The organism is Photobacterium damselae, assembly GCF_003026815.1.
GTDB classification, from domain to species: Bacteria; Pseudomonadota; Gammaproteobacteria; order Enterobacterales; family Vibrionaceae; genus Photobacterium; species Photobacterium damselae.
This window is the reverse complement of the sequence record NZ_PYOG01000018.1, coordinates 1-88,176: the sequence shown is the minus strand read 5'-3', so window position 1 is coordinate 88,176 and position 88,176 is coordinate 1. Positions and strand designations below refer to the sequence as shown.

Below are 88,176 nucleotides of genomic sequence, written 5' to 3'. Positions count from 1 at the left end.
AAATAGTGGTCGGTGAAGAGGGATTCGAACCCCCGACCCTCTGGTCCCAAACCAGATGCGCTACCAAACTGCGCTATTCACCGACTGTAAGCAACGGTAATAAATACCACTACTTAAAATAGTGGTCGGTGAAGAGGGATTCGAACCCCCGACCCTCTGGTCCCAAACCAGATGCGCTACCAAACTGCGCTATTCACCGACTGTAAGCAACGGCAATAAATACCACTACTTGAAATAGTGGTCGGTGAAGAGGCTATTGCTTTTAGATAGATCAGGAACTCCCGACCCTCTGGTCCGCTGTTTACCGAAGAGCAGAGATGCTCAACCAAACTGCGCTATTCACCGACTTTGTTTCGACTCTATCGTGTCGAGGTCGACTATAATACTCAGCATTTTTCGTAACGCAAGAGCTATACAGTATTTTCTGCGGTATTTTTTATGAAATTGAATCCATTGCTCGTCATTCGATCAACTCCTAGCAATTTTAATCAATCTCAGTAGCTCAATAGTAGCATTAGCAACAACTTAGATACATTTGTCACACATTACCCACTCTGATTGCGGTTGATTATTAATCATAAATCTGGCCTAAATAGTCAGTAGAATATTGGTAAAATGCATTTTCAGTATATTTCACATCTAATAAATAAGATTAAAAAGCAAATTGTGGTTATATATGCAGCAAAGTCTATTTGTTAAAAATGAAAAGATAGCCGCAAGCCAAGTTCAATTTTATAATTAACATATCGCTTGATGAACTCGTGAAGTGTTATGTCAGATAATAATGAATTGGATCTCTTTCGAGAGATGATGGCGGATGTCTCGCCAATAAAACAAGACACAGTAGAAGTCACTAATAAATTCAATGTAACTGATGCGCAATTAGCTCGACAGTTAGCAGCTCAAACTCTATCTGACAGTGATCCTGAATATCTTTCAATTGATTATGCCAAGATGGTTAAACCAGACGATATGTTAGAGTTTAAGAGAGATGGTGTGCAAGAAGGGGTCATTCGAAAGTTAAGACTTGGCAAATATGAAATTCAAGCTCGATTAGACCTTCACCGAAAGACATTGAAAGAAGCACGAGAAGAGGTATTAAAGTTCTTAAAGCAATGTCAGCGGCTTGATATCCGCAGTGTCTTAATTGTTCATGGCAAAGGTGAGAGATCTAATCCACCTGCATTAATGAAAAGCTACTTAGCAACATGGCTTGAGCAAATTAGTGATGTAATGGGATACCACTCGGCTCTTCGTCAACATGGTGGCTGTGGTGCTGTATATGTAATGTTAAAGAAAAGCCCAGAGAAAAAACTCGATAATCGAGAACGACATCTTGCTCGTCGTAGTTGATTGTAATCAAAAAGCTTCGTCAAATGATGAAGCTTTTTGATAACTAATATATTGCTTGTTTTTTATTTCGGAGAAAACTCGCTTACTCGCTTAACGATAAATCCTTCTTCCGCTAATAAAGCAGGAACTCCCTTGTCACCAAGCAGGTGAAATGCGCCGACTACCACCAAATAATTACCCGCAGGATACTGTTGTGGATCACTTAAAATATGGGCCCATTGCTTATTCCTGCCAAATATTAATTGTTCATCACTTTGATCATCAAACTGACTATTAGTAAAAAGCTGATTGAGCTTTGTTTGATCACCGGTTTGCCAAGCGGTAATTAAATCTGCCATATCCTGCTTTAGTTGTTCCCAATTAGTGACTGTTTCTTGCAACATAGGAGTCCCATGCTCAGGAAGGTTAGCGAGTAGGGCAAACTGTTGTTCGACACCTTCAAGCTCTTTTATCGGTAACTTATCGTGTTGAGCTTTTAATAGCAGTTGATAATCCACACCTTGTTGCGGATCTAAACCTAATTGATTTGTTAGTGCCATTTGTAAATTAATGGCAGATAACCAAGGTGGCATCGTCAATAGATGGGAATAGGGTAGCGAAAGGGTATCACTAATAACTTTTAACTGTTCTTGCTGCTTTGGCGTTAATTGCTGCTTGGTTGTTGGGCCTGATAAATCTGGTTTTACCTCAGTTGATGACAAGATATTTGCTTCAACAATCAGAGCATTAGCGCTAGACCAATGTTCCATAAACTCAGAAGGAAGAGGATAAAAGGTTTTCTTACCTGCATGAATGGAGCCTAAGAAGTAAAAATTCACATCCCCTTTTTGTGCTTGCCATACAAGGGGAGCACTTAATGCAGAAAAAGAGAGAAATGGTAATAACAGAGCATAAATATATTTTCGCATTAAGTTTTATCCTATGAAGGTTAGAAAATTACCATAGCGAACTTTTAGCTAAAGAAAAAGGTGCAGATATTTACTCTCTGCACCTTTGATATTAAATCAGATTATGACTCGCTGTAATTTTAGGTATGATTAATGCGCTTTAGGATGTAACCAAAACCACCACACAATCAAACCAATAGCGGCAACACCAAATAGAAAACACATATTATTAGTCCTTATGTTGAGGTTTGAACAGACGTAAGCGGTTTGCGTTGGTCACAACCGTAATTGACGATAACGCCATAGCTGCACCTGCAATCACAGGGCTAAGTAGTGTTCCTGTAATTGGATATAAAATACCAGCAGCAACTGGGATACCTAGGCTGTTATAGACAAAGGCACCAAACAAGTTTTCTTTCATGTTTTTAAGGGTTGCTTTTGATAGCTCTAACGCATCAGCTACAGCATGTAACGAATGACGCATTAAGGTAAATTGAGCACTTTCAATAGCGACATCACTACCACTACCCATTGCGATACCAACTTCTGCTCGAGCTAGAGCCGGAGCATCGTTAATGCCATCACCAACCATGGCGACTTTGTGGCCTTGTTGTTGCAATTTGGCCACTTGTTCCGCTTTTCCGTCTGGTAGAACCCCTGCAATTATGGTTTCAATCCCCACTTTTTTCGCAATAGCGTGAGCGGTAACTTCAGTATCACCCGTTAGCATCACCACATTCAGTCCCATTTTCTGCATGCGAGAAACTGCCGTAATGGAGTCTTCGCGAAGTGGGTCACTGATAGCGAGAATTCCGACTAATGTGTTATCAACTGCCACATAAATAGGGGTTGCACCTTGTGATGCAATCTCAGTTGTTTGCTCTTGATAATGAGTCACATCAATACTGTGCTCAGCCATTAAACGAGCATTACCTAAACTGATGTTTGTTTGATTTACATCCCCTGAAACACCAAAGCCTGGGCGAGCGGTAAAATTAATGGGTTTTGTTAATGTTAGCTGTTTCTCTTTTGCTGCATCTAAAATAGCAATCGCAAGAGGGTGTTCAGAACCTTGTTCTAAGCTTGCTGCTAGCTGGATAATTTGCTCATCGTTTAAGTTAGCTAAAGCTACGGTTTGAGTAAGAGCCGGTTTACCCTCGGTTAAGGTTCCTGTTTTATCTAATACAACAGTATCAACATCGGCTGCTAACTGCATTGCTTCTGCATCTCGGATCAAAATTCCCATTTCAGCAGCTCGGCCAACCCCAACGGTTACAGACATTGGCGTTGCTAATCCTAAAGCACAAGGACAAGCAATGATAAGAACGGTTGTCGCTGCTACTAACATATAAATAGATGAGGGAGCAGGGCCAAAATAGTACCAAACCATAGCGGTGACAATAGCAATGATCATGACAGAAGGTACAAAGATCGAAGAGATCTTATCGGCTAATCGAGCTAACGCTGGTTTACTGCTTTGAGCTTGACGAACTAATTGAATAATACGCGATAACATCGTATTAGCACCAATCTGCTCGGCTTTAAACAGTAGACTACCATGTTGGTTAATGGTACCTGCATGAACCTTTTCTCCTGCCGTTTTATTAGCTGGAATTGGTTCTCCTGTTAACATCGATTCATCAATATAACTTTGGCCGTCTAAAACAATGCCGTCAACAGGCACCTTAGCTCCTGGATGAAGGCGTAATGTCATGCCTTCTGTCACATCGCTTAATGGACGTTCAACTTCAACCCCATTTTCAACAATGATGGCGGTTTGAGGCTGCAAATCTATAAGACGCTCTAATGCTTTTGAAGTCTGGCTACGAGCACGAGACTCTAAAGCATGACCCAATGTAATTAAACCTAAGATCATCGCTGAGGCTTCAAAATAAACATGACGCGCCGTAGGTGGGAATACGTTAGGCATAATGACGATCAACATTGAGAAAATCCATGCAGCACCAGTACCAAGAGCAACTAAAGTATCCATAGTGGCACGATGGTGAAGAAACGCTTTCCATGCATTTATATAGAAGTGCTTACCAACAGTACAAAGTAACCATAATGTAATTAATCCAATGATACCCCAGCTAATTTGGCTGCTGGTTGAATTAATCATCATATTTCCACCAAAAACACCCCACGCCATAAGTGGAACACCAACAACCAGCGCTGTAATAGAGTTTTTAATGTGAGTTTTATAGGTTTGACTGTTCTGCTCTTGTTGGCGAGCACGACGCTCGTCTTCATTTTCACTTAGCTCTGCACCGTATCCCGCTTGTTCAACAGCATGGATGATAGCTTGAGTCTGACCATCGCCACTAACAAGTGCAGTTCTCTCCGCTAAATTAACGTTGACAGATTCTACCCCTGTAACACTAGCGATTGCTTTCTCTACTGAAGCTACACAACTGGCACACGTCATCCCAGATAACAGAAATTGCTGAGTTGTGGCAATACTCTGTTTATTCTCAGTAGGCTGTGATATGGCTTCAGGTATTACAATCCCTTCAGCTGGCTGAGTGTCTTGAGGCTCAGTTAAACTGGCTTGATAACCTGCATCGGTAACAATAGTAAGCAATTGCTCCGCATTGAGATTTGATGAAACAACGGCATGTTTTGTCTCTATTTCAAGAACAGAAACAGATTGAGCTTCAAAAGCGGCTTTGAGTTTTGCGACACATTTACCACAGGAAAGTCCTGATAAATATAACATTATTGTCGTTGGTTCGGATTCATCTAAAGCTTGATAACCGAGACTATCAATTAACTCGATAAGTGACTGCTTACTTATTGCCCCTGTAACATCAAGGTTTGTGGTGCTTACTTGATAACTTACAACATCATTTTGTGCTTTAAGTGCGGCTTCCACTTTAGCAACGCAATGACCACAAGAAAGACCTTGTAAGGTAAATTGATAATGATAACCCACGTTATAGCCCAACTCTTCGATGATAGAAAACAGACTAGAAAGTGGGGCATCACTGCTAACATCAATATGATCGGTATCGATATCATGAATGACGGTGTTAGGTAAGGTTTCAATAGCCGCACGGATCTTTTTAACGCACCCCATGCAGCGTACATTTTGCATTGGTAGATCAAATCTAGACATAGCATGACCTTAAATAAGATTATTCAACTGTATGTAGAATAAACCTTCCATCAAGGGGAAGGTCAAGATTTATTTTTAAGAGGTATATTTTATTGAGATGACTAGAGAAAGTCGAAGTTTGATACTAATCATAAAATGAATTATGGTTAAAAAAGATTCCAGATACAGAAAGGTTGCACTGTGAATATTAGTGATATCGCAAAAAAAACTGACTTAACAACAAAAACCATTCGCTTTTATGAAGATAAGGGTATTATTACTCCGCCTATGCGAGCTGATAATGGTTATCGCTATTATAATGATGGGCACTTAGCTGAACTATTATTGATAAAACGCTCTCGCTTAGTGGGATTTTCCTTAGAAGAGTGTCGAGAGCTATTAGCGCTGTCTCGCGATCCTAATCGACGTAGTGCGGATGTAAAACAAAAAGCTATCGCTAAATTGAAAGATATCGATCATAAGATCAGTGAGTTAATTCAAATGAAACATACCCTGGAAACTCTAACGAAGCAGTGCCCAGGGAATGAGCATTCATGTTGCCCTATTATTGAAGGGTTGAGTAATGAAAAGCTTTAATGTTCAGAATCACCAAGTGACAACTTGCCCTTATAAGGAATAATCAGCAGTTGGTTTTTAGGACGATTAGAGTAGAACATAACCTCATGATTACCAAAGTGAGAGATTTTAGCTTGGCGCCAAAACCGTCGATTGGCGTTGTTAACGCTATCAATAGATGCATTGGTTATCTCTTTTGTATGGTCTTCATGGCCGGTTATCAATAATCCTGCATTACCAAAGGCATAAAAATAGAGACCTTTTAAGACAATATAGCCATTCCCTTTCTCTGGATCTGGATAATCAATTAAGGTGTACTGGCCAAATTTACAACTGCCAAAACGCTCATGGCCTGGAATCTTATATTCTAGATTAAAATCACAACCCATACCGTTTATGACAGGGTAAAGAAAGAGTAAGCCAATAGCTATCAGTAAAATTTTAGTTTTGCGCATGAATCTTACCCATCATATCAATGTACAACGTTCCCTCTTTATCTTTTGGTAGTTGTTCTGGCTTTAATAGTTCAATGTTGCCACACACTTTTTGATTCTCAAAAGCAACACAAGGTGGTGTTTGCCAACTACTGAGCCAGAGCGACATCCATAGCACCGCGAGTAATACCAATACACCAGTACAAGCTCGTTGCCAGTTTACTCTTATACGCTGTATATAAACCCCGTTATGTGGCGGCTCTTGGCGATCATTTATCTCGGTATGAGTATCAGAGGTTGTGACTTGTGCTAAATCAATGGCCTCTGATTCTTCTTGTTGAAGCTCTTCTTCATTAATACTCTGCTGCTGTTTAACAAAAGTATTTTTTGCAACAGTAAAACCAGCACCTTTAATCGTAATGATGATTTCATTTTTTGTTTTAAATGCTTTACGAAGATTGGCAATGGCAACATTAAGAGAATTCGGTACGACAATTTTTTCGGGCCAGCCGATCTCTAATAATGTTTCTCTACTGACTATCTCACCGCTGTTGTCGATGAGGTATTGTAAAATCTTTGTTTCACTAGCACTTAATTTTGTGGTTATCTCATCGGCCGTATAAGCACTCTTTTGTGGTTCAAAAAAGTCATTGCCATGTTTATAGATGATCATATTTTGCTATCCGCATAGAGCTAATTGCATACATACATAATGCTGTGTATCAAATGAACATATTTATGATGGAAAAGTCATCACTGTGTTAAGAACAAACATTACACGATCTTGGTCACATTTTATGTCTTTATAAGTTCAATGCCTAGTCGCTAAAATAAAGTGATGTTTATTTTTATCATAAATCCTACCAAAAAAATTTATTTTGGGAAGTGATGTAAAAGTCTTATGAATCTTCTCTTATGTTAAATCTATAACGTGAAATTGACGTTGCAGAGCACTCAGAACTGTAGTTCTAAACTTAGTGGGAGAGATTTTTTATTTTGAAATAATCTGTGCAAGATTATGTTTTCATTTGTTTTTTATTTTTATTTATCTTTTCTTTATTATGTTTTTATAGTTTTCAGAAGATAAAATTATCTCATAAAATTGTCTTTAACGTTTATTGTGAAAAAGAGCATTTTTTCAGAAGTCATTTTTTTGGCGTCACTAAAAAAAACTCAATTAATTGTGAACATAGTTTTTTATTATTTGATTTAAGGTGATGTTAGTCACACAATGTATCTCGTTCCTGACATACACCGTTCTGCGATACACACAAAAAAAATAGTACGCATTATAAAGAACGGACAATTAGAAAAGTTCATAGCGATACGCATTGGAGTTAACAATGAAATTGAAATCTCTATCTCTATCTGTACTAGCTGCACTATCTCTAGGTGTTGCTACTTCTGCAATGGCAGCTGACGCAACTGCAACTGATGCAAACACTGTAGCAACTAAATCTGCTGCATCTGGTCACTGGTACTCAGGTGAAGGTCATGGCTGGTGGATCGGTGGTGCACTAGGTATGGGTTACGTTGGTAACAACGATGAAGGTGTATTTGGTGGTCAAACTAACGCTCCTAGCGTTAAACTAGACGCTGGTTACGACTTCAACCAATATGTTGGTGTTTACGGTAGCTACGACTTCATGTACGACCTAGGTAATGCTGATATGCATATCGGTACTCTAGGTATTAAAGGTAACCTACCTCTAACTCAGAAACTATCTGCGTTTGGTAAAGTTGGTGCTTCTTACATCTATGCTGATGGTCAGTCTTTCCATCATCAAGCAACACACCTACATTCAGACAGCTTCTCTGCAACTGCTGGTCTAGGTCTGTCTTACCAGATCACTAACGCACTATCTACTCAAGTGGGTGCAGATTACTACCAGAACCTTGATACTACAAATGGTCATGCAGACCTGACTCAAGCTTACTGGGGTATGACTTACAAGTTCGGTCAACCTGTAGCTCCTGCAGTTATCACTAACGAAGTGGAAGTAGTTAAAGAAGTAGCTGTTCAAACTGCAACTCGTTCTACTTACGTTCTACCATACCAAAATGGTCAAACTAAGCTAAACGACTACGGCCGTTACAACCTAAACGAAGTTGTTGCAACAATGAATGCTAACCCAGAAGTTACTGCACAAATCGTAGGTCGTACAGACGCTGTTGGTTCTAAAGCAATCAACGAGAAAGTATCTAATGCACGTGCTCAAGGTGTTGCTGAATACCTAGAAGCGAACGGTATCGACGCATCTCGTCTAACTGTTTCTTCTGTTGCTAACAACGATCCACTAGTTGCTGGTAACTCTAACGGCGCTAACCTAATCGAGCGTTCAGTTCAAATCATCCTTAAGTAATCATTTAAGGTTGTCTCTTTACTAATTAAGTTTAGTAAGTCTTAACAATGCCGGTGGCCACTAAAAACCACCGGCATTATTTTTGAAATTTTCTTCCTTAGTCTTTTTTTTAGCCATTTTTAATGATGGCGGGCTAAACTCGTTTGAATATTAAGCGATTAAGGAAGTCGATTTTGAGAGGGGAAGTAGCAATGAAATATATTAAAGTTCTTATTCTGGCCTTATTGAGTACCACTTTGGTAGGCTGTTTTTCAAATCAACAACTGAACGAATCAACCAAGTTCATTGGTGATTGGACATTAAAAGGCGGTGTTAACCTACCAGGTATAACAAAACGCCAGCCAAATATTGTTATTGAAAATGATATGACAGTCTCTGGTTTTACTGGCTGTAATACATTTAAAGGTAAGTTAAATTCTGTAAATGGCCAAAGCACGAATTTCACTTTACCTGCAGTAACTCGCAAGATGTGTTTACCTGAGCTGATTACACAAGAAAATAATATGCTTAATATTTTGCGCAGCGCAACTAGCATCGAATTGATTAATCATACGCTGGTTGTCGATTCAGGTGATAAGTTCTTAGTCTTTGAAAAAACAAACTAAAATAAAAAATAAAGCTCAACAAAAAAGCTTCCCATTGGAAGCTTTTTTATTATCTATTTAAAAGAGGTTAGTACAGTAAGGCGTAAAGTTGGCGACGATAACGAGATGCCAAAGTGTTGCCTTGTCCTAGCGCAGCAAGAAGATCAAGCATTGATTTTTTGGCTTGGCCATCGGCAAAATTCAGATCCTTTTTTAGGATTGATAGTAGGATCTCTAAAGCCTCTTCATTACGATTAGCCTGACTGTATTGGATCGCTAGTTCATAACCGACCTCAAAATTATTGGGTTCTAACTGCCATTTTTGTTCAAGCTCTCGAATTTCAGGTGAATCCGCTGCCTCTTTATGCAGTTCCAGTTTAGCTAGCAGCCCTTTGTACTTAGCATCCTGATCTTGCATTGGGATCTGATTTAATATTTCTTCGGCTGCATTAAATTGCGCGGTTTCAAGTAAGCATTCGGCAATAGCTAAATTAACAATATTGTCTTGAGGAAATTGTGGAGCAAGTTGACGTAAAGTTGGCAAAGCCTGCAGATAGTCTTTTTGATCGACTAATGATAAAGCGTGCTTTAATGCTAATTCTTCAGGACTTGGTAAGTATTTGCCTAACATTTCACGCAGACTTTGTTCTGTTTGAGGCCCCGCTGAACCATCAACAGGTTGACCATTCTTAAATACTGCTACAGTAGGAAGGCCTCGTACACCAAATTGACCTGCTACCATAGGCTGACGCTCACAATCTAGTGTCGCAAGTGTCATCAGTTGAGGATAATCTTGACTGATTTGTTCAAGAGTTCGATTAACTTCAATGGTTTCAGGCATAGAAGGAGCCCAAAAGCTTATCACAACCACAGAGCTCATGGATTGTTCGAGGACTTGCTGTAAGTTCTGTTCGGTAATTTCAATAACAGATGAGCTATTCATAGGTGTATTCCATTCTTAAGGTAGATACTTAATATATGGGGATCAAACCTAGCGAATCAAGTTGAATAGCTAAAACTGAGAAGCCCAAAGAGAGGATCTTTGGGCTTATAAATCAGTTAGTAAAAGTGAGCATAAGAGCTAATGTAACACAGACGCAAAGTAGATTAATTTGGCGCAATGTCATTTATACACCTAAAAAGTCATCGGAGATTATCTATTTACCTTATCTACTCTATAGCGGTTGTGTGACACAATTATGACGAGAATAGGGTATTAATGACTTTTACTCACTATTTTATCTAATAACCGATTTGGCAAAACACGGCGTAAAAAAGCAAAAATATAGGTTGGTTGGGTAACAAAATATCGCGCTTTAGGTTGCTTTGCTTCGATAATAGAAAGTAAGCGTTGATAAACAGCATCTGGCTGTAGTGTGAAGCGATTAGACGGAGAGGGGTTTCCTAATCGTTCCAGAGTTTGTTGATATGAGAGTTTATGGCGAGAATGCTCAATATTGATGTAGCGTTCAAAATAACGTTTTGCGGTCGCGCGAAATTGGCTTTCAATAGGTCCTGGCTCAATTAAGGATATGTGAATAGGAGTATCTGCCAACTCTAATCGTAAAGTATCGGTATAACCTTCAATGGCAAATTTGCTGGCGTTATAAGCTCCACGATATTTCATGGCTACTAAACCCAATACTGAGCTATTTTGCACAATCTTACCGCTTTTTTGTTTGAGCATTTGGCGAATGGTTAGGCGGGTTAAGGTGTGCCAACCGAAAAAGTTAGTGGCAAATTGTTCTTTTAGCGCTTCGGTTGGGAGATCTTCTAACGCACCGGGTTGGCCATAAGCGGCGTTATTAAAAAGAATATCTATTTTGCCATTAAGTAATGTTAATGCCTGAGCAAATCCTTTCTCGATTGATATATCATCACTCATTTCCATATTAACGGTCGATATACCAAGTTGTTGTAGCGTTTTATGATCGTGTTCGGTTCGGCAGGTCGCAACGACATGATGTCCCGCTTGGTGCAATTGTTTAGCGCAATAAAACCCAATTCCTGAGCTGCAGCCTGTGATTAATATTGAAAGCATCTGTGTTGACTCTATTTTAATGTTGTTGTGCCAAAGTGTGTTCTAAAGCTGGCTGCAATGTTGGATAAACAAAATGAAACCCTGCTTGAATCAGGTGTTCTGGATAAATATTTTGGCTATCAAGTAATAAGCTGGAAGACTGACCTAGAACCGTTTTTAGCAACCAAGCTGGTGTTGTCAGCAAATGTGGGCGTTTAACGACATGAGCTAAGGTTTTACTAAATTCTTGGTTGGTAACTGAGTTTGGGGCCGTAAAATTAAAGACCCCATTTAAATCTTGATGATTAAGCAGATATAAAATGCCTTTTACCATGTCATTAAGATGAATCCATGGAAAATATTGTTGTCCATTTCCCAGTTTTCCGCCTAATCCCAATTGATAAGCGGGAAGCATTTTGGCTAAAGCGCCGCCATGTTTGGCTAATACAATACCTGTTCTTAATAGACAAACTCGCGTCTGCTCAGATTGTGCTTGATGGGCTATTTTTTCCCAGCGCATACACACGTGTTGGGCAAAGTCATCTGGATGAGTCAAATATTCTGATTCTTCTGTGATTTTTTCAGGCCCCGTATTGCCATAAATTCCAACGGCTGAACCACTAATAAAGGTATGAGGTGGATTGCTTCCAGCTTTTATTTTATCGACTAAAGATTGTGTTAAAGCCCAACGACTACGACAAATAAGCTCTTTTTGGCTGGCTGTCCACCGCTTATTCATAATAGGTTCGCCTGCTAGATTAATAACAGCATCGAACTGATCTAAATTCTCATAACTCTCTAAGTTTTCAATTATCTTAATGTGGTGTCCCAGCGAGTCATAAGCTTTTAAAGGAGAGCGACTAAGGACAGTAATCTGATTATGAGATAAATGTCGCAGTAGGGCTTTCCCAATAAACCCCGTACCACCCGTGACTAATATGTTCATCATACTCTTCTCTCCCTAACATTTTGCTGAGTATAAAATTGTCTTGTTTATGAGTATGGCAAGGAATGGCAATTAATAATGCACTAGCGTAGACTTCCTTGGTGTTTTACTCAATCTATACAGTTTGTCATGAAATTATTTATTGCTTCAGATATTCATGGTTGCGCGGTAAGCACCCATAACATGCTACAACGTTTTGAACAAAGTGGTGCAGAGTATCTTATTTTACTGGGTGATATTCTTAATCACGGTCCTCGCAATGCCTTACCAAGTGGTTATGACCCAATTAAGGTTTCTGAGCTTCTTAACCCTTATGCTGATCGTATTATGGCAGTTCGCGGTAATTGTGATAGTGAAGTGGATCAGATGCTGCTCCAATTCCCTTTGATGAGTGATTTTAATTGGGTTTTATTGCCAACAGGGCAGCGACTATTTTTAACTCATGGTCATTTATACAATAAAGAGAAACATCCCAAATTGCGTGCAGGTGACGTGATTGTTTCAGGTCATACTCACATTCCAGTCGCTGAAATGATGGATGAGCTTTATCTTTTTAATCCGGGTTCGATAACGATTCCCCGCAATGGTTTACCTGCTAGCTATGGTTTATTAGAAGGTAACCAGCTTATCGTGAAAACTTTTGATGATGAAGTCCTACAACAAGTTTGTATTGCTTAGCTTTTAGGTAAAAAATAAATTTAGGCAAAAAATAAACAAAAAAATGCCCAGGCAAAAGCGCTGGGCATTGTTGTATTTCACTAGCTAAAAGATTAACTCTTATTAGTTAGTTTCAGCTTGTTTTGCCTGAATCGCAGTTAGCGCTACTGTGTATACGATATCGTCTACTAGAGCACCACGAGATAGGTCGTTTACAGGCTTGCGCATACCTTGCAGCATTGGACCGATAGATACTAGGTCTGCTGAACGCTGTACCGCTTTGTAAGTTGTGTTACCAGTGTTTAGGTCTGGGAATACAAATACAGTTGCTTTACCTGCTACTGGAGAGTTAGGCGCTTTAGATGCTGCCACGTTTTCCATGATCGCTGCGTCATACTGTAGAGGACCGTCGATAACAAGATCTGGACGTTTCTCTTGAGCGATGCGAGTTGCTTCACGTACTTTATCAACGTCTGCACCCTTACCAGAAGTACCAGTAGAGTAAGAGATCATTGCTACGCGAGGATCGATACCAAATGCTTTTGCAGAATCTGCAGATTGGATAGCGATTTCAGCAAGTTGCTCAGCTGTTGGATCTGGGTTGATCGCACAGTCACCGTAAACCAATACTTGGTCAGGTAGAAGCATGAAGAATACAGAAGATACGATAGAAGCATCTGGTGCAGTCTTGATGATCTGGAATGGAGGTACGATAGTGTTTGCTGTTGTGTGTACAGCACCAGATACTAGACCGTCAACTTCGTTGTTTTCTAGCATCATTGTACCTAGGAATACTGAATCTTGTAGTTTCTCACGAGCAACTACTTCAGTCATACCTTTCGCGCCACGAAGCTCAACTAGACGAGCAACGTAGTTTTCACGAACTTCATCAGAGTTGATGATAGTTACGCCAGCACCTAGAGTCACACCTTGCTGTTCTGCAACGCGCTTGATCTCTTCTGGGTTACCAAGAAGCACACATTCTGCAATGCCGCGCTCAGCACAGATAGCTGCTGCTTTAACTGTACGTGGCTCATCACCTTCAGGAAGAACGATACGCTTAGCTGCGCTACGAGCAAGTTCAGTTAACTGGTAACGGAATGCTGGTGGGCTTAGACGACGCTCGCGAGTTGAACCTTCAGTTAGAGATTCAATCCACTGACCATCGATGTGGCTAGCCATGTATTCGTTAACAAACTCAACACGCTCTTTATCATCTGCAGGAACTTCTAGGCTGAAGCTCTGTAGGTTTAGAGAAGTCTGCCAAGTGTTACCTTGTGCGCTAAGAACTGGAAGACCAGTTGCAAATGCACGCTCACATAGATCCATAACTGGTTTTGGTAGGTCGTAACCGCCAGTTAGAAGAAGTGCACCAATCTCAACGCCGTTCATTGCAGCAAGACATGCCGCTACGATTACGTCTGGACGATCCGCTGAAGTTACAAGTAGTGAACCTGGACGGAAGTGCTCAACCATATGAGGGATAGAACGTGCACAGAAAGTGATGCTCTTAATACGACGAGTCGCGATTTCACCTTCGTTTAGAACTTCAGCATTTAGGTGCTGAGCGATGTCTGTTGCACGAGTTGCAATTAGCTCTGGGCTCCAAGGTGCACAACCTAGTACACGGATTGGGCTAGAGTTAAATACTTGCATTACTTCAACGTTTGAAGATAGTGCTGCTTCTGCATCATCAAAGATTTCAGAAAGGTCAGGGCGTGTACGGCCTTCTGAATCAACAGGTGCGTTAAGCTTGTTAACGATAACACCAGAGATTTGCTTGTTTTTGATGCCACCGAAGTTAGAACATGCTACTTCGATGCGCTCTTTAAGCTGAGAAGCGTTATCAGTACCAGGTGATACAACAAATACGATTTCAGCATCAAGCGTTTTTGCGATTTCAAAGTTGATTTGGTTCGCAAATGGGTGCTTACGAGTTGGTACTAGACCTTCGATAAGAGCAACTTCAGAGTTTGCAGTTGCTGCTTTAAAACGAGCAACGATTTCTTCTAGTAGAACATCAGTTTGGTCGTTACGGATCAACTCTTCTGCGCTTGCCATTGATAATGGATCAGCGATTTGCATATCGCTGTTAGCACGGATGATTGTTGTAGTTAGGTCTGGCTGCTCGCCGCCTTGACGTGGCTGTGCGATAGGCTTAAAGAAAGAAACACGAACGCCTTTGCGTTCCATAGCGCGTAGCACACCAAGGCTAACGCTAGTTAAACCAACTCCAGCACCAACTGGAATAAGCATAATAGTACGAGACACTATAGATTCCTCAGAACTATTGGACATAAAGTGCTGTTCAATAACCCTTCTCTAAACATGAATTTCAGAAAAGATAGCCATAGAGCAGCACCACAAGTGCATCATGGAAATACCATGAAAAAACGGCCGGCATAGAGCCAGCCGTTTGAGATACTAATGAATTAGATGTTTGCTAGAAGAGCTGTGTCTTCAGCGATTACTAGTTCTTCGTTAGTAGAAACAACCATTGCAGGAATACGGCTGTTTGCAGAAGTGATTACGCCTTCGCCGCCGAAACGTGCTTTAAGGTTTGCTTCACCATCAACTTCGATACCGAAGATAGCTAGACGGTTAAGAACCATTTCACGGATAGGGCCAGAGTTTTCACCGATACCACCAGTGAATACGATAGCGTCTAGACGACCATCAAGAGTTGCAGTGTAGCCAGCAACGTACTTAGCTAGACGGTGACAGAACACGTCCATTGCACGTGTTGCTTCTTCTTTATCGCCGTAGTTGTCTTCAACGAAACGACAGTCAGAAGTCACACCAGTTAGACCTAGAAGGCCAGACTCTTTAGTGAACATAGTGTTGATTTGATCAACGCTCATGCCTAGCTTGTCGTGTAGGTGGAACATAACAGCAGGGTCTAGGTCACCACAACGAGTACCCATTACTAGACCTTCAAGAGGAGTTAGACCCATTGAAGTATCAACACATTGACCGTTCTTAATAGCACATACAGATGCGCCGTTACCTAGGTGACAGTTGATGATGTTTAGTTCTTCTTGTGGCTTACCTAGACGCTCTGCAGTTTCGCGAGCGATGAAGCGGTGAGAAGTACCGTGAGCGCCGTAACGACGGATACCGTGCTCTTTGTATAGGTTGTAAGGAATTGCGTATAGGAACGCTTCTTCAGGCATTGACTGGTGGAACGCAGTATCAAATACGGCTACGTTCTTAAGCTCAGGGAAGTTGTGCTTAGCAGCTTCAATACCGATGATGTGAGCTGGGTTGTGAAGCGGTGCGAAAGTTGCAGCGTCTTCGATACCTTTAAGTACAACATCGTCGATTAGAGCAGATGCTGTGAATTGCTCGCCACCGTGAACGATACGGTGACCGATAGCGCCTAGGTTATCTTTAAGCTCAGGCTTAGAAGCAAGGATAGTATCAACCATGAATGCTAGAGCTTCTTCGTGAGCAGCACCTTCACCTAGTTGTGCTTCGTGCTTGCCATCAAGTTTCCACTTGATACGAGCTTCTGGAAGACCTAGACATTCTGCTAGACCTGAAAGATGTTCTTCACCTGATACTGGATCGATGATTGCGAACTTTAGAGATGAACTACCGCAGTTTAGAACTAAAACCAGCTTAGACATGAGTGTGACTACCTATAATCTGTCTGAAAGTTGATATTCATTTGAATAAAAAGTACCCATAGAATAGACGATTTTTAACTATCGTACTAATCTGGGCTAAATTCTGAATCATTCCATTAATGGGAATTGAGTAACCAGCAATTCTGGGTCATCCTTGAAGCTGCCAAGTTGCCAATATCACAATATCGGGCAACAATTATAAAAGGCGTGCATAGGATAGCGATTGTTACGGAATATAACAAAAAGATTTTTGCAAAAAATTAATTTGAATCAAGTTTATTATCTAAATTTTTTAAGTTTTATACTTTTTTTTGAAAGTTGTTTATTTATTGGTGCATTATGACTCGACAATCATTTTGGCAACATTTTACAAACGGGCAGCAGTACATGGATATTTGGCCAATGCGCAAAGAATTGATGCCAATTTTTCCTGAGTATCGCTATATCAAAGCAACCAAATTCGCAATTCGAGTAATGCCCGCGGTTGCTGTTATCAGTATTTTAAGTCAGATGACGTTTGCTCATTACTCATCAATGCCACAAGCGATGGCCGTTGCACTGTTTGCTTTATCTATGCCATTGCAAGGTTTGTGGTGGTTAGGTAAACGTAGTCGTAAAGTTTTACCGGTTTCTCTAGCATCATGGTATCGCGAAATTCATGACAAGATCAGTGCCGAAGGCCATGCCTTACCACCAGTGAAAAAAACGCCAAGATATAAAGAGTTAGCAGAGGTGCTAAACCGAGCATTTAAGCAATTAGACAGTAGCGCACTAGAACGTTGGTTTTAGATTTTCAGTAGGATAGTTTGGTTTTTTGTTCATTTTGTTGTCATAAATAAACGATATAGTACGTAAAAAGCATACTGTTCAGGATAGAGAAAGGAAGCTTTGTTATATTGAACGGGCTACAAGAGATATTGGATGTCTCTCCCTCGAACCCCACAGCTTGGCCGCCGGTGGGGTTCTGCTTTTTTAGTGACTAGATAATAAAGCTAATTTAATCGTTAATAACATTTTAAGTTGCTGTTTCTTTGCTGGATCATTTTCATCGCAGCCATCATTTTATCTTTCTGCACATAGCTTTTGGGCAGACTCATCATTTCAACTCGATAATCAATAGAACCTGCTGTAACGTCGTCGTTTTTCGTCACGGGAGTCACTAGAGCTACCTGTAATTTAGGGTTACGCGCTTTGATCCTTGATGCAGTACCAAGCCCATCCATTACATGAAAACGTCCGGCAGTATGCATAATCTGATGGTCTGGGTGTTGAACTAAATAATTCACAATACTCTCAGCCATAGTATCGTCCCACGCGGTTTGCGCTGCAAATTGACGTTCTGTCTTTGCCTCATCACCATGATGCATCGATGCTTTAAATTTTTGTTTATAGGCATCGTTGGATAACGTGAGTTTTGATGCGACCCATTGTCGTTCATTTTTAGGCAGCTTATTTAGGTAATTGCCACCTTGTTGACCGATACATCGTACAATGGACTTTGGTGCATTAGCTGCGAGTACATCAAGTTGGTTTTGCTTGGCAAATTCAACTAAAGGGCGGTAATCACTGGTGTAATTAGGCCAGGCATTGGCTTCTTTTGTTAGCGTGCTTTCACCTATTTTGCCAGCAAGATAATCATTAAGTACCCCTTGTTTATCTCGGGTAAATTGCTCCATTGAAAGAGTTAGGTCAGCATTTTGTTGGTATAACGCTGCCAATAATTGAGCTTGGAGTAGATGAGCTGCCGGGTGTCCATGCCATTCACCGACTAAAACAACATCGGCATTTTCTAATTGCTTTGCTAACTGCTTGATGGTTATCGCAGTGAGGTTGGAATCTGTGATGCGATAATCGTAGAAAGTATTGAGCTTAGAGGATGGTTGTGGCGTTGTGGCACATCCCGTTAAGAGGGCGGCGATGGTAAGAGATAACCAAGCTTTCATAATGTATCCATTGCAAGAAATGAGATAGGGCGTTGCAACGGATAGTAGTAAAGATGAGAGTTATTATCAAATGATATTGATAGTGACTCTCATCTTTAATGGCGTACAAGCGTGTTACTTAAGCTTTATTGCTATGCTTTTTATAAACTCGAATCGCAAAATCCGCTTCACAACGGAAGTTCTGTGCTGCTTTTAATTGTTGCCAAACCGCTTCTGAGGTTTTCCAAGCAAAAGGCGTCATTTGCATAAGCGCACTCGCTTCTTCACCATTTAATGTCATATCGTAGTGCAAGTTATCATCAACAATCAGTTCAAAACCGTCAATGTCTTCTGGTGGCACATCATGTAGATGCACGTCCGAATAAATCAATTCTTTTAATTGGTAGAGATGGCGTGGCGCTGGAGTAACAGCGACTAAAATACCTTCGGCCTTTATGGTCCGATATAACTCTTCCCCTTTACATGGGGCATAGATACGAACAACACCATCAAGGAAATCATCCGCAAAAGGAAGACGATGGCTAGAAGCGACACAAAAATGACAGTTATGGTAGCGTTTAGCCGCATATTTTACCGCCACTTTTGATATATCAAGTCCATGAATCTGTAACTCAGGATATTGTGAATGCAGTTGTTCAAACTCACTGGTGTAATAACCCTCACCGCAGCCAATATCTAATAGTTGCTGAGCTTGTTCAGGTAAATGTTGCTGCAATTGGGCAATAACAGCATCACGCAAAGGTTGGTAGTGGTCGGTGTTTAAAAACAAGCGGCGAGCTTGCATCATTTCTTTGTTATCACCAGGATTTTTGGAGCTTTTATGGTGCGCAGGCATTAAATTTACGTAGCCTTCTTTTGCCACATCAAATTGATGATTATTTTGGCAGCGCCAATGATGATCAGTCAAAGAAAGAGAGTGGTGGCATAGGGGACATTGATAAGACATAAGTAAAACCTGCAAAAAGAGAATCGCGCTATTTTACCTAAATACGGTTGAGATACTAGATTTCAACACTATCCCATTCATTACACCTTCCTCGGTTTGATAGGTTCTCGTCTTAAAGTGAGACCTATTATTTTTTTAATGTGAAATATCCATCTTTGTCTATTATCCCTAAAAATTGTTAGCACTCTATACATTTTAGTACTAAAGGAGTGAAGGAGACGGATCACATATTTTGAAAGGCAAAAATAGATCTCAATCACAGCTAAAAACTATAGTGATTAAGCATTTTCTCATTCAGTATTTGTTCAGTTATTTTCGTTATTTTGACAATTAATTAAGTTATTGAATGTTTTTAAAGCATTTTGTTGCTTGGTTGTTTGTAGGATAGAAATAACTTCATATCCATTTTTTTCATGACAAAGAAAGCGATTAGGGGGATTTCTTTGTTCTGTTATGAAGGAAATGGTTCAAATAGGATTGAATACAATGAAAAAAACACTTTTAGCAGTAACGATTCCAGCGGTAATAATGGTATCAACCGTACAGGCAGCAACGATTTATCAAGCTGAAGATGGTTCTCATGTTGATGTGTATGGCCGTTTAGGGTTTAACATCACTGATCGTGATAACGATGGCGATAAATCTCATGTCGATGGCAATTTTGATGGTCGTATTGGTCTTGGTGGCTCACAAACTGTCAATGATAAGGTTTCTGTTATTGGTTGGGCAGAATACCAAGTCAATGCTGCTGAAGGTGCAAATGCAGGTAAAGGAAATGATAGCTTAAGTGCTCGTTATGTTTGGGCCGGTATTGATGCTTCTGAATACGGTAAAATTACCGGTGGTCGTGTAGCGTCTGGCTTGATTATGTTGACTGACATTGCTGATGTATTTGCAGCATCCGACGTAACCATTGGTCGTCAGGTGAGTGCGATTGATTCAACGGCAACTCAAGTATTTCGTCAAGATGGCACACTTCAATATCAAAACACTTTTGGTGCTCTAGACGTATCAGCGGCTTATATTTTAGGTAACAGCACTTCCGATCTAAAAACTGCTTACAATGGTGCGTTACGTTATACATTAGATCTAGGGAATGCAGGCAAGTTAGCGCCAGTGGTTGCTTATCAATATGATGAGACTGATAACAAAAATAACGATGCAAAAGATTATACATTCTGGGGTGTGGGTACTCGTTACTACATTGAGAAGTTAATGTTAGGCGCAATGTACTCTGAAGGCGAACTGGGTTTCTTCGATAGCCGTGAAAAGAGTAAAGATAAAGTTTATGAACTAACTGCAGTTTATGATTTAAATGACAGTTGGGCATTACGTGCTGGTTACCGCTCATTAGAAAACGAGGGTGGTGATGAAACTGAATACAAAGACACTACGCTAGAAGCACAATACAAGCTGACTGATCGCTCTTCTATCTTCACCAGTTATGTTTTCCGTGATGGTAAAAAAGGTAATGGCTCGATCCCATCCATTGATTGGAACGGTTGGAACAATCCAGAAGAAGACTATTTCCATGTGGGATTACGTTACGAGTTCTAATATTTAGCCTCGCATGATAAATAAGCCAGTGACGATATTTGTTGCTGGCTTTCCCTGTTTTTATAAGGTAATAAAAATGAAAAAAATGACACAGCTTGTTTATGCGACCTTATTTTTGAGCTCTTATGCGGTACAAGCCAATGTTAGCTTAGAAATGCCGGCCCATTTTTCTGTATTAGCGGCTCAGTCACAAGAGCTGAAAAAAGCCCAAAAGCAGATCAATTTAGCAGATGGTCAACAGCGAGTCTTAATCCGTTTTGAGAGTCCAAGAAATCCACATTCAACTGCGCAATCGATGGGATATATCCACTCTCAACCCTTGTTAGTATCCTTTTCTGCTCAGAATGATGCTATTAAACTCGTGGCTCCAAGAATTGATACGCCCCAAGAGATTGTGAAGTTTGCCAAAGCGCCGAAATTTGATCTTATTGATGGAAAGGGACAGTCCATTAAATATTCCGTAGAGACCATGAATTTTAGTGGTTCTCCATTACTTGCTGATTATAATGCGCTATTAGCTGAGTTCATTACTCCAAAAGCAGAACCAGTAACGGCGATGGGTTCTCAAAAAGCAATATCAGCCAGTCATAAAATAGCGGTAGCACCGATTGTCACATCAGCTACGATAGTGGGGTCTACATCTGTATCTGCTGCCAGCTCAAAAACAGTTATTCCAATTGAGGTTAGTAAACTATCACCAACTCAGCGTCAGGAATTATTAAGATCATTGTACCAACAAGCCGATGAAACTCAGCGAAAAGAATTTATGCGTTGGGCTCTTGGATTATAAAGAGAAAATACCCCCAAAAGTTCGATTATACTGTTGGGGGTAGCTGGTTTAATTGGCGCTGTGAGCTTTGTATTCAGCTTTATCTAAGCCATGTTTCTTCATGCGAAGATAGAGTTTTTTACGTGGTATTTGTAGATAAGCAGAAACATCATTGATACGCCCGGCAAATAGATATAACGCATCTTCAATAACTTGTTTTTCATAACCATCGATCAAATCATCAAGAGGGCTACTCATCTGCTCTAGAGGTTGCGAACGTTCTTGACCTGCCAGTTTTACAATGCCAATGGCATAGAGTTCTGCCACATTTTTAAGCTCTAAGACATTACCTGACCATTCATGACGATTTAGTGTATTGATATACGCTTTATCTACGGTTGGAATCGGTTTATTGAGCTTTAAGCAACTGAGTTTAAGAAAGTGCTTAAAGAGGGGCGTAATATCACAAGCTCGTTGTCTCAATGTTGGTAATGAAAAACGAACTTGGCTTAAAAAATAGAACAACTCAGGTACAAACTCTTCTTTTTCAACAAAGGGTTCTGCTAACCCTTCAACGATTGCTAATACGCGAGTTTCTTTTTTACCTAAACGTTCTTGCTCTAGTAATGTTCGACATAACCACTGCTGAATTTCAATTGGCATAAAGTGTGGGTTAGTCAAAATCAAACTACCACCGCGAGCTTGATTAATATGATGTTGCATCTCCATGGCATTTGTTATCGAACTGCCATTCACTTCGAGTAGTGGCCCTTCAGCAACATCACTATTTTTATGCAGTAATTTCGCTACAGAATGGCGGCCTGATCCTGTTTCACCTTCGATCAGCACATCTTTTCGGGTTGATGCAGCATTGGCAATTTGGTCTCGTATTTTTGCAATTAGCGGGCTGTCACCGAGAAGGGTGTCATTTGCTGCAAATTCTAATGTTTTTCGTTGCTCAATCACTTGTCGGCGCTGTGGAATAAATTTTTCTAACAGGGTAATTAACGCCATCGGTTGCAGCGGTTTTTCTAAGAAATCTGTGGCACCTTGACGAACCGCATCTACTGCCATTGGAATATCACCATGGCCGGTAATAATAATCACAGGCAGTTCTTTATCTTGTTGGTGCAGTTGTTTGAGCAGATCAATTCCACTAAGTCCTGGCATATACATATCGGTGACAACAACACCGGGCCAATTACGATTAATCATTGTAACGACTTGAGTGGGATCGCTGGTGGTTTTTACTTCAAATCCAGCTATCTCTAACATATCTTGATAGGCGTCGAGTACATCGTTATCGTCATCAACGACCAATACCTGAATATCATCACTCATTAACATAATGTTTTAACTCCAAAACGACCATTGCACCGTGGTTGAGATTTGATGCAAGGAAGATATCTCCATTTAGGCGGGTCATAATCGAGCGACAGATACTTAAGCCCAAACCTAATCCCACATCTTTGGTTGTGGTAAATGGAATAAATAATTTTTTTATAATGTCTTCGCCAAAGCCTGAGCCTGAATCGCTTACTGCTAATTTGATGGACTCGCTATCTTGCGATAGAAGAATAATATCAATGGAGCGGTGTTGATTTCTAGCGACAGCATCACAGCTATTGACTAATAAGTTAACCAGAACCTGTTCTAACTGAACTTGATCGGCAAATGCAAATAAACCGGATGGAACTAAGTTATTGATCACGGTCTGCTGCATTTTAGCTCGGCTCTCAACAATCATCATCGCTTGGCTTATCGATTCTTGCACATCCACATTAACCAACGCATTTCCAGCCGATTGTTTTTTGGAAAAACTCTTCAAGCTTGAGATTATACGCCCCATTCGTGATGTGAGGTTATCTACTTTATCTATCGTTGTGAGTAGTTTTGTATAATTTTCTCGTTCAATAGCCATTTTAGCGGTAAAAATATGCGTACTGATAGCCGATAAAGGTTGATTCAATTCATGGGCTAGCGAAGTCATTGTTTGGCCGACAACCGCCATTTTTGCGGCCTGAATTAACTCATCTTGGGTATTTCTTAAGTCCGCCTCAATGCGTTTTCTATCTTCAATCTCAGCTTTGAGTTGGCGATTACGATTGGTTAAAGAGAGGGTTTTTTCTTTAACCATACTCTCTAACCAGCGAGCAATATTTTCTTGTTCCGTAATATCGGTGATCGTTACGATAACTTTATCTTGGTTTCCCTGTTGAAATATCCGAAAGTCCAGTCGTAAGTAAGTTGTTTCATCAGAAATTTTCTGGCATATCGTCAGGTTACAAGCGCCTTGACTCAATAGAGGGCTGCTTGCATCAAAGAGAGCTTGTAAACGACCATGCATATCGTGTTTGAATAATCCCCAGATTTGAACTAGTGAATCATTATTGCCAAGTTGAAATAATTTTTGTGCGCTTGGGTTCATTGACTCGATGGTGCCAGATAAATTACACGTAATAATACTGGCCTGAGTATTGTTGATAAGACTTAACGCATTGGTCTTTTGCATTTCTTGCATTTGCTGGCAAAACAGACGTAAATTATTACCAATTAGACCGATCTCATCGTCTCCCGATACCTGTATTGGTGAATCTAATTTACCATCTGTTACAGCTCTTAAATCCTGACTCAATAAATTAAGTCGTTTAACGATTCCTTTTCCGACCAAGTAGATAGAGAGAATAATAGAGACAAAAATGGTTAGAAATACCACACCAAATAAAATGATATTGCTTAGAGTAATGGTATGGCGAGTCTCTTTATTAAGATGATTTAGATCGTTATCCGCCTGTGTCACCATAGTTTGAATCAGTTCTTCTTGATGGGTCATTTGACGGCCAATAGAACGTTGCAACTGGGTGATCTTTTTTGATAACTCAACGTCTTGACGTAGCTGCTTTTGCAAATCCCCTTGAGGGCTAGTCAATGTTATAAATTCTTTTAAGAGTTGGCGATAATTAGTCGTGGTTTGGTAATGAGCCAATTGTAGACTTAACCGAGTAATTTCTTTTATTTTGTAATCAATAAAGTAAAAAGCATTGCCTAAATCTCGTTGACGACGCTGCAAAATAATATCTTCGATTAACTGATGAAGTTCATTCTCTTTAATCGTAATGGCTTGAATTAATGAAAATTCAGTCATCACTTCAGCAAGTGCGCGATCTTGCTGAACAGCTGGCATCATACGTTTCAGTTGCCATTCCACATCTTGACGCAAAGGAGATAGTTCATCGATTAAATCTTGATGGAGCCATTTGATAGCATTTTGTGTCTGCTTGAGATTTGTTAGCACATCATTTCGCTGGGCTAACAAATTAATATAAACCGCAATATCTTGAGTAAGTAGCTCATGTTCTTGTTTTAATGTGACATGATTTTGTAATGAAATGGTTTTTTTTATTGCAGCCGTAATAGATTCAAGATGTTGATTAATTTCATTTTTTAATGCAGTAAATACGATAGGATCTTGGGTTAACTCAATTTCACTTAACCCCGATTGCAAACCAGCTGGCTTACGCTCAAGTTGATAGCTTACTTGGAGTGTAGGCATATTTTGATGGACAATTGTCTCTATTTGACGATTGAGCCGCTCCCAATTAGTTGCTGCAATTAAGCTCACCATAATAGTAAGAAAGGCCATAAACCCAATTGCTGATATAAGACGATTACCAATTGTTTTATTTGAGCGGCGAACACTCATTTTTTATCCTCTTAATTGAGATAATAACCTTTGACTAATAGCAATTGATTCTAGCAAATTGTTATGCATAGTATCACGCCATTGAGTGAGTGTTTTTTGAGTTGCTGTATCTTGTCTGCTAGGGGAGAGATACGCAAAATTTTTCGTCGCAGCATCCTGTGCTGATATTGGTGGTGTTGAAGCCAGTTGTTTCGCTTGCAAGTACACTTTTTGTTGAGCTGGTGTCAGTTCTTTTTGGTACTTTTCAATATTATGCAGTAGCCGCCACGCTTGATTTAAACTGGTTAATTGATAACTGATAGTTTGATCAAACAGATATTTGACCAGTAAATCTCGTTGCTTCATTAAGGATAGTCTAAGCGGTTCGGGCAGCTCAGGTCGTGTCATTTTATCATCAATGGCGTATTTATTGATAAGAGATTTGAGTTCACGTTGCGTAGAAGCCGATAGAACATAGTTGATAAACTCAAGCGTATACTTATTTGGTGTTGAATGCTTGATTCCAGCAATAAAACTTGGCAATCGAGGCGTATTTTTCTGGTAATGGAATTCAATAAAAGGAAACTGCTTTTGATATTCAAAGGCGAAGCTATCTAATACCGGACCAACGCCCGCTGTACCTTGAGATACCATATCACTGACACCATAACTACGGGCGGCAATCTGCTTAGTATTTCCTGCTATTTGGTAAAGTAATGCCCAGCCTTTATCCCATCCATAGTGCTGTAAAATACTCTCCACCATAAAATGTGTGGTAATTGAGCGACTTGGGCTACCAATTGCAACATGACCTGCATACATAGGATCCGTTAGCATTTCCCAAGATGTTGGGGCTGGAAGCTGGTGGGAACTTAAATAATCTTGATTGGCGATAAAGCCATATCCAGAGTAACCGAAGATTGCAATGTTCGGATCTGGATATTGGAAAAATGCGTATTTACCCTGTTTACTCTGTAAGGACTGAGGCAAAGGGAGTAATTCATGATTTTTAATCAATGGGGTGAAGATTATTCGTGATGAAGAGACAATAACATCAATGTGTCGTCTGCTTTGGGTTATTTGACGCAGAGCTGCAGATTCACGACGTGAGAGTACATCGATTTCCAGATCTGGGTGCTGTTGCTGAAATTGCCAAATTAATGGTGCAATAGTGGATTCTGTAAATGTTGTAAGAATCGTAAGCTGTTGCGCTTTTGCGGTATAAGCGAAACAGAACAGAATAAAAAGTAGTAAATATCGCATCATAAAATATGACTGTATCCCAAATACGGCGGAATTTTGTTATGCAAAAAGTAGTTTATACCTATTTTGTATAGTTTGGGGAATGTATTCTTAATTGATAATGGTTGAGGATATGGTTTTTAATGATATTTTTGCGATGTATGTGTCACTTTTGACAAAAAAAGCCAAGAGTATGAATCTTGACTTTTTCAGGTTTTGTCTAAATTTCAAACGACTTATGCGCTAAAAATTTGTTGAATCTCACTTGCCGATAAGTGGTATTGACGTGGGCAGTTGCGCCAAGTCTGTAGCATACGCTTATATTTTTCTAGCATAGGAACTTGGCTATTGAAGTGGTGCTCTGCTTTATCAAACTGAGGATATAGGCCTTCTTCATCCGTTAGGAATCGCACGTAATGAACCAGTTGAGCTTCTGATGCTGCATCGAATCCTAAAAATTGTAGACGGCGGTGATCCACTTGCTGTTGGTGAGCGGCATCAAGCATTTTATAAGACTCTTGTAGCGCGTGATACATTTCCATAAAGTCGATTACACGGCGACATTCTTCTTCAGATAACTCACCAAAATCTTTATTTAATTCACGCATCTGTAGTGCATAGCCACGCTCTACAATGGTTTGTAGACGGTGATATTTAGCCGCATTATCAGGATCCATCTGCGCCATTAATGTGTATTGATTTGAAAGAATCAGACGTTGAGCGTTAGTCATTTCCATGTGAATTAGCCTTAAATTGTATTTTTATCTGTCTTGAGATTAGCCAGTTTATGATTAAAAAAAATTGATCTGACGACGACCTGATAACAATTTTAAGCGAAATAGCATCAATCGCCTATCTTTTATCCTAATTGCTGAGGATTTAGTTCTTAGATGGAATCTATAACCGCCTGTTTTGAAAGGTTATTTAATCGAAGCGTAAAAAAAGCCAAACGGAAAATCTTGGCTTCATTATCTGACTAATTAGCTGATTTCGTGACTTGGCCTAATTATTGGGTCTAGCTACTTGGTTTAGCCACTTAAGCTTAGGTATATAGCGAGTAAACGGTTAGTAAAAGCTTAGCTTAATCCAACAATGTTTCCGTCAGCATCTAGATCTAGATTCATATACGCAGGCTTTTCTGGTAGGCCAGGCATAGTCATCACATTGCCACATAGTGCGTAGACAAATCCTGCGCCTGCACACAATTTTAATTCTCTTACTGGAACAACAAAATCGGTTGGTGCACCTTTAATAGCAGGGTCGGTCGTAATAGACAGTGGCGTTTTAGCCATACAAACGGCCAGATTATCAAACCCTTGTGCTTTAAATTGAGCCAGTTGTTGTTTGGCTAAATCAGAGAGCTCAATCGCTTGAGCGCCGTAACCGACTTCTGCCACACACATAAGTTTTTCTTCTAATGATTGCTCTAAACAGTAGAGTGGGGCGAAGTTTGCCGGCGTCTGGCAGGCCTTGACCACAGCATGAGCAAGTTCTATTGCGCCGTCGCCACCTTTAGCAAAGGCTTCACTTAGAGCAACATCGACATGAACATTAAATTCAGTATTTAGAATCATCTCTTTAAGCTGAGAGAGCTCTTCATCACTGTCTTGTGGGAAGCGGTTAATCGCAACCACTACAGGAACCCCATATTTGGCTGCATTGTTAATATGCCAGCGCAGATTGTCAAATCCAGCAGTTAAGGCCTTATTATCAGGAGCAAAAATAGCATCTGGTAGAGGTTGGCCAGGGCGAAGATCGTAAAGGCCTGAGTTGGCTTTTAACCCTCGAAGTGTTGCAACGACAACGGCACAGTCAGGGCCTCGTTTTGCCTGTTGGGCTTTAATATTACACGCTTTCTCAAAGCCCATGTCGGAGCCAAAACCACCTTCTGTTACAACAAAATCGGCCAGTTTTAGACCAATTTTATCGGCAATAATTGATGAATTTCCATGGGCAATATTAGCAAACGGTCCGGCATGAATTAAGGTCGGTACACCTTCTAAGGTTTGCATTAAGGTTGGTTCAATCGCTTCACACATGGTAACAGCCATTGCCCCTGCAACTTGTAGATCTTCTGCCGTAACGGGATTTCCGTCAAGATCATAGGCAAGCACGATTTTTCCGATACGTGCGCGCATATCCGCTAAGTCATTAGAAAGTGCCAAAATAGCCATTAACTCTGACGCTGCTGAAATATCAAAGCCATCATGACGCTCAATACCATTAATATCTTTACCCGGTTCGTTTTGACCAATAGTGATCATGCGAAGAGCGCGATCATTGTGGTCCATCACACGCTTCCAGACGATACGAACAATATCAATACGCAGTGCAGGTAACCCTGTTTTTTCGCTAAATAGATCATAGCCAAGACGCTGTTCGTGGTATAAGCGGGCATCAAGAGCGGCAGCTGCTAAGTTGTGAGCTGCTGTCACGGCATGGATATCCCCAGTAAGATGAAGATTCAGCTTCTCCATAGGTGCGACCTGGCTATAACCACCACCTGCAGCCCCCCCTTTAACCCCAAAGACTGGCCCCATTGATGGCTGACGAATACAAGCTATAACAGATTGATTGATCTTCGCCAAGCCTTGGGCTAAACCAATTGTAGTTACCGTTTTTCCTTCGCCTAGAGGGGTTGGTGTAATGGCGGTAACAAGGACTAACTTACCCTCTGGCTTATTTGCCAAACGGTTTAAAATCGCAGGCTTTACTTTGGCCTTTAATGTTCCTTGAGGCGTCAGATCTTGTGGTTCGATGCCAGCTTGTTGGGCGATTAGATCAATTGGAGTGAGAATTGTCTCACGGCAAATTTGAATATCACTTTTCATTAAGGCGCATCCTTATGAGAGTAACGGCATCGAAAAATCGTTGCTGCAAGTTAAAAGCGGATTGGTGGTTAATGCTATATTTTGCGATATTTTCAATTACGCAAACGTTTGCGCTGTGTTTATACCATAATTTTATCATGGATAAATAGGAAAAATACGCAATAAGTAGGGAGTTTTTATAGAAATAAAAGAAGGTGTGTAAATCCAGTAGGTTAGAAAAGGAAAAATATTTTTGTACGGTATACATAATTGAATGTAAAAAAGATATATCGAATTTTGCAAACATCTTTTTCATATTCTGTTGTGGTTTTTTGATTTAAATCAATTTATCGTGACGGGTTATAAATTTATAAAAATATCGCCAAAAAAGGAAACATCATGACAGAGCAAGAACCCGTCACAAAAATTCAACATACTGCTCCTATCTCTATCGGTATTATGGCTATTCTGGTTGCGTTTGTTGTGATCATGATTTCAGCTAATACCCACCCATTTTAAGTTGCCATTTTATATCGTGAACCAACTCATACAAAAAGAGCGCAACAGCGCTCTTTTTATTATGCGATTGATCAAACTAAGCCAATTACTCGTACTTAGTACATCACTTTACGTTCTGGGTTGTAACTTTGGATGATCTCTTTGATCTTTTCCATAGTCTCTTTCTTCGGTGGTTTTACACCTTTTAGAGGGTAATCAAAGCCCATTGCTTCCCACTTATGTTCGCCAAGTTGGTGATAAGGCAGCAACTCAACTTTCTCGATGTTATCCATATCTTGGATAAATTCCCCCAGTAAATGAGCAGAACGTTCATCATCGGTATAGCCAGGAACAATCACATAACGGATCCATGTTTTTTGACCGCGCTGATGTAAGTAATGAGCAAAATCTAATACACGTTTATTGGGTACACCAACTAGCTCACGGTGAATGCTATCATCCAGTTGTTTTAGATCTAGCATCACCAAATCAGTATCATCTAATACTTCATCAACAACATCGGTATGCTTACGAATGTAGCCATTGGTATCAAGACAAGTATGAATACCTTCAGCGTGAGCTGCACGGAAGAAATCTCGTACAAATTCAGGTTGTAACATGGCTTCACCGCCTGATGCTGTCACGCCACCACCTGAAGAGTTCATAAAGAAGCGATAAGACTTAGCTTCGGCAATAAGTTCGTCTACAGTAATCTCTTTGCCATCATCTAGATCCCAAGTATCTCGGTTATGACAATATTGGCAGCGCATTAAGCAGCCTTGTAGAAACACGATAAAACGGATACCTGGGCCATCAACGGTTCCGCAAGATTCGAAAGAGTGAATTCGACCTTTTACTGACATTGCTTAATCTCTCCGCATTGTGCGATTTATTATGAGGATATTTTATTACAAGTTACTTATTTAACCTAGTCTTAGCCATACTTATATTTATCAATCCCTAGTTTAAATAAAACTTTAACTATATGTTTTTATTTTATATTTGTATCGCTATTGATGTGAGATGAAACAAAATACTGCATGAATGAAATATCTTAATGGATAAAAAAACAACACTTTTAATCTCTGTTTACCATTGATGAACTTTCTAATCCTCTGAGTATGAGTGTTATACTTGTCACAATTTCTTCTATTTAATATATGTAAATAATCATGACGTCAGCCTCTGAATTATCGACAACGCCATTAGGCCACATTTCAAATTGTATTGAGCTTCTTGCTCCAGCTAAAAATGCCGATTTTGGTATTGAAGCGATTAAGCACGGTGCCGATGCGGTTTACATTGGTGGTCCTGCCTTTGGTGCTCGCGCCGCGGCTGGAAACAGTATTGAAGATATCCAGCGTTTGTGTGAATTTGCTCATAGATACCATGCTCAGGTATTTGTTGCTCTTAATACGATTTTGTCTGACAGTGAATTAGCTCAGGCAGAGCAGTTGATTTGGGATATCTATCATGCAGGCGCTGATGCTCTGATTGTGCAGGATATGGGTATTCTTCAACTGAATCTCCCACCTCTGGCTTTGCACGCGAGTACGCAAATTGATAACCGCGATAAAGAAAAGGCCGAATTTTTAGAGCAGGTGGGTTTTACTCAGGTTGTGTTAGCTCGTGAATTAAGCTTACCTCAAATTTATGACATCGCAGCTCATACTAATATGCAAATTGAATTTTTTATTCATGGTGCGCTTTGTGTGAGTTACAGCGGTCAATGTTATATCAGCCATGCATTTACTAACCGCAGTGCAAACCGTGGTTCTTGTTCTCAAATGTGTCGTCTGCCTTGTAATTTAAAGACTCGTCAGGGAGAAGTATTAGCTGAGAATCAACACTTGTTGTCACTTAAAGATAATAACCAGACTGCCAATCTAGAAGCGCTTATCGATGCGGGTGTGCGCTCATTTAAAATTGAAGGTCGCCTAAAAGATCTCAGTTATGTGAAAAACGTTACTGCACACTATAGTCGTGAATTAGACGCCATTATGGCTCGTCGTCCTGAGTTATATTCCTCTTCTCACGGTCGAGTCGAAACCAATTTTAATGCCGACCCTGATAAAAGCTTTAACCGTGGTAAAACAGATTATTTTGTTCAAGAGCGAAATGCGGGGATTAGTGATTTTCGCACGCCAAAATACCTAGGACAAAAAGCAGGTAAAGTCCGGTTGGTGGGTAAAGACTTTATTGAACTCGATTCTGATCTTGAATTTAATAATGGTGATGGTATCGCATACTTTAGCCAGAATTACCTTAAAGTTCAGCAAAGTGATGACAAGCTTCAGGGGATCCGCGTTAACCGAGCTGACGGTAACCGTTTATATTTTGCCCAAATGCCAAAAGATCTCAAAGTAGGTATGGTGGTTTACCGCAACTTTGATAAGGCCTTTGAAGATCTGTTGGCAAAAGATTCAAGTCGTCGTCGTATCGGTGTGAGCATGATATTAGCAGATAGTCATCGAGGCTTGATGCTGACACTAACAGATGACTATGGTTTTTCTGCCCAAGTCGAGTTTGAGTGTGAGAAAACACCAGCTAATGATGCTGAAAAAACCTTAGCCAATATTCGTAAGCAACTAAATAAATTGGGCAATACCGATTTTGAAGCGCGTGATATTCAAGTGAAGACAAGTCAGATGTGGTTTACGCCAGCATCGGTATTAAATGGTCTTCGTCGAGATGGTATTGCTGCTTTAGAACAGGCGCGTTTTGAAGGTTATCAACGTCCGGCGCCTGGTAAATACAATCCTGATGTTGAGTTTCCTAAGCGTCATTTGAGTTATTTAGGCAATGTTGCTAATACCTCTGCCAAAGCGTTTTATCAGCAGCACGGGGTTATTGAAGTTGAAGATGCTTACGAGCTTAATAAAGTGTATGAAGATGTTCCACTAATGATCACCAAGCATTGTCTTCGCTTTAGCTTTAACCAGTGTCCTAAGCAAGTTGAAGGAATTAAAGCTGAGCCTATGATTCTTGAAATGGGCGGAGAAACGTTGAAACTGGTGTTTGACTGCTTGAAGTGTGAAATGAAGGTTGTAGGGCACAATAAGCAATAGATTTTTGATAAGGGAAGATAGGGAAGAGAAGGGTGATAAGGGAAAAGAAGGAAGAGCAAGGAAAAGAGGGAAGAGAAGGGTGATAAGGCACGAGCAAGGTAGTAAAGAAAGAGTAGAGTAAGAAAGGGAAACGGGATAGTGAGATATCTCGTTTATTCGAGTTTGCTATTTTATCCTGTGAAATCAATAAAAAAGCCGGTCTGAGACCGGCTTTTTTCATTCATACTAAACTGTAAACTCTAAATTATAGAGATGCAGTGAAAGTACGAGAAATAACGTCACGTTGCTGCTCTGGAGTTAGAGAGTTGAAACGTACAGCGTAACCAGATACACGGATAGTTAGCTGTGGGTATTTCTCTGGGTGCTTAACTGCGTCTTCTAGAGTTTCACGGTTAAGAACGTTAACGTTTAGGTGCTGACCACCTTCGATACCAGCTTCGTGGTGGAAGTAACCATCCATTAGGCCTGCTAGGTTAGTTTCTTGAGTATCAAGATCTTTACCTAGAGCGTTCGGTACGATAGAGAATGTGTAAGAAATACCATCTTTAGCGTGAGCAAATGGTAGTTTACCTACAGAAGTTAGAGATGCTACAGCACCTTTCTCATCACGACCGTGCATTGGGTTTGCACCTGGTGCGAATGGAGCACCTGCACGACGACCGTCTGGAGTGTTACCAGTCTTCTTACCGTACACAACGTTAGATGTGATAGTTAGGATAGACTGAGTTGGGATCGCATCACGGTACATCTTGTGAGTACGGATCTTGTTCATGAAGCGCTCAACTAGGTCACAAGCGATGTCATCTACGCGAGCATCGTTGTTACCAAATTTAGGGTAGTCGCCTTCGATTTCGAAGTCGATTGCGATACCGTCTTCATCACGGATTGGTTTAACAGTTGCGTATTTGATTGCTGATAGTGAGTCAGCTGCAACAGAAAGACCAGCAATACCACAAGCCATAGTACGCTTAACATCACGGTCATGAAGAGCCATTAGAGAAGCTTCGTAGCTGTACTTGTCGTGAGAGTAGTGAATTGCGTTTAGAGCAGTCACGTACTGAGTTGCTAACCAGTCCATGAAGTGATCTAGGCGATCCATAACGTCTGTGTAGTCAAGAACTTCAGAAGTTACTGGATCAGTCTTAGGACCAACTTGCATCTTAAGCTTCTCATCAACACCACCGTTGATAGAGTAAAGCATAGTTTTAGCAAGGTTAGCACGAGCACCGAAGAACTGCATTTGCTTACCAACAACCATTGGAGATACACAACATGCGATTGCGTAGTCGTCAGAGTTCATGTCTGGACGCATTAGGTCGTCGTTTTCGTACTGGATAGAAGAAGTATCGATAGATACCTTCGCACAGAACTTCTTGAAGCCTACAGGTAGTTGCTCAGACCAAAGAACAGTGATGTTTGGCTCTGGAGATGGACCCATAGTGTATAGGCTGTTTAGGAAACGGAAGTTAGTACGAGTAACTAATGTACGACCGTCAAGACCCATACCACCCATTGATTCTGTTGCCCAGATTGGGTCGCCAGAGAATAGCTCATCGTATTCAGGAGTACGTAGGAAACGAACCATACGTAGCTTCATTACGAAGTGGTCGATCATTTCTTGAGCTTGAGCTTCAGTGATCTTACCAGCAGCGATATCACGCTCGATGAAGATGTCTAGGAAAGTCGAAGTACGACCTAGAGACATTGCAGCACCGTTTTGAGATTTAACAGCAGCTAGGTAGCCGAAGTAAGTCCACTGGATAGCTTCTTGTGCATTTGTTGCAGGACCAGAGATGTCACAACCGTATTTCGCAGCCATTGCTTTGATTTGGCCTAGAGCACGGTGCTGTTCGCAGATTTCTTCACGAAGCTGCATAGTCATCTGTAGGTCTTCGCCTTTCTCAAAACGCTCCTGTAGAGAAGTGAACTGAGCTAGCTTATCTTTCATTAGTGCATCGATACCGTATAGCGCTACGCGACGGTAGTCACCAATGATACGACCACGGCCGTATGCATCTGGAAGACCAGTTAGAACACCAGACTTACGACATTTTAGGATATCTGGAGTATAGATATCGAAAACGCCTTGGTTGTGAGTTTTACGGTACTCAGAGTAGATCTTTTTGATGTCTGCGTTTAGTTCACGACCGTAAACTTTGCAAGAACCTTCGATCATACGGATACCACCGTTAGGGATCAGACCACGCTTAAGAGGAGCGTCAGTTTGAAGACCTACGATAGTTTCTAGTTCTTTGTTGATGTAACCTGCATCGTGTGCAGTGATGGTAGAGATAACGTCAGTATCGAAATCAACAGGCGCGTGAGTTGCGTTTTCCTGTTTGATGCCTTCCATTACAGCGTCCCATAGTTTCGCTGTAGCTGGAGTCGCTTCTGTTTCTAGGAAAGAGCCGTCACCCTCGTAAGGAGTGTAGTTCTTTTGGATAAAGTCACGAACGTTAACTTCGTTCTGCCAATCGCCAGCTGTGAAGCCTTCCCATGCAGCAAATTGCTCTGCCATTGTATACCTACCTATGTATATTCAGTAGAAAAAAATAATGTCCGACGTCTAAAACTTAGTGGTGGCCTTGGCCTTTAAGTTCTGGACGACGGTGGATAATCCAATAAGTCATACCCACAAAGAAGCCACCACCAATAATATTACCAATAGTGACTGGGATTAAGTTGTTCATCACAAAATGACTTACAGTAAGATCTGCAAATTGTGATGGATCGACGCCTGTCATAGACCAAAACTCAGGGCTAGCAAACGCGTGAATTACGATACCCATAGGAATCATGAACATGTTAGCAATACAGTGTTCAAAACCGCTTGCGACGAACATGGCTACAGGAAGAATCATAACCATTACTTTGTCTGTTGCGCTACGACATGAGAATGTCATCCATACCGCTAGACAAACCATTAGATTACACAGAATACCAAGCATCACAGCCTGACCAAATGTATGGTGCAGTTTGTGCTGAGCAATTTTCATTGCATTGATGCCCCATTGACCGTTACCAGCCATGTGCTGCTGTGCAATCCAAATACATGCTACAAAGAATATAGCACCAACAAAGTTACCTGCATAAACGATAACCCAGTTACGAAGTAATTGCATTGTTGTGATGCGGCCACTTGCGCGTGCAACAGTGGTTAAAACAGAAGAGGTGAACAGTTCGCCGCCGCAGATTACAACAAGAACAAGACCTAGACTAAACGCTAGACCGCCTGCAAACTTTGATAGACCCCAAGCAACATCACCCGCACCTGTTGTAACAGTAGTGTAGAACACAAATGCGATAGAGATAAAAACGCCTGCGGTAATTGCTAGATAAAATGACTGAAGAGGATGTTTAGTGGCTTTATATACGCCAACTTCTTCAGCTTTATGTGCCATTGCTGGTGGCATCAGAGAGTCAAATGGATTGTTTTGAGTATTCACTTGATGGCTCGTAAGTTAGAAATTTTAGCTGTCTGAATGATAGCAAAAATTAGCGTAACTAAACTTGACCCAGATCATGGCGCTGAAAATTTATAACAAGTTTTTGCAAGTTTTGAAAAGTAATACAAATCTAAGCTTATGATATATAAGAATATAATTTTTTTGATAAAACACAAAATTTTTTTAATGTAATTAAATTTCACAAAAATGGAATGAAAGTGTGATATTGTTCAAATATGTTATTTATCAATTGATTAGCGTGAATTATTAACAGTTTTTAACGTATGCTGGTTGATTAAATATTCATGCAAAAAAAATAATTGTTGCAAAATGTTGGGATGGAAAAGAAAGGCTTGGGTTAATTTTGCTTTATAGGACAGGGGAAAGAGCGGGGTAAAGAAGGAAAAGAGGGGGATAGGAAGAGCGGGAAAAGAGGGAAGAGAAGGTTTGGGGGATGAGGAAGAGCAAAAAGCTTGATCCCAGAAGATATGGGATCAAACTTTAGTACCAAGAATTTAGTTTTTCTTAGCGGCTTGTAGCTTCTGGTAAGAGGCTAATAGCTTTTGGTGTGCAGAGAATTGACTCATAGAAAGATCGCCTGCGGTTAAACCGTAGAAACGAACTGTACCTTCAATCGAGCCCCATGCTGCTGCTACGGTCTCTGTACCAAATTGACGTTCAAACGCGTGCTTATATTGCGCAGGATCTCGTTCTTCATCTAGGGCTAATTTTAAGCTTGCCACTAAACAACGGAAGAAACGAGCACGCTCTTTGCTATAAGTTGAAACGTTGTAGTCAACACACCAACTCGCGTGCTCTAGTGCTAATTCAAGATCGCCACCGGCTAGTGCGAGTAGACATTTTAGCTCACCAATACGCAATGTTTGCCATGCTGAACCTGCGTCAGGAACCAGACCAATGATTTCGTATAAACGGTTGAAATCATCAAAGCCTTCTTCTTCTAAGATAGAGTACATCTCAGCGTATTGTTCACTGTCCCACTCAACGCTAGGAAGAGCAAGGAAGGTCTCACGAAGCTCCATTGCCACATTGTTGTTAGCTTCAATTAACTCTTCTACTGGGTAAATTTCAGACCAACCAGGTACGATGATACGACAGCAATCAACACCTAAATGGTTATAGTCAGAAATATAAACATCGGTACCTTCTTGATGGAACATTCCAAGCAGACGAGTAAACTCTTGTTCTGTTGTGCCGGAAAAATCCCAGTGAACAAACTCAAAGTCAGCTTCTTGCTTAAACAGATCCCAAGAGATCAAACCTGAAGAATCAATAAAATGCGTTTCTAAGTTATGATGATCACCCACTTCTTCATCATCAAAAGAAGGCTCTGGGAAAACATCCAGATCTTTCAAGCCACGGCCCTGTAACAACTCAGTTACGGTACGTTCGAAAGAAACCTCAAAGCTTGGGTGAGCACCAAATGAAGCAAAACAGGTATTGTTATCTTGGTTCATCAATACCACACAGATCACAGGGTACTGGCCACCAAGAGATGCATCAAAACAGAAGATAGGGAAACCTTCTGCTTCTAGACAATCGATAGACTCTTTAATGCTTGGGTACTGAGCAATCACTTCTGCCGGGATCTCTGGCAAACTAATGCGTTCAGCAATAATGCGGTTCTTTACAGCACGCTCAAAAATTTCTGACATGCCTTGAACGCGAGTTTCCATTTTGGTGTTACCCGCAGACATACCATTTGAAACATACAAGTTACCGATAATGTTCATTGGAATATAAACGGTTTCATTATCACTTTGACGCTCAAACGGAAGGCAACAAACACCACGCTCCATATTACCAGACTGAAGATCAACCAGATCTGTGCCTAATAGCTCCATGGTAGGATCGTAGAACTGAGTTAAGCGCTCATCCAAAATCCCTTCTGGTGGTAGATTCTCTTCAAAATCAATTGGGAACCATTTTTCGTTTGGATAGTGAACAAATTCACTGTTCGCAATATCCTGACCTAAGTAGTAGTCAGCATAAAAGTAGTTAGTTGATAGACGCTCAAAATATTCACCTAGCGCAGAAGCTAAAGCCGCTTTTTTTGTCGCGCCCTTGCCATTGGTGAAATTCATTGGAGCATCAACATCACGAATATGTACCGACCATACGTTTGGAACCGGATTTAACCATGAAGCTTCTTCAATATTAAAGCCTAGATTTTTCAGTTGAGTTTGGAAACGCTCAATTGACTCTTCTAAGGCTGCATCTTTACCTGGAATAAATGTTTTCATGTCTGTCTCAATGATAGGGACTAATTGTTATTAGCGTGCTAGAGCAAAGTATACTTGAACTGATTTAAGATGCGAGAAGATCTCACTTTGCTGAGCAAGCCATTTAGCTGAAGCTGATATCTTAGAGATATGAGAATATGTAGAGTTAAGTAAAGCCCTGTAGTCATTTATAGCAACAGAGCTTTATCGGTATGTAAGAGTAATGCGGTATTAGTTAAACGTTGACCAAATCGGTGCGTGATCAGAAGGTTTTTCAATACCTCGTAATTCGTAATCAATGCCAGATTCAATACAGCGCTCGGCAAGAGATGGCGTGGCTAAAATCACATCGATACGCAGACCTCGGTTATCATCAAAGCCTTTTGAACGGTAGTCAAACCAAGAGTATTGATCATCAACAGTAGGGTGCAGTTGGCGGAAGGTATCAATAAATCCCCAATCCAGTAACGTTTTTAGCCATTGACGCTCAATAGGTTGGAATGAACATTTGCCGGTTTTTAACCAACGTTTTGCATTGTTATCACCAATACCGATATCAAGATCGATAGGGCTAATATTAATATCACCCATTACGATCAACTCTTCATCATTGTTGTGATACGTATTGAGATAAGTCATGAGATCGGCATAGAATTTTTCTTTGGCAGGGAACTTGGTTTCGTGATTGATGTTATCACCTTGAGGGAAGTATCCGTTCATAATGGTGATTTTCTTGCCATTTTCCTGCTCAAATGTCGCCATGATCATTCGACGTTGGGCATCGTCATCATCGGTTGGAAAGCCTTTTTTTACTTCGATAGGCTCTTGTTTACAAAGCAGTGCAACCCCGTAGTGTGCTTTTTGGCCGTGGTGATAAACTTTGTAGCCCATCGCTTCAACATCAGCGAGAGGAAAGGCTTCATCATGGACTTTAATTTCTTGTAAACCAATCACATCAGGTTGATGCTTTTCGATTAGAGCTTGCAATTGGTGAAGGCGAGCACGAAGACCGTTAATGTTAAACGAAATAACTTTCATTATGTTATCCATTGTTGTTCTGATTTTGTTTCATGCTAACACAGAACGAATGGGATTAAACCCCAGTATTATGAGGTGATAAATGGATGAAGAAAATTATGAGCGATGTTTTATTTTCAAGCGAATTTTAATTGCTCGCTGTTTTATATTGTGAATTTTAGATTTATTCAACGGTGTTTTAAATAAGGTAAAACATGATTTAAAACAGGGGTTTATATTTACTTTTTTCTGATTTTCTCCTGTGCTATTTATCTGTCTAAATAAAACTACATAAAAAACAATCCAGTTTTCTTGCCCTGTCAGAATTCCGCCACTAAGCTAGACTTATAAATAACGACACAAGCTTATATTTCGATGTCTCATTGTAGGGAGATAGCTCTTTGTGTTCTGTAAATTATGCACAGTCAGAGAGCCAAGAAATAAAGCAAATCAGTGTAAATAAAGATATGGAGAGAAGTTAAGATGGGTATTATTTCATGGATCATTCTAGGTCTTATTGCTGGTGCTCTAGCTAAGTGGTTAATGCCAGGTCAAGACGGTGGCGGCTGGATTGCAACTATGGGTCTAGGTATTGCTGGTGCTTTTGCTGGTGGTTGGTTAGGTTCATTTATCGGTTTAGGTAATGCAACAGGTGTTAACATCCCAAGTATTGTGACAGCAACTCTTGGCGCATTTATATTGCTATTTATCTACAATCGTTTTATTCGCTAATTCGATTGCTTGAGTAATCCGTCATGATTAAAAGTGTTGCAGCTTTCATTGTGAGTGGGTTTTAGCTAAGTAAGAGTCCCTGTCGATTTGATCGAGTAAGTCTCAATATTATTAAACCTCCAGTCGTAATGTGGTAGTAGCGACTGGAGGTTTTTTATTGGTTTAGTTTTGCTCTAACTGGGGAATAGCCACATACGATTCATGATCTTGGAGAGGATCTGACTCGTACTCAAATTCTGGCGCGATCAAATTAAACTGATTGAGAACATATTCACGTCTTGTATGAAGTACAGTTGGCAGAGGCATAGCACTAATTGCCTTAATGCTACTGGTTACCGCATAGTGATTATTAAAATAGCCAAGTTGATATAAGCACTCCAAATGACCTAAATGCACTTCTGTAGCAACAGGATACTGCTCTAATAATTTATGATAAACCAAGAGGGCTTGCTGAGGTTGGGAAAGCTGAAGCTCACGGGCACTCTGTAATTGTTGTTCTAAATAAGCAAACGCATCCATTGCTGATTTAAGTTCTGTAGTCTTTTCTTTATCTAATAGACTGAGTTTTTCTATGATGGCTTGATAGAGGTAGTTTTCTCCAAAGAGCAATAGTAGAGGCAGCATATCGAGAATAATCTCATCAGGTAGTTTATCCATTTGGTTGAGATAAGCCCTTAACCCCACCAGTAAACGTCTTTTCCCTTTTAATTTGGTCTGAATCTCAATTTCTAATCGTACCAATAAAATATTGCCTAGTGCTCGTAAGAGTGGAGTTTGCCCTTCTGGTAGACGGTTGCTTGCCAGAAGAAACAGCGCTTTCATTACAATTTTATGCTGGAGTGCTTGGTGACGATTTGGTGTAGTAAAGAAATAGGCTTCAAAAAGATCGGAATAACGCTTAACAATAGCTAGCCACTCATGCCCCCAAACAGGCAGGTAATGGACTAAGGTTTTTCCCGTTTGCCAATAAAGAGGAAAATCTTGAGTTTTAATCGCAAGATCGGCCACAACTAGTGCACGCGCTGATACTGCGGGCGTTAACTTAAGGACTTTTTGTGCCCAGATTAATGCTGATGACCACTGTTCTTGTTGGTAGTAGATCTCAATCAATAGATCATACGCTTCACCATACAAGGGAACTTGTTCTATTAATTGGGTCAGTAGAGTCTCTGCTTGGTCTATTTCGTTATGGTGTAGAGCAAGTTTGGCTTTATAAATAATGAGCTGATGTTGTTGGCTATGTTTAAGATGCTCTAAAATAATTTCAACCGAACTCCACAGTTGTTGGCCCACCAGAAGATCCAATAAGAGAATATTTAACTTATTACTAAAGCCATATTTCAGCATTTGTTCTTTGCAGCGTTGAATGGCTAATTCGTTATTGTGCTGTATTAGTGCATCAAAAATGGGTTGGCGTTGTTGTTTATCTTTAAGTAAGACACTCAATTTTTGTTCAAGAATATTTAAAGAGAGAGGTTTAACTAAGAAGCCATCTGGATTAAGCGTCATCGCGGTTAGGATGGTTTCGCTGGAATTATCGCCAGAAATAAATAGAAGGCTACAAGCAGGAGAGAGGTAATGCTTCTTTTTAAGTAGTGAGACTAAATCAACACCGCTGATCTTATGATTAAGGTGATAATCTACACACAATAATTCATATTTATTATGGCGAGCCAAATAGATGGCATCTTCGGCGCTACTTGCGATATCAACTAGACTGAATCCCAGTTTGATAAAGAGACTTTTTAGCATCAATGCCGAGGAGGATTGATCATCAATCAGTAAGATTTTTAGTTTCGATCTATCCAGCGTCATCCTAACACCTAACTACTTTTTGTATATACAACTAAGATAATATTAGTCGAATTTACTTATTCTATCGAATTGATTTCAAACAAATTGGTTTACAAACATGAGATATGAAAAAAGCCAGCTGCAAAAAAGCAACTGGCTTAAATAGGATGGTGGTGGGGGAAGGATTCGAACCTTCGAAGGCGGAGCCGGCAGATTTACAGTCTGCTCCCTTTGGCCACTCGGGAACCCCACCACGGGGTTCGCAATATTCGTAATAACGAATAAAACAAATTATTTGGCTTATTAGCCAGAAAACACGTTTATTAACTAAACCTATTTTCAAAAGAGATGGTGGTGGGGGAAGGATTCGAACCTTCGAAGGCGGAGCCGGCAGATTTACAGTCTGCTCCCTTTGGCCACTCGGGAACCCCACCACGGGGTTCGCAATATTCGTAATAACGAATAAAACAAATTGTTTGGCTTATCAGCCAGAAAACACGTTTATTAACTAAACCTATTTTCAAAAGAGATGGTGGTGGGGGAAGGATTCGAACCTTCGAAGGCGGAGCCGGCAGATTTACAGTCTGCTCCCTTTGGCCACTCGGGAACCCCACCACTGGGATTGCTTACTTACGTAGCCACACTCGTTAAGTGCGGGGCGGATAATAACAAACATTTCGGAGCTGTAAACCCTTTTTATTAGAAATATTGTGTGCTTGCTGTATTTTTCGGCATATAGGGAGAGAAAGGAGCGGAGAAAGGGGGATGGCGGGGAAAATAGGGAAGAGCAGGAAAAGAAGGGGAAGAAGGAAGAGCTGGAAGAGAGGGAAAGGAAGGTTCTAGGGAAAGTAGGAATAGAGGGAGGTAGTAAATAGGTTCAAGGAGGAGCAGGAAAAGAAGGAGAAACGGGGAAAAGAGGGAAGAGCTGGAGGAGAGGGAAAGGAAGGTTCTAGGAAGATCAAGAGTAAAAGCTTGGCATCAGAAAATATGGGATCAAAATTTTAGCCCTAGCACCTAAATTTACATTTCTTTACTCCTTTTAGTGAATAACCTTACAAACGCATCCGTTATCATTGCGTTAGATTTTTACTGATGGTTCTAAAAATAATGAAAAAAATGGCAGTTGCGGTAATCGTATCAGCAGCATTAGCAGGCGGTTACTTCTATTTTCAAGGCACATCCCATGCGGCACATAAGCCAGCACCATCTAGCCGAGTGATTTCAGTAACAACTGGTACTGTCGGCTCGCATTCTATTGCCCAATCTCTTTCTCTTATTGGCAAATTACAGGCAGAACAGGCAGTTACTATCGCATCCGAAGTGGCGGCAAAGGTTAAAAGTATTGAAGTTAAGCCTAATACCCGGGTACAAAAAGGCGCTCTTTTACTGCAGTTAGAAGATGATAAAGCTCGTGCCGCTTATAACGAGGCTTTAGCGTATCGTAATGATGAAAGCCGTAAACTAAACGATTTTAAACGCCTGATCTCTCGTGGTGCAATTACCCAAACAGAGCTTGAAGCACAAACTGCCAGTGTCAATATCGCTGAGGCTCGATTGCAAGCAGCGAAAGCTCATCTCTCAGATCTCTCTATTCGAGCACCATTTAATGGCACTGTGGGTCTGTACGATTTCAGTATTGGTCATATGGTACCGATGGGCGGCGAACTGTTTTCTTTTGATGATCTGTCTTCGATGCGATTAGACATTCAAGTGCCTGAGCAGTACTTGGCATCACTACAGCCGGGAATGAAAGTGAGCGCGAAAAGCCAAGCGTGGCCCGATCGCACTTTTTCTGGCACCGTTCAAACCATTGATTCTCGTGTTCAAGCAGACTCTTTAAATGTCAAAGTACGAGTGACTTTTGACAACAGTGATAACGCACTAAAACCAGGCATGTTATTAGCCGCTGACATGGGCTTTATGCCACATAAAGAAGCACTAATCCCCGTTCAAGCTTTAGAGTATTCGGGTACTAAACGTTATGTCTATGTGGTAGATGAAAACAATATAGCCCATCGTACTCAAGTTGAACTTGGCGCTCGTGTTGATAACGAAGTGGTGATCAAATCGGGTGTCGATATTGGCGAAAAGATTGTTGTGCAAGGTTTAGTGAACATGCGAGATGGCATGAAGGTAAAAGATCTTACTGCACATAACAGTAATGGCGCTGTGATTAACCCCTCAAGTAAAGCACCAAGTTCTGGAGTAGCAAGCTAATGTGGTTATCGGATGTTTCGGTAAAGCGCCCAGTTGTTGCTGTGGTGCTCAGCCTTTTGCTCTGCGTATTTGGTGTTGTCTCTTTTTCTAAACTTGCTGTTCGTGAAATGCCAGATATTGAAAGCCCTGTTGTTACCGTAATGACAACTTATGAAGGGACATCGGCAACGGTCATGGAAAGCCAAGTCACCACACCGATTGAAGATGAACTGTCTGGGATCAGCGGGATCGATAATATAACGTCGATTACCCGTAATGGTATGTCTCGAATTACCATTGAATTTGATATGGATTGGGATCTTACCGAAGGGGTAAGTGATGTGCGTGATGCGGTTGCGCGTGCTCAACGTCGTCTGCCCGATGATGCTAACGATCCTATAGTGTCAAAAGATAATGGTTCAGGAGAGCCTGCGCTTTATATCAATCTATCCTCATCAGAGATGGATCGAACGCAACTTACTGATTATGCCCAACGCGTACTTGAAGATCGTTTTAGTTTGATCAACGGCGTGAGCTCTGTCAGTTTGTCGGGCGGCCTATATAAAGTGATGTATGTTAAGCTCAAACCAGAACTGATGGCTGGGCGTGGCGTTACCACTCAAGATATTGTTAATGCTCTAAAAGATGAAAACGTAGAGTTACCCGGTGGTGAAGTTCGTAACGATCAAACGGTTATGTCGGTGCGCACGGCTCGTCTGTATCGTAATGCCGATGATTTTAAGTATTTAGTGGTTCGAACCGCAGCCGATGGCACTCCTGTCTATTTAAAAGATATTGCCGATGTGGCCGTTGGCGCTGAAAACGAAAACTCGACTTTTAAAAGCAATGGTGTGGTCAATCTCAGTTTAGGGATTGTGACTATGTCAGATGCTAACCCACTTAATGTTGCTAAAGATGTGCGCATGGAAGTGGAGCGCATGCAGAAGTTTCTACCACAAGGGACGCAGTTGACCCTTGATTATGATGCTACTGTCTTTATTGAACGCTCTATTGGTGAAGTTTACAGCACGCTCTTTGTCACTGGTGCATTAGTTGTGTTGGTGTTGTACATCTTTATTGGTCAAGCCCGTGCCACACTAATCCCTGCAATTACGGTACCGGTCTCTCTGGTTTCTGCTTTTATTGCCGCTTACTTTTTTGGTTTTTCTATCAACCTATTAACCTTGATGGCTCTGATTCTTGCTATTGGTTTGGTGGTCGATGATGCCATTGTGGTGGTCGAAAATATATTTCACCATTTACAGCGTGGTGAATCCCCGTTACTTGCCGCTTATAAAGGTACTCGAGAAGTCGGCTTTGCTGTTGTCGCAACCACGGCGGTTTTGGTGATGGTGTTTTTACCGATCTCATTTATGGAAGGCATGGTAGGGCGACTATTTACCGAGTTTTCTGTTTTGTTGGCAATGTCGGTGATCTTCTCTTCATTGATAGCATTAACCTTAACGCCAGTCATGGGGGCAAAACTATTAAAAGCCAATGTTAAACCGACTCGTTTTAATCAATGGATCAATCGTCAATTTGATAAGTTAGAGCGAGGCTATCGCGCCATTGTGACCGTTGCGGTGAAAAAACGTTTTATGGCGCCAATTGTTGTGATCGCTTGTGTGTTGGCATCAGTTGGTTTGATGAAGGTTATTCCAGCACAGTTGGCACCGCAAGAAGACCGAGGCGTACTGTTTGCGTTTGTTAAAGGAGCGGAAGGCACCAGTTATAACCGTATGATTGGCAATATGGATGAGGTTGAACGTCGTCTATTGCCGATGCTGGGTCAAGGTGTGCTTAAGTCTGTCAGTATTCAATCCCCAGCCTTTGGTGGTCGAGCAGGCGATCAGACCGGTTTTGTGATTATGCAGCTAGAAGATTGGAACGACCGTACGGTTTCCGCGCAACAAGCTCTTGGTATGATCAGTAAAGCGTTAGCTGGGATCCCTGATGTCATGGTGCGTCCTATGATGCCCGGTTTCCGCGGTGGCTCGTCAGAACCAGTACAATTTGTCTTAGGTGGTTCTGACTACACCGAGTTATTCCAATGGGCTCAGCAGCTGCAAACACTAGCCGAAGATAGCCCTATGATGGAAGGTGTGGATCTTGATTATGCTGAGACGACTCCCGAGCTGGTGGTTAACATTGATCGTCAACGTGCCGCTGAGTTAGGTATTCCAGTTGCTGAGATTGCCAAAACATTGGAGGTGATGTTAGGAGGTCGCAGCGAAACGACATTTGTCGAACGCGGTGAAGAGTACGATGTTTATTTACGTGGTGATGAAAATAGCTTTAACAGTTCTGCCGATCTCAGTCAGATCTATTTAAGAGCGAAAAATGGTCAATTGGTCACACTAGATACAGTAGCAAAAGTAGAAGAAGTGGCTTCTGCACAAAAGTTGAGCCATAACCAGAAGCAGAAATCGATCACGTTAAAAGCCAATCTTTCTGAAGGTTATACCTTAGGTGAAGCGTTAGATTTTCTTGATCAACAGTCAATTGAGTTATTACCAAAAGATATCACCATTGATTACGCGGGCGAGTCAAAAGATTTTCGTGAAAACCAAAGCAGTATCATGATGGTATTTGGTTTGGCTTTGCTGGTGGCCTACTTGGTATTGGCGGCACAGTTTGAAAGCTTTGTTAACCCATTAGTGGTGATGCTCACGGTACCAATGGGGATCTTTGGTGGTTTAGCCGGGCTTTGGATTATGGGGCAAGGGCTCAATATCTACAGTCAAATTGGTATGATCATGTTGATCGGAATGGTGACGAAAAACGGTATTTTGATTGTTGAGTTTGCTAACCAGCTTCGCGATAAAGGCACCGAATTTGAACAAGCCATTATTGATGCATCGGTTCGACGTTTACGTCCAATTTTAATGACGGCCTTTACAACTTTATTTGGTGCACTACCTCTGATTTTATCGACTGGTGCTGGCTCTGAAAGTCGAATCGCTGTTGGTACTGTGGTGTTCTTTGGTATGGCTTTTGCGACTTTGGTAACGCTGCTGGTGATACCGGCTATGTACCGTTTACTGTCAGCGAAAACAAAATCACCAGGTTATGTGGAAGCACAGCTAGAGAAAGAGTTGGAACAAGAGTATTTAGGTCGAATGAGCCAAGGTAATCTGGATTAGTTTTAAGCTGAATTGGCGAGGTTGGTATTGCGAGAAGTTTTGACATCGATAATATAGTGGTCAAGACTTCTCGCCACTCGCCACTCGCCACTCGCCACTCGCCACTCGCCACTCGCCACTCGCCACTCGCCATCATTCCTGCTACCATCAGGCAAAAATAACAATGGAATCAGTGAAATGAAAATTGTTGCTGTAACCGCGTGCCCAACTGGTATTGCCCACACTTACATGGCAGCGGATGCTCTTAATAAGACAGCCCATGCGATGGGAATTCAAATTCAAGTTGAAACGCAAGGGGCGATGGGGATTGAAAATCAACTATCTCTGCAAGATATTGCCCGTGCTGATGTGGTATTAATTGCTTCGGATATTGAAGTTGAGCATCGCGCCCGTTTTACTGGCAGCAAAATTCATTGTGTGACCATCGAAGAAGTATTAGTTGATGCTAAAGCCGTTCTTGAGCGTTGCCTTGAGCTCTGTGCGTAATCGGGTCTAAAGGATTTCTTGTGGCGATCTCTCAACACATCTTATTTTATTGTGGTGAAGGGGGATTGCCTCTTTATCAACTTAATCGTCTAAAAAAACTAGCTGATTATTTTCGTTCATCCATGAGTTTAGTGAACGTTACCCTCCATAAGAGCGCCAATATAGATCAACCTCTTCGCGTATTGGCTCTTGCAACTAAACCTCAAGATCTCTGTTTATTTCATATTGAAGGATTAGATGCCGAATTGGCTCATCGAGTCGTACTTAACTTTCTTGCTGAATATCAACATCCGTTTTTTGCCAAACAGAGAACCACAGAGCAGGCGCTCGATATTGTTGAAGACAAACGTCAGCAATATTGTGATTGGCTACATTTTGATGATAATCAGATGATCAAAGCCAATTTTAATACCCATCCGCCAACCAAAACGGCAGTGCTAGACACTCTGGCGCAGACAATCGCATTGGATAATAGGCAAATGGGCCCACAAGCGATAACCCAAGCCTTTCAAAATCGAGAGCAGATTTCAGCAACAGTGATGAATCATTATATTGCTTTGCCTCATATTATGAATGAACAGGTTGAGCAACCAAGTCTTGCTGTGTATCTTTCTAATTTGCCCATTGATTGGCACAGCCCCCGAGGTCCGGTCTCGCTTATTATTGCATTAGCTCTGCCTAAACCCGCCACACGAGAGATGATTATGCCTTTTGCTCAGTTTTCTAAATCGCTATTAGAGAGTACTTATTGCCAAGGGCTATTGAGTGTGACAGATACTGCTGAGTTTAGGGCGATAATTGTTGAGGGGATGAGCACAAGAACATGAATACAACGTTTCACAATGTCATTGATTCTATTTTAACTGAGCGTGAGAGTTTTAACCGTATCTGGTTTGCCAGTGATTTAAATACACCACCACAGTTTAGTTATCAGGTAAATTTTCCCCGCTTAGAATTGGTGCTAAAAGGGGAGTATATCAATGAGCTTGATGATGGTGAGCACGGCATACATCAAGTTAAATTGATGGCTGGCGATGCGCTTTATATTCCGCCTAATTGCTGGAACAAACCGAACTGGGATACCGAATGCTCTGTGCTCAGCCTTTTATTTGGTAAGCGTCAGTTAGGGTTTAGTCTAGTCAGCAAACTTAAAGACACACCTAAGTTTTATGATGTCCAAAAGCATTCTATTCATGCTTGGACAGGGCATGCGATTGATCCTATGTTGCAAGCTCTGAATATGTTGGCTAAAGAGCCGGTTCAAGCACCAATGGATGAGCATCTGTTATTGGCTTTACTCAGTTATAGTCAGCAGATGTTAAAAGCGCCTATCCATAGCGACAGTAAAAATCGGGTTGAAGATCTCTATCAAGGGATCTGTATTTATATTCAAGAGAATTTTCATCGTCCTATCACGCGAGAAACCATCGCCAATCGCTTTAATGTGTCTCCCAATCATCTCTCGCGTATTTTTCGTCAACAAGGCCATATGCGCTTGGCCGATTACATCAGTTGGGTGCGGATTGAACGTGCCAAATTCATGTTAAAAAAATACCCTTTTCGCCTAACCGAAGTTGCGACGCGCTGTGGCTTTCAAGATGTGAACTATTTTTGTCGGGTGTTTAAAACTAAAACGGGTAGAACGCCTTCGGAGTATAGGGAAAAGATGGGAAGAGCAGGAAGAGAGGGTGAATAGGGAAAAGAGGGTGAATAGGGAAAAGAGGGAGGAGCAGGAAGAGAGGGTGAATAAGGAAAAGAGGGTAGATGGGGAAAAGGGAAAAGATAATATATATCGTATTTATTTTCCTATTTAAGCCTTAAATCTCCAGTGATGGTTTTCACGCTTCTTTGCAATTTGATGATTTTCACAATTAAAGGATGATCTTCACCTTGCAGTCATGTTAAAAACTCTGCAGTGAAATTGCTTAGCGGTCATCGCTATTAAGAACATTAAGGCATAGAACAATGACGAACTCTACCAACACTGTATTTTTTAAAATGCATAATGTAATCCAAGATTATGCATGGGGAAGTGTGACTTCAGTTAACCAGCTTTTTGGTATCGAAAATCCAGAAAATAAACCTCAAGCTGAAATTTGGATGGGAGCGCATGCCAATGGTTGCTCTCAGATTGAAGTCAATGGTCAAGACACACGTTTATCTGATTTTATTGCTACAAATCCAGACGCCATTTTAGGTGCAACAACCCAAGCTCAGTTTGGTGAGTTACCGTATCTATTTAAAGTGTTGGCGGCTGAAAAAGCACTATCAATTCAAGTTCACCCAAATAAAGCACAAGCCGAAATAGGTTTTGCGAAAGAAGAAGAGATGGGGATTGCTCGTAATGCGGCAAATCGTAACTATAAAGATCCTAACCATAAGCCTGAGTTAGTGTTTGCGTTAACCCCGTATCAAGCAATGAATGGTTTCCGCGAAATTACAGACATTGTGACTAACTTTAAGCAACTTGATATTGCTGAGTTAAAGTCATTAGTGAGCCAGTTTGAAACTAATCAAACAGAAGCGGGTCTTGCGCAATTTTTCACTGAGATGTTATCCCTTGACGGAGAGCAAAAAGAGCAAGCAGTAGAAGCTCTTATCGCTTACAGCAAGCAGCACCAAGACGATGAATTTTTTGCCTTGTTAGTGGATCTTTCTGAGCAATATCCAGGTGATATCGGTCTATTTGCCCCGCTAATGTTGAATGTATTAACGCTCAACCCTGGTGAAGCTATGTTCCTTGATGCGTGTACTCCGCATGCTTACATCAAAGGTACTGGCCTTGAAATCATGGCAAACTCAGACAATGTGCTACGTGCTGGTTTAACGCCTAAATATATGGATGTACCAGAATTAGTGGCAAACACCATTTTCCGTACCATGCCATTTGATTCATTATTACTTGCGGCTAATGAAGCTGAAGGTGGTCTGCATTACCCAATTCCTGTGCCTGATTTTAAGTTCAGTGTTTATAAGCAAGCAACAGGTACTGATATTTTGGTAAATAGTGCAGAAATCTTATTTGCGGTTGATGCGCCACTAACTGTAACTCATGTTAATGGTCAAACAATGACTATCAACAAAGGTGAATCTCTGTTTGTTCCTGCTTATGCGCAAACGTATCAAGCAAGCTGTGATGGTGTATTTGCTCGAGCATATAATTAAAAAAATGTCATTCCGGAAGTGAGGAACGAACTATCCGGAATCTCATAAAAAGTACTGTAGAGTTGATATTGTTAGCTCTACAGTTTTTATTTAGATTCCCTATCTCACTCGTTTGCACTCGCGGTAGGGAATGACAATATTTATTTCCACTATTAATAGTTCTTTTATTTAGCTCTCTTTTATAAATATATTCGCCAAAATCATTTCTATGAGTAATAATTAGCACAATATCTAATCTAAATTTATACCAATAGTGCTAAAATACTATGAATAGAAATGTTCTAATGACCAGTGGAATGTTACTGGCAGCTGTCTGTTATATGTCTCATGCTCACGCTGATGAGCTTGCTTCTCCTGTCAATAACCCTTTAGATTACAGCAGTAATAATTCGCTACTGTTAGAGCAGTATAAAGACAACTTTATCCTTCCTGTTTACTACACTTCAAACCCTGATAAGTCTGAATATTCGCCAGAGATTCCAGGTGGTGATCATTTTAGTAATACCAAGGTCAACTTTCAGATCAGCTTGAAATATAAGATGTTTTCAAACTTACTGACTGATAATGATGCAATGTATGTTGCTTATACTCAGCGCTCTAATTGGCAAGCTTATGTCTCTTCTGCTTATTTTCAAGATAACGAGTATGAACCATCTCTATTTTGGAGTTTTTCTGCCAAATTAGCTGAAACATCTGACTGGCAATATGCGGGTACAACGTTTGGTTTTGTTCATCAATCTAATGGTCGCGGTGGTAATGATGAGCGGAGCTGGAACCGTGCTTTTGCCGATGTAAGTTTTAAAAATGATCAATTTACATTAAGCGTAAAACCTTGGCTGCGTTTGGATATGGGTGGACGAGATTACAATTCCAATATTGAAAATTATCTTGGTAATGGCCGCATTAGTCTAAATTGGATGCCAACTAAAGAGCACTCATTAACTTTCACAGTACGTAATGCGCTTGAAAGTGGTTTCTCGCGTAGCTATGAAAAACTAACATGGAACTTCCCAATCTATAAGCGCTTACGTGGATATATGCTAGTTGAAAGCGGGTATGGTTTATCGATCTCTGATTATGATCACTATGATAATGGGGTTGGTATGGGTATTGCGTTTTAAACTGTGAGTACTCATTATAAAATATGTCATTCCGGAAGTGAGGGACGAACTATCCGGAATCTCATTCAATATGTTTAAAATCTTATCGGTTCGATTACCTCTGCTATTTGTAATATGAGATTCCCTATCTCACTCGTTTGCACTCGCGGTAGGGAATGACAGTTATGTGGCCCCAAATCCGTGACCCCCATCACTCAAAACCTCTATTCTCTTGTATCTTTAGAGCCTTTTTTCTATAGCATGAAAATAATTGAATGATAAATTTACTATTGATAAAAGAGTCTGTATAAGCCTTGTTTTGTTTTTATCTATATGATTTATATCGGTTTATGTAAACTATATGCTTTGTGTTACCTATCGAGTTTGCAATGAGAAATGGATCACACAAGAGTTAGTGTGATACAAATTTCCAGTTAAAGCCTCTTTTCTGCACTACTTATTCCATTGATAAAATCCGACAATATTCCCAAGCGCAATAGCGGACAAAAATAACAGGGGATTGGATATGATAACCACCTTAATCAACGAGAAACTGATAAATCTCGACCTACAAGCGACCACCAAAGATCAAGTTTTTGCTGAGATGGCAGAGATGCTGACTCAACAAGGTAAAGTGGCAGATAAAGAACAATTTATTGCTGATATCTATGCTCGCGAAGAGTTAGGTAATACCGGTTTTGAAGAAGGGGTTGCACTGCCTCACGCAAAAAGTGCCGCGGTAGCATCGCCAGCGGTTGCCATTGGTGTGAGTCGCCAAGGTATTGAGTATGGTGCAGAAGACGGTTTGCCATCAAAACTGTTTTTCATGATCGCCTCTCCTGATGGCGGCGCAAATCACCACATTGAAGTATTAGCAGAGCTTTCTTCTAAATTGATTGAAGACGGTTTTATTGATGCTTTCTTAGCGGCAAAAACACCTGAAGAAGCACTAAATCTTCTATTAGCCGATAAAAAAGAAGTGGTTGCCGTTGAGCAAAATAAAGGCTTAATCATTGGTGTGACAGGTTGTCCTGCTGGTGTTGCTCACACTTATTTGGCGGCTGAAGCGCTGGAAAAAGCAGGTGCTGAGTTAGGCTACGAAGTAAAAGTGGAAACTAACGGTTCAATCGGGGTGAAAAACTCACCAACAGCCGAAGAAATTGCCCGTGCAGAAGCGATTGTTGTTAGCTGTGATAAACAAGTTGATATGGCTCGTTTTGCAGGTAAAAAGCTGATTAAGACTGGTGTTAAAGCGCCAATCAAAGATGGTAAAGGTGTTATTCAACAGGCATTAGTTGCGAAGCCGTTTGAAGCTGACGGTGATGACACATCAGATTCAAGCGAGAGCAAAGTTGCACAAACACGCTCAAATCTTTATCGTTACTTGATGAATGGCGTATCTCATATGATCCCATTTGTGGTAACCGGTGGTCTGTTGATCGCGCTTTCTCTGGCTATTGGTGGTCAACCAACCGATGCCGGTATGCAGATCCCAGCAGGTAGCATGTGGCAGAAAGTACTGGATGTAGGTGTGGTTGCCTTCCAGTTGATGATTCCAATTCTGGCAGGTTATATCGCATTTGCTATTGGTGATCGTCCTGCGTTAGCTCCTGGTTTTATCGGTGGTTGGATTGCAAACACAGGTTCATTTTACGATGCTAGCGCTGGTACGGGCTTTATCGGTGCTATTGTTGCTGGTCTGCTGGTCGGTTACTTTGTTCGCTGGGTCGCAACGCGTAATTATCACAAAATGGTACAGCCACTAGTGCCGATTTTGATTGCCCCAATTACGGGTACTCTGTTTATTGCTGGTCTATTTATCTTTGTTATTGGTGCACCAATTGCGAGCTTGATGGATAACATGAACGCAATGCTAACTGAGATGAGTACAGGTAACGTTGTGCTACTGGGTATTGTTCTTGGTGGTATGGCTGGCTTTGATATGGGTGGTCCATTTAACAAGGTCGCGTTCCTATTCTCTGTTGGTATGATTGCAAGTGGTCAAACGCAATTTATGGGTGCAATGGCATGTGCAATTCCAGTTGCTCCTTTGGGTATGGGTATCGCAACCGTTATTGGTCGTAAGCTAAATATCTTTGAAGATTCTGAAATTGAAGCGGGTAAAGCAGCTGGTGCTATGGGTCTTGTTGGTATCTCTGAAGGTGCTATCCCATTTGCCGCGCAAGATCCTCTATCTGTTATTCCTGCGAACGTTATCGGTAGTATGGTTGCTGCGGTTATGGCATTCTCATTCGGTATCACCAACAGCGTAGCACACGGTGGTCCAGTGGTTGCTCTATTAGGTGCGATGAACAAACCTGTTCTTGCTCTAATCTGTATGGCAACAGGCGCAGTTGTAACAGCATTGGTTGCAGTCTCTCTTAAGAAATACCGTAAAGCAAAAGCTGAGCGTGAGTTAGCTGCTGCATAATGATTTAATGGGGAAGAGAAGGGAAAGAGCAGGAAAAAAGGGATTTTGGGAGGAGCAGGGGAAAGATAGGCAGTTACACAGATTTATTTACAGGGTCTATTTACAGGATCCATTAAGCTGCTACTCTCTTCCTTCTCTTCCTTCTCTTCCTTCTCTTCCTTCTCTTCCTTCTTTTCCTGCTCCTCCCCAAAACCCCCTTGCCTTTTCCCCTTCATCTTTGCACTATAGATAAAGACCAAATCAAAAATGCAGAAAGCAGACGACAATTACAGGGGAAGTCATGGCAGGCAATACAATTGGACAAGTTTTTCGAGTCACCACCTTCGGTGAAAGTCATGGAGTTGCACTTGGATGTATCATCGATGGCTGCCCTCCAGGCTTAGAACTCACCGAATCTGATATGCAGCATGACCTAGATCGTCGTCGTCCAGGAACATCAAAATATACCACCCAGCGTCGTGAAGCTGATGAAGTTAAAATTCTCTCAGGTGTGTTTGAGGGCAAAACCACTGGAACTTCAATCGGTTTATTGATCGAAAATACCGACCAGCGTTCTAAAGACTATTCAAATATTCAAGACCTATTTCGACCCGGCCATGCCGATTACACCTATCATCAAAAGTATGGCATTCGCGATTATCGTGGTGGCGGTCGTTCTTCTGCGCGTGAAACGGCAATGCGTGTTGCAGCAGGAGCAGTAGCAAAGAAATACTTAAAACAGGTTCATGGTGTTGAAGTGCGTGCTTATCTCTCACAAATGGGGGATGTCTCAATTGATAAAGTTGATTGGCAGCAAATCGAGCAAAATGCTTTTTTCTGTCCCGATGTCGATAAAGTAGACGCTTTTGATGAGCTGATCCGCCAATTGAAAAAAGAAGGCGATTCCATTGGGGCCAAACTTACTGTAGTGGCAAAAAATGTACCTGTGGGATTAGGCGAGCCTGTTTTTGATCGTTTAGATGCAGATATTGCTCACTCATTAATGAGCATCAACGCAGTAAAAGGGGTTGAAATTGGTGATGGTTTTGATGTGGTTGAACAGCGTGGTAGTGAACACCGCGATGAGATGACACCTCAAGGGTTTAAGACCAATCATGCAGGCGGTATTTTAGGGGGAATTTCTTCCGGACAAGATATTGTGGCGCACATTGCTCTTAAACCGACTTCAAGCATCACCGTACCGGGTGAGACTATCACGAAACAAGGCGAAAGCGCTGAGGTGGTCACCAAAGGTCGTCATGATCCTTGTGTAGGTATTCGAGCAGTACCGATTGCCGAGGCGATGTTAGCCATTACTTTGATGGATCATCTACTGCGTCATCGAGCACAGAACTTTGGAGTAGTGACGGAGACGCCGAAGATTAACTAGATTTCGAGTTTTCGGGTGGACGAGTTTCGAGAAAAAGCGAGCTGGTGGAAATAGTGCGTTGACATAAAATGAATATGTTCAAGAATTTCGCTACTCGCTACTCGCTACTCGCTACTCGCTACTCGCTACTCGCTACTCGCTACTCGCTACTCGCTACTCGCTCACTCTCATCCTCAAAACTAAATACAGGAAGAGACCAACTATACTGAACCGCAGCCATACGCATGGTGAAACCGACAACCAAGGTAACGATGATCGTTAAATCTTGATCAATACCGAAGTGCAGCATTGCCCAATAGATAACGCCAGCAATAAGAGAAACCGAAGCGTAAAGCTCTTTGTGAAGCACCATTGGTTGGCGACGACAAATCAAATCACGCAGCATTCCGCCAAAAACACCAGTTACAACCGCTGCGACCACACAAATAATCGCAGGCAATCCCATATTCATCGCTACACGGCAACCAATGATACTAAACACTATCAAACCGATAGCATCTAAAATAATAAACAGTTTATGAAAACGAACGACCCATTTTGCCATTACGGTTGTTAATAAACCCGCCAAACAGGTGATGACTAAATACTGAGGATGTGCAACCCAACCTAAAGGGTAGTGGCCAAGTAAAATATCACGCACAGAGCCACCGCCAATCGCTGTAGCACTGGCCACTAACATAACACCAAACCAGTCCATGTTACGCTTACCCGCAGCAATAGCACCTGTCATGGCTTCTGCTGTAATACCGATGATGTACAAAATTGATAAAAGCATGAGTTGAATTAACACCAAGGTTAGTTTTAAGTCCTGCTTTTATTCTATTTGTGAAGAAAATCGACATCTAATGAAATAGTTAGGCTTTATGCATGAATTTGATTCATGGGTGATAAAGAGCAAGGGAAAAGCGGTTTTTAGGGAAAATAAGGGGGATAAAGTTAGACCAGATATTAGTTTTAGGCAAAATCTTGAGAAGACGAGAAGACGAGAAGACGAGAAGACGAGAAGACGAGAAGACGAGAAGACGAGAAGACGAGAAGACGGGATGGTTAGAAGGGGAAAAGCGGTTTTTAGGAAAATAAGGGGAAAGCCAGACCATATATTTGCTTTAGGTAAAATCTTGGGAAGACGGGAAGAGGCTCTTGACGTATTTTTGACATCCATAGCATATAGTTACCTGTTGATGTATCGATAGATAAGTAAAATGTCTGTATAATCCATCGATTAAACGAATAAAAAGACATAAGTAAAGTTGTAAAATGCAGCACGATTACCATGATTTGATTAGACTTTTTAATCAAACCTTTTTAGACAGTCTCAACACTGAATTACTACTTGGGGGTGATGAACCTATCTACCTTCCAGCTAACGAAGAGCGAGAACATCACCAAATTATTTTTGCTCGTGGCTATTTTGCATCAGCAATGCATGAACTAGCGCATTGGTGTATTGCAGGCCCTGAGCGACGCTTACTTGAAGATTACGGTTATTGGTATGAACCGGATGGGCGTACTGAGCAGATTCAAGCGGAATTTGAAAAAGTAGAAGTTAAACCCCAGGCAGTCGAGTGGATTCTATCAGCAAGTTGCGGTTTTCCCTTTCAAGTAAGCTGCGACAACTTAAGCGGAAGTTTTGAGCCCGATAGAGTAGCATTCACCCTAAAAGTGCGTGAACAAGTGGATGCTTACTTACAGCATGGCATGCCAGAGCGCGCTAAAATACTATCAGACACCTTTCGAGAGTTTTACAACGTTGCACCTCTGACGTTGGTAGATTTTCCAGAGCCAAAGCGCCAAGAAGCGTATGCATAGATAAGTTTAGGAAAAAGAATTAATGACTATTCAAGAGTTTGAAGAAAAGTTGTTACAATATATTGATGATTCTATCGATACCGCAACTGATGATGAGTTGTTTGCTGGTGGCTATCTTCGTGGACATATATCGCTTGCAGCGGCTGAGTGTGAAGCCTCTGGAATTGATGATATTGAGGTGATGAAAGCTAAAATTATTGCTGATATAGATAAAGCGAGAAGTGAGTTGTCACCTCAGGATTTTATTCTGGTCAGTAATTATATTGAGAAAATTTTAGTACATTATCAATATTAATGTTTTTCATGAGCTAAACATTGATAATGTGATACTGATACTATTAAGACAAACTAAAGATCAATAATATAACAGATACCCCTTAAAAATCTTATCAGTTATTAAAATATCAAGGTTTACTGTAAATCGGTTATAGAATATATAAGGAAAAATTAAATGCAGGATAAGGTTGTTTACGTTTCAGGAACATTTGATTTGTTCCACAGTAACCATCTGAAAATGATTAATTATGCTCGGGGATTAGGTTCTACATTAATTGTCGGTGTAAGTACTGATGAGTTAGTCTGTAGTTATAAAAAACCACCAACAATACCTTTTGAAGAACGTATTGCTATTGTCGAAGGTTTAAAAGCTCCTGATGTCGTAATTCCTCAGCATACACTGGATCATAATTCTACAGTCGAAAATTTAAATATAGATATTTTTGTGATTGGGGATGATTGGGTTGGAAAGTATGACTATCTGAGAGAAAAAGGAGTAAAAGTATTTTACTTCCCTTATGGTAAAGGCGTAAGTTCAACTAACCTTAAACAAAAAATATATAAACAATATGCTGAAATCGTAAAAGATACAGATGAGCATCCAATTCCAGAACCAAAGGATCATTTGGCATAATGCAAAAAATTCTTATTACTGGTGGAAATGGTGATATTGCCAAAGGGTTAGTGGAAGCTTTAAGTGGAACATTTCAAGTTGAAGCGCCCTTAAGAGATGAGCTTGATGTTAGTTCGATAGCTAGCGTTGATAAATATTTCTCTGATAAAACATTTGATATTGTGGTGAATAGCGCTGGAACGTTATATTCATCTACAATTATTGATTCTGATCCTGAATGCTGGATTAGAGATATAAATGTAAATTTAATCGGTACATATTTAGTGTCTAAAGCGGCCTTAGGAAAAAATAAGAAAACGTTAATTATTAATATCTCGTCTACTGCCGCATTTAATGCATATAATGATTGGACATCTTACTGTGCATCAAAAGCTGGTGTATTAAAAATTTCGCAGGGATTAGAAAAAGATAATTATAATGTAATTACGCTTTGTCCTGGTGCAATAGATACAAAATTGCGAGATGGTTTAAACATAGTAAATAATAACGTAATGACTTTGGACGAAGGTTTATCACCAATACTTAAAGCTATTAACTCTGAATATAATAATGGTGATATTGTTTTTTATAGAAAAAATATGATTGAGATAAACCCTAATTATAGTCAGCTGTGATTTTTAAGGATGAGCCACAGTTCAAATAAACTGTAGCTCATCAGACAGTTATTTTAATAAGTTTTTAATATACTCGAAATGCTCATGACAATTTCCAGAGTATTTTACATTAAATAATTCTGCTAGTTCTCTCTTCTGAATACCATAATTTTGGTCATCATTATTTTCTAAGGCTTGAATAAAAGCTTCAAAGCTAAGCGCTTTGGGTCCTGGAGTTAGCTCTTCATATGGCATTGAAAAACCAGTTAATTTTGTATAGTTTTCAATATCATATGGTATGAAAATAAAGTTTGTTTTAGGATTCGATAAACCATCTAAATATAAACTGGAGTAATCAGTTATAATGGTATCCATATCTAATATATAAGGGGTAAAATCCGAAATAACTTTAGAACTCAGATTTTTCACTCTAGAGTGGTCACATAAGCCATCTGGCATGATAGCAGGATAAAATGGGTGCTCTCGTAAAATTAAAACGGTATTACTTTCATCTAGATATTGGTGAAGTTTTTGTACATCAAAATCTGAAAAAGGAAAGAATTTTGTTGTAGAGTCATATCGCCAAGTTGGAGAATATAAAACATATTTTTCTATATCTAAGTCATGGTCAAAGAATGATGAGATAGGTTTATGACTAGATGATTGTGATATCGAATCATTTCTTGGTTGACCTAAAGGTAGATATTCTGCTTTTAAACCGCCAAACATTTTCTCCATCTTGTTCTGGAATTCTCTAGAATAACAAGTGACATGTGTAAAACAACGAATATTTTTATAGCGATTAATATAGCGAGGGATTGATATTTTTGGTTCATTTAAACCTATGTTCTTTAAAGGAACACCATGTCCAAAGTGATAAACAATTCTATCTGGATGTTTAAAACAAAAGTAAACAGGTAGATCTAGTGTAGAGCAGAGCCATGTTTTTGCTTTACTGATAATTTTAATGTCGTGACTTAAATAATTAGTAATGAATTTTCCAGGATATTTTTTATTTAATTCATTTCTCGTTTTATCATTATTAACAATAAAATAAACATTAAAGCCATGCTGTTCATTTTCTAGATATTCAAAGAAGTATTTAGAGTTAAAATTGAAGTTTTTGTTTATCGTTGAATTGATAATGATTGTATTTGGGTCTAATTGATCACGTTTAACTAGTAAACTAGATATGCAACCATTAAAAATGTTTTTCTTTTTTATTTTTAAGGTAATAGCCGATAATTTATTTATCAGTTTTGGTATCATCTTTGAGTTTAATAAATAAAGAAAAGATTTTGATATATTAAATAAAGATTTTGTTTTTAATTGAGAAAAATAGTTTTTTCGTTGGGTTTTATTATTTGATTTTAAGCTGTATAAATATAAAATGAGTAACCAGGTAGATTGTTCAGATGGTGACATTTTACTTTTGTGATTGTTAAATGCCTCATCTATAACATCAGTCATCATTTTAAATTTTTCTTTTACAGATTTATCTGATGCCTTACTCATGTTATCATCACCTGTCAAGTTATATGAATAACCAGGCTTGTGAATATAAGAAATCTTGTCTACATGAGAGAAATAATATCGCCAAAAGTTTATAGCATCTCCCCATCTTATTTTTTCTTGCATTCCTCCAACTTGCTGATAAATTCGTTTATTTAAACACATTGGTGGGAATGCCGCATAATTTAAAGGAGATTCAAGCATGTGTTTTTGTATATTAATACTAGAGCTAAAATTAGCTTTTTCAATGGATGGCCCAACCCCAGATCTTATCATTTCAGCTTGACTATAACCTACAAACTGAGAGCCAGTAGCAATTTCTTTATAGCAATCAGTTAACACAGAATCACTATAAAAGGTATCATCACTATCTAAAAATATAATGTATTCGCCTGTGGCTAACTCAACACCTTTATTTTTTGCTCCTGCACAACCTTTATTTTCTTGAGTGTAAATAATAACTTGATCTTTATATGGCGCTAAAGCATCTTCATAATTATCTGTTGAACCGTCATTTACAATAATAATTTCTTTATTGTTATAATCTTGTTTTAAAGCACTTTCTATAGCTTTATCAACAATATTAGCTCGATTGTATAGTGTAATAATAATTGATATTTTCATAGTTTACTATTGGTTCTCTTTTATGATTTCTTGAGCTCGATCAATACGATAATAATCTTTATTTAAATATGATGGAAGCTCTGTTACTATCGTTTGATAAGGAATGAAAACAATTTTATTAGGTTCAAATCTTAAGGTGTTATATAAGTTAATTAAAGAAAATAATATGCATATACTAACACCTAATTGTTTTGATAATCGTGTATTTAAAAACTCATAGATAAATAAAGGATAATAACATGATGCTATTATCATAAAATAAAATTTGAGCCGCGTGTAAATAACTTGGATATCGATAAATAGAACATAAACAGCAAAGTAGCTTAATAACATTAATATGATTAGATTTATATTTTTAGCTTCTTTATATGTTAAGTTATTTCTAATGTATACGTAATGAAATAATAAAATTAAAAAGAAAACTTTTTCAATAAAGCCAAAGCCTATAGCTCGAGACGTTCCAAATCGAGGACTATTAATATAGAGTTCAAATTTTTCATTTAAGTTATTTGGTATAATTGAATGAAATGTATGAAAAAATATTTCGAAGACAGATATATTAATAATCGCGATAAAGATTATACTTGAAATAAATAATAAAAAAGTTTTTCTATTAACCTTAAATATTTGGCTAATGAAAATTAATGGAATAAATAAAATAGAGCTGAAGTGGAATAGTATTGATAGAAACAGATAAGAATATGTTTTGTAGTTGCTTTTATTATTAAAGTTATTATCAATAGCCAATAATAAAAAACCAGCAGCAATTCCTTGCCTTAGTATCGATAAATTTATGAATAGATAACATAAACTATAAAATAATAATATTGCTGAGTTTTTATATTTAATATTTCTATTGGTAAAGTAATATAAACAACTTATTACGAATAAATTACAAATGAAAATAAGACTTTGAAAACCGAGTCCTAATGACTTTATAATAGATATTAATAATTTAAAGCCGAAATCAAAATATACGGATGGTGAGAATCCATTCGTTAAAAATACATGTATAGTATCGACACGTTCAAAATAGTAGCGATATGTTGCGAAATCCCAACCTGTATCGTATCGTAAACTACCAAATAAAAATAGAATAAAGAAAGATATTATAAAAGATAATGAGCTATAACGCTGATCTTTTAAATTATCAGTAAATGAGAAGATGGCTAGAATGCCAAAAATTACATAGTAAATCATGACATGATACGAATAATATTTATTAAAAGGAGAATAAATGACAAGTAAATAGTATCTTTAGTGTTTAGAGATAAAGATACTATTTTAGCTAATGTTAATTTGTTATTTTTCGCTTCCATCTTTAGCATATTTAATAGAAGTTTAAATTGATTTTCTTTAATCAATTTTATAGACATTGTTTTTAAGTACGTTTTTACATATACAAATAGTGCATCACTAATATTGTATTCAGTTTTAAGTATTTGATAAATAGATTCAGCAGACTGTTTTCTATTTGTTATCGATTCTGTAGTTGTTTTATGGCTGAGTGAATCTGGGGTTATTCGATAGAGAAATTTTGATGTATTATCAACAATCTGTATATCATCATGATTTAATTTACTTAAACAAATAATATTAAAAAGGAAGTCTTCTCCAATTCTTAATTTAGTATCAAATCTAATATTATGCTCATCTAAAAAAGATTTTTTATAGAGCTTTCCCCATATATATACTGCAATTTTATTTTTATAAAAGTTAGAGTCAAACTTATTATTTTCAATCCAAGGTGATATATATTCAGAAGAATACATATTATATATATTCTTCGCACAAATTAATGATTTTGAATAACTTTCTTCGTATAAACAAGAATAAAAATCACACTCAACAATATCATCAGCATCCAGAAATGAAATATATTCTCCTGTTGCTATTTCAATCCCGTTATTACGAGCATTACTAACGCCATTATTTTTTATATTTCTAATAATCAGATTACAATAATTTTTCTTTAATTCTGTTAATATGCTATTGGTTGAATCAGTTGAACCGTCATTAATAACTATAACCTCTAAATTGTCATAATATTGATTAGTTAATGATTCAATTGTTTCTTTTATATGTTTTTCAGCGTTATACGCAGCAATAATAACTGATATTTTAGGATTCATATAATTTTTTCATTAAACCTGATTTATAGACAAAGAAGGTGAGTAGAGAAAAACTGATTAACTCTGTGATTAGAATGCTTAGTCCTGAACCGATTGCTCCATAGGAATGAGATAGTGGGATCACATAAATAAAGTGGCATATACAAGTTATTATAGGTACTGTTAAGTAATAACGCTTATATTCCCATGATAATAATAGATAATTTGATAGTAATACACTTAAAGGAACTAGAATTACCATAGGACTCATTATTTTTAGTAATAGAATAGATTGTTTGAATTCTAAACCTAAATAATGATTAACGATAAAGGAAGATGTAATATAAATGATTAGTGAGAAAATTATACCAATACTTGTTTGTATATATAGTACTTTTTTTATAAACTGAAGAGCACTAGTTTCTGACTCTATTCTAAGCTTATTAACTCTTGGATAAATCACATTAGAAAGAATTAAAAACATAGATATAAAAGCTCCTCTTATTTTATCTGTGGCAGTATACTGACCAACCTCAAAAGCCGTACTCATGATACCTAAAATTATAGGAGTACTCATAGTATAAAGACTGACACTAATCGTACCTAAGAATATAGGTGAGGCATGCTTTAGTTGATAAAAAATATCTGTGATTTTAATTTTAACAAATTGTATGTTTTCTTTATGGGCAATGAATAATAGTATTAAAGCACTCATAAAGAAGGTTGAAGCTTGAATTATAGCTAATATATCTAGATCAAACTTTGTCTTAACAAATAAGAATATTAATGGAACTGATGTTAATTTAATTACTATGTTGACATATGAATAGATGCGAACCTTTTCGATCCCCTGATATAACCATATAGTCGATATTACTGACGAAAATAATTGTATTATCAATATGGAAAGCAGAGCTTTCAAGTCATAAAACTTTTCAAAGAAAAGTGGAATTGCCATTATAACAATACTAATTGGTATAAATAGTATCAATTTTGTAATTATCGTTGTTGTATAAGTTTTATTGATCTCTTCTTTGTTTGAAGCTTTTGCTATTTTTCCTGATGAATATAAATTAAAGCCAAAATCTATAAACAAACAGCCATAAAGGATAATAGATAAGGCTAGGTTAAATTTACCATATTCTATTGGTCCTAGCACCCTAACGAGATAGGGCACTAAGATGATAGGTACAAGGTAATTAACACCCTGCGAAAAGAATAGCATGATTATATTTTTTAACATATTCATATTTTAGCTAGTCTTTTTTACTAAATATTTCAATCACTAAAGCAATCACAATTCCTATACAAGCAAATAAAAGAGAAAAGACTAGAATAAATGTCTTTTTGCTTGGTGCTATTTTATTAGGGTTTTTGTGTTCGGTTTGAATATAGCTAAAAAATGCATTATTTTCTAAGTTTGATAGCTTAACATTATTTAAATAATTTAGTTGTGAGCTTAATAATGTAATCTTATCATTAAATATAGCTAAATCCTTAAGAGAACTTATTACATTCTTCTCTGCACGTAGTGCTTTTGCGCCCAATGCAATATTGAATGAAGAACCTTTTTCAAAATAATTATTTAAAGGTGATTCAATCCCTGATTCTTCAGCAATATTAAGGGCTAGTTGAGCTTTTTGTTCTTTTAATTTTTTAATATCTAACGTATATGAAATATTATAATCAAGTTGTTTTTTTAGATTTAACAACTCTATTCTTTTGAATGTCTCTAATGATAATAATACATCTGAGTTATATTTATTTTTTGTGAATTTAATATAATTATTTAAAAGTTTAAAGCTATCATCTAGTGTATTAGCTTGAGCGATAACAATATATGAGCTTTTATTCAATATCAAAGATTCTTTTTTCACAATGATTTTTTCAGCCCATAAATCTAACGCTTTATCTTTCTGAATGTCTGTTTTTACACCATCTCTAATAAAGTAACTTTTAATTATATTACTTTGTTGTAAGAAATCAATTTTATTCGTTTTTGATGTAAGTATATTAATAAAAGAATTATAGTTTTTTTCTATATTTATAATTGATTTTAAGCTTTCAGATGGATTACTTCCAGTTGTTAGTTGATCAGCTGAACTTATAAATACTGCATAATCTGAATATTGAGGTTTAGTGATTTCAGCACTGCTTTCCCACCATTGAGCAGAATAGATGCTTACAATAAGCGCTAAGACTATACCAATAATAGTACTTATAATAATTATTAGTTTACGAGTCCATAACACTCTGAAAATATTGAGTAAATTTAATTGGTTATCCTGATAGATAGATTGTTCATCTGAACTCATATGTTAACAAAGCCTTTGATTTTAAATGATAAAATAGCCAAGCTACCGCCCTTAGGTGTCTAGCTCCTACAAGCGATAAATTCATGTTATTGATCTCTATTATGCCTGATACATTCAATTAATATCAAGATAAAACAACTTACTTTACCGCTTGTAACCGTATGTTTTTAAAGCTTTTCGGTCATTGTAATTTTCGTGTAAGAATTGCTGATGTTGACAGTGAACTGCTGTACAATGAGACAGATATTGATATAATAAAATCAATTTTTTAGTGATTTGATAGCTCTATCTGTTAAGTATAGTGTGGCTGTATTATGAATAATATTTCTGTCTTGATGTCTTTATATAAAGGCGAAAAAGCACATTTTTTTTTCGAAGCATTAAAGAGTATTGAGGTTCAAACTATACAGCCAGCAGAGATCATTGTGGTTCATGATGGCCCTTTAACGAAAGAACTGTATGACACTTTAGATATTTGGCGTGACAAGCTACCTATTAAAGAGGTTGTTTTAGCTGAAAATCAGGGGTTAGGAGTCGCTTTAAATAAAGGGCTTGATGCTTGTTCTTATGAGATCGTTGCACGAGTTGATACTGATGATATCAATTTGGATGAGCGCTTTGCTGTTCAATATCAATTTATGATGGAGAATCCAGACGTTGAGCTGTGTAGTGCTCATATTGCTGAGTTTGATAATGATATTTCTGTTATATCAGGGTTGAGAAAGGTACCTCTTTCCGATCAGATTGAGAAAGTTATTTACCGTCGAAATCCCATAAATCATATGGCTGTTATGTTTCGAAAATCGGCAGTTATCAAGGCTGGCGGTTACCAGCATATGCCTTATATGGAAGATTACTATCTTTGGGTAAGAATGCATGCTAAAGGTATGAATATTGCTAATATTGATGATGTCTTGGTTTATGCGCGTGTAGGGAATGGCATGTTAGAAAGGAGACAAGGCTACAAGTATTATCGTTCTGAGTTACGTTTCATGAAACAGCTTTTGAAATTACCAATTAAAGATAAATCTAAAATTGCGATGATTTTTTTAGCTCGAGCTCATATGAGGCTATTACCGACTAAAATTTTAGGTAATATTTATAAGTTAGTTCGACAGTAGTAGAATAAATATTAAAGAGAATAAAATGAATTCACTTAAAACTTTACTCAACAACTCATATGTATGTCATACGCTAGGTATTTTTTTTGTCGCTCTGCTGACCTACCTTTTTGCTGGTTATGGTTATAAAAGTATGCCGGATACGGTAGTTAACACATTATGGCTATCGGTGGCATGTTACCTAGCAATTGCTGCGGTATTACCTAAAATTACTTCATATCTTTTGGTTGAGCGTAAATACTATATTTTACCTGTAGTAGTAACGGTTTTTATCCTAACGATGGCTCTTGTTTTCATGACTCGTATTGATTATTCACGTAGTGCTCTGATCAATGCAAGCATAATTTCGTTTGTTTGGTTTTATGTTACTGCGCTTATTCGACAAGATAGCCAATGTTTAACATTATCAGCGTTACCTAATTTTGATGCTTCAGAGTTAAAACATAACCCCAAAATTAATCTTAATGAATTATCTCAACCATATAGTATTGCCAATGTTAAAGGCAGCTTGGTCGTTGATTTACATAAAAATCTGACAGCTGAATCTGAGAAGTTTATTGCAGACTGTAGTTTGGCAAATATTTCAGTTTTCCATGCTGATAGCATCAAAGAGATGTTAGAAGGTAAAGTACAAACGCGTCATTTATCTGAAAATGCTATTGGTACTCTATTACCAAATCCATTATATATGACCTTCAAGCGAATTTGGGAATCTTTAATTATTATCTTATCTTTCCCGATTACATTGCCTGTTATGGCGATTACTGCGTTATTGATTAAACTTGAAAATCCAGGTCCGGCAATGTTTATTCAAGAACGAGTTGGTCAAGGTGGTAAGGTTTTCCGTATCTACAAATTCCGTAGCATGACAGTTAAAGCTGCAGATGCTGAAGACAAATTTGCAACACAAGAGCAGGCTCGTGTTACAAAAGTGGGTAAGGTCATTCGTAAAGTTCGCATTGATGAATTACCTCAGTTTTTCAATGTGCTGAAAGGTGATATGTCATTAATTGGACCGCGACCAGAACAAGACAGTTTTGTAAAACAGTTTGAGCAAGAAATCCCATTTTATGGCTATCGTCATATGGTAAAACCAGGCATTACTGGCTGGGCCCAAGTTGTTCAAGGCTATACTGATGACACAGAGTCAACGACTGAAAAGCTTGCCTACGACTTGTACTATATTAAGAATTTATCTTTCTGGTTAGATATTAATATCGTATTTAAGACAATTCGCACCATGCTGACAGGTTTTGGTGCAAAATGATGTTTCTGCTGTAGCCATAAATAAAACCGCTGTCTTTGATAGCGGTTTTTTTGTGCCTAATAAACCTGTATCTATTACTTTCTATAAAGATCTTATTACACATATCTCATATCGTTCAGGTTACGATATTCGCTATGCAATTGATGCAACTAAGAATTAGGTGGGACCCATAAAGAAAGTTTCGAGAGTAGACTAAGGAAGACAGTATTGTGATATTTAAATGAGTTAACGAGAACTTGAGTTACAAATATCGAGGAAAAAATAGAAGCTGAAATTTTGAGTTATAAGAAGTAACAACAAAGTACTTGAACGATATAAATATTTAATTAAGATTTTTCGCCACTCGCCACTCGCCACTCGCCACTCGCCACTCGCCACTCGCCACTCGCCACTCGCCACTCGCCACTCGCCACTCGCCACTCGCCACTCGCCACTCGCCACTCGCCACTCGCCACTCGCCACTCGCCATTCGCCATTCGCCACTCGCCACTCGCCACTCGCCATTCGCTTCTCTGATTCTATCCCATAAAAAAAGCAGCCAGACTATTAGCCTGACTGCTTCTATCAATTATTCTTTTAGTACCTAGTACCTAGTACCTAGTACCTAGTACCTAAGAACAAACTGTTATTACTCAGCAGCTTGCTCTACTTGAGTTACAGTTTCAACGTCGATTGATGGAGAGATGATCTCTACACGACGGTTTTGAGCGCGACCTTCTGCAGTATCGTTAGATGCTACAGGGTTAGATTCGCCACGGCCTTCAGCGATGATGCGAGAACCGTCAACGTTCATTACGCTACGTAGAGCTTCAGCTACTGCGTCAGCACGCTTAACAGATAGCTTCTGGTTGTAAGCTTCAGAACCACGGCTGTCAGTGTAACCAACAACGTAGATTTGAGCTGCATCTTGTGCTTGTAGACGTTGCTCGAAAGGAGCTAGTTTAGCACGGTCGCCAGCAGATAGTTCAGTGCTGTCGAATGCGAAAGGAACAGCCAGTTTTAGCTCTTCTAGAGTTTCAACAGATACTTGATCAACGTATACAGGTTCTGCAACTACTGGTGCTGGAGCGCCCCAGTGGTAAGCTAGAGAAACACCAGCGAAGTGGATATCTGCACCAGCTACGTCGTTGTAGTATTGGTATTCAACAGCAGTTGATAGGTTGTTAGTTAGGTAGTACTCAGCACCAACGCCTGCAGTACCAGCCCAACCGTGCTCTTTAGCGTCCGCTAGGTTCTTAGTGTGAACGTCGTAGTAGTAAGCACCTAGCTTACCGAATACGTCGATCTTGTCGTTGATAGCGTAAGAGTATTTACCTACGATGTCAGCGCCTTGAGTACGGAACTTAGCATCAGTACCTTTGATTGTAGTTGAACCTAGGTGAGTGTAACCAGCTTCTACTGCGAACCAAGGTGCGATTTGGTAACCAAGGAAGGCACCGCCAGCTAGGTTTGCATCATCAACGTTTGGACCTTTGTGGTCGGTATCGTAGATAGCGTTACCGATGCGAGCACCAGCGTAGAATGGGTTATCAGTTGCTGCGTTTGCTGCTGCTGAAACTAGCAGAGCAAGAGGAAGAATCATTAAGCTCTTTTTCATTGTAATTTGTCCATATTCCTAAGTGTGTAATAGAACTGTTATTATATTGTGCTTATAACTTTCAACAGCTCGCACAATTGTGTCAATGATACATGATTATGAGTAATTGACGCAATTATATTGTGTTTTTTTACCGAAAACTTTCAATAAACCGATAGTTTAGCATATATCTACTCGGAAAAATCTGAATAGATATACTGTATGCTTATTTGGTATGTTATTGGTAATAAAATAACAAAGTGTTTAGTATACGATAGAGTCGCAATCGATAATCGAGACTTATATATAACGTTATATATCTAGGCTCTCCCCGAGTACAATCAGCGACTCTTTCAGTAATGCTATGGCATAAATACAGCACAAATTATGATTAATTTAATGGTGCTCGTTCATACCATGGTGAGCGTGCATCGGTTAAACCATAAAGTGAGTATTTACGATTTAGCATTTGACCACCATCACGAGTTAGAGGCATCCAAGAAATACTTGCACGCTCTGTGCTTGGTCGAACTGTCATTAAATCAAACGGAATCGAAATATAGAAACCTTTGGTATAACTGCCTTCACCATACTCTTCGGTTGACATATCTGTAATGGTTGCAAATGCACCGGCGATAATACCGCTATCAAATTGCTTCGAGAAATCAATGGTCACACCGACATCTTCCGCCAGATAACGACCTGCACTGACTTTAAATAGAGTGTTTTCTAGCCATTGCCACTGAGGCTGGTAATAAGCAGTGATATTACCGACAGCAGTACCTGTCTGAACTCGGTAATTGCGGCCTAAGTGTTCATCGTACTGAACTTCTTTGGTATAGAAACCAAATTGTGAATTAGGATCGCGCTGTTTTACGTAGTTAAGATCAGCACCAAATGCCCAGTTGGAATTCATAGGGCGATATAACACCTCACCACCAACACCGCCATACATCATTTCTAGATAACCACCATAAGCTTGGGCGTACCAGTTATTGGCAAATTTATCCATCCAAGTCAGCTGCAAGTTATTTGCATACACGGGATTATCGTTAACATACTGACGAATTAAAGTTCGAACACGAATGTTATCGGTACCATCTGGTGGCGTTTCATATTTAAACTTGTCATAAGTATCGTAAATATTAACGTAAACCGAGCCACCTAATTGAAGGTTGTCATTAAACCAGTAGTTAGCAGAGGCATTAACCCCGATATTAAATAGATAGAAGCCTTCTGAGGCGCCAAAAGATTGTTGTAAAACTGGCGATAAACCAAAATCCCAGTTCTCTTGGCTATCTGCAACAGACTTACCAACCACTTTTCCTGGTGTAGCCACTTGAGTAATATTGGCAATGTCTTTATGAATATCTAAATTGTTAGCAACGGTCACGACATCATCGTGCTCATAGATATTTTCAATCACTGGCTGACGATTTTTGGTCTCAATAATTCGATATTCATCCACAGTAGGGGCAGAATTTGCTAGCAAGGTTGTGATACGTTGATGTGCTTCATCACGGTTGCGGTATTTTTTCTGCTCCGCAACAACGGTAATAACCGAATCAGACTGATAAATTGCAGGATCTTGATAACCTGATACCGATTCGATCTGTTGAGCTAATGTATTCCACTCTTCTTTGGTTAATTGCTTTGGATTTTGACTTGTATTGGCTTTGGGTTCCGGTTCGTCTAACCAGCTATCTTTAAGATCATTAAAGTTGGTATTTAAGCTCAAGCCCAGTGTTAGCGTATTACCGCGTTCATAACTTAGCTTTGCATCAGCCCAATCGGTTAACTGATAATGTGCGCCAAAGTTCCACGGTGTTGCTTGTGTCATAGACTTGCCACCGCGAGTAACTGGGAAATCTTGGCTATAGTCGTTGCCATCGTATTCCAGTTTTAGGCGCAGTGGTGCTAATGGGGTTTGGTATTCCACACCGCCATAAATAGAGGCTGGGCCTTTAAACCAACGACCTGTATCAAAACTGCCACCATTACCTTTATAGTCAGAAAGGCGCTGACAGAACGAATCACTGACCTTACAAAATGGGTTGGTGATATTGCCACGCTGACCTATGTAGCTCCAACCCATACCTAATGTGAAATCTAATGGACCAAATTGTTTGTTAGCCGCAATAAACTCACCATCAAATAGACCAGTACCACCAAAATCGCGAACACCAACTGAGACTTCAGGCAACCAATAACTTTCATTTAATAGACGAAGCTTAAAGTCGATCCCTTTATCGGTATATTTGGTGTTACCACTAAACCCTTCATCGCCGCTGTAGAGCATATCTTGTACTTGGGTATAGCGAATGGTGGTTTCAAGCCAAGGAAATAGCTGAAGTGATACCCAGTAGTGATGGTAATCGTCGTTATAGGTAGTACCAAAGGTAAACTCACCTTCAGGATTCATACGCGAAGTAGGCATCTGTAATAGACCTACACCACCGAAGTCACTTTGTGAGTGTTTCAGTTCTGGATAACTAAAATTATCAGCTTGGGCGGTAAAGCTAGATAGCAATGCCACTGTAATGGTGGATAAAGCAAAAGCCGGACGCATCATAGAGCCAGCAGTTAAGCGGGAAGAGAGTGTCATTACAGCGTCCTATTTTGTAGCAATTGAATTACAAATTGGTTGAGATCTCGGTGAAGGTCAAAGGCTTGCTCATAGTGAACATAGAGAGTTGCACCTGGGGCGATATCTTTATGGTTTTGGTTCCAATATGCGATGGAGTGGGTCTCTATTTGACCATCTGGCTGAATAACCGAAATTTGGCTACGATTGTGTTCATCAATCACATTAACCTGAGTCAGCAGTTCAGCCGCTGAGATTCGCGGTTGCCACATCACTTCTGTTGGAGTGGCAACGGCTCCTAAAACCAATACCTTATTCGGTGTTGTTGGCAGTACAAGCTGGTAAGATCCTTGTAACTGTGGATTATTGGCAATGTTTAAACGAACAAAGTCATAATCAAGGTTCTGCCATAAACGGCGATGTACCACATTTTGATTTAGCCAAGCACTTAAATGTTTTGCACTTTGACGTAATGCATAAGGGTTGTCTTGATCAAGCGCCAGAGTGTTGAGCAGCGACAAAGTATAAGTTTTATTTTTTGGTGAACGCAATTCAACCAAATCACTACCTAACCAGTAAGGCATCTGATTGGGATGCTGAATGGTAAATTGCTGCCAACCATCATGAATAACGTGATCTAATCTTACTGGTGAAGAATAGTTCAAAGTGATGGGGGTATTACTGTTACTGGTGAGCAGTTCAACTGCAAGGGCCGCTTGCTGTGATGGATTATCGGTAGGGCTAGTCTCTGTCTTTGCCAATACATTGTTTGATGTAATTAGCGCAACAAGAACGGCTATTTTGCATAACGAAGATAGAGGGTTTTTGGTGATATTCATTATTGACTCTCTTAAGTTACGCAAAAGGTTTTAAAATGGTCATGGTGATAAGAGGCATGCTAGGAGCTGGATATTGCTGACTTTTGATGACCTTGCCATTAATCGGGTCTAACCAAAAAGTATTTTGATAACTGCGATCTAGCTCTTTGACTTTAACCGTTTCTGAAAACTGTAATGCTTTCACTTGTTGGCCATTAATATCAACTAACTGTATGCCATCATTATGAAAAGTCGAAGATAGGTGATAACCCATATGATAGCCTGGTTGCCAACTAATCGTTCGTTGCCAAGTGAGTGGCGTCGTGGATTTTTGTAAGCCTAATAGCAGGGGATCGGTTTGTTTACTGTCGCTAGAGAGTAGATTGCCATCTTGTAAATTTAGCGTTTTTACAATGCGGCCATTTTCTGTCACCAACATACCGTTGTCGCTCGACATCCATTTTAATTGTAAAGGATTAGCAATATTCGTTGTTAGTTGGCGTGAAGCGGGAAGATATTTGGTTTCTGCTAATGCAAGAACCATAAAAATTTGGCTATGATCACCAATGCGAACATAGGTGCTGGCATAAGGTAATTGTTTAATTTCTTGGGCTGTTTTTACCACATCTGGGGTGCCAAACATTGCCAGCTTTACAGTATCGTTGGCATCATTTGCGCGTTGACTACATCCACTTAATAGCAGTAGTGCAACAGGCAGAACCAATTTGTTAACGTTCATAAGCATCCAAATTGCCAGAAAAATTAATCGATAAAACAAAATAACCGCACTTCTTAGCGAGAGTGCGGTTAAAGATTCTATTATTGCCTGAGTAAAAAACAATAATAGTTATGCAAATACCACAATAATTACTTGTTAGCAGTTACTGTTGTGTTTGAAATAGTGTCATTTGAATCAGAAGAAGCGGCTGCGATTGCGGCTACTGCTGTTGCTGCACCGACTACAACTGCAGTTGTTGCACCAGCGGCTGCAGTTGTTGCACCTGCTGTACCTGCTGCTGTACCTGCAGTTTCAGTTGCAGCGAATGCAGATGAAGCAAATAGTGCAGCAATAGCAACGATAGCTGTTTTTTTCATGATATATCCTTTACTAAATAGGAAAAAGAGAGCAGAAAATCAACTCTCTTAGTGAGTTACACATATTTGTACTATACGAAATATTGTTCGAATCAGGATATGAAATTCTATGCTGTGATAAATATAAAAACTGATATTGTGATCTTGATCTCAAAAACTGATGTAAGGGCTGCTATGCATAATCCGTTTTTATTCATACAACGAAGTGTTTTTATAAAAACAATAAGTTGTCGATCATTTATATCTAAATATATATGAATAGTTGAGCGTAGAATTTTATTTATTTTTATTTAGGAATTAAGTAGAATGCCTGCAAAATTTTTACAGTGATTGTGATCCAGCTAACCTATTGGAATGGTTAACCATACAAATGGACATGATGACTGAGCGACAATTTATGGCAAAGGAACTGTCCACATCAATACGGATGTTTCGCCTGCCAACATTTCTAGCATTGGGGGCGCTATCTAACCTCTGGGCGGTAGCGTATCTAAATTCCAAATGCACCTAGTTGCGTGTCTCTTCGTTTTTCACGCTTTCATCTATCTACTCATCTCGAATCGACAACATGGAATTTTCAAAAAAACTACTCATTACTGCATTGGCCTCGACCATGCTGGTAGGTTGTACTATGCCTGGCTCAAATTTGAGTGTAGATGGCAAAAAAGTGATTAATACTTCAGCCACTCAGCAAACGGACATTTCTGACTTAGTGAATGTTTATCCTCTGTATGCGGATAATGTGGCAAAATTTCGTCAGAAAAAAGTGAATGCTCAAAATAATCCTGCGTTAGATGCTAAAATTGCAGGTTATGAATATCGTATTGGTCCTGGTGATATCTTAAATATTACTATTTGGGATCATCCTGAACTGACCATTCCTGCTGGCTCTTACCGTAGTGCTTCTGAAGCGGGTAATTGGGTTCAGGCTGATGGTACTATCTTTTACCCATACATTGGCTCGGTAAAAGTAGTAGGCAAAACCGTTATGGAAGTGCGCAGTGAAATTGCTCGCCGTTTAGCTGCTTACATTGAAAGCCCTCAAGTTGATGTTAACGTTGCTGCGTTCCGCTCTCAAAAAGCTTACGTTACTGGTGAAGTTAAAAATCCAGGCCAACAACCTATCTCTAATATTCCTCTAACTCTATTAGATGCGGTCAATAAAGCTGGCGGCTTAGCTGAAGATGCAGATTGGCGTCATGTCACTATTACCCGCGATGGTAAAGACCAAACCGTTTCTCTGTACGCATTAATGCAACGTGGTGATTTAACTCAAAACCGCTTAATGCAAGATGGCGATATCATTCATGTTCCTCGCAATGATGCACAAAAAGTGTTTGTGATGGGTGAAGTGAACAAGCCGCAGTTGTTGAAAATTGATCGTGCTGGTATGAGCCTAACCGAAGCATTGAGCTCAGTTGGTGGCATTAATGAACTTGAAGCTGATGCAACTGGGGTATTTGTTATTCGTGCTAATCGCGATAGCAAAGGCAATATGAATCAAGATGAGTCAATTGCTAACATTTACCAACTTAATATTAAAGATGCCGCAGCATTAGTGATTGGTACTGAGTTCGAATTAGAACCCTACGATGTGGTGTATGTGACTGCCGCGCCAATTGCTAAATGGAACCGTGTTGTACGTCAGTTGATGCCAACTATTTCTGGCTTTAATGAGTTGACGGAAGGTGTGAACCGCTTTACGGATTTAAGGGCGTTGTAAGTTTTCGAATTGCGAGATAGCGAGTTTCTCGTATCGAGTAACAAGCGATTAAAAATAAGTCGTTGCAATAAAATGCTCGATATTGAAAATTTCGCTACTCGCTACTCGCTACTCGCTACTCGCTACTCGCTACTCGCTACTCGCTACTCGCTACTTTAGTATCAATTTCACTACCTAAATGTATTCTTATGTTTAATAACATCCTCGTTGTCTGTGTCGGCAACATTTGTCGTTCGCCAACTGGTGAACGCATCTTACAAAGTAAAATACCGAACAAAACCGTACGCTCTGCTGGTGTCGGCACGGCTAAAAGTGGTCTTTCTGGTAAACCTGCTGACAAAATGGCGGCTGCGGTAGCCGAAGAACATGGCTACTCATTAGAAGGCCATCAAGCTCAGCAGTTAACTAGCGAACTTGCACGCGATTATGATCTTATTTTAGTGATGGAGAAGGGTCATATAGAAGCGGTAACCAATATTGCTCCAGAAGCTCGTGGTAAAACCATGCTATTTGGTCAATGGATTGGTCAGCAGGACATTCCCGATCCTTACCGTTTAAGTAAAGAAGCTTTTGATCATGCATATACCTTGATTGATCAAGCGGCGGAAGCTTGGGCGAAGAAGTTATAAGCTGAAATATTTATTAGATATTGCCATTAGAATGACAGAGCCTTTGTGTTTGTCATCCCCTACAGAGAGTGAAACGAACGAGATAGGGGATCTTCTAAAACGTGTTGTAGCGTATTTTGAATATATAGAGTTGCAGTACGTTGTTATGAGATTCCGGATAGTTCGTGCCTCACTTCCGGAATGACAGAGCCCTTGAATCTGTCATCCCCTACAGAGAGTGAAACGAACGAGATAGGTGATCTTCTAAAGCGTGTTGTAGCGTATTTTGAATAGATAGAGTTGCAGTACGTTGTTATGAGGTTCCGGATAGTTCGCTACTCGCTTCTGGAATGACAATATGTTTTATACCAAATTTAATTACTTTTTGGACCCTTATGAGCGCTACAAATAATCCCACGAGCCAAGCCTCAGATGAAATCGATCTGGGGAAACTGTTTGGTATTTTGGTTGATAACCGCTGGAATATCATTTTAATTACCTTCATTTTTGCGGTTATTGGTATTGCTTATGCGATGCTAGCGACACCAATCTATAAAACCGATGCCTTAATTCAAGTTGAATCCAAAAGCTCGGGCATGTCTGCCATGCTAGGTGGCGAAATGTCAGAGATGTTTTCTTCTGACTCTACCGCGACCACAGAAATTGAGATTATCAAATCTCGCATGGTATTAGGTAAAACCGTTGATAAATTAAATTTAACTACGGTAGTTACACCAGATTACATGCCTGTGATTGGTGCAGGTCTTGCGCGTTTACAAGGCGAATCAATTGCAGCTCATATCTCTCGCTTTATCGTACCAGATTATGTTGAGCCAAAATCGTTTACTCTTACTGTTGATGATGCCAAACAAGGTACTTACACCTTAACTGATAGCGAAGGTAAAGAAGTACTAAAGGGCAAAGTGGGTGAGTTAGCTGAACAAGGTGATTACCGTTTGTTTGTGACTGACTTAAATGCACAAAATGGTGATAGCTTTACAGTAAGCAAAATTAGTCGTTTGGATGCAATTCAGAATCTACAGCGTAATCTTGCAGTTTCTGAACGTGGTAAGCAAACGGGTATTCTTCAGCTATCTCTAACCGGCCCTAATAAAGCAGATATTACGGCTATCTTAAATGATATTAGCCAAAACTATTTTCTTCAGAACGTAGAGCGCAACTCTGCTGAAGCAGAAAACAGTTTAGCGTTCTTAAAACAGCATCTGCCAGATATCAAATCTCAATTAATGGCAGCAGAAGATAAGTTAAACCGTTACCGCCAAGCCAATGAGTCGGTGGACTTAAACTTAGAAGCCAAAGCGGCACTAGATACTATGGTAGGGGTAGAGGCTCAACTTAACGAACTGACGTTTAAAGAAAGTGATATTTCACAACGCTTTACTAAAGAGCACCCAGCTTATATTTCACTGCTTGATAAACGTAAAACATTATTGGCAGAGAAAGCGCGTTTAAGTAAGCGTGTTGAGAAGTTACCGAAGACGCAACGTGAAATTCTGCGTTTAATGCGTGATGTGGAAGTGAACCAGCAAATTTATGTGCAACTACTTAACAAAGTACAAGAACTGAGTATTGTTAAAGCTAGTACTGTTGGTAACGTTCGTATTCTAGATAAAGCACAAGCAGCGAGCATTGCGGTTAAGCCTAAGAAATCGCTTATCGTCGTATTAGCGACATTACTAGGCGGTATGTTAGCGGTTGGTATTGCGCTTTTACGTGCTGCATTCCACAAAGGGGTTGAAAACCCTGATGAGATTGAAGCGATTGGTCTTCCTGTTTACGCTTCAATTCCTATGTCTGATTGGCAGTCAGAATTAGAGAAAAAACAGAAGAGCAAAAAGCAACTGACAGTTCAAGATACCTTATTGGCAGTATCAAACCCTGCCGATCTTTCTGTTGAAGCGTTGCGTAGTCTTCGTACCAGTTTGCACTTTGCTATGATGGAAGCGAAGAACAATATTCTGATGATTTCTGGTCCAAGTCCAGGCATTGGTAAGTCCTTTGTCTCTGCTAATATGGCGGCAGTAATCGCGAAAGCGGGTCAACGTGTACTGGTTATCGATGCAGATATGCGTAAAGGTCGAATGGAACGCCAAATGTCGGTATCTCATAAGCCGGGCCTATCCGATTTCCTTTGCGGTCAGAAAAGCATTAATGAAATCATCAAACAACCGGGTGTTGAAAACCTAGACTATATCGGCCGTGGTGATGTGCCGCCAAACCCATCAGAGCTTCTTATGCACCCTCGCATGAAAGAGTTATTAGATTGGGCATCGGCTAATTACGATATGGTTGTGGTTGATACTCCACCAATTCTTGCTGTAACCGATGCGGCAATTGTTGGTGCTCATGCGGGTACAACACTGCTTGTTGGACGCTTTGGTCAGAACGCAATTAAAGAGATTGAAGTGACTAAACAACGCTTTGAACAAAATGGTATTGAGATTAAAGGCTTTATTCTTAATGCGGTCGTTCGTAAAGCAAGTAGTCACTATGGACAATACGGTTATGGTTATTATAACTATGCGTATGAGAGTGATAAGAAGTAAGTTGTAGTTAGCGAGTTTCGTGATTACGAGTGCCGAGATGTATATTTCAGGTACTCATAATTGATTATATTGCTACTTATAGAGTTTAACTTTGTAAGTAGCATTTTTGTATCTAAACAACGAATCAAGCTTAAAATTAAAAAATAGGTTATATCAATAGTTATTTAGTTATCTTGAATCTCTTCTTTTAAATTATTTAATCCTACTCGAAACTCGAAACTCGAAACTCGAAATCTCATGTATATGTTGGCTACTATATGAATAATGCTTATTTATTTGTGTTTATAATGTCTTTCGCCACATTATTTATTATGCGTAAAGTGGCGAAAAAAATTGGTTTAGTGGATAAGCCGAATGCTCGCAAGCTACATCAAGGCGTTATCCCTCTAGTAGGGGGCATATCAGTTTATTTATCCTTATTGGTAGGCTTTACTCTTTTCCTCCCAATGGTACCTAGCTTACAGTTATACCTTTCTTGTGCTGCCATTTTAATTGTTTTAGGTGCCTTAGACGATTATTTTGATATCAGTTTCAAAATTCGTTTAGTGGTTCAAGCAGGTATCTCACTTGCTATGATCTTAATTGGTCAGCACAGTTTACATAACTTTGGTTATTTGATGGGCAGTGAGACCATTGCTCTGGGTGAGATCGCTGGCAGCATTATTACTATTATTGCCGTTATCGGTGCAATCAATGCTTTTAATATGGTTGATGGTATTGATGGGTTACTTGGTGGTTTAGCTTCAGTAACTTTTACTGCTCTTGGTACTGTATTCTACATTAGCGGCAACAGCTATTTAGCGACCGTTTGCTTGTTAATCGTTACTGCTTTGATTCCTTATATTATGCTTAACTTAGGTTTCCCTCTGGGCCGCCGTTTTAAAGTATTTATGGGTGATGCAGGCAGTATGTTTATCGGTTTTTCTGTAGTATGGATGCTGATCCGTGGTACTCAAGAACCTGAAGTAATAGCGTTTAAACCAGTTACAGCGCTATGGTTGATTGCGATTCCACTAATGGATATGGCAACCATTATGATTCGTCGTATCCGTAAAGGCCATTCACCATTTAAACCCGATCGTGAACATTTACATCATATTTGTCAGCGTATTGGTTTATCACCACTAATGACCTTATTCGTTATTTGCTTTATGGCAAGTATTTGCGCCGGCATAGGAATTTGGGCTGATTTAAGTGGTGTGCCAGAGTCGACTATGTTTATTGCCTTCTTAATTTTGTTTGCTGTTTATATTATGGCAATTAGCTATATTTGGCGCATTACAACTTGGGTTAATAAGTTGTTTGGTCGTCAAATAGCAACTCAAGAAGCACATCAATAATACAATTAATTTACATACTTCCCCATTATATCGAGGATTGAAATTAAAGGATTGTTCTTCGTAAAAATTTTCGTTAGTAGTGGTGCTGGTTTTATTGGTACGGCTGTTGTTCGTCATATTATAATAATTAATGTAGACAAATTAACTTATGCCGTCAATTTAGAATCATAATTCTTTCTGATAAATATTTAAATGGCTTAACTTTAAATATTTTTTCAAAATCAAATTGTGAATAAAGTAATGGGTAATTTTCGTAATAGTGTCTTATTTAGTATAATATTTACATTAATAACTGGGATATTAGCATTTTTTATAAATAAAGTATTTAGTGATTCTTTAGGACAGGAAAATCTTGGTATTCTTAGGCTGTTTACTCAGCTACTTGCATATCTGAATCTGGCTGAGTTGGGGGTTGGTGCTGCAGCAAGTGCTACATTATATAGATATTTAAACGAAAACAATATAATTAAAATAAATGGTGTATTACTTACAGTTAGATATTTTTATCGACGAATAGGTTTTGGCATTTTAATATTGGGTTTATTATTCAACTTTTTACTACCATATATAATTAATGATATTTCAATTGAGATATTTGTTGTCTGGTCTCTATATGTTGTAGGGATATCTATTACCTACTTCTATTCTGATTATCCAATAATACTTACATCTGATCAGCGATATCAAACAGTTCTTATTATTAGAAATTTAATTAAAACTACTGTTCAAATACTTCAAATATATACATTGATTGTATTCGAATCCTTTTATTTATTTGTTGCTATTTTTGTTTTATTTAATTTGTTGGAATGGATTACATTTAAAGTGATTTACAATAATATATATGGAGATAAGTATGAAAAGGGAGGGGAGAAAGATTATTCTGTTATAGAAAAAACAAAGTATTTATTTATACATAATTTAGCTGGCGTACTTATTTTTAATACTGACTTTATAATAATTACAAAATTCATAGGATTGAAAATTGTTGCTATATACTCTAGTTATTTAATGATAACTAAATTTATAGAACTCATATTTAATAGTATAGTGAATGTAATAAGACCCAAAATTGGCAAGATTGTTGCATCGTGTGATGAGAATAAAATTTTATTTTATTTTAATGGTCTTCTAGTTGTAAATATATATATAGCAGCAATAATTGCATTTGTTACATATTATACTATTGGTTTCATTGTTCAATTGTGGATGGGGAATGAATATATATTACAATCATCAACTTTATTATTAATGTCTGTAAATTTATTTATAAATATATTTAGACGCACAATTGATATATTTAAGGAGGTAAGTGGATATTACAATGACATACATTTACCAGTTATGGAAGGTTTTATTAATCTAATACTTTCGCTATTACTTGTTAAACACTATGGTATTAATGGAGTTATTTTTTCAACTGTTTTTACCAATATCATATTTATTATAATAATGAAACCATGGGTTTTTTATAGTAAAGTTTTAAAAGTTAAATTTAATTTATATTTAAAAAGTATATTGAAATATTTAATTGTGCTATCTTTCATATTGTTTGTTATTAATTTCAGTTTTTTGAGTGATTTTAGCTTGAATTATATTTCATTATTTTCAAATTCAATACTGATGATGTTACTTATCACGGTTGTTTTTCTATCGGTTAGAGATTTTAGGGTGTTAATAAAAGATCTTTTTAAAAAATTATAGGGTAGTGTAGATGAAATTACAATCAATAAAAGTTAAGGCATATAAGCTTTTTATTAGTTTTCCATTTTTAGTAGGGATTAAAAATATAGTAAAAAATACAATTAATTCTATATCTAATTCTGATAAAAAAAATATAGAAATATTAGAGGTGGCAAGAAAAGAAATTAATTCTAAGAAGTGTTCTTTAAAGTATCCTCCTCTTTTAATTATGACAACATTTAATGATCACGACATTATAGAATCAATAATTCTTAAAAATATGGAAGCTGGTTTAGAACAGATAATAATAGACAATTGGTCAAGTGATGGTACCTGGACAATTATTGAAGAACTTCGCAAAAAGTATCCTAAAAAAATCACAGCGTTCCATTATCCTTTTGAAGGTCCAACATCTAATTTTATGTGGAGAGCTATGTTAGATTTAAAAACGAATATTGCATTACATCATAAAGGAAGATGGATAATTCATCAGGATAGTGATGAATATACTATCCCCCCAATTAAAGGTATTCAATTGGGAGATTTTTTATCTTTTGTTGAACAAGAAGGGTTTAATTGCGTTTCATTGAGAATGTTAGACTTTGTACCACTAAATGATGATTTTACTATTGGAAATCCTATTAGTCATTTTAAAAACTATAGAATTTCAGATATTCCGTCATATATAATTCAAAATAAGATTTGGTTGCAAGGTGATGATAAAGTTGATCTAGTATCTAGTGGTGGGCATAATGTATTTTTCAAGGGTAGAAAAATTTTTCCTCTACGCTTACCTAGATTTCATTATAGTATTCGTTCAATAGAACATGCTAAAAGTAAATATTCACCAAAAAGAGCAGAAAGAGTAAAGGAAGAACAGGAAGTATTGGGTTGGCATGGTCATACAGATTTTAAAATAAAGGAAAAAGTGATTTATAAGGAAGATGAAACAATAAGATATCATTTTGATGATTTGTATACAAAAAAAATTAAGCTATTTAAGTTTTAGTTATGATGGTGGTTTGTTTTGATTCGTAAAATTAAAGAAATTTTTTTTAAAATTAGATATTTTATTTTTAGTAGGACAATTAGAAGTCACGAATATAATAAATTATTATTTGAGATAGAGGGTATCAGTGGTGATTTGGAACGATTATCATTTGATAATAAGATATCTAATAAATTAGATTATTTACAGTCATCAAAAGAATTATATCCATCGGTTTCTGCAATATATAGAGTTAAAAATTGTCAGGAGTATATTGAATCATCAATTTTATCTATAGTCCCGTTAGCTAGTGAAATTATTATAATAGATAACGATTCAAATGATTCTACTTTATCTATTTGTAAAAGATTGAAAGAAGAATTAAAAAATATAGTTGAAATTAAGATATATAGTTATAAACAAAAAGTTGAGATTGCTGGAAACGGGTATATTAATAGAATAGAAAAAAATCCAGCAGGCTCATTATCGAAATTTTATGAATATTCATTTTCTAAAGGGAGCTGTGATTATTTAATGAAGTGTGATGCTCATTGTATTTTTACTTTGAGTGGTATTGAAGAAATTCGAACAATGCTAAATCGTGGAATAGATGTGATTAGTTTTACTGGTACTGAGATATATGGAAAAACATTTTCATACGAACCTTCAATTTTTAGTAGAGAAAAAAGCGGATATAAATTTGTTGATTGTGAGCAGTGGGAGAAATTATCATTTGAAAGTAAAAATAGAAAACTAATAAAAAAACCTATATTCATTCATTTGAAAAGATTATGTTTATCTAAATATATTGGTTGTAATTCAAGTGAAAGTAATATTATAAAGAAATATGCTTAATTATGATTTATTATTCTTTGGCTGTTTTTTGGGCTTATATTATATTACTCGCTATACGTTTGCCTGTAAGTATTAGAGCTTTGTTAATGATTCCATTAGTTGTTTTTTCTACATATAGAGGTGAATCAGGTCCTGATACCGAGAATTATATATATAGATTTCATAATTTATCTGATTACTTTAATAGTTTTAATATTAGTTCTGAACCACTTATATCTTGTCTAATGTATATAGCTAAATTATTTGATGAGAATAATGTAATCATTTTTAATTTATTATATTCTATTTTACTTTGTACATTATTTATATTTATCACAAAAAGGTATTCTATAAGTAGACCTTTTTTATTAACTTTTGGCGTTTTTTTGTTAATTGATGGATTAACAAATACACTAAGAGCATCAATGTGTTATTTTTTATTTGTGACTTCTGTATGTTACGAAAATAATTCTTATAAGTTGAGGTTGCTTGCATTTTTAAGTCACGTTTCGACGATCATTTTAATTTTTTTTCATGTGTTTTTTAAAAAAGTAAAAATTGAATTAAATATAAATGGTGTTATAAAATTATCAATTTATATTGTATTATTTGGGATAGGTATATTCTTTTGGGAATATATAATTAATATTTTCCCAAGGATTGCTGATAAAGTAGAGGCATATAAAACACTTTATACGAGATCTTTATTTAGCGGTCTATCAGATATTTTTGTTATTGGCAGTTTATTATTAGTTGGCAGTGTTTTTAATAGGACAACTCATAAAGAAATATTACGAGATATAGTAGTGATAATAATATTACTATATATTTTATTTTCCTTTGCATCACTTTCGATAGGTATGCTTCGAGTTCTTAAAATTATAGCTATATGTTTATCTCTATCGCCTATGATTGTCTTATCAAAACGTAGAATTCCATCTTATATATTTGTGATAATTGGTGGATTATATATTCTTAATTATTTAAGAATTATTTATACTAGTTCTGGGTATTTACCATATGGAATGTAATCAAAAATTAAAAGAAATCTCTATTTTAATAGTAATTTATAACAAAAAATTAGAGGAAAGTTCTTCTTTCCAATCGATTATAAACAGTCTTTCTTTAGTAGATAAAGGTTTAAATGTAGTAATTTGGAATAATGGCCCTGTTTCTATTCTGGATGAAGCTGAAAGATATAAAGAGATTTTTTTTGAAGAAACATTATATAATGAGGGGTTGGCTATTTTGTATAATAAGTTTATCGATAAATACCCAGCTGAAAAGTTTCTCATATTAGATGATGATTCAACTTTTAAAGTGGATTTTATAACAAAACTTTTATTATCTAAGAACGAGATATCACTTCCTCTTATTATTGCTGGTGAATGTATAAGATATCCAAGATATAAAGGAAAGATTGTAAATAATAATAGTGTTTTAAATGAAACTAAAAGTTTAATATCAATTGGTTCTGGTTTGTGTATATCAGATAAAGTCGTCGAATTAATGATTAAAAAATACGGTTCAGTATTTGATGAAAATTTTTATTTATATGGAGTTGATAGTACATTTTTTTATCGATTGAATGATATAGATATTAAATCGATTAATATATCTGGTGAGATATATCATTCTTTGTCAAAGTATGAACCAGAATCAGATAAAAGAAAAAAATTTAGATTTATTGAGCGTGGTTATGACTTGTCATTACAATTGAAGTATTATCCGTCAATTAAAATTATTAAATCAGTATTTAAACATACGTTATCCCTATTATTTAACTATGAGTTAAGATTGATTTTAGATTTCTTAAAATGTTATTTAAATGGATATCATCCAAGGAAAAAAATATCATGAATTCAATTGTATTTGTCTGTAATTACTTTCCACCTGAAGAACACGTAGGGGTTCGACGTGTGTCATTTTGGGTTAATTATTTTTCTGGCTTAGGATATAAGGTTACTGTTGTAACAACTAGCAAAAAACAATCAGAGAAGTTATACCATTTTATTGATAAAAGAGTTAATGTTTATGAGTATGGATATTTTAAAATAAATAAAGTTCCATTTGTTGAAGTAGATAGAGATAACAATAACTTAGTCGTTCAGGAAACTAATTTTGTATCAAAGTTAAAAAAAATTAAGCGTAAATATATTAATCCTATTTTTGGTCAAGTTTTAGATTTCCGTATCATTCCTATTATTTTTCAAATGGTAAAAATTAAATTTGGAGGTGATAAAGAAATTATTAATGAAATTTTTAGAAATTCAGTTGTAATTAGCACTTCTCCTCCATGGGTAAGTCATATATTTGCTATTTTTCTTTCAAAAAGAAGCCAATCTAAATTGATTATTGATTATAGGGACCCATTTTCAAATAATTATATGTTTTCATCAAAGTTTTGTTGGTTAGAGACTTTTATTGATAAGTATATTTGTCGTTCTGCTGATGTGGTAACTACGGTGTCTGAATCTTGGTTAAATTATTATAAGGAATTTAATGATAATACGATTCTAATAAGAAACGGATTTGATTTAAATATGTTTGAAAAAGATGTTCCTATAACTATTAAATCGGATCGTATTATTAATTTGAGTTATTTTGGTAGTATTGAACATCCATTAAGGATACCAAGAACATTAATGGATTTTTTAGAAAAGACAAAGAAAAATATAAAAATAAATTTTTATGGAAGCTGTAGTTTAATTGAAGATATTGTTAATAGGTCTAGCTCTTTATCTGATAAAGTTATACTTCATGGGCCTAAGTCTTATGATGAATGTATTAGGATAATGAAAAGTTCAGAAATTAATTTTGTTTCTGAAAGTGTTGTATTTAATACTTGGTCAAGCCGAGGATTAATTCCAACTAAAATATATGAGTATATTGCTTCTGGTCGACCTATTATTGCTGAGCTAGATCCATATTCAGATGCTGCAAAAATTTTAAGACAAAGTGGATTATTATTAGCTCCTATTTTAGTTGATCCTGATTATGAAAAGATTTTCGACGATTTGGATTTAAATAACTTTAAAATTAAAAAAGATAACAATTTTATCTATAGCTTGAGTAGGCAGAGCTCAACAAATATTTTGGAAAAAATAATTAATGAATAGTCAACTTTTTAGGTATAAAGGTTATGGTTTAATAGATATTATAAGAATAATTATATCTATAATCTATACAAAAATTTTCTTTAAAAAAGCTAGACTTCTTAGACTCCCAATAAGAATTCGTCTTTGTGGTGAAATTATAGGTTGTGAAAATTTAACTACAGGTATTGGGAATAGAATTGATGTGTTCAGTTCTGGAGTTTTGAATATTGGATATGGTGTACAGATGAATGATTTTTGTCATATAGCCTGTTCTAAAAACATAACAATTGGAAATAACTGTTTAATCGCATCAAAGGTTTATATAACAGATCATGATCATGATTTTAATTGTGATGAATTATATCCTATAAACTGGGATCTTTCTGAAAAGATTGTTTTAATTGGTGACCGTTGTTGGATTGGTGAGAATGTATCTATTCTCAAAGGTGTCAAACTTGGTGATGATTGTGTAGTTGGAGCTAATAGTGTTGTAACTAAAAGTTTTCCATCAGGTGTGGTTATTGCCGGTGCACCGGCAAAAATAATTAAAGTTAGGAATCGGTAAATGAGAGTTTTATATCAATTGTTTTGTATGATTATATAAAATTAATTAGTACTCTTAGAGTGGAAAATTATTAATTTAAAAGATGTGGTTATTATAAAAATATTATTATTGAAAGTTTATTATATAGTAACCTCGGGAAAATATATTTTTACTTGAAGAAAAGTTAGTTTCTAATTTTATTGGGTTTATTCAATTATTTTAATTTTCTAAAAACAAAATCAGATAAGAGCAATATTTTTGATTCAATATATA

Annotated in this window: 71 protein-coding genes, 6 tRNA genes and 1 pseudogene; 38 read left to right on the top strand and 40 right to left on the bottom strand. The window is 38.4% G+C overall.

Annotated features, from left to right (window positions below; translation table 11 throughout):
• Positions 1–6: 6 nt before the first annotated feature.
• The 3 genes from CTN07_RS15145 to CTN07_RS22815 all read right to left on the bottom strand — a co-directional run bounded on the left by CTN07_RS15145 (position 7) and on the right by CTN07_RS22815 (position 345).
• Positions 7–83, bottom strand: a tRNA-Pro gene (locus tag CTN07_RS15145).
• A gap of 39 nt (positions 84–122) precedes the next feature.
• Positions 123–199, bottom strand: a tRNA-Pro gene (locus CTN07_RS15140).
• A gap of 39 nt (positions 200–238) precedes the next feature.
• Positions 239–345: transfer RNA gene (locus tag CTN07_RS22815), tRNA-OTHER, on the bottom strand.
• A gap of 426 nt (positions 346–771) precedes the next feature.
• On the opposite strand from CTN07_RS22815, the gene smrA reads away from it, so the two are divergent.
• Positions 772–1,353 (top strand): DNA endonuclease SmrA, encoded by a 582-nt coding sequence (gene smrA, locus CTN07_RS15135; RefSeq protein ID WP_005298091.1) that lies wholly within the window; start codon positions 772–774, stop codon positions 1,351–1,353.
• Positions 1,354–1,415: 62 nt separating this feature from the next.
• Here the strand turns inward: smrA and CTN07_RS15130 are convergent, their stop codons facing one another.
• Complete coding sequence (locus tag CTN07_RS15130) at positions 1,416–2,261, bottom strand: TraB/GumN family protein (RefSeq protein WP_005298093.1); 846 nt, start codon at positions 2,259–2,261, stop codon at positions 1,416–1,418.
• A 208-nt stretch (positions 2,262–2,469) separates the two neighbouring features.
• A complete protein-coding gene (locus tag CTN07_RS15125) occupies positions 2,470–5,358 on the bottom strand; it encodes a copper-translocating P-type ATPase (RefSeq protein WP_005298095.1) in 2,889 nt (962 codons plus the stop codon).
• Positions 5,359–5,538: 180 nt separating this feature from the next.
• Between CTN07_RS15125 and cueR the strand changes: the two genes are divergently transcribed.
• Positions 5,539–5,934: a Cu(I)-responsive transcriptional regulator gene (cueR, locus tag CTN07_RS15120; RefSeq protein ID WP_036763374.1), complete on the top strand. Its 396-nt coding sequence runs from the start codon at positions 5,539–5,541 to the stop codon at positions 5,932–5,934.
• Here cueR and CTN07_RS15115 read toward each other — a convergent pair.
• Both CTN07_RS15115 and CTN07_RS15110 read right to left on the bottom strand, forming a co-directional pair.
• On the bottom strand, positions 5,931–6,368 hold the full coding sequence (locus tag CTN07_RS15115) for a hypothetical protein (protein ID WP_036763375.1): 438 nt from the start codon (positions 6,366–6,368) through the stop codon (positions 5,931–5,933). The genes cueR and CTN07_RS15115 overlap by 4 nt on opposite strands.
• Positions 6,355–7,020, bottom strand: coding sequence for a winged helix-turn-helix domain-containing protein (locus tag CTN07_RS15110; RefSeq protein WP_005298097.1), 666 nt, complete (start codon positions 7,018–7,020; stop codon positions 6,355–6,357). The genes CTN07_RS15115 and CTN07_RS15110 overlap by 14 nt, the downstream gene beginning before the upstream one ends.
• Positions 7,021–7,690: 670 nt before the next feature.
• Between CTN07_RS15110 and CTN07_RS15105 the strand changes: the two genes are divergently transcribed.
• A complete protein-coding gene (locus CTN07_RS15105; RefSeq protein ID WP_005298099.1) occupies positions 7,691–8,710 on the top strand; it encodes an OmpA family protein in 1,020 nt (339 codons plus the stop codon).
• 191 nt (positions 8,711–8,901) lie between these two features.
• A complete protein-coding gene (locus CTN07_RS15100) occupies positions 8,902–9,315 on the top strand; it encodes an META domain-containing protein (RefSeq protein ID WP_036763378.1) in 414 nt (137 codons plus the stop codon).
• 67 nt (positions 9,316–9,382) lie between these two features.
• On the opposite strand, the gene CTN07_RS15095 is transcribed toward CTN07_RS15100, so the two are convergent.
• From CTN07_RS15095 to CTN07_RS15085, 3 genes are all read right to left on the bottom strand, one after another.
• Positions 9,383–10,237 carry a co-chaperone YbbN gene (locus CTN07_RS15095; RefSeq protein ID WP_005298101.1) on the bottom strand — a complete coding sequence of 285 codons (855 nt, stop codon included), beginning with the start codon at positions 10,235–10,237 and terminating at the stop codon, positions 9,383–9,385.
• Between the two features lie 273 nt (positions 10,238–10,510).
• Positions 10,511–11,335: an SDR family NAD(P)-dependent oxidoreductase gene (locus tag CTN07_RS15090; protein ID WP_005298103.1), complete on the bottom strand. Its 825-nt coding sequence runs from the start codon at positions 11,333–11,335 to the stop codon at positions 10,511–10,513.
• Positions 11,336–11,351: 16 nt separating this feature from the next.
• On the bottom strand, positions 11,352–12,260 hold the full coding sequence (locus tag CTN07_RS15085) for a TIGR01777 family oxidoreductase (RefSeq protein ID WP_036764847.1): 909 nt from the start codon (positions 12,258–12,260) through the stop codon (positions 11,352–11,354).
• Between the two features lie 129 nt (positions 12,261–12,389).
• Here CTN07_RS15085 and yfcE point away from each other — a divergent pair, with 129 nt between their 5' ends.
• A complete protein-coding gene (gene yfcE / locus CTN07_RS15080; RefSeq protein WP_005298108.1) occupies positions 12,390–12,938 on the top strand; it encodes a phosphodiesterase in 549 nt (182 codons plus the stop codon).
• A 102-nt stretch (positions 12,939–13,040) separates the two neighbouring features.
• On the opposite strand, the gene pta is transcribed toward yfcE, so the two are convergent.
• Both pta and CTN07_RS15070 read right to left on the bottom strand, forming a co-directional pair.
• Entirely contained in the window at positions 13,041–15,173 is a 2,133-nt protein-coding gene (gene pta / locus CTN07_RS15075) for a phosphate acetyltransferase (protein WP_036764849.1), read from the bottom strand.
• Positions 15,174–15,349: 176 nt separating this feature from the next.
• Positions 15,350–16,546 carry an acetate kinase gene (locus CTN07_RS15070; protein ID WP_005298112.1) on the bottom strand — a complete coding sequence of 399 codons (1,197 nt, stop codon included), beginning with the start codon at positions 16,544–16,546 and terminating at the stop codon, positions 15,350–15,352.
• Positions 16,547–16,885: 339 nt separating this feature from the next.
• Here CTN07_RS15070 and yfbV point away from each other — a divergent pair, with 339 nt between their 5' ends.
• On the top strand, positions 16,886–17,335 hold the full coding sequence (gene yfbV / locus CTN07_RS15065) for a terminus macrodomain insulation protein YfbV (protein ID WP_036763380.1): 450 nt from the start codon (positions 16,886–16,888) through the stop codon (positions 17,333–17,335).
• A gap of 215 nt (positions 17,336–17,550) precedes the next feature.
• Here the strand turns inward: yfbV and CTN07_RS15060 are convergent, their stop codons facing one another.
• On the bottom strand, positions 17,551–18,489 hold the full coding sequence (locus CTN07_RS15060; RefSeq protein ID WP_005298114.1) for a ChaN family lipoprotein: 939 nt from the start codon (positions 18,487–18,489) through the stop codon (positions 17,551–17,553).
• A 118-nt stretch (positions 18,490–18,607) separates the two neighbouring features.
• A complete protein-coding gene (gene rlmA, locus CTN07_RS15055) occupies positions 18,608–19,435 on the bottom strand; it encodes a 23S rRNA (guanine(745)-N(1))-methyltransferase (RefSeq protein ID WP_005298115.1) in 828 nt (275 codons plus the stop codon).
• A gap of 486 nt (positions 19,436–19,921) precedes the next feature.
• On the opposite strand from rlmA, the gene CTN07_RS15050 reads away from it, so the two are divergent.
• Both CTN07_RS15050 and CTN07_RS15045 read left to right on the top strand, forming a co-directional pair.
• Positions 19,922–20,992: a porin gene (locus CTN07_RS15050; protein WP_036763382.1), complete on the top strand. Its 1,071-nt coding sequence runs from the start codon at positions 19,922–19,924 to the stop codon at positions 20,990–20,992.
• 76 nt (positions 20,993–21,068) lie between these two features.
• The gene (locus CTN07_RS15045) at positions 21,069–21,782 is read left to right on the top strand and encodes a DUF2057 domain-containing protein (RefSeq protein ID WP_005298119.1); all 714 of its coding nucleotides are present in this window, start codon (positions 21,069–21,071) and stop codon (positions 21,780–21,782) included.
• A gap of 48 nt (positions 21,783–21,830) precedes the next feature.
• Here CTN07_RS15045 and CTN07_RS15040 read toward each other — a convergent pair whose 3' ends face one another.
• The 6 genes from CTN07_RS15040 to pflA form a co-directional block, all read right to left on the bottom strand.
• Positions 21,831–23,108, bottom strand: a complete 1,278-nt coding sequence (locus tag CTN07_RS15040) for a sigma-54-dependent transcriptional regulator (RefSeq protein WP_005298121.1) — start codon at positions 23,106–23,108, stop codon at positions 21,831–21,833.
• Positions 23,095–25,464 (bottom strand): ATP-binding protein, encoded by a 2,370-nt coding sequence (locus CTN07_RS15035; protein ID WP_005298123.1) that lies wholly within the window; start codon positions 25,462–25,464, stop codon positions 23,095–23,097. The genes CTN07_RS15040 and CTN07_RS15035 overlap by 14 nt, the downstream gene beginning before the upstream one ends.
• A 3-nt stretch (positions 25,465–25,467) precedes the next feature.
• Complete coding sequence (locus CTN07_RS15030; protein ID WP_005298124.1) at positions 25,468–26,709, bottom strand: ABC transporter substrate-binding protein; 1,242 nt, start codon at positions 26,707–26,709, stop codon at positions 25,468–25,470.
• Positions 26,710–26,921: 212 nt separating this feature from the next.
• Positions 26,922–27,422: a YfbU family protein gene (locus CTN07_RS15025; protein ID WP_005298125.1), complete on the bottom strand. Its 501-nt coding sequence runs from the start codon at positions 27,420–27,422 to the stop codon at positions 26,922–26,924.
• 339 nt (positions 27,423–27,761) lie between these two features.
• Positions 27,762–29,516, bottom strand: coding sequence for a formate--tetrahydrofolate ligase (locus tag CTN07_RS15020; protein WP_005298126.1), 1,755 nt, complete (start codon positions 29,514–29,516; stop codon positions 27,762–27,764).
• Positions 29,517–30,109: 593 nt separating this feature from the next.
• Complete coding sequence (pflA, locus tag CTN07_RS15015) at positions 30,110–30,856, bottom strand: pyruvate formate lyase 1-activating protein (protein ID WP_036763387.1); 747 nt, start codon at positions 30,854–30,856, stop codon at positions 30,110–30,112.
• Positions 30,857–31,165: 309 nt separating this feature from the next.
• On the opposite strand from pflA, the gene CTN07_RS15010 reads away from it, so the two are divergent.
• A complete protein-coding gene (locus CTN07_RS15010) occupies positions 31,166–33,061 on the top strand; it encodes a peptidase U32 family protein (RefSeq protein ID WP_005298129.1) in 1,896 nt (631 codons plus the stop codon).
• Positions 33,062–33,305: 244 nt separating this feature from the next.
• Here the strand turns inward: CTN07_RS15010 and pflB are convergent, their stop codons facing one another.
• The 4 genes from pflB to xthA all read right to left on the bottom strand — a co-directional run bounded on the left by pflB (position 33,306) and on the right by xthA (position 39,788).
• Positions 33,306–35,579: a formate C-acetyltransferase gene (gene pflB, locus CTN07_RS15005; RefSeq protein ID WP_005298130.1), complete on the bottom strand. Its 2,274-nt coding sequence runs from the start codon at positions 35,577–35,579 to the stop codon at positions 33,306–33,308.
• A gap of 55 nt (positions 35,580–35,634) precedes the next feature.
• A complete protein-coding gene (focA, locus tag CTN07_RS15000) occupies positions 35,635–36,507 on the bottom strand; it encodes a formate transporter FocA (protein ID WP_085999116.1) in 873 nt (290 codons plus the stop codon).
• A 515-nt stretch (positions 36,508–37,022) separates the two neighbouring features.
• Positions 37,023–38,771 carry a 30S ribosomal protein S12 methylthiotransferase accessory factor YcaO gene (gene ycaO / locus CTN07_RS14995; RefSeq protein WP_005298132.1) on the bottom strand — a complete coding sequence of 583 codons (1,749 nt, stop codon included), beginning with the start codon at positions 38,769–38,771 and terminating at the stop codon, positions 37,023–37,025.
• Between the two features lie 210 nt (positions 38,772–38,981).
• On the bottom strand, positions 38,982–39,788 hold the full coding sequence (gene xthA, locus CTN07_RS14990; RefSeq protein WP_005298133.1) for an exodeoxyribonuclease III: 807 nt from the start codon (positions 39,786–39,788) through the stop codon (positions 38,982–38,984).
• Positions 39,789–40,250: 462 nt separating this feature from the next.
• Here xthA and CTN07_RS14985 point away from each other — a divergent pair, with 462 nt between their 5' ends.
• On the top strand, positions 40,251–40,499 hold the full coding sequence (locus CTN07_RS14985) for a GlsB/YeaQ/YmgE family stress response membrane protein (RefSeq protein WP_005298135.1): 249 nt from the start codon (positions 40,251–40,253) through the stop codon (positions 40,497–40,499).
• A 162-nt stretch (positions 40,500–40,661) separates the two neighbouring features.
• Here CTN07_RS14985 and CTN07_RS14980 read toward each other — a convergent pair whose 3' ends face one another.
• The 4 genes from CTN07_RS14980 to CTN07_RS14965 form a co-directional block, all read right to left on the bottom strand.
• The gene (locus tag CTN07_RS14980; protein ID WP_005298137.1) at positions 40,662–42,314 is read right to left on the bottom strand and encodes a response regulator; all 1,653 of its coding nucleotides are present in this window, start codon (positions 42,312–42,314) and stop codon (positions 40,662–40,664) included.
• Between the two features lie 147 nt (positions 42,315–42,461).
• Positions 42,462–42,546 (bottom strand) — tRNA-Tyr (locus CTN07_RS14975).
• Between the two features lie 96 nt (positions 42,547–42,642).
• Positions 42,643–42,727, bottom strand: a tRNA-Tyr gene (locus tag CTN07_RS14970).
• 96 nt (positions 42,728–42,823) lie between these two features.
• A tRNA-Tyr gene (locus CTN07_RS14965) sits at positions 42,824–42,908 on the bottom strand.
• 492 nt (positions 42,909–43,400) lie between these two features.
• On the opposite strand from CTN07_RS14965, the gene CTN07_RS14960 reads away from it, so the two are divergent.
• The 9 genes from CTN07_RS14960 to aroC all read left to right on the top strand — a co-directional run bounded on the left by CTN07_RS14960 (position 43,401) and on the right by aroC (position 56,183).
• Positions 43,401–44,510: an efflux RND transporter periplasmic adaptor subunit gene (locus CTN07_RS14960; protein ID WP_005298139.1), complete on the top strand. Its 1,110-nt coding sequence runs from the start codon at positions 43,401–43,403 to the stop codon at positions 44,508–44,510.
• Positions 44,510–47,632, top strand: coding sequence for a multidrug efflux RND transporter permease subunit (locus tag CTN07_RS14955; RefSeq protein WP_005298141.1), 3,123 nt, complete (start codon positions 44,510–44,512; stop codon positions 47,630–47,632). The genes CTN07_RS14960 and CTN07_RS14955 overlap by 1 nt, the downstream gene beginning before the upstream one ends.
• A 177-nt stretch (positions 47,633–47,809) precedes the next feature.
• Positions 47,810–48,118, top strand: coding sequence for a PTS fructose transporter subunit IIB (locus CTN07_RS14945; RefSeq protein WP_005298143.1), 309 nt, complete (start codon positions 47,810–47,812; stop codon positions 48,116–48,118).
• Between the two features lie 20 nt (positions 48,119–48,138).
• Positions 48,139–48,945, top strand: a complete 807-nt coding sequence (locus CTN07_RS14940; RefSeq protein ID WP_005298145.1) for a PTS sugar transporter subunit IIA — start codon at positions 48,139–48,141, stop codon at positions 48,943–48,945.
• The gene (locus CTN07_RS14935; RefSeq protein WP_005298147.1) at positions 48,942–49,814 is read left to right on the top strand and encodes an AraC family transcriptional regulator; all 873 of its coding nucleotides are present in this window, start codon (positions 48,942–48,944) and stop codon (positions 49,812–49,814) included. The genes CTN07_RS14940 and CTN07_RS14935 overlap by 4 nt, the downstream gene beginning before the upstream one ends.
• A 269-nt stretch (positions 49,815–50,083) precedes the next feature.
• Positions 50,084–51,283 (top strand): mannose-6-phosphate isomerase, class I, encoded by a 1,200-nt coding sequence (gene manA / locus CTN07_RS14930; RefSeq protein ID WP_036763389.1) that lies wholly within the window; start codon positions 50,084–50,086, stop codon positions 51,281–51,283.
• A 266-nt stretch (positions 51,284–51,549) separates the two neighbouring features.
• On the top strand, positions 51,550–52,404 hold the full coding sequence (locus CTN07_RS14925; protein WP_005298151.1) for a phospholipase A: 855 nt from the start codon (positions 51,550–51,552) through the stop codon (positions 52,402–52,404).
• 505 nt (positions 52,405–52,909) lie between these two features.
• Positions 52,910–54,814, top strand: coding sequence for a PTS fructose transporter subunit IIABC (locus CTN07_RS14920; RefSeq protein WP_036763391.1), 1,905 nt, complete (start codon positions 52,910–52,912; stop codon positions 54,812–54,814).
• 280 nt (positions 54,815–55,094) lie between these two features.
• Complete coding sequence (gene aroC / locus CTN07_RS14915) at positions 55,095–56,183, top strand: chorismate synthase (RefSeq protein WP_005298155.1); 1,089 nt, start codon at positions 55,095–55,097, stop codon at positions 56,181–56,183.
• A 139-nt stretch (positions 56,184–56,322) separates the two neighbouring features.
• Here aroC and CTN07_RS14910 read toward each other — a convergent pair whose 3' ends face one another.
• On the bottom strand, positions 56,323–56,958 hold the full coding sequence (locus tag CTN07_RS14910) for a trimeric intracellular cation channel family protein (RefSeq protein WP_005298157.1): 636 nt from the start codon (positions 56,956–56,958) through the stop codon (positions 56,323–56,325).
• A gap of 88 nt (positions 56,959–57,046) precedes the next feature.
• Between CTN07_RS14910 and CTN07_RS22810 the strand changes: the two genes are divergently transcribed.
• From CTN07_RS22810 to CTN07_RS14885, 5 genes are all read left to right on the top strand, one after another.
• On the top strand, positions 57,047–57,376 hold the full coding sequence (locus tag CTN07_RS22810) for a hypothetical protein (RefSeq protein WP_036763394.1): 330 nt from the start codon (positions 57,047–57,049) through the stop codon (positions 57,374–57,376).
• A 64-nt stretch (positions 57,377–57,440) separates the two neighbouring features.
• A complete protein-coding gene (locus tag CTN07_RS14900; protein WP_036763396.1) occupies positions 57,441–57,992 on the top strand; it encodes an elongation factor P hydroxylase in 552 nt (183 codons plus the stop codon).
• 22 nt (positions 57,993–58,014) lie between these two features.
• Positions 58,015–58,287, top strand: a complete 273-nt coding sequence (locus CTN07_RS14895; RefSeq protein ID WP_036763399.1) for a YfcL family protein — start codon at positions 58,015–58,017, stop codon at positions 58,285–58,287.
• A gap of 156 nt (positions 58,288–58,443) precedes the next feature.
• Positions 58,444–58,902: an FAD synthase family protein gene (locus tag CTN07_RS14890; protein ID WP_036763401.1), complete on the top strand. Its 459-nt coding sequence runs from the start codon at positions 58,444–58,446 to the stop codon at positions 58,900–58,902.
• Complete coding sequence (locus CTN07_RS14885; protein ID WP_005298158.1) at positions 58,902–59,516, top strand: SDR family oxidoreductase; 615 nt, start codon at positions 58,902–58,904, stop codon at positions 59,514–59,516. Before CTN07_RS14890 ends, CTN07_RS14885 begins: the two co-directional genes overlap by 1 nt.
• A 48-nt stretch (positions 59,517–59,564) precedes the next feature.
• Here the strand turns inward: CTN07_RS14885 and CTN07_RS14880 are convergent, their stop codons facing one another.
• From CTN07_RS14880 to CTN07_RS14860, 5 genes are read right to left on the bottom strand one after another with little or no spacing between them, the layout of a single operon-like run.
• Complete coding sequence (locus CTN07_RS14880; RefSeq protein ID WP_005298159.1) at positions 59,565–61,631, bottom strand: bifunctional glycosyltransferase/CDP-glycerol:glycerophosphate glycerophosphotransferase; 2,067 nt, start codon at positions 61,629–61,631, stop codon at positions 59,565–59,567.
• A gap of 6 nt (positions 61,632–61,637) precedes the next feature.
• Positions 61,638–62,831, bottom strand: coding sequence for an EpsG family protein (locus CTN07_RS23330; RefSeq protein WP_005298160.1), 1,194 nt, complete (start codon positions 62,829–62,831; stop codon positions 61,638–61,640).
• Positions 62,828–63,763 carry a glycosyltransferase family 2 protein gene (locus CTN07_RS14870; protein ID WP_005298161.1) on the bottom strand — a complete coding sequence of 312 codons (936 nt, stop codon included), beginning with the start codon at positions 63,761–63,763 and terminating at the stop codon, positions 62,828–62,830. The genes CTN07_RS23330 and CTN07_RS14870 overlap by 4 nt, the downstream gene beginning before the upstream one ends.
• Complete coding sequence (locus CTN07_RS14865; protein WP_005298163.1) at positions 63,753–64,991, bottom strand: oligosaccharide flippase family protein; 1,239 nt, start codon at positions 64,989–64,991, stop codon at positions 63,753–63,755. Before CTN07_RS14865 ends, CTN07_RS14870 begins: the two co-directional genes overlap by 11 nt.
• Before the next feature lie 7 nt (positions 64,992–64,998).
• A complete protein-coding gene (locus CTN07_RS14860) occupies positions 64,999–66,057 on the bottom strand; it encodes a Wzz/FepE/Etk N-terminal domain-containing protein (protein WP_005298165.1) in 1,059 nt (352 codons plus the stop codon).
• A 314-nt stretch (positions 66,058–66,371) separates the two neighbouring features.
• Here CTN07_RS14860 and CTN07_RS14855 point away from each other — a divergent pair, with 314 nt between their 5' ends.
• Complete coding sequence (locus CTN07_RS14855) at positions 66,372–67,178, top strand: glycosyltransferase (RefSeq protein ID WP_005298167.1); 807 nt, start codon at positions 66,372–66,374, stop codon at positions 67,176–67,178.
• 25 nt (positions 67,179–67,203) lie between these two features.
• Positions 67,204–68,445, top strand: coding sequence for an exopolysaccharide biosynthesis polyprenyl glycosylphosphotransferase (locus tag CTN07_RS14850; RefSeq protein WP_005298169.1), 1,242 nt, complete (start codon positions 67,204–67,206; stop codon positions 68,443–68,445).
• Positions 68,446–68,767: 322 nt separating this feature from the next.
• Here CTN07_RS14850 and CTN07_RS22805 read toward each other — a convergent pair whose 3' ends face one another.
• The 6 genes from CTN07_RS22805 to yjbE form a co-directional block, all read right to left on the bottom strand.
• Positions 68,768–68,935, bottom strand: a complete 168-nt coding sequence (locus tag CTN07_RS22805; RefSeq protein ID WP_157132357.1) for a hypothetical protein — start codon at positions 68,933–68,935, stop codon at positions 68,768–68,770.
• Between the two features lie 138 nt (positions 68,936–69,073).
• Positions 69,074–70,042, bottom strand: coding sequence for an OmpA family protein (locus CTN07_RS14840; protein ID WP_036763404.1), 969 nt, complete (start codon positions 70,040–70,042; stop codon positions 69,074–69,076).
• Positions 70,043–70,412: 370 nt separating this feature from the next.
• On the bottom strand, positions 70,413–72,626 hold the full coding sequence (locus CTN07_RS14835; protein WP_005298173.1) for a YjbH domain-containing protein: 2,214 nt from the start codon (positions 72,624–72,626) through the stop codon (positions 70,413–70,415).
• The gene (locus CTN07_RS14830) at positions 72,626–73,444 is read right to left on the bottom strand and encodes a capsule biosynthesis GfcC family protein (RefSeq protein WP_005298175.1); all 819 of its coding nucleotides are present in this window, start codon (positions 73,442–73,444) and stop codon (positions 72,626–72,628) included. Before CTN07_RS14830 ends, CTN07_RS14835 begins: the two co-directional genes overlap by 1 nt.
• Before the next feature lie 16 nt (positions 73,445–73,460).
• Complete coding sequence (locus CTN07_RS14825; RefSeq protein ID WP_005298177.1) at positions 73,461–74,162, bottom strand: YjbF family lipoprotein; 702 nt, start codon at positions 74,160–74,162, stop codon at positions 73,461–73,463.
• Between the two features lie 128 nt (positions 74,163–74,290).
• A complete protein-coding gene (gene yjbE / locus CTN07_RS14820; protein WP_005298179.1) occupies positions 74,291–74,518 on the bottom strand; it encodes an exopolysaccharide production protein YjbE in 228 nt (75 codons plus the stop codon).
• Positions 74,519–75,086: 568 nt separating this feature from the next.
• Here yjbE and CTN07_RS14815 point away from each other — a divergent pair.
• The 12 genes and pseudogenes from CTN07_RS14815 to CTN07_RS23260 all read left to right on the top strand — a co-directional run bounded on the left by CTN07_RS14815 (position 75,087) and on the right by CTN07_RS23260 (position 87,924).
• Entirely contained in the window at positions 75,087–76,241 is a 1,155-nt protein-coding gene (locus tag CTN07_RS14815; RefSeq protein WP_036763407.1) for a polysaccharide export protein, read from the top strand.
• A 188-nt stretch (positions 76,242–76,429) separates the two neighbouring features.
• Positions 76,430–76,870, top strand: coding sequence for an arsenate reductase/protein-tyrosine-phosphatase family protein (locus tag CTN07_RS14810; protein WP_036763409.1), 441 nt, complete (start codon positions 76,430–76,432; stop codon positions 76,868–76,870).
• A gap of 374 nt (positions 76,871–77,244) precedes the next feature.
• Positions 77,245–79,416: a polysaccharide biosynthesis tyrosine autokinase gene (locus tag CTN07_RS14805; protein ID WP_036763415.1), complete on the top strand. Its 2,172-nt coding sequence runs from the start codon at positions 77,245–77,247 to the stop codon at positions 79,414–79,416.
• A 257-nt stretch (positions 79,417–79,673) separates the two neighbouring features.
• Positions 79,674–80,756: a UDP-N-acetylglucosamine--undecaprenyl-phosphate N-acetylglucosaminephosphotransferase gene (wecA, locus tag CTN07_RS14800; RefSeq protein ID WP_005298187.1), complete on the top strand. Its 1,083-nt coding sequence runs from the start codon at positions 79,674–79,676 to the stop codon at positions 80,754–80,756.
• A gap of 51 nt (positions 80,757–80,807) precedes the next feature.
• Positions 80,808–80,924: pseudogene (locus CTN07_RS23090) on the top strand (dTDP-glucose 4,6-dehydratase); the annotation flags it as partial.
• A gap of 72 nt (positions 80,925–80,996) precedes the next feature.
• Positions 80,997–82,460 (top strand): lipopolysaccharide biosynthesis protein, encoded by a 1,464-nt coding sequence (locus tag CTN07_RS14790; protein WP_005298189.1) that lies wholly within the window; start codon positions 80,997–80,999, stop codon positions 82,458–82,460.
• Between the two features lie 10 nt (positions 82,461–82,470).
• Positions 82,471–83,448: a glycosyltransferase family 2 protein gene (locus CTN07_RS14785; protein WP_005298191.1), complete on the top strand. Its 978-nt coding sequence runs from the start codon at positions 82,471–82,473 to the stop codon at positions 83,446–83,448.
• Between the two features lie 18 nt (positions 83,449–83,466).
• Positions 83,467–84,282, top strand: a complete 816-nt coding sequence (locus tag CTN07_RS14780; RefSeq protein ID WP_005298193.1) for a glycosyltransferase — start codon at positions 83,467–83,469, stop codon at positions 84,280–84,282.
• 2 nt (positions 84,283–84,284) lie between these two features.
• Complete coding sequence (locus CTN07_RS14775) at positions 84,285–85,292, top strand: EpsG family protein (protein ID WP_005298195.1); 1,008 nt, start codon at positions 84,285–84,287, stop codon at positions 85,290–85,292.
• Positions 85,282–86,121, top strand: coding sequence for a glycosyltransferase family protein (locus CTN07_RS14770; RefSeq protein WP_005298197.1), 840 nt, complete (start codon positions 85,282–85,284; stop codon positions 86,119–86,121). The genes CTN07_RS14775 and CTN07_RS14770 overlap by 11 nt, the downstream gene beginning before the upstream one ends.
• On the top strand, positions 86,118–87,380 hold the full coding sequence (locus CTN07_RS14765; protein WP_036763416.1) for a glycosyltransferase family protein: 1,263 nt from the start codon (positions 86,118–86,120) through the stop codon (positions 87,378–87,380). The genes CTN07_RS14770 and CTN07_RS14765 overlap by 4 nt, the downstream gene beginning before the upstream one ends.
• Complete coding sequence (locus tag CTN07_RS23260) at positions 87,373–87,924, top strand: DapH/DapD/GlmU-related protein (RefSeq protein ID WP_036763418.1); 552 nt, start codon at positions 87,373–87,375, stop codon at positions 87,922–87,924. The genes CTN07_RS14765 and CTN07_RS23260 overlap by 8 nt, the downstream gene beginning before the upstream one ends.
• The last annotated feature ends 252 nt before the right edge of the window (positions 87,925–88,176 follow it).

Bases quoted from the DNA above. Each gene is read 5' to 3' on its own strand.
- CTN07_RS14775 (WP_005298195.1), top strand. From the start codon at position 84,285: ATGATTTATTATTCTTTGGCTGTTTTTTGGGCTTATATTATATTACTC.
- CTN07_RS15045 (WP_005298119.1), top strand. From the start codon at position 21,069: ATGAAAAAAATGACACAGCTTGTTTATGCGACCTTATTTTTGAGCTCT.
- smrA (WP_005298091.1), top strand. From the start codon at position 772: ATGTCAGATAATAATGAATTGGATCTCTTTCGAGAGATGATGGCGGAT.
- CTN07_RS15020 (WP_005298126.1), bottom strand. From the start codon at position 29,516: ATGAAAAGTGATATTCAAATTTGCCGTGAGACAATTCTCACTCCAATT.
- rlmA (WP_005298115.1), bottom strand. From the start codon at position 19,435: ATGTCTTATCAATGTCCCCTATGCCACCACTCTCTTTCTTTGACTGAT.
- xthA (WP_005298133.1), bottom strand. From the start codon at position 39,788: ATGAAAGTTATTTCGTTTAACATTAACGGTCTTCGTGCTCGCCTTCAC.
- CTN07_RS14855 (WP_005298167.1), top strand. From the start codon at position 66,372: ATGAATAATATTTCTGTCTTGATGTCTTTATATAAAGGCGAAAAAGCA.
- CTN07_RS14840 (WP_036763404.1), bottom strand. From the start codon at position 70,042: ATGAAAAAGAGCTTAATGATTCTTCCTCTTGCTCTGCTAGTTTCAGCA.
- yfbV (WP_036763380.1), top strand. From the start codon at position 16,886: ATGACTCGACAATCATTTTGGCAACATTTTACAAACGGGCAGCAGTAC.
- CTN07_RS14880 (WP_005298159.1), bottom strand. From the start codon at position 61,631: ATGAAAATATCAATTATTATTACACTATACAATCGAGCTAATATTGTT.
- CTN07_RS14900 (WP_036763396.1), top strand. From the start codon at position 57,441: ATGCAGCACGATTACCATGATTTGATTAGACTTTTTAATCAAACCTTT.
- CTN07_RS14980 (WP_005298137.1), bottom strand. From the start codon at position 42,314: ATGACGCTGGATAGATCGAAACTAAAAATCTTACTGATTGATGATCAA.
- CTN07_RS14810 (WP_036763409.1), top strand. From the start codon at position 76,430: ATGTTTAATAACATCCTCGTTGTCTGTGTCGGCAACATTTGTCGTTCG.
- CTN07_RS14885 (WP_005298158.1), top strand. From the start codon at position 58,902: ATGCAAAAAATTCTTATTACTGGTGGAAATGGTGATATTGCCAAAGGG.
- CTN07_RS15025 (WP_005298125.1), bottom strand. From the start codon at position 27,422: ATGGAAATGACTAACGCTCAACGTCTGATTCTTTCAAATCAATACACA.
- CTN07_RS15050 (WP_036763382.1), top strand. From the start codon at position 19,922: ATGAAAAAAACACTTTTAGCAGTAACGATTCCAGCGGTAATAATGGTA.
- CTN07_RS14890 (WP_036763401.1), top strand. From the start codon at position 58,444: ATGCAGGATAAGGTTGTTTACGTTTCAGGAACATTTGATTTGTTCCAC.
- CTN07_RS15105 (WP_005298099.1), top strand. From the start codon at position 7,691: ATGAAATTGAAATCTCTATCTCTATCTGTACTAGCTGCACTATCTCTA.
- CTN07_RS14850 (WP_005298169.1), top strand. From the start codon at position 67,204: ATGAATTCACTTAAAACTTTACTCAACAACTCATATGTATGTCATACG.
- CTN07_RS15110 (WP_005298097.1), bottom strand. From the start codon at position 7,020: ATGATCATCTATAAACATGGCAATGACTTTTTTGAACCACAAAAGAGT.
- CTN07_RS15095 (WP_005298101.1), bottom strand. From the start codon at position 10,237: ATGAATAGCTCATCTGTTATTGAAATTACCGAACAGAACTTACAGCAA.
- CTN07_RS14785 (WP_005298191.1), top strand. From the start codon at position 82,471: ATGAAATTACAATCAATAAAAGTTAAGGCATATAAGCTTTTTATTAGT.
- manA (WP_036763389.1), top strand. From the start codon at position 50,084: ATGACGAACTCTACCAACACTGTATTTTTTAAAATGCATAATGTAATC.
- yfcE (WP_005298108.1), top strand. From the start codon at position 12,390: ATGAAATTATTTATTGCTTCAGATATTCATGGTTGCGCGGTAAGCACC.
- ycaO (WP_005298132.1), bottom strand. From the start codon at position 38,771: ATGAAAACATTTATTCCAGGTAAAGATGCAGCCTTAGAAGAGTCAATT.
- CTN07_RS15130 (WP_005298093.1), bottom strand. From the start codon at position 2,261: ATGCGAAAATATATTTATGCTCTGTTATTACCATTTCTCTCTTTTTCT.
- CTN07_RS14865 (WP_005298163.1), bottom strand. From the start codon at position 64,991: ATGAATATGTTAAAAAATATAATCATGCTATTCTTTTCGCAGGGTGTT.
- CTN07_RS15090 (WP_005298103.1), bottom strand. From the start codon at position 11,335: ATGCTTTCAATATTAATCACAGGCTGCAGCTCAGGAATTGGGTTTTAT.
- pta (WP_036764849.1), bottom strand. From the start codon at position 15,173: ATGCTTATTCCAGTTGGTGCTGGAGTTGGTTTAACTAGCGTTAGCCTT.
- CTN07_RS14765 (WP_036763416.1), top strand. From the start codon at position 86,118: ATGAATTCAATTGTATTTGTCTGTAATTACTTTCCACCTGAAGAACAC.
- CTN07_RS14770 (WP_005298197.1), top strand. From the start codon at position 85,282: ATGGAATGTAATCAAAAATTAAAAGAAATCTCTATTTTAATAGTAATT.
- CTN07_RS14860 (WP_005298165.1), bottom strand. From the start codon at position 66,057: ATGAGTTCAGATGAACAATCTATCTATCAGGATAACCAATTAAATTTA.
- CTN07_RS15035 (WP_005298123.1), bottom strand. From the start codon at position 25,464: ATGAGTGTTCGCCGCTCAAATAAAACAATTGGTAATCGTCTTATATCA.
- CTN07_RS15085 (WP_036764847.1), bottom strand. From the start codon at position 12,260: ATGAACATATTAGTCACGGGTGGTACGGGGTTTATTGGGAAAGCCCTA.
- CTN07_RS22810 (WP_036763394.1), top strand. From the start codon at position 57,047: ATGCATGAATTTGATTCATGGGTGATAAAGAGCAAGGGAAAAGCGGTT.
- CTN07_RS15125 (WP_005298095.1), bottom strand. From the start codon at position 5,358: ATGTCTAGATTTGATCTACCAATGCAAAATGTACGCTGCATGGGGTGC.
- CTN07_RS15070 (WP_005298112.1), bottom strand. From the start codon at position 16,546: ATGTCTAAGCTGGTTTTAGTTCTAAACTGCGGTAGTTCATCTCTAAAG.
- CTN07_RS14985 (WP_005298135.1), top strand. From the start codon at position 40,251: ATGGGTATTATTTCATGGATCATTCTAGGTCTTATTGCTGGTGCTCTA.
- yjbE (WP_005298179.1), bottom strand. From the start codon at position 74,518: ATGAAAAAAACAGCTATCGTTGCTATTGCTGCACTATTTGCTTCATCT.
- CTN07_RS14955 (WP_005298141.1), top strand. From the start codon at position 44,510: ATGTGGTTATCGGATGTTTCGGTAAAGCGCCCAGTTGTTGCTGTGGTG.
- CTN07_RS15010 (WP_005298129.1), top strand. From the start codon at position 31,166: ATGACGTCAGCCTCTGAATTATCGACAACGCCATTAGGCCACATTTCA.
- CTN07_RS14945 (WP_005298143.1), top strand. From the start codon at position 47,810: ATGAAAATTGTTGCTGTAACCGCGTGCCCAACTGGTATTGCCCACACT.
- CTN07_RS14920 (WP_036763391.1), top strand. From the start codon at position 52,910: ATGATAACCACCTTAATCAACGAGAAACTGATAAATCTCGACCTACAA.
- CTN07_RS14790 (WP_005298189.1), top strand. From the start codon at position 80,997: ATGGGTAATTTTCGTAATAGTGTCTTATTTAGTATAATATTTACATTA.
- CTN07_RS14935 (WP_005298147.1), top strand. From the start codon at position 48,942: ATGAATACAACGTTTCACAATGTCATTGATTCTATTTTAACTGAGCGT.
- CTN07_RS14815 (WP_036763407.1), top strand. From the start codon at position 75,087: ATGGAATTTTCAAAAAAACTACTCATTACTGCATTGGCCTCGACCATG.
- CTN07_RS14895 (WP_036763399.1), top strand. From the start codon at position 58,015: ATGACTATTCAAGAGTTTGAAGAAAAGTTGTTACAATATATTGATGAT.
- CTN07_RS23260 (WP_036763418.1), top strand. From the start codon at position 87,373: ATGAATAGTCAACTTTTTAGGTATAAAGGTTATGGTTTAATAGATATT.
- CTN07_RS15030 (WP_005298124.1), bottom strand. From the start codon at position 26,709: ATGATGCGATATTTACTACTTTTTATTCTGTTCTGTTTCGCTTATACC.
- aroC (WP_005298155.1), top strand. From the start codon at position 55,095: ATGGCAGGCAATACAATTGGACAAGTTTTTCGAGTCACCACCTTCGGT.
- CTN07_RS14925 (WP_005298151.1), top strand. From the start codon at position 51,550: ATGAATAGAAATGTTCTAATGACCAGTGGAATGTTACTGGCAGCTGTC.
- pflB (WP_005298130.1), bottom strand. From the start codon at position 35,579: ATGGCAGAGCAATTTGCTGCATGGGAAGGCTTCACAGCTGGCGATTGG.
- CTN07_RS15115 (WP_036763375.1), bottom strand. From the start codon at position 6,368: ATGCGCAAAACTAAAATTTTACTGATAGCTATTGGCTTACTCTTTCTT.
- CTN07_RS23330 (WP_005298160.1), bottom strand. From the start codon at position 62,831: ATGATTTACTATGTAATTTTTGGCATTCTAGCCATCTTCTCATTTACT.
- CTN07_RS14805 (WP_036763415.1), top strand. From the start codon at position 77,245: ATGAGCGCTACAAATAATCCCACGAGCCAAGCCTCAGATGAAATCGAT.
- CTN07_RS14825 (WP_005298177.1), bottom strand. From the start codon at position 74,162: ATGAACGTTAACAAATTGGTTCTGCCTGTTGCACTACTGCTATTAAGT.
- wecA (WP_005298187.1), top strand. From the start codon at position 79,674: ATGAATAATGCTTATTTATTTGTGTTTATAATGTCTTTCGCCACATTA.
- CTN07_RS15040 (WP_005298121.1), bottom strand. From the start codon at position 23,108: ATGTTAATGAGTGATGATATTCAGGTATTGGTCGTTGATGACGATAAC.
- CTN07_RS15100 (WP_036763378.1), top strand. From the start codon at position 8,902: ATGAAATATATTAAAGTTCTTATTCTGGCCTTATTGAGTACCACTTTG.
- CTN07_RS14835 (WP_005298173.1), bottom strand. From the start codon at position 72,626: ATGACACTCTCTTCCCGCTTAACTGCTGGCTCTATGATGCGTCCGGCT.
- CTN07_RS14830 (WP_005298175.1), bottom strand. From the start codon at position 73,444: ATGAATATCACCAAAAACCCTCTATCTTCGTTATGCAAAATAGCCGTT.
- CTN07_RS14910 (WP_005298157.1), bottom strand. From the start codon at position 56,958: ATGCTTTTATCAATTTTGTACATCATCGGTATTACAGCAGAAGCCATG.
- CTN07_RS14870 (WP_005298161.1), bottom strand. From the start codon at position 63,763: ATGAATCCTAAAATATCAGTTATTATTGCTGCGTATAACGCTGAAAAA.
- pflA (WP_036763387.1), bottom strand. From the start codon at position 30,856: ATGTCAGTAAAAGGTCGAATTCACTCTTTCGAATCTTGCGGAACCGTT.
- CTN07_RS14960 (WP_005298139.1), top strand. From the start codon at position 43,401: ATGAAAAAAATGGCAGTTGCGGTAATCGTATCAGCAGCATTAGCAGGC.
- CTN07_RS15060 (WP_005298114.1), bottom strand. From the start codon at position 18,489: ATGAAAGCTTGGTTATCTCTTACCATCGCCGCCCTCTTAACGGGATGT.